This is a genomic window from Mucilaginibacter sp. dw_454 (genome assembly GCF_018449775.1).
Lineage (GTDB): Bacteria > Bacteroidota > Bacteroidia > Sphingobacteriales > Sphingobacteriaceae > Mucilaginibacter.
In genome coordinates this window covers 1-115,343 of the sequence record NZ_JAAVVB010000007.1, presented here as the reverse complement: position 1 = coordinate 115,343, position 115,343 = coordinate 1, and the positions used below count along the sequence as shown (strand labels likewise).

Here is a 115,343-nt window from a genome sequence, read left to right as displayed (position 1 = left end):
TAAACTCAAAGTAACCCGAAGTTTGTTGGAGGTGTTTTTAAAATATCGAAACCCGGTGAGCATCATCACCAAAAACAATGTGATTTTGCGCGATATGGACATTATCACTGAGCTAGCCAAACTCAACCTGGTGCATGTTAATGTTTCTATTACGTCGCTCAATGAATCGTTACGGCAAAAGCTGGAGCCGCGCACAGTGACGGCGACCGGAAGGTTGGGGATAATACAAAAGATGTCAGAAAAAGGAGTGCCGGTAAGAGTAATGGCCGCGCCAATTATCCCAGGGTTAAACAGCAATGAGATACCCGACATTATTAAAGCCGCGGCAGACAGAGGCGCGCTAGCGGCGGGATTTACGATTGTTCGCTTAAATGGGAGCATCGGCGAGATCTTCACCGATTGGGTACATAAAGCCTTTCCCGATCGCGCAGACAAAGTTTTGAATATGATTCGCGAATGTCACGGCGGTAATTTAAATGACAGCGAATTTGGCCGGCGCATGAGCGGCGAGGGTGCGGTGGCGAACTCCATTCATCAGCTTTTTAGAATGGCATGTAATCGTTTCCTGTCAAACCGGGAAATGCCGATGCATGATTATAGTTTGTTTGCGCCGAAGGGGGGTAAGCAGACTAGTATGTTTTGATACTCGTTAAATAAAAAAGCGCCCTGTTTGGGGCGCTTTTTTATTTAAATGCTTAATGCAATTAAGCGTTTGCAGTTTCTGCTTCGAGAGCCATTTGCTCGTCTATCAGGATACGGCCGCAATGCTCGCAAACGATAACTTTTTTGCGTTGACGGATATCAGACTGACGTTGAGGCGGGATCTGGTTAAAGCAACCAGAGCAAGAATCGCGTTGGATGGTTACCACAGCTAAGCCGTTTTTAGCGTTTTTGCGCAAACGGTTGTAAGCAACTAATAAGCGCTCGTCGATGTTTTTAACGGCAGCATCAGCTAATGTAGTTAACTCGTTCTCGTCTTTTTCAGTTTCGGCAGTAATGGTGCCTAACTCTTGTTTTTTAGCGTCTAAGTCGCTTTTACGAGCTTCTAAATCAGCCAACGCTTTTTCATAAACCTGGGTTTTTGAAGTGATCTCAAAACCATATTCACGAATTTTTTTCTCGCTCACCTGTATATCTAAACCTTGAATTTCAATCTCTTTAGAGATAGCATCATACTCGCGGTTGTTTTTTACCTCGTTAAGTTGAGTTTCGTATTTTTTTGTATTAGCCTGGGCGTCTTTGATCAGGTTTTTACGGGTAACAATATCATCCTCCAGATCATCAAGCTCGCTTTTAATTTTTTGTATACGAGTTTCTAAACCGGCAACATCATCTTCCAGGTCGGCAACTTCCATTGGAAGCTCACCCCTTACCTGGCGGATTTTATCAATTTTAGTGTGGATGGTTTGTAATTCGTATAACGCTTGAAGCTTTTGTTCTACGGTTTGTTCCATTATTTTGACGGGATTTATACTTATTTATTTTTATAAACGGATGGCAAAGATACAAATTTTTTAAAATATTTTATAATTCAATTGTAAATTGCTGTTTTTCAAGGAATAGGTAGGTGGATATTATGGCTATACTGCCTCTACGGCCATCATTCCGTTCAACAATTCAACAGCTTCATCAATGCTTTGAACGCCATCAATACTTAAACGTAATGTATTCTTCACTTCTTTTAAATTAGTACGGCGCGGATTAGTTTGTACAAAGGTTAATACATTACGAAAGGCCTGCGACTCAAAATAAGCAGACTGTTGATTAGCAATGAAATAACCTCGCAGCACGCCCTTTTTCAAGGAAATCTTTTCAAACCCGATAGCCTTACCCTGCCATTGCAAACGCATGGTATTCAGCAAGTCATTAACCTGGGTTGGGATAGGCCCAAAGCGGTCATGCAGCTGTTGTTGGAAAGCTTGCAATTCGGCTTCGTTTTCTAATTTAGATAGATCTGAATATAAATTGTATCGTTCAGAAAGGCTGGTCACATATTCATTAGGGATCAAGATCTCCAGGTCGGTATCAATCTGGGTAAAGCTGATGTATGGACGAGGTTTATCTTCGGGAAATAAGCCTTTAAACTCTTCGTCTTTCAACTCATGAATGGCTTCATCCAAAATCTTATGATACATCTCGAAGCCTATCTCGGCAATAAAACCGCTTTGTTCGGCACCAAGCAAGTTACCGCTACCGCGGATGTCCAGATCGCGCATGGCTACGTTGAAACCGCTGCCCAGATCGCTGAACTCCTCAATAGCGCTCAAACGTTTACGGGCTTCATTAGTCAATGTCGAAAGCGGCGGACTTAACAAGTAACAATAAGCTTTTTTATTGCTCCGGCCCACACGGCCGCGCATCTGGTGTAAATCGCTCAGGCCAAACATGTGCGCGTGGTTGATGATGATAGTATTAGCGTTAGGAATATCCAAACCAGCTTCGATGATTGTGGTAGCCACTAGTACATCATACTCGTGATTCACAAATTTCAACATCACGTCTTCCAGCGCATCGCCTTCCAGCTGGCCGTGTGCAATACCTACCCGCGCACCCGGAACCAGCTTATGGATCATACCGCCTAATTGCGGCAAATCCTGCACCCGGTTATGGATAAAGAAAACCTGACCACCACGTTCCAGCTCAAAAGCAACGGCGTCTTTAATCAGTTTATCATTAAACACATGCAGCTCGGTAACTACCGGCTGGCGGTTGGGCGGTGGGGTTGATATGATAGAAAGATCGCGCGCGCCCATTAAAGAGAAGTGTAGCGTACGTGGTATCGGCGTAGCTGTTAAAGTTAGCGTATCTACGTTTGCGCGCATTTGCTTTAGCTTTTCTTTGGTGCTAACGCCAAATTTTTGCTCCTCGTCGATGATCATCAGACCCAGGTCCTTAAACTTCACGTCTTTGCTTACCAGTCGATGCGTACCTATGATGATATCTACCTTACCATTCTTCAGGTTCTCTAAAGTATCCTTGATCTGCTTGCTTGATTTAAAACGATTAACATAATCAATATTGCAAGGGAAGCCCTTCAGGCGATCGCTAAAGGTTTTATAATGTTGCGCCGCCAGAATAGTTGTTGGCACCAGTATGGCTACTTGCTTACTATCAGCAACGGCTTTAAATGCTGCCCGTATGGCAACCTCGGTTTTACCAAAACCCACGTCACCACAGATCAAACGATCCATTGGGTGCGGCGATTCCATGTCTTTCTTGAAATCGTTGGTGGCTTTTTCCTGGTCGGGGGTATCTTCGTAAATGAAAGATGCCTCTAGTTCTGTTTGAAGGTAACTGTCCGGCGAAAAAGCATTACCTTCCTGCGCTTTGCGCAAGGCATAAAGCTTGATCAGATCGCGGGCTATGTCTTTAACTTTTTTTTTTGTGGTTTTCTTCAGCTTGTCCCAGGCATCGGTACCCAGCTTATTCATTTTGGGTACGGTGCCTTCTTTACCACTATATTTTGATATGCGGTTTAACGAGTTGATGTTGACATACAGCAAATCGTTATCGGCATAAATGAGGCGAATCATTTCCTGCTGTTTGCCTGCTACTTCAACTTTTTCAAGGCCGGCATATTTGCCTATACCATGATCGATGTGGGTGACATAGTCGCCGGGCTTTAGTTCACGCAGTTCCTTTAGGGTGATGGCCTGCGAGCGCTGATAGCCCTTTTTGAGTTTGTATTTATAATAGCGATCAAAGATCTGGTGATCGGTATAACAAGCCAATTTCTGATCGCGATCGATAAAACCTTCTCGGATGGAAATGCTAACCGGTGTAAATTTCACCGTTTTGTCCATATCATCCAAAATGGCGTAAAGGCGCTCCACCTGGCGTGCCGAATCGGTCAGGATATAATTCTCGATCTTCTCGGCTTCGTTATTTTTAAAATTATGAATGAGAAGCGAAAAGTCTTTGTTGAAAGATGGCTGCGGCCGCAAATCAAAATTTATTGCGGTATCGGCTTGGTAAAAAAACTGCTTGCCAAACTCGACAATTGCAAAGTCATGGAGCTGGTCGGCAATTAATTTTTCGTCAGTAAAAGCAAACTTAGGGTCTATCCAATCCGGATTTTTATTCTTTTCATCAGCAGATAAGGCTTGCCACAATTGCGTAGCCTTTTTAAAGCCCGATTGGATAATGTCGAACGTAAACTGCACATCCTTGATCCAAACCTGGGTATCGGCATCAATATATTCCAGCAAAGAAATATTACTTTCAGTCAGAAACTTAGATTGTACGTTGGGTACAATGGTGATGCTCTTCACCTGCTCAACAGATAACTGGCTTTCAATCTCAAAAGTGCGAATAGACTCAATGGTATCGCCAAAAAACTCAACCCGGTAAGGCAGTTCATGCGAGAATGAGAAAATATCTACTATACCACCGCGAATAGAGAACTGGCCCGGCTCATATACAAAATCAACGCGGTCAAAATCATAATCGACCAAAAATTCATTGATAAAATCTATGCTGAGCTTATTGCCGACCGAGATCTCCAATGTGTTTTTTTCCAGCGACGCACGGTCTATCACCTTTTCGGCCAAAGCCTCGGGGTAGGTCACAATCAGCTGGCCAAATTCTGTGGAATGATTCAGTTCATTTAAAACCTCGGCGCGCGCTAAAACATTGCTGCTGTCGGGCTGGGTAAATTCAAAGGGTTTGCGGTATGATGAGGGAAATAGCAGGACCTCCTTACCTGTGAGATTTTCAAGATCGGCCTGGAAATAGCCGGCTTCTTCGCGCTCTGGCAATACAAACACCATGTGCTTGTGCTGCAAAAAATACAATGCTACCGCCATGGTCGCATCACCCGATCCGACCAAACCACGAAGCTGTATCCTTGGATTTTTTGACGCGTTGAGAGCCGTAGCAAGCGCCTTAATCCTGTCATCAGCTTTATATCTTTCTAATATATCACGGATGTTCAAAACGTTGCAAAGATAGTTAAAATGGCGGGTTTATTAAACGCCCGCTTGCTACTTACAGTAATTTGACAGCTTTTGTTTGGCCTTGTCAGACACTAAAATATCAGCCCGATAAAACAAAATCGACACTTAAACTCTTTTTATGATAGTTTAAATAACGTATCTTGTTGTTAATACGTAATTAAATTAAACTCACCAATTAACCTAATACTACGAAGATGAAAAATGCATTAATATGGGGCTTTGTAATTGGCGTGCTAAGTGCAGCCTGGCTTTTTATTACCCATGCCATGGGGTATGATACCCGTGACGATCAAACCGCTCCTTATGAATACCTATCTATCCTGATACCGGTTATAGGATTATTTTTCGGTATAAAAAGCTATCGCGACAATGATCTTGCCGGAAAAATGGGTTTCCTGGAAGCGCTGGTTCAAAGCTTTAAAATATTGTTGTTTGGTGGTATACTGGCCGTTTTTGTAGGTATAGTATACGTTAACTATATACAGCCTACTGGCGGCAACGTAATGGCTTTCTCGGGCCGTATGTTTGGCGCTTTGTTAATTGGTTTATTGTCGGCTTTAGGCGTATCTTTGGTATGGGCCAACAAGTCAAATAAAGTTGATTAGATTTTTAAAAAATAATTTCGAACTTCTTTTCTGGATAGCCGCTATCGTAGCATTAGCGGCAACAAATCCATCCGCAGCTTCGCAATACACGTTATGTCCCTTAAAGTTAATGGGCGTAACGTGGTGCCCGGGCTGTGGCATAGGTCATTCTATTTCGTGGTTATTGCACGGTAATCTTATTAAATCCTGGCATGCGCACTGGTTTGGTGTCCCTGCATTGCTTATTATTAGCTATCGCATTTTTGTTTTGGGGCGACGTGCCTTAAGGCCCGAAAATGTTTATACTTTCGATGTATAGCCGGTATTCACCGATATTCTAAATTTCCCCGGCATTTTCACCGCCCAATTCCCCCGCTTAACCGAGTACTTTATTGTGCCTGCCCATTTTGCGTTGGCTAAAATTTAATCCTATATTAGTTTTGAATCGTAAACAATAAACAATCACTAAAAACTAAACGTCATGGACTTCCAAAACACCAATCCTTATATGAGCCTAGCAGGCATTAGCGCCGAAGAATTAGGTTTATTACAACAAGCTACCGCCGGTTTAAACGACGAGCAAAAAAAGTATTTCTTTATGATTTACTCAGGCAAACGTAAAAGTCCGCAAGACATGCTGATCTTTTGTTTGATAGGTACTTTCCTGGTACCAGGATTTCAAAGATTCATGATTGGCGAAATTGGCATGGGTATCCTGTATTTATTCACCGCAGGTTTATGCTTTATCGGTTCAATTGTCGATCTGGTGAACCACAAGAAACTGGCTTTAGAATTTAACCAGAAAATGGCTTTCGAAAGCTTCAACCTGGCTAAAATGAGTCACTAATATTACGTAGAGGTACTGTAAAGTACTTCGATCTATCATACATATTGGAACGTGAAGACGCAAAAGACATTTGCGTCTTTACTTGTTTATAGGTTTTTGATATTTTTACGCTATGACATTTTGGATTAATCCGAAGAAACGAAAGCCTGTTGATTTTGACACGGCTATTGAAAATCCGGCACTAAAGACAGCGTTCGAAAAGTATCGTCTTTATAAAACAGAGTATTATGGGCGTAAAGTAATAACAGAAATTAAATGTGCTAACTTTATGGCTTTAATTACAACGGATGGCATGTCCTATGCTCAGATACTGGGGAAAGCAGGGCTTGACAAAGATCAGCTTGTAAACCTTGTAGGCATACAGGATAAAGCTGACGAATGGTTTCAACCCTTGTTTTCTGATGCCTCAGAGATCGACCTTAATTTTAAAGATAATAGGGATGATCTCAGAACAGTAGTCTTAGATATTAACTGGACCATTAATTTTATATTAGGACAACCGAGTCGAAAAGGAATAGTAATTAATCCAGGTTCAGACGGTTGGGTTATTTACAGGGAACAAATGGAGTGGTATTTAAAAAACGTTTTTTAAACGCTTTTCTACATCATACAGTGGCGGCTGTCACTTAAATTCAAATCGAATGAAACTATCGCAACTTACCGCCTACCTTGAAACTATAGCCCCACTGGCTTACCAGGAAGACTATGACAATGCCGGCCTGATCGTCGGTCATCCTGATCAGGAAATCCACCAGGTGCTGATATCGCTGGATTGTGTAGAAGCGGTTGTTGATGAAGCCATAGCTACCAATTGCCAGGCAATTATATCGCATCATCCGATTGTTTTTAAGGGGCTGAAAAAGTTCAATGGCAAAACATACGTAGAGCGCGTGGTAGAGAAAGCCATCCGCCATAACATAGCATTGTATGCCATACACACTAACCTGGATAGTGTGCTGCCTGGTGTTAATGGTCGAATTTGCGAAACGTTAGGGCTGGAAAACCTGCGGATCTTAGCGCCTAAACATGGCATTCTTAAAAAGCTGATAACCTATGTGCCAACAAGCCATGTCGACCAGGTGCGTAATGCCCTGTTCCATGCCGGAGCGGGTAACATTGGTAATTACAGCGAGTGCAGCTTTAATGCCGATGGCACAGGGACCTTTAAAGGCAATGAAGATAGCGACCCTTACGTTGGCGAGCCCGGTGTACGCCATACCGAGCGCGAAACACGTATTGAAACGGTATATCCAGCTAACTTAGAAAGTAAAATACTGATGGCGTTGATGCTGGCGCATCCTTATGAAGAAGTGGCTTATGACCTGTACGCGCTAACCAATCAACACCAGCAGATAGGCGCAGGTATGCTGGGCGAATTGGACCAGCATATGGATGCCGAAGAGTTTTTATATCACCTCAAAGAAAAAATGCATGCGCATGTAATACGCCATACCGCACTTACGGGGAAACAGATCAAGAAGGTTGCAGTATGTGGTGGCTCGGGTGGGTTTTTGTTGAAGAATGCTATTGCTGCCGGCGCCGATATTTTTATTACTGCCGATTATAAATACCATGAGTTTTTTGATGCCGATGGCAAGATCATTATTGCCGATATAGGCCATTTTGAAAGCGAGCAGTTTACTCAACAATTGCTTTACGATATGATCCACGAACGCTTCGGTGAGCTGCCTTTGCGGTTGACGAGTGTGAATACCAATCCGGTTAAGTATTTTATGTAGATAATAAAGCGTTTGTCATCCTGAGCATAGCTAGGGATCTTATACGCGCGATAAGCTGAACGTTAACCCATAAATTGTATAAGATTCTTCGCTATGCTCAGAATGACAAATTTGGAGATAAGCGTTACACCACCCTTTTATAAATCCCATTCAAATTTCTACCTAACTCCATATAGTCAAGCCCGTAACCTACTACAAACTCATTAGGTATCTGGAATGCGACATGCTTCAATTCTTCGACAGGATATTCGACAGCATCGGGTTTGAGCAGCAAGGCCACAACGGTAATTGAAGCCGGCTTGCGATGGCTAAGCTTGGCGACTAAATAGTCGAGCGTATTGCCGGTATCTACAATATCCTCAACCAGGATTACGTGGCGGTTGGTAATATCGGTCAGTAAATCAAAATCGTCGCGGATGCGGCGGGTACTGGTTACGCCGCCATGGTATGATGATAGTTTGGTAAAAGCAACCTCGCAGGGTACAGTAATTTCTTTTAGCAGATCGGCCATAAACATAAAGCAGCCGTTTAATACGCCTACAAATACGGGGGCTTTGTCGGCATAGTCTTTATTTAGGTCAACAGCAATTTCTTTGATACGGGTTTGTATGGTGTCGGCTGTTATTAACGGCTCAAACGCTAAGTCGGCTATTTTAATGTTCATGAGGTACGGGCAGATTATGAATTGCGGATGTTACGCCGCGTTAACCTTACGGTTATTAAATAGATGCTGTGACATTTTCACAATAACGACCAACTTGAGCACCAAAGCGGTAAGCATACCAGTTTTATAAGCAACATCCTCTGTCGACGTGACTGTCTCTTTCAGATGAGTTAGGTTACGCAATGCGCTAAGGACGATAACCGCCAAAAATATTTTGAAGATTATTGGGTGCTTGTCTAGGAAGTTCATGAAAGTAAATGTAGCTGTTAACAAGGTATAATCAAAATAACAAATTAGCCACTTAACAACAGGCTAATTAATAAATTATTACATTTAAACACTGAACATATCACCCAATGGATGACCATTTTAATTTCTACGCCTCGAAGCGCACCGACCAGGAACTGGAAGAGCGTATAGATAATCGCCAAAAATATTTGCCCGAAACTATTGAAGCCTCCCTGACAGAACTACAGAGCCGCGGTAGGGTTTTTGGCGACGAAGAGTTACAGGTGATCAGCCAGGATATACAGGCACAACGCGATAATGCATCGGCAACTACCGACAATGGATTTGGCCTGTTTAGCAATAGCTACAAGAATTGTATTGTTGAAGATCCTGACGCACCTTCTTTCTATTCAAAACGTGCGGTGTACGTTTTTACGGTTCTTTTCAGTGTGGTGTTTGGTGCGGTGATGGTAGCCATCAATTTGTTTAAAATTAAAAATACCAAAGGGGCCTTACTTACCTTGCTTTTTGGGGGATGTTTTTTGGCCTTCCAGATATTGTTAACCTTAAAGTTAAATCCAAACTCGCCCGGCGATTTGGGCTTCGTGTTTGGTATAGCCGCCGCAATAATTATTAACGCTATATTCTGGCCCATGTTTATAGGTAATTCAACCTTCTACCGGGCCAGGCTTATTTGGGTGCCTTTAGCAATAGCGCTACTGTTGGTTGCCTTTGTTGTTTGGAGTACTATCGTTGGCAAGGCGTAATAATCTTGTCCGTCCGCTTCTCACCCGGACAGTATGGATAGGCGGACGAGCTGAGTAAGTGTAAATTACCTATCTTTATACCCTTAATGATGGAATACCAACTCTATACTTTACCCAACGGCATTCGTATTATGTACAAGCACTCGCCTATGGCGGTTACACATGCCTGTATATTGATGAACGCAGGCTCTCGCGATGAATTGCCTAACCAGGAAGGCCTGGCTCACTTTATCGAACATCTGCTGTTTAAAGAAACAGAACGACGCAGCACTACCCAGATACTGAACCGTTTAGAGCTGGTGGGCGCCGATCTGAATGCTTATACAACGAAAGAATACACCTGTATTCATGCATCGTTTCTGAACCCTTACCTGGAGCGTACGATTGATCTGTTTGAGGATATTGTATTCCACTCTACTTTCCCGGAAGATGAACTGGAGAAGGAGCGTGGCGTAATCCAGGATGAACTGGCATCATACCTCGATCAGCCGGAAGAAGCTATTATGGATGATTTTGAAGAATTGCTCTTCAAAGATCATCCGATAGGAAAAAATATCTTGGGTACTACAGAAACTGTCAGCACGCTAAATCGCGATGATATGCAGCAGTTCATCGCCACAAATTATAATACTAACGAGATCATTTTCGCCGTAATAGGCGATTACGACTTCAATAAGGTAAGCAAGCTGGGCCAAAAGTATTTTGGCGATATCGAACCTAACTACACCAAGAAACATCGCATAACACCTACGGCGACTACAGTCGGCAAGCACATCATTCACAAACCTATTTCGCAAACGCATTGTGTGATTGGTAATACGGCTTACTCATCATCGCACCTCAATAAAACCGGTTTACTGCTATTGAACAACCTGTTGGGTGGTATGGGTATGAGCAACCGGCTTAACCTGGAAATCCGCGAGAAACATGGCATTGCTTACACTATCGAATCTAACTATACCGCGCTAACGGACACAGGCATATTCTCCATTTACTTTGGTACAGATACCGAGAAGGCCGATAAAGCAGCCCGACTGGTGCATAAAGAACTCAAAAAGTTACGCGAGCAAAAGCTGGGCACGCTGCAACTGCATCAAAATAAACAGAAGTTTATAGGACAAATTGCCTTAGCAGAAGAGAACCGCATGAGCTTGATCATATCGATGGCTAAGAGTTTGGTCGACTTTAATTATGTGGATACACTGCCGCAGCTATTCGAGAAAATTAACAACGTAACGGCATCGCAACTGCTTGAAATAAGCAATGAAATATTTGATGAAAGTAAAATGATGACCTTACTATTTGAGCCTAAGGGATAGCTAAACTTCTACGTAATCTAAACTAACGGGCAGGGAAAGCTTTTCAGATGCATTTAATACCTCAATTCCCACCACTGATCCATCTACCGCATAATCAATGATTACGCCGCCTTTTTTATCCTCATCGCTTTCGTCGATAATATCGTCTTTGAATTGAATGTAAACGGCATTCGCTTCTTTATCATAAGTCACCTTCATAATACTTTTCTATTTTAGACGTCTTGTACGCCGTTATCACTAAGTTCGGCACCTTTATATGGTTAACAAAAATTCTGATTAAATAGCTCTTTCCAAATTCTGTAATTATAGATTGGTAGAGCGTTTTGTCATCTTGAACTATTATTTGCCCGGGATTATTTAGAATTTCTAGTACTGTGCTTTCTTTGATACCTCGCAATTGCAATTGATCTCTGGCATGTTTAGAAATGTCAAATAACATATCTAAAGTTACAAAATTTTAACAACAAAAAATAAAGCTGTAATTTTGCACCATGAAATTACCTATAGTAGCCTATGGCGACCCGGTGCTAAGACGAAAAGCAACCTCTATTGAACCTGCTGAGTATCCGCATATCAAACAACTTTGCGACGATATGTTTGAAACCATGTACGGTGCACGCGGCGTTGGTTTGGCTGCCCCACAGGTTGGGTTATCTATGCGTTTGTTTGTGGTCGACGTTTCTGTGTTCGACGATGACGAGCCAGAGCTTAAAGGTTTCAAAAAGGTTTTCATTAATGCCTGCATTTTGGAAGAGACCGGCGAAGAATGGTCATTCAACGAGGGCTGCCTGAGCATCCCTGACATTCGTGAGGACGTTAGCCGTAAATCAACCATCAAAATATCATATTACGACGAGAATTGGCATCACCATGAAGAAACTTTTGGTGGTATGGCTGCACGCGTTATACAACACGAGTACGACCACATAGAAGGTAAACTATTCACTGATAGACTAAGCCCATTACGCAAACGCTTATTGGAGAAACGCCTTACCGATATCTCCAGAGGTATTGTAGATGTGGAATATAAAATGAAGTTCCCGGCGGTTAAGAAAGGACGCTAGGTAGTTTAATTCGACAGCGCATTAGCGTTCGACTTTTCGCCCGCCGCAATATCCCTGATCAGGCTACCCCAGGCAAATGGGTTAAGCAAGGGGTTGGTAATAGAATGCGAGTTGACAATGCCGTTATGCATATCCTGTGCGTTAATGCTTTCATAGCCGTTCTGCCCCGAGTAAGTATACTCCGCACCTTTAATACCTTTGGGGTTCAGGTTTCTTTGCGCTATGGCCAAATCATCGTCAGCAACTTTCATCGCCAGGAAATCTTTTCTAAACTCATCGACAGTAGCCCACGGGAAAACCCTCACAGCAGGCAGGTTAATAATCTGCGGTTTCAACAGCACATTCATGACTACGCTATGGTTGGCAACACTGGCCGGCACCACTACGGTAACCGACGAATAGCCTATGCTGGTAAAGGTCAAGGTATCGCGCTCATGCGCTACAAAAGAGAAATAGCCCTCAAAATCACTAATAAAAACCTGTTTGTGGGTATTTAAATTGGTAATGTTTACGTAAGGTACAATAACACGGCTGCTGTCGGCATTGCGGGTAACGCCGCTAAACTGCAATAATGGTTGCTCGGTTTTTTGAGCAAAAACCGACGAGGTGCAGAGTAACAATAACAAGCCAAAAATATATCTCATTGTGCTGTAGTACTTCCTTTAAAATACCATTAACGGGCAAAAATAGTTTTTAGTTTTTAAACCCAAAGTATTGTGCTATGGCTAAAGCCGTATTTAACAATACTTAACAATTAACGCAGGTTTTCAGGAACCACGGCATTAGGGTCGTCTATATCGGTTAGATTAATGGCCTCAACGCCGGTAATCTCAGGTACTGCCTTTTGTATAGCGCCTTCAATACCCGCTTTAAGCGTCATGATACTCATGGGGCAAGAGCCGCACGAACCTAGTAATCTTAACTTAACAATACCTTCGGGCGTGATCTCCTCCACCGATACATTGCCACCGTCTGTCTCCAGGTACGGACGGATAGTATCTAACGCTGCTTCAACCCTTTCTAATAAACTCATTTTTACAGATTTATAAGTAAAGTTATTAATTATTTACAATATCTGCAGATAATCCTCTGGCATTATTTATAGATATCTGCTGTGCCACGCGGTTTGCCATCTCTGTAAAGGCATTAACCATAAGCTCATGCTCATCGTTCAAAACAATAGGTTTACCTGCGTCGCCGCTGTCGCTGATACCTTTGATGAGCGGTATTTCGCCTAAAAACGGCACCTCTAGTTGCTCAGCCAGTTTCTTTCCTCCTCCCTGACCGAAGATGTAATACTTGTTCTCCGGCAGCTCGGCAGGGGTAAAGTAGGCCATGTTTTCTACAATACCTAGTAAAGGCACGTTAATGCTCTCCATCAAAAACATACCGATACCCTTCTTCGCGTCGGCCAATGCTACGGCTTGCGGGGTTGTTACGATCACCGCCCCGGTAACCGGGAAGGTTTGCGTAATGGTAATGTGGATATCGCCGGTACCCGGTGGCAGGTCTACTACCAGGTAGTCCAGCTCGCCCCAGTCGGCATCATTAAATAGTTGCTTAACGGCGGTCGACACCATTGGTCCGCGCCAGGGCACCGGTTGATTAGGGTCTGTAAAGAACCCTATCGACAGCAGCTTGATGCCATACTTCTCAATAGGCTCAATCCTGGTTTTGCCATTAACATTGGTAGCCATAGGCTTAGCGCCCTCCAGCCCAAACATAATAGGGATGCTCGGTCCGTAGATATCAGCATCAATTAAACCCACTTTGGCGCCGCTTATAGCCAGGCCCAGGGCCAAGTTAACAGCCACGGTGCTTTTACCCACACCACCCTTGCCCGACGCCACGGCAATGATATTCTTAACCCCCGGCACGCCGGTGTTCTTCTGCGTGGTAACGCGCGATGTCATGTTAACCGTAACCACGATATCCTTGCTGATGAAGTGGCCTATGGCGTTACGGCAAGCATTCTCAATCAAGGCCTTAAGCGGGCAGGCAGGCGTAGTCAGTATCACCGAAAAACTCAGGTTGTTACCGTCTATCACAATATCCTCAATCATGTTCAGGGTAACCAGGTCCTTCTTCAGGTCGGGTTCCTCAACATTGCTTAAAGCTTGCAGTACTTGTTCTTTAGTAATACTCATGGCGCGTTATCAGACCACAAAATTACGAAAACCGTGCGGAGGTTTGTCATGGTAATGATAGGTTTTTGTAGGGTTATACGTTGGACGTAGTACGTTTTACGCTAGGGCGGGGGGGCAAAGTCCCAGGGTTCCCTTCTTGAGAGGGGCAGGGGTGTGTTAACCAAGCAGGCAATAGCGTGTTTGTTTCACGTGTATATGCAACAGATGAAACAAGTGAAACAGTGTTTTTGATTAATTATTTGAAAATCAAAATATTATAAAAATACAGTGAAACAAAATGAAACACCAAAATAGACTTTTAAGTCAGGATTTGTTTCATTGGTGAAACAGAGCTGATCAATGCTGCCTGGTTCTTTTCTGACGCTTAAAACATTAATTAGACATGTATCTCAACGGAATTTTGCATAATTTTCGTTTAAAAAGCAGTTAAAACAGTTTATTTTCTTTGCGACAAAGCCAAAGCGCATTGATTTGTTCTGAAGCCCAAACTGCCTTTTCAAGGAGGGCGCAAACGCGTTAGGGATTGCAGCGGATACCGGCCTCGTGAATAAGGCCTGTGCAGTATGAGCGGAAAGCCCGGCCGCCTAAAGGCGGAAACGCCCGCATTAGATTTTATTTCGATCATGTCACCCGGGCGGCAGGCTAAAATTTGATCATGTTGTTAGCTAAAGCACAAGTAAGGTCCAAATCCCTGCCTCCAAAAGAAACAGGGATTTGAAGACTGATACTCTTGAAACGATTGTTTAAAACCCATACATCCCACCCGAAACAGAAATTTGCTCACCCGTAATCCAGGCGGCATCATCCGAAGCCAGGAATACCACCGCTTTCGCAATGTCTGCTCGCTGGCCTCTGCGGCCGAGCGGCGTATTGGCAATAAACATTTTTTCGTAATCACTGCCGGCAGTAACACCTGCACTGGTTGCACCTTCGGTTTCGGTAGCGCCCGGCAAAACAGAATTGATGCGAACGTTCTTTGCACCCAATTCTTTAGATAATGCTACAGTAAAGGCATCCAGGGCAGCCTTAGTTGCAGAATATAACGAGGCTCCCGGCAACGGGTATTTGCTGGCACCCGAACTGATATTGATGATATTGCCACCCTTGTCGCCAAACGCTTTTAAAGCCGACTGGATAGTTAATATCGGACCCAAAACGTTGACGTTAAAACTCTGATGAAAATCCGCCTCCGAAATTTGTTCAATAGGAGCGTATCCCTGGGCTACTGCGTTATTTACCAAAATATCCAGCGACCCGAAAGCATTACTTGCTTCTGCAAACAACCGCGTCACATCAGCTTCTTTCGATACATCGGCCTGTACCGCAATGGCTATGCCGCCGTTGTCGGTTATGGCTTTCACTACTTTATCTGCGCCCTCTTTACTTGAGGCATAATTTACAACAACCTTTGCGCCCTCGGCCGCAAAGTGTTTGGCTATGGCTGCACCTATTCCTTTTGATGCACCGGTAACTACCGCTACTTTGTTTTCTAATTTTTTCATATACAAAGGTGCGATGCCCCAATGAGCTGCACATTGACCTGAATCATTAAATACTCTTGATCCAGATCAAGTCAAATAGGCAATAAGCTAGAAACAGATAGAGTTATTTAAAAGAATTTTTCTTTAGCCTGCTCAAAGTCTCGGGCGATAAGCCTAAGTAAGACGCGATCATGTTTTGCGGGAACCGCTGCAGAAAATGCGGATAGTTTTTAACCAAATCCTCGTAACGCTCTTCGGCTGTATAGCTTATAGCGGCCTGCACCCTGTTTTGGTTGGCGATGGTGTAATTTTGACTGATTATGCTGGCCATGGCCGAAAAAGCAGGTATAGCCTTCAAATACTCCTCTATCTGCGCATTGGTTGATTGCAGAACCTCCAGATCCTCCAGCGCTTCAATATTAAAGCGACTTGGCTTTAACAGGTAAAAGCTCTCAAAATCGGCCAGCCACCAGTTTTCTAACGATAATTTCAGGATATGCTCATGCCCTTTTTCATCTACCGTAAAGGTCCGGGCAGACCCTTTTACAATAAACCCGATGTATTTGCATACGTCGCCTTCCTGTAAAAAGTACTGCCGTCTGCGAAGCTTCTTAGGTTTAAAATGAGCCATGAGCAAATGCTTATCATCTTCTGAAAGCAGTTTGCCGGAGATTTCCTGGATGTAATCGAAAAATGCTTCAAAATCAGCCATCATTCACCTGTATAATGAGCGCAATTTAGCAACAAAAAGTCCCTGTTTCCGAAAAAACAGGGATTTAAAAGAGTGGCGTCAATTACTTAGCAAGGTAGGTCATGCCACCATCAACCAGCAGTTCGGCACCCAGCATAAACGCAGAATCGTCAGAAGCCAGGAAAACCGCGGCTTTACCAATATCAGCCGGTTGGCCAATCCGGCCTATGGGCATTTGATCTGCAAAGTGTTTTTTTACCGCTTCCATTTGTTCTGCGGGCACAAACTTGGCAAATGCCGGGGTATCTGTGGTGCCCGGTGTGATCACATTTGCCCTGATCTTTCTGTCTAAAAGGTCGCTTGAAAAGCCCTTGGCTAAATAGATGACTGCCGCTTTCGCCGCACCGTACAGCGTAAAATTGGCATAGGCCCGGTGCGCCGCGTTCGATCCGATCAGAATTACAGAACCACCGTCTTTCATATAAGGCAGCGCTTTTTGGACAGTGAAATAAACACTTTTCAGGTTCAGATCAATGGCCTGGTCAAAGTCGGCTTCGCTAAAAGTAGCCACCGTTCCTACTGCTCCGGCACCCGCATTGGCTACCAACACGTCTATTTTACCAAATTTTTCTGTGGTTGCTGCAAACACGCGGTCCAGGTCGGCAAGGTTGGTTACATCAGCGTTGATAGCGATAAAATTATCGCCAAGCTGAACCGCAGCGCTGGCTAAAGTTTCCTGGTTTCTGCCGACGATAACCCCTACAGCGCCTTCGTTTTTAAATGCTTCGGCAATGCCAAAGCCAATACCGCTATTACCACCTGTAATTACGACTACTTTATTTTTTAACTTATCCATGATTTCTTTTTTTAAAAGTTTGAGCAACAAAGGTAGACTACCCGAGTTATTATTAGTAACTTTGTACTGATAAATAACAGTAACATAGAGGTAACCAGGTAACATGGCAGTGTGCGCAATAACAGAGTTCCATAACGAACAAAAGAAAAGAATGAGAGCCGTTCAAGACTCCATGGACGTGCTGAACGGGAAATGGAAGATCGCCATCATCTCGTCTATTTGCTGTTACAAAAAACGGCGGTTTTCTGATATTTTGAATGATATAGAAGGAATTTCCAACCGGATGCTAAGCAAAGAACTAAAGGAGCTGGAGATCAACCAACTGGTAAAACGGACCGTTTTAGATACACAACCCATCTCGGTTCAGTATGAATTGACAGAACATGGCGATACGCTGCAAACCATCATTAGTAACCTGGCAGAATGGGGCGTGGTACACCGGAAGGCGATCGTGGGGAGATAAATTATTTGATGATGAAAACATTAGCAGATTTTAAAGCAACGTTAGCTGCAGCGACACCAGACAACACCTGGACCGCACCCCTAAAAAGCCTATGGTATGATGCCAAAGGCGACTGGCACCAAGCCCATGCCCAAGTAGACCACTTGGACGACCCGGACGCTGCCCGGGTTCACGCTTATCTCCACCGCAAAGAAGGCGACTCATCAAATGCCGGCTACTGGTACCGAAAATCCGGGCAAAGCCGTCCGACTGTTTCTTTGGAAGAGGAGTGGGAGGAGTTGGTTTTGCATTTTCTTAAAGGTTAGATAACTCCTTTTGTCATCCTGAGCATAGCGAAGGATCTTATACGCTTTGCTTGTCGCTTATACAAGATCCTTCGCTATGCTCAGGATGACAAATTTGATAGAAGAAGTTCCCCTCCGCGTCATTGCGAGCGTAGCGTGGCAATCTCTGACGCGATAAGTGGTGCGGTGATAACACCGACCACAGGCTGAATAATCATTCATTATGCCAACAAAAGCCCATCCTGAATGTCTTTCCAAGCTGTTTTAGTTACCCTGATGGCGGCGTTTCTGCACAAAATCAAAAACATCATTTTGTCGATGTATGATTTCACTTGGGCTATTTCTAAACTGTTTCCGGTTACTCCAACTGTTTGAGCTAAATCTATTCTGAAATTTGATTTGTCAGAGTAAGATTTGTGAAATTCAAAAATATCATATGTTCTTTTAATGATTAAAGCAGACTGTGAATTCTTTTGAAGAATTGCTAGTATAGACAAATAGTGGTCTCAGGATGACGGATCTACAAAGTATGCACAACCCGTCAGACGGACAGCTTCGGGCGAAATCAGGTAAAACAATGTTGGGTGGTGCGGCTGCAGGGGTGTTGGGAATGTTGCCTGAAGCGCAGGCCCATGCGCGACAACCGGCGGCAACAGGCCCCCTCCCCAGGTTTTACCTAATTTGCAGCGCAAAGGCCATGCGCGCAAAGAAGCATTCCGTGTGACTTGATTTTTGATTACTTTGTATCAAGACAAAGTAATAGCCCTAGCGGCAAATGAGCGCTACCAAGCGATAAGTAAGCTATGCAAATTCGCGATTGCCACGCTAGCGCTCGCAATGACAGGTCGGCGAGAGATTGTCACGCTCGTACCTCGCTCACAATGACGTGGAAGATTAAAGTTCGCGATTGCCACCCAAGCTGGCGCGAGTATGCAGCGCAGGCCACAGCTCGGCGTACTCGTGACGTTTAATGTAGAGATTGCTTCGTTCCTCACAATGACGTGGCGGGAAGAATGCGGGTGAGCTCGTCGATAATTTGTATTTTTGAGTCTTGACGGCTGTTATGAAAGACGAAAACTTTTTTGAGCATGTTTGGGAACTTACCCGGCAAATCCCTGCCGGCAGGGTGACCTCTTACGGGGCGATTGCCAAGGCTTTGGGTACGGATAATTTATCGCGAATGGTGGCCAAAGCGATGGGCGCCTGTGGCAACGCGAACCCGCCTGTGCCCTATTACCGGGTGGTAAGCAGTGATGGGCGGCTGTCGGGCGACCCTGCCTCGGCGGGTAAACGCCAGGCCATGCTCGAAGCCGAAGGCGTGGGGGTAAAAGCGCTTAAGGTGCTGAACTTCAAACAGGTCTGCTGGGACCCGCTCAAAGAGTTGGAATAATCTTGACATCCAGTCGACACAATTTTTTCATTTTGTGCTTATCTTTGTGCGTTGAAGATTTTCAAGCATTCTTTCCTTCGCTGGCATCTGCCAATCATAAGCAACAAGCTTTTTCGCGCCCGACAAGACAACGAATCTTTAGCATTCACATTAAAAGATTTTCATAAATGAGGCAACTTAAAATTAGTGAGTCGATCACCAATCGGGAGAGCGCATCGTTGAATCAATATTTGTCAGATATTGCCAGGATTCCGATGGTTACCCCGCAGGAAGAGGTGATATTAACACAAAAGATTAGAGAAGGCGACCAGGCCGCTTTAGAGCGTTTAACAACAGCAAATTTAAGGTTCGTGGTTTCGGTGGCGAAACAATACCAAAGCTCAGGCATGACCCTGGGCGATTTGATCAACGAAGGCAATGTTGGTTTGGTTAAAGCAGCCAAGCGCTTTGATGAAACCAAGGGTTTCAAATTTATATCTTATGCCGTGTGGTGGATCAGGCAGTCCATTCTTTCGGCCATTAATGAGCAGGGACGGATGATCCGGCTGCCATTGAACAAGGTTGGGGATCTCTCTAAAATTGCCAAAGCGGCATCGCAACTGGAACAAAAGTATGAAAGGCAGCCGACACCAGAAGAGCTGGCCGAAAGCCTGGAAATTACGGCCGAAAAGGTAAGTGATGTGCTCGGCCATTCAGGTAAGCATATTTCCTATGATTCGCCATTTTCTGCCGAGGAGGATAATACCCTGCTGGATGTGCTGCAAAGTTCCGAACCGGGAACCGACAAAGGGCTGATCGCAGAATCTTTATCTATCGAAGTAGCGCAAAGCCTGCGGACGCTGGGCGATAAAGAAAGGGATGTTTTAACGCTGTTTTTCGGCCTCGGCGACGGACAGCCACTCAGCCTGGAAGAGATCGGCGATAAATATGAGCTTACCCGCGAACGCGTAAGGCAGATCAAAGATAAAGCACTGGCCAGGCTGCGGGCCAATTCCCGCAGCTGGGTGCTTAAAGGGTATTTGGATTAATAAAAAAAGGTTTCTGTGATAATCTTATCGTCTTTTACCCCAAAAACTGCTATTTCTGCTAATTGTACCCGCTGTCCGTTTTTCAGGGTCATGTCCCTGCCCATGGCCAGGCTAAAATAGTCGCCTCCAACCACCGGTTCGCTGCTGAAAAAGCTGTGCACTTCTGCTATGGTTTCCTGCCTGGCTTTTGATTTGGCTAAAACCGCGTCAATACCTTTAGTTACGGTAGGCACACCCATGGCCAGGGCATGTTCTGGTTCGGTGCAAACAATGTCGGCGCTGTATAGTTGCTGATAAATTTCCGGTACCTGTCTTTGCTTGAAAAGTTCATAGTAACGATCGGCTAATTGCTGTGTTGTCATTTTCTTGATGTTTTATAATACAAAGGTAGCCTGCGGATTAATACTAAAAGCGTTAAAAAGTATGGTATATTTGCTCATTCGTATCAATTTGCAATTATGGATGCTTTAAGTACCGTATTAGAGGCAACACGACTCAAAAGCGTGGTCTATAACAAAATTCCGTTGGCGGCGCCCTGGGGACTGGATATTGTTAAGGACGAAAATTCGCAGTTTTGGCGGTTGGTGAGCGGCAGTTGTACTGTTGGTTCGCCCGATGGGCGTATTATAGAGATGACAGAGGGCGATCTCATATTTGTGCCTCACGGGAGTGCGCATTGGATAGCCGATAAACCAACCAGCTTGCGTATGCCCTCGCCCGAGTTTGTGAAGGCCCTCCGGGCAGGCATGCCTGTTTTTAACGGTGACGGCGAGAAAACCGTCCTGATAGCGGGTCATTTTGAGTTTGATTACAAGCCCCTACATCCTTTTTTAAAGGATCTGCCGCCAATCATTCATATCAGGCAGTATGTAACCGAAAATCAGTTGTTGGTAAGACAGGTTGCGCAGCTGATGCTGGAAGAGCTCAGTAACGAAAGGCCGGGAAGCAGTGTTATGCTGAAGTGTTTGTCGGAGATGATGTTTGTCCATATTATCCGGGCGTATTTAGAGCAAGCTGCACCTGAAAGTGGTTACCTCTCCGCATTAAACGACCCGAGGATCAGCAAGGCACTTAAATGCATGCAGGACTCTCCTCAAACCGATTGGACGCTGGAATTGCTTGCGTCGGAAATCGGCATGTCGCGTTCTGTGTTTTTTAATCAGTTTAAAAAACTGGTACATGAAACGCCCCTGAGTTACCTGACGAACTGGCGCATCAGGCTAGCCCAAAGACTATTAATGACAAACAACAGCAATATCTCCGAAATTGCAGTAAGCGTAGGTTATCAGTCAGAATCAGCTTTTAACCGGACCTTTAAGTCTAAAACGGGACAGACTCCCGCAGCGTACAGAAGAAGTAAATCTTAGCCGTTTGTCCATCGTGTTCGCCCCCAACCAAAACAAATTACCCTCCTTAACCCTTTACCAATTATGATAACAGTAATCGGAATTTTTGCGGACCCTGGGCTTGCCGAGCAGGCCAGCGACTACCTTTTGGCTAACGAGTTTGAGGCCGAAAACATTGACATCCATACCGACGCCGAAGGCCAGGCCGAAACGGACCGCATCGGCGATTTCTTTGGCCATTTGTATGACGATGTTGATGAGGCTGGTCATTACGCCTCACTGGCGCGCCAGGGTACTGTGGTTACTGTTCATGCCGCATCAACCCGCGAAGCCCAGGAGGCTGTCGACGTATTTAATAATCATGGCGCTGTAGAGGTTAATGCTGATGAAGGCAGGAGCTTGGTTATTGAGCAGGTGGTAGAGCCAGGCAAAAGGTTGCGTTAGGTTTGACGTTTGACGTGGTACGTTTTACGTTTGCCTGTCAGCGTAGGACTCACCCCGACATCGTTTCACTCGTCGACCCTCTCTTCGCCGTTGGCGTAAAGAGGGTTAAAAATTCGAATATCAAATAATGAATGCCGAATTTCGAACATCGAAATACTTCATCATTCATTATTCGAAATTCAAAGACCCTCTTTCCCGCTTGCGGAAGAGAGGGTCGACGAGTGAAACGATGTCGGGGTGAGTCACGCCCGCGTTAGGGATGGGAATGGATACCGGCCCGGTGCTTAAGGCCTTGCAGGCGTATGAATGTACAGCCCGGCCCGAAGGGAAACGCTATAACAGTGCCTGTGCTTGCGTCAAACCCCTCCCTGCCCCTCCCGTGGGGATAGAATCGCGCAAGGCTACCATTCTTTAGCAGCTAGCAGCGTTAGGCATCCTTTATAAATCAACGTAAAACGTACAACGTCCCACGTACAACCCAATTACACCCGCAAAAACACCTTCTTACGATACATAAACAACAAAAACAGCCATTTAATAGCCAGGTAGGTTATGGCGGCTACAACCGGCGCCCAAAGGTTGCCTGCCAGTTGGAAAAGCCAGTTAAAGAAGGCGGTGTTGGTATGTTCCCAGTCGATAAAATGGGTAGACATGTAGATCAGGATAGAGTTCATGCCGATGACTTTGAAAAAGAAGGCCCATTTTACATGTCCCTTAACGTCTATGATGTAGTAAAACAGCGCCATGAGCAGCAGGCTTATGCCGCCTACGTTAAGCACGAACGAGCTGGTCCAAAGGTTTTTGTTGATGGGGAAGTCGATGTTCCAAACCTGCGCCAGTACCAAAAATATCACGCCTGCGGTTACCATGCGTATAACCTTCGTCATTTGCGGCAGGCCGGTCTTTTTAAGGGTTATACCGGTGATGATACCCAGCAGGCCTGTACTAATAGCCGGGATGGTAGAGAAAATACCCTCAGGGTCGTGAATACCCAGGTATAGCTTGCCGGGAAGTAAACAACGGTCTACATATGAGGCAAAGTTGCCCGGCATGGTTAAGTCGCCATGCGGAAAGCCTGGTGCCGAGCAAAATTTTAAGATCAGCCAATAGGCTATAATAAAGAACCAGAACCAAAATATCTGCCAGCGTTCGGCCGCGTACAGGTATATAATGGCGGCAAACATATAAGCTAAACCTATGCGGCCAAGTACCGAGCCAAAGCGTATGTTGGCTATAGGTTGTATGTTAAGGCCGTTATTGTAAATCAAACCAAAGATCACCAAGATCAGTCCGCGCTTGATAACCCGCCACAGCAGCTTATTGCGCGAGGTGCCTTTCTCCAGCGCCCGGCCTACCGAAAACGGTACCGACACGCCTGCCATGAATAAAAACATAGGGAAGATGAGGTCGTAAAAGTGGAAACCGTTCCATGCGGGATGGTCCAACTGTATAGCGGCCCACTCAAAGGCGCCCCAATGGGTTGCTTTTGCTATTTCTTTAACTATGGGTTCTAAGCCCATTATCCACACCATGTCGAAGCCGCGCAGGGCGTCTAATGATTGTAAGCGGGTAGGCGTTGCCTGAAAATCGTCGGCCTGGGTTGTTGCAGCCATGGTTTAATTGGTTAGGGATTTGATGATACAAGATAGAATTAATTTGAGAAAAGAAAGAGGAAGATTTTTATAAGCCTTTCATCCTGAACGGAGTGAAGGATCTTGTATAAGCAATAAGGTGGACGTTGGTTTGGTATAGGTGTATAAGATCCTTCGCGTTGCTCAGGATGACAATAGGGCGTTCGTTTTGAAGCGGTAGATACTAATAAACTATTGAACCTGTGAACGAATGATTTATGGCGTTTCCCTTCGGGCCGGTCCGCCTTAAGGCGGATCATACTGCGCAAGGCTTTAGGCCACGCTACGCTCGCAATGACAGTTTTTACCCTCTTTCCCGCTTGCGGAAGAGAGAGCCGACAAGCGAAGCGATGTCGGGGTGAGTCTTCGCCGACCGGCAAACGTAAAACGTCTGACGTACCACGTAAAACGTAAATCAAAACTCCATCACATCTTTTTTCTTTTTGTGTTTCATGCGCTTAGGCACAAACTCCAGGATCTCGTTTTTGAGGGCTTCTATCATACGTCGTTTTAAATGATTACGCTGTATCACAATACTTACCTCGCGCGCAGGCTCGGGTGCTTTAAAGTAGCGTACCCGGTCCAATTGCTTTTCGCTCAGGTCAGACAGGGCAAGCTCGGGCAGTATGGTGGCGCCGTTGTTTTGATCGACCATGCGTTTCAGGGTTTCTACGCTGCCGGTGTTGTACTCAAAATGCTGAAAACCCTGGGTAGATTTGCGACGCTGGCAAATGTTGAGCACCTGCTCGCGCATGCAATGGCCCTCGTTCAACACCCAGATCTCTTCCATGTCGATATCATCGGGCGTAATGTGTTTCTTTTTATAGAGCTTGCTATGCTTAGAGGCGTAGGCTACAAAATTTTCATAAAACACCGGGATCTCGATCAGGCTGTTTTCATGCAGCGGGGTGGATAGAATACCACAGTCAATCAACCCTAGTTTTAATTGCTGGATGATCTGCTCGGTGGTTTGCTCCCAGACAATCAATTTTACCTGCGGATATTTCTCAATAAATCCACTCAGTATTTTAGGCAATATATAAGGCGATACGGTGGGGATAATGCCCACCTTCAATTCGCCGGCCAGGTCCTTCTGGCGGTCTGATATGATCTCTTTGATCTTTTCGCCCTCGGCCAGCATGATGCGGGCCTGGTGAATAATGTCTATACCAATCTCGGTAGGTGTAACCGGTTGTTTAGAACGGTCAAATAGCTTTACGCCCAGGTTTTCTTCCAGCTTTTGGATCTGCATGCTCAGCGTAGGCTGCGTTACAAAACATTTCTCGGCTGCGGCCACAAAACTGCGGTAAGTGTCGACAGCTACCGCATATTCTAATTGTACTATAGTCATGATATAGATGGTTCTTATATCAAATGTAGTAAATAATTGGTTTTGTCGATGGGGTAATAGTTTATGGTCGATGGTCTATAGTCCATGGGTCTGGTTTGCTGTCCGTCGGGTGTCCGTACCTAAGTGGATGGACAGGCTTTTTACCACCCTGTCATCCTTAGCATAGCGAAGGATCTTATAAAAGGGACCAGTAAAGCGTATAAGATCCTTCGCTATGCTCAGGATGACAGCAAGGTTATTTCCCGACTTACACCCAACAAAAAAGCCGCTCAGAAACTAAGCGGCCTTTTACTATGGACTATGGTCCATCGACCATCGACTAATTACTCAACCGTTACCGATTTAGCCAGATTACGTGGCTGATCGACGTTACAACCGCGCATTACCGCTATATGGTAAGCCAGCAGTTGCAATGGTATAGTTGCCAGCAAAGGCACAAAGGCGTCATCGGTTTGAGGTATCTCTATCACGTACTCGGCCATATCTCTAACCTGGGTATCGCCTTCGGTAACAATGGCAATAACGTGGCCGCCGCGGGCTTTTACTTCCTGTATGTTGCTCACTACTTTCTCGTAAGACGAGTTTTTGGTGGCGATGAATATCACCGGCAAATCGGCATCGATTAAGGCGATAGGGCCGTGCTTCATCTCGGCTGCCGGATATCCTTCGGCATGTATGTATGATATCTCCTTGAGCTTTAAAGCGCCCTCTAGCGCCACCGGGAACGAGCTGCCCCTGCCCAGGAACAAACAGTTGTTTGAATCTTTAAAGCGGGCGGCAATTTCTTTAACATGATCATTGCATTGCAGCGTGCGCTCAACCAATGCCGGTATTTCATCCAGCTCGGTTAAATATTCAACCAGCTTGCTTTGCGTAATGGTGCCACGTTGCTGTGCTATGTAGAAGGCAATCAGCGTAAGCACAGTAACCTGTGCAGTAAATGCTTTGGTTGATGCTACGCCAATCTCGGGGCCGGCGTGTGTGTAAACACCGGCGTCGGTAATACGTGGGATAGATGCACCAACTACGTTGCAGATACCAAAAATGGTAGCGCCGCGCTCTTTAGCAATTTCCAGCGCCGCCATGGTATCAGCAGTCTCGCCAGATTGTGATATGGCTATCACCACATCTTTTGAGTTAATAATTGGATTACGGTACCTAAACTCAGAAGCATATTCAACCTCAACAGGTACACGGGCATATTCTTCTATCAGATATTCGCCAACTAAACCAGCGTGCCATGAGGTGCCACAGGCTACAATAACAATACGGTCAATATTCTTCAGCTTATCAGCATACTCTTTTATACCACCTAGCTGCACCTTGCCCTGCGACGGATAAATGCGCCCGCGTAAGCAATCGCGGATAGAGCGTGCCTGCTCATAGATCTCTTTAATCATGAAGTGGTCGTAGCCGCCTTTTTCCAGCGCTTCCAGCTTCATGTCAAGCTCCTGAATATATGGAGTTTGTACCGTGTTATCGATATTTTTGATCAGTAATGAATCGCGTTTTACCTGCGCAATTTCATTGTCGTTCAGGTAAATTACGTTTTTGGTGTACTCTACTATCGGTGTAGCGTCTGATGCGATAAAGTACTCGCCTTTGCCAACGCCAATTACCATAGGGCTGCCTTTGCGTGCGGCAATCAGCTCATCAGGCTCATCGGCGCTCATGATTACGATCGCGTAAGCGCCAATGACTTTATTCAGGGTAATTCTTACCGCTTCATATAAATCAAGTCCGGTTTCTTTCTGGATATCTTCAACCAGGTGAATTAATACCTCTGTATCTGTATCGCTTTTAAAAACATGGCCCTTGGCTAACAGCGTTTCTTTGATAACCCCATAGTTTTCAATGATACCGTTATGGATGATGGTTAATTTGCGGTCGCCTGATGAATGCGGGTGCGAGTTACGGTCGCTTGGCGCACCATGTGTGGCCCACCGCGTATGGCCCATGCCTATACTACCTTTCAGGTTAACGTCTTTTACAAAGTTTTCCAGATCGCTAACCTTGCCGGCTTTTTTATAAACTTTTAAGTCTTTGTCATACAGGGCGATACCGGCACTGTCATAACCACGATATTCAAGCCGGTGAAGGCCTTTTATAATAATTGGATAAGCGTCTCTATAGCCTATATAGCCTACAATTCCACACATACGGATGATTGATTGATGATTAACAAAAATACACAGCTATACCATAATAACAATAGCAATTAGTAAGCCAGGCAAACTAATTGCTATTGTATATTAACCAAAGCGGTTATTAACGGGTAACCTTGGTGTAGTATAAGTTTAATTTTATGCGATATGGCGATGAAGTATCGTACCCAACAACTACGGTACGGCCATCAACCTGTGCGGTAGGGGTTACAGCTACGTTAGCGGTTGGTACTACGGTGCCAATAAAGGTGCCGTAATCGGTAGTGATACCACGCATCAAATCCTGCACATAGCCTGTTATCAGGAAGTGGTAGTTTTGTTCCTGGGTGATATAAAAGCCGGCAGTTGTTGCTGCATCAAAATAGCGCGGATCGCCTTGTGCCTGATCTTGTACCAGTTGTATCTGGTGCGCAAGATCCCACCGGTATATACCCAGTTTGGGCAAAGGTGCAAACGGTATGGTCGACCCGGGCTGTGCCGTAATAACCAGCTCTGCGCGGTTAATAACAACGTCGCTGCCTACCGATTTAATGATATTTTTTAAATACGGAAAGCTAATGCGGTTTCTTAAACCACCCAGTCCTTCTAAATAAGCAAGCTTGCTGTTGGTTTTGTTAGCAGCCAGCGCTGCGTTAATAGTTGCAGAGTGCACATGGCGTATTTCGGCAGCGTGCAGAATGATTGGTAAAGTAATAACGTTTGTATCTACAACTGTACCGTTAGTATTGCGGTAATGAATTTCAATTGAAGAAGACGAATCCAGCGCCATCATGAACGTTCCGCCGGGGCCTGGCTGGGTTTTATCCAGCTTAACATACAGGCCGTTAACCGTGTTCTTAAATAGCAGGTTAGAGCTAAGCTGAGCTGGCGGAGCATAAAATAATATCCTGTTAATAAAATCTGTGCTGATGGGTATGCGCAATTGCGGCGCTACTTTTACTGCGGTGTCCGGAGCCCCGGCAATAGGGTTTACTACGGATATGCTATCGGCCGTTCTTGAAAAGAAAGACTTGGTACCCAACACGGTGGTTGTATCGGCTTTCCACGTTTTATTGCTGTAATAGGTGGTTCCGCTTAAAAGGCGCTCCTGTAACTGGTAAACGTTTGCTTTGTATTTTGAAGCAATCGAGTCGCCAAAGAAATTGTTTTGGGCATACCGCATCACCAACACAGCCGAGTCTATAACGTTTGTTCCAAAAGGTACAGTAAAGCTTCCGGCACTGCCAGAGATGGTGCCCGGTAAATTAAGGTCCATCACCAGGTTTGATTGGGTAGTGCCAAACACCGGATCTTTAAAATAACCAAGTGGTGTTTGCGAAAGCCCGCTGGTCATGATGGTATCCTCTGAGATAGTATTAATTACTATGGTAGATGTATCAATCAAATTACCGCTTAACTGGTTAGATGTAATTATACCTAACCCTATGGAATCCTGATTTTTACAGCTATTCAAAATAAAAAGACTTATCAACAGCGTTAATAAGTCTAGTCTTATAAATTTCATATTTCGATCTCTCAATGCTTATACAACGTTCACCAATTCCTCATTGGTAATTTCGTCGTAAAAATTGTAATAATTTTCGAAATCTGCGGTAGAATTAAACTCCATCACCGATTTTTGGCTGTTTTTAACATTATTTAACACATCCTCATCGATATTCTCGGCAGCCAATACAATGGCGTCACTGTATTGAATTGCACCTTCATACAAAGCGGCGTTTGTGCCGGCTTTATAAGCTTCGGTGTGTTTTTCGGTCATGTTGCTCATTACTGCTTTTTGTGCAAAATCAGCATTCAAGGCGCCGTTAAAATTATCATCATAAATAGAGTAAACTATTTTTGAATGCTTAAATGTAGGGTCGTCTTTATAAGTAGTTTTTAAATAAGCCGGAACTAAAGCGCTCATCCAGCCGTGGCAATGGATAATGTCCGGCGCCCAGCCCAATTTCTTCACAGTTTCTAGTGCTCCTTTGCAAAAGAAGATCATACGCTCATCATTATCAGCGTAGAATTTGCCATCCTTGTCCTCAAAAACATGCTTACGCTGGAAATATTCTTCATTATCTAAAAAATACACCTGCATACGTGCGGCAGGGATAGATGCAACTTTTATGATCAGCGGGTTATCATTATCATTAATAATAATATTCATACCTGACAACCTGATCACTTCATGAAGCCTGTTCCTGCGCTCATTGATATTTCCAAAACGCGGCATAAGGATACGTATTTCGTAGCCTTTTTCCTGCATCGCCTGCGGTAGCTGGCGCGTTATTTCAGAAATTTTAGAGAGTTCAAGGAAAGGTGACATTTCATGAGTTATAAACAAAAGCTTAGATTTACCCATCTCCAAATCAGAATTTAAATTATGTAACACCTCAAAAAATTTGAGTCTGCAAATATAAGGATTATATATGAAGTACCAATCAATTATGCAAGTAGTTTTGGTATTTTTGTATCATTTACGCAACTTCGCCCACTTTTTGTTATATTTTAATATTGAAAAACTTCAAAAAAAGAGCCGACTTGCAGCAATACATTGCGGGCTTAAGGGCCGGCGGCGCTGTTATAACCTTTGTGCCAACTATGGGTGCTTTGCACCGGGGGCACTTGTCGCTTATTGAACAGGCAAAGGTTTTGGGCGATATTGTGGTATGCAGCATATTTGTTAACCCCACACAATTTAATGACCCCAAAGATCTGGAGATTTATCCACGCCCTATACTGGATGATATCCAAAAATTGGAAGCTGTGGGTTGCGATATATTATTTAACCCCGAAGTTTCTGAAATGTATGCCGGCAATGAGAAATGGCATTTGGATATCGGCGAGCTGGAGGGGTTGCTGGAAGGCAAATTCAGGCCGGGGCATTACCAGGGCGTAACCCAGGTAGTGTTTAAACTATTTAATGTGGTTAAACCCGATATAGCTTTGTTTGGGCAAAAAGATTATCAGCAGGTTTTGGTGATTAAACGTATGATTGATTTGCTGAGCCTGCCGGTTAAGATAGAGATGTGCCCCATTTCCCGCGAGGAAGATGGCCTGGCGATGAGTTCGCGTAATATCCATTTAACGCCCCGGGACAGGCAACATGCGCTTATCCTGTCAAAAACATTAAATAAAGTAAACCAGCACTTCGATCCGGAAAAAATTGATGAGTTAAAACAATTGGCCGAAGCGGATATAACGGCCGAGCCGGGCGTTGCCCTAGCTTATTTTGAGATAGCCGACGGCGACACCCTGTTACCGGCTAACAAAAACACTAAAAGTATAGTAGCCCTTGTAGCCGCAATGGTTGGTAAAACCCGGCTGATTGATAATGTTATAATTCGCTAAAGCGAATTGGTCCATGGTCGATAGCCCATAGACCATGGTTTTTGTGAATTAACCAATGCACATTTCGGCCCCTAGCTTTACTAGGGACTATCGACCATGGACTTTTATTTTTACACACCATGGACCATCGTCTATTGACTATCGACTAAAAATAATACTAACTTTGCCCCATGATTATTGAAGTATTAAAATCAAAGCTTCACCGGGCCCGGGTTACCCAGGCCGAGTTAAACTACGTAGGTAGTATTACTATTGATGAAGATTTGATGGATGCGGCAAATATTATTGCCAACGAGAAAGTGCAGATTGTAAACAATAACAACGGCGCCCGTTTTGAAACCTATGTTATAAAAGGCGAGCGTGGCAGCGGTACTATTTGTTTAAATGGCGCTACCGCCAGGTTAGCGCAGGTGGGCGATATTGTGATTATCATGTCATACGCTTATATGGAGATAGAAGAGGCCCGCAGCTATGAGCCTATATTGGTTTTCCCAGATCCGGATAATAAGCTTTTAAAGTAATTTTCTGAAGGCTTCTGGCATTTTTGTCAAAATTTGCCCTGCTGAATAAGTATGGCGATAAACGTTAATCTATGTTAAATTAATTTTTGATGAATAATTTAATCTATAATTTAGCGTTCAGGCAGAGAAACCGATTTAATTAACCAGCCAAATTAAGACCCTATGATGAAAAAGCTACTTTTAGTATGTTTAAGCGCTACTGTATTGCTTGGTGCTTGTGTTAAAAAGAAAACCGACGTAACCGGCGAGACAACCATCCGTTTTGTAAACGCCATACCCAACTCGCTTGCGCAAGATATTTACATTAACGGCAATCTTGCCATAAGAGACTTATCGTTCCCAAATCAAACAACTTACGGTACCTATACATCCGGGCTCAATGAAGTAACGGCTATAAACACCGGTACATCGGTTGCTAATTTGGATTATGACTACGGGACAACCATTGGCGAATACTCTACTGTTTTCTTTTTTCAGGATTTTAGTGGCAACCTGGTGTCTGGTGGTATAAAAGATGATATGACTGCGCCGGCAACAGGTAAGGCCCGTGTACGTTTTGTTAATTTAAACAATCAATCGCAAACATCATTTACTGCTGATGTTGTAGGAGGCGCAAACCTGCTGCAATCGTTGGTTTTTGCTACCGCCTCTCCATATTTTGATGTTGACCCGGGTTCAAAGTTCCTGATTAAAACATTGTTAGCTAAAAACCAGGTAACGCTTGATTTTAATCCGCAAGCCGGTAGTATCTATACCATCTGGGTAAGTGCAAACACTACTGCCGACGTGGAAGCCTATACTTTTTTACAGAAATAGTCAATAAATAACATCATTTGCAGGGTGTAATAGCCCGGTAGATTTAATACATAATTAACTTTATAAAAAGGTTAGTTTAAGATTGAACCTGCCGGGCTTTTTTGTTTTAAACGTGTTGCCGAAAAACAAAAGGACTTTTTGAAAAAAAGGTCAAAAAGTAGCTATATTAATTCTATCTTTGCACCCCGACGCTGGGGTCGGAAAACCCGCTAACAGCGCATAGAAATTAGTTGATAGTTGGTTGTTAATAGTTCATGGCTAAAATACTATGAATCATGAACAACCAGCCATAGCCCACACAAAACACTATGCCAAGAGACACCTCCATTAAATCAGTACTGATCATCGGTTCGGGCCCTATTATTATAGGCCAGGCCTGCGAGTTTGATTACGCCGGATCGCAAGCAGCATTATCGCTAAAAGACGAAGGTATTACCGTATCTATCATTAACAGCAACCCGGCTACTATCATGACGGATAATGTTATTGCCGATCATGTATACCTGCTGCCGCTTACCTGCGAGAGTATAGAGCAAATATTAACCGAGCAAAAAATTGACGCTGTATTGCCTACCATGGGTGGCCAAACCGCGTTAAACTTGTGTATTGAGGCTGACGAGCGTGGCCTTTGGAAAAAACATGGCGTACGCATAGTAGGTGTTGATATTGCCGCTATCGAGAAAACCGAAAATCGCGAAGCATTCCGTCAGTTAATGGTTGATATTGGTGTAGGCGTGGCCAAATCAAAAATCGCCAACTCTTTCCTCGAAGGTAAAGAAGGTGCGCAGGAAATTGGTTTCCCATTGGTAATACGCCCAAGCTATACCCTTGGTGGTAAAGGCGCAGGCTTTGTACATAAAAAAGAAGATTTTGACGCTGCTTTGAGCCGTGGTCTGCAAGCATCGCCAACCCACGAGGTTTTGGTTGAGCAGGCAGTATTGGGTTGGAAAGAATATGAGCTGGAGTTATTGAGAGACAATAATGACAACGTGATCATTATCTGCTCTATCGAAAACTTCGACCCAATGGGTATCCATACCGGCGACTCCATAACCGTGGCGCCTGCCATGACCCTGAGCGACCGCTGCTACCAGGATATGCGTAATCAAGCCATCAAAATGATGCGTGCCATTGGCAATTTCGCAGGCGGCTGTAACGTACAATTCTCGGTTAACCCGGCAGACGAGTCGATCATTGCTATCGAGATCAATCCGCGGGTTTCACGGTCATCTGCCCTGGCATCAAAAGCTACCGGTTATCCAATTGCAAAAATTGCGGCTAAGCTGGCCATAGGTTATAACCTGGACGAAATAGAAAATCAGATCACCAAAACAACATCGGCTTACTTTGAGCCAACGTTAGATTATGTGATTGTTAAAATACCTCGTTGGAACTTCGACAAATTTAAAGGCGCTAACCGCGAGCTGGGCTTGCAAATGAAATCGGTAGGTGAAGTGATGGGTATAGGCCGCAGCTTTATTGAGGCCCTGCAAAAAGCTTGTCAGAGTTTAGAGATTGGCCGCGCGGGCTTAGGTGCCGACGGTAAACAGAGCCGTAACCTTGACGAGATTATGCACAGCCTGGAGCATCCAAGCTGGGACAGGTTGTTCCATATTTATGATGCGATGAGTTTAGGCGTACCTATGGAATCTATCCGTAAGGCTACTAAAATAGATCGCTGGTTTCTTAACCAGATCCAGGATATTGTAAACATGGAGACCGAGTTACGCAGATATTCTGTAGGTAACATTCCTGAAGATTTCTTCTATACGCTGAAACAAAAAGGTTTCTCTGACGCGCAAATTGCCTACATCCTTCATAATAATACTACCGAAGAGGATGTTTACCAGCGCCGCAAAGAGCTGGGCATTAACCGCGTTTATAAAATGGTTGATACCTGCGCTGCCGAGTTTCCTGCTAAAACACCATACTACTATTCAACTTACGATGGTGAGAATGAATCGATCGTATCCGATAAGAAAAAAATCATTGTATTAGGCTCGGGACCTAACCGTATTGGTCAGGGTATTGAGTTTGATTATAGCTGCGTTCACGGTTTATTGGCCGCTAAAGAAACTGGTTTTGAAGCCATCATGGTTAACTGTAACCCTGAAACAGTATCGACCGACTTTAACATGGCCGATAAGCTGTACTTTGAGCCGGTATTCTGGGAGCATGTGCGCGAGATCATCGAGCTGGAAAAACCGGTTGGTGTTGTTGTGCAGCTAGGCGGCCAGACTGCTTTGAAAATGGCAGAGAAAATGCACGAGCATGGTATCCCAATTATCGGCACATCATTCGATAACATGGATATAGCCGAAGATCGCGGCCGTTTTTCTGACCTGTTAAAAGAACTAGGTATCCCTTATCCAAAATACGGCGTTGCTGAAAGCGCCGAAGAAGCTATTGAGGTTGCGCACCAGGTAGGTTACCCGGTATTGGTTCGCCCAAGCTACGTGTTAGGTGGCCAGGGCATGAGCATTGTAATTAATGACGAGGATCTGGAAAAAGCAGTGGTAAGCTTGCTTAAAAACCTGCCGGGCAACCGCGTATTGATCGACCACTTCCTTGACCGCGCATCAGAGGCCGAATCAGATTCTATCTGCGATGGCGAAGACGTACACATTATTGGTTTGATGGAGCACATTGAGCCTGCCGGTATCCACTCTGGCGACTCGTACTCTGTATTGCCACCATTTGACTTGTCGGCCAACGTCATCAATAAAATGGAAGAGTATACCGCTAAAATTGCAAGAGCATTAAACGTTATAGGCTTACTGAACATACAGTTTGCTATTAAAGAAGACGAGGTATATGTTATAGAGGCCAACCCGCGTGCTTCGCGTACCGTCCCTTTCATTGCTAAAGCATACGATGTGCCTTACATCAACATCGCCGCAAAAATTATGCTGGGCGTAAATAAGTTGAAAGACTTTAAAATTGAGCGCAAGCTAAAAGGCTACGCCATTAAAGAACCAGTGTTCTCTTTCGATAAGTTCCCTGAAGTAAATAAAGAATTGGGCCCGGAAATGAAATCAACCGGCGAGGCTATCCGCTTCATCCCTGATTTGGAGGACCCATATTTCAGACATTTGTACAAAGAGAAATCGATGTATTTGAGTAAATAGGCAGAAAGCTTATTTGAGCAGAAAGCTAAAAGCACAAAGACCAAAGCAGTAATGTTTTGGTCTTTTTTATTTTAAGGCTTTAAGCTTTAGTCCGCTCGCTTTCAGCTCAATGATCCACCATTAATCCCTTAACCTCAAAATCTAATCTGTGTTTGGGGTTTGTCTTCACCTGGTGCTGTTTTTTGCCTGATACCGTATCGCCGGCAAAATGCTGCAAGTCATCAGCCAAAAACTGTTTTGCGGCTACTCCTTCGGCTATGATGGTTTTTCCTTTTAAGCCGATAGGTATAGTTATGTTATAATTTTTAAAATGCGCGGCTATGATCTTTCCATTACCGCCATCAATAGTAAACCAGCCGCCTTTTTGTTTGGTGACGCTAAGCACCCGGCCACGAATGGTGGCGCTTATCCGGGCCTTCTTATCCATAAAAGCTTCGAGTTTGGTAGCCTGTACAACTTCGGCAACAACAGGTTTGGTGCCAAACACCATGCCATGCGGCAGGAGGGTATGCTGCGCAAAAGCAACGGTAGCCAAGCAAATAGCGAAGATCAGCAAACGGTATTTCATAATGCGGGTATCTGCCTAAATGAACAACAATTTAAAGGCTTGGTTTTAAATAGGTATACTAATCAAAGGCCGCCATCCGTTTTAAAGCAACGATTATGTTAATATTTGTTAAAAAACAGGGTAGTGATGCCCCGTGGTGCCTAAATGAGGCCGAATGAATTTATATTTAAAAAAATTATTGATCTGATTTGCGGCTTAACTAACAATTAGTTTTAAAGCCGTAATAAACAACTATCTTTGCAGCCGCATAAAAGTTTGATACCGGCACGTATAATATAGGCGGGATTAGATCAAACCAACTTGAAACAGAACATTACGCACATGAAAAAAACGCTACAAAGCTCTTTTTTACTAATACTTTCTATTGCTGCTATAGCCATAAGCGCTTGTAATAAAAAAGCTGCCCCATTGGCAATACCGACACTCGAGATTAACCCGGTTGTTACTGATCTGACATCAACCACGATTACTATACGTGGCCGTTATACCACAAATAACATTATTACCGAAAACGGTTTCTGCTTTAGCAGCACCAACCACTCGCCAACTACCGCTGATATTGTATTAACAGATACCATAGCTATTCATTGGAAAAGTAAGATTACTGCGCTTGTGCCGGGGCAAACTTATTATTTCAGAGCCTATGCTAAAAATGACGGAGGTACCGGTTACAGCGATGTACTGACGGTTACTATGCCATTAAATGATGCCGTGCCAACCGGTACTGTTACCACATTTGTGGGCAGCATATTTGGTACCGGCGATTATATAGACGGTGTGGGTACCGCTGCTGCGTTAGATGGCCCGCAAAATATAGCCTTTAACCCGGTTAATAACTTGCTGTATGTAAGTGATACTTACAATAACGCTATCAGAACTATCGATTTAAATGCTAGTACCAGCACATTAAATATATCCGAGGTTGGTTATGCCGATGGCTTGTTAAGCCAGGCCCGGTTTTATGGCCCCCGTGGTATCTCTTTTGATACACAGGGTAATGCCTATGTAGCAGATCTGGGTAATAACCTGATCCGTAAGATTTCAACTACCGGGACTGTAAGCACCGTTGCTGGTAACACCATACCGGGTTATGTTGATGGTGATGCAACCAAAGCAGAGTTTTTTAATCCTACTGCCACCACTACAGACGGGACAGGAAATGTATATGTGGCCGACCGGACCAATAACCTGATCCGTAAAATTACGCCCGGTGGCGTAGTAAGTGCATTTTCCGGCTATTTAGCATTGGCGGGTTATTCGCAAACTTCTGTACCGGGTTATTTGAACGGTGGCACCGGGGTTGCAGAATATAACTATCCGGTAGCGGTAACTACTGGCGTTGACGGCAACATATATGTGGCCGATAATAAAAATCAAGCCATTAGGATGATTACACCTGCCGGCGATGTATCTACTTACGTAGGTGGTTTATATTACCCGGATATGATAACCAGCCCAACCAGTGTGGTTTTAGACGCGCAAGGCAATATGTTTATTGTTGACAGCGATGGCCGTATACTGGAAGTTACCAATAAACATGTCCTTTATGTATTGGCAGGTGCCTCTAAAACTGTTGGGTTTAAAAACGGTGTAGGCGCCATAGCCCGTTTTAGCAATCCGCAATCTATCGCGGTTGACAAACAAGGCAACCTTTATGTAGCAGATTATAATAACAACGTTATCCGTAAGATCACGATAGCGGTACAGTAAAACCCCACCCAACCCTCCCCCAAGGGGAGGACTTTTTTAATAATTACCAAAAGTCTTTTTTAAAGTCTCCCCTTGGGGGAGATTTAGAGGGCTGTTAACCAAACAACAGTCCAAACACATCCTCAATATTGGCTACCATTTTAACGTCTATAGTATAGCGCGAAAAATCCATGCGCTTTTTATCCTGTGCTGCCGATGGCATGTTGTATTTAGAAATATAGATCTGCTCAAAACCAAGCTTCTGCGCTTCTGCAATGCGTTGTTCTACCCGGTTTACGGCTCGTATCTCGCCGGATAAACCTATCTCTCCCGCAAAACAAGTTTTAAATGGTATAGGTATATTTTGGTAAGATGATATAATAGCCGCCGCAAGGCCAAGGTCAATCGCGGGGTCCTCCACCTTAATGCCACCGGTAATATTCAGGAAAACATCCTGCGCGCCAAGCTTAAATCCGCAACGTTTTTCCAGCACTGCCAAGAGCATGCTCATTCGTTTGGCGTCAAAGCCATTGGCGTTGCGCTGGGGCGTTCCGTATACTGATGTACTCACCAATGCCTGGGTTTCTATCAGCATTGGCCTCATGCCCTCTAAGGTGGCTGATATGGTGATGCCGCTTAATGGCTCGTCGCGTTGCGACAATAAGATCTCTGAAGGATTAGATACCTCACGCAGTCCTTCGCCTAACATTTCATAAATGCCCAGTTCTGATGATGAACCAAAGCGATTCTTCACCGTACGCAAAATGCGGTAAACATGGTGCCTGTCGCCCTCAAATTGTAAAACAGTATCAACCATATGCTCCAGTATTTTAGGCCCGGCAATGGCGCCGTCTTTGGTAATATGGCCTATCAGGAACACCGGCGTAGCTGTTTCTTTGGCAAAGCGTAGCAGCTCGGCAGTACACTCGCGCACCTGCGATACACTACCAGGCGTAGATTCAATATGTGCTGAATGCAGGGTTTGTATAGAGTCTATAACCACCAAGTCCGGCTCTAGTTCTTCAATCTGCTTGAATATGTTTTGGGTTGATGTTTCGGTAAGAATAAAGCAGCCTTTGTTGATATCGGGATTTTCAGTAATTTTTACTTTTGAATTTTGACTTTTTACTTCCGAAAGTCGTTCCGCCCGCATTTTGATCTGCTTCTCGCTTTCCTCGCCCGATACATAAAGTACCCGGCTATTGGGCATGTTCAAAGCCAGCTGCAGCATCAGGGTAGATTTACCAATGCCCGGCTCGCCGCCAATCAATACCAATGATCCGGCAACAATGCCGCCACCTAAAACGCGGTTAAACTCTTTATCAGGCGTAAGCAGGCGGTCTTCCTCGCTAAAGGTAATATTGGCAACCTCTACGGGTTTGTTGGCGCGCTGTAAGGTAGTGCTGTTGTTTACCTTCCAGGTGGGTACGGCCTTTGGATCTTTTTCAATGATCTCTTCAACAAAAGTATTCCATTGCTGGCATGAGGGGCATTTGCCCAGCCATTTAGCCGACTCAAAGCCACAGCTTTGACAGAAATACGCAATCTTGCTTTTAGCCACGTAATTGATTTATTGATGTGCAGATATGCAAATGTGCAGATTTAATTGAGATAAGCAAAGTGATTTGCTAAATAAATTAGTATTTATTGCTGGGTTAAAGGTGTTGTAAAGCTAGGTTTGCAACTTCTTCGCCAACCAGGCTGCCCATGGCTACGCCCATGCCATTGCAGCGTACGGCACAAAATACATTGGGCTGTATTTGTTTAATGATGGGGTTGATATCATTACCAAAACCCATAATGCCGCTCCACCAATAATCAACTTCGGCTGTTTGACCGGGCAATATTATGGTATTGAGGTAGTGGATAAGTTGTTGTTTGATTTTTTCGCTATGTCCAAATTGATGGGTTTCCTCGCCTTTGTAGTCGATGTTTCTGCCGCCGCCGAAAAGGATGCGATCATCAATATTCCTGAAATAATAATAGCCCTCATCGAAATGAAAAGTACCCTTGATCTTTAGGTTGGCGATGGGTTTGGTAACTAATACCTGCCCCCGACCTGGCACTACATCCAGTTCAGGATAAAGTTGTGTGACGAATGCATTGGTGGCCAAAATAACCCTCTTGGTATTAAAATCGCCCTGCGAAGTAATTAAGCGAACGTGATCATCAGTCTGCTCTATTGAATTTACACTGCAATCGTTTAACACCAAAGTGCCTGTCTGGTAGACTTTGTGCAGCAGCGTCCGCATCATTTTGCCGGTATTGATCTGTCCCTCAAAGCGGTTAATTAGCATGCGGTTAATGCCCGATAAGCCAAATACTGCAATTTTATCATCGGCAACTGCATAAATGTCAGGTGTGCCGATGGCTTGCCCGAGCAATTTGTTAAAATATGTTAAGTGGTCCAGGCATTCCTGCGCGCGTTGGGGTTCCTCGTTCCGGAATAACTCATACCCACCCAATTGTTGAAAGTCAATTTCTTCATCGCCCAGATTTTCGCGCAGGCGCCGCAAGCCACGCCATTTATAGTCTACCAGGCGCAGCACTTCTTCTTCTGACGACCTTTTGAGATAGGATAATTGCTCAGAAATCGTCCCAAAGCAAGCAAAACCGGCATTTTTGGTACTTGCGCCACTGGGCAAAAAGCCACGTTCAAGCACCAGTACATTTAAGCCGGGCTGCATTTTTTTGAGCTGTAATGCCGCACTCAAGCCCACAATACCGCTGCCGATGACGATCACATCGGCCTTGCCGACAAAAGCAGTTTGCTCCCAGTATGAATAATTGTGTGACGTCATTTAAGTCAAAAGTAAAAAGTAAAAATTCAAAAGTGCGTGAGGTTAGTTATTTAAAAAGCTTGTTTTTATTTTTACTTGGAATACTTTTTGAAATACAAGTTTTAAACAAGATTATAACAATGAACCATTTAACCTTCATTTTAGGATATATAGCCATTGGCCCGGCCTGGCTGCTCATGATAGCGATAGCGTTGGTAAGCTTAATTGTACAATGGCGCTTTAAAAGTAAGTTTAAGCAATATTCAGAAACTCCATTACTGTCTGGTCTTTCCGGCCAGGAAGTGGCGGAGCGGATGCTGCGCGATAACAATATTTTTGATGTGCAGGTAATTTGTGTAGAAGGGCAATTGACCGACCACTACAACCCGGAAGCTAAAACGGTAAACCTTAGCCCGGATGTATTTTACAGCCGTAGCGTTGCTGCCGCCGCCGTCGCCGCGCACGAGTGTGGCCATGCCGTACAACACGCAGCGGGTTATAGCTGGTTAAGTCTGCGCACTACCATGGTGCCTATAACTAACGCTGCATCGACATTAATTCAATTTACGCTATTTATAGGCGTAATGCTATTAATATTTATACATAACCCTATTGTGCTTGCGGTAGGCGTAGCGGGTTTGGCAATAGTAACTGTATTTGCGTTTATTACCTTACCGGTGGAGTTTGATGCCAGCAGTCGTGCTTTGGCCTGGTTAGACAACAACTACGGCATTATGCAAACCCGCGAAGAGCACGAACAGGCTAAGGACGCTTTATGGTGGGCCGCTATGACTTATGTAGTTGCCGCTTTAGGATCATTAGCTACTTTGCTGTATTACGCAGCTATGTTAAGCAACCGTCGAAATTAAACTTTCATTAGAAAATAAACAATTTGGTTAAATAACTGTCTGTCATTTATAAAACAGAGAGTTATGAAAAACTTAGTAAAAATATTTATGCTGCTGGGCGCCGTCTTATTGGTTTCGCCTGCGGCAGAGGCACAGCTTAGCGTAGGCTTATCTGTAAGGATAGCGCCACCGCCACTACCTGTGTATGAGCAGCCTGAGTGCCCGGTAGACGGTTACCTATGGCAGCCCGGTTATTGGGCATACGATCCCGATGGTGGTTACTATTGGGTACCCGGTGTTTGGGTGGCTCCGCCAGATCCGGGATATTTATGGACACCATCTTATTGGGGCTATGATGGCGGTATCTACTTGTTCCACCGCGGATATTGGGGTCGCCACGTAGGTTTTTACGGCGGTATCAATTACGGTTTCGGCTATCCGGGATATGGCTTTTATGGTGGTATGTGGAGCGGCCGTTCGTTCAGATACAACACTGCAGTATTTAGGGTAAACCGTACGGTTGTGCGTAATGTATATGTTAACCGCGTAAATGTGCGCCCAACGTCCAGCAGGGCCAGCTTTAATGGCCGTGGTGGTGTTGTCGCCACGCCATGCCCCGAAGAACGTAAGGTGATGAATGAACGCCGCATTCAACCAACCCGCACCCAGATCTCGCATCAGCAAATGGCCGGGCGTAATCCGGCACAACGCCTGTCGGCCAATCATGGCCGCCCGGCAACACCGGCTATGAACAGGCCCGCTAATCGCCCTGTCAGTTCGCCGGCAAATAGACCTGGCCGCCCCGGAACCCCTGCGCAGAACCGTAATCCCAGTGCACCATCAACTAATCGCGTAGCGCCACACGTTAACCGAAGTAATCCGGCGCAACGTGCGGATCGTCCACAGCGTACAGTGCCACAAAGCACACCTCGTACCGAGCAGCACAATATACCACAGCAACGCCAGGCGCAACCGCAGCGCCAGGTGCAGCCACAACGTGAAATGCAGCCGCAACGTCAACCACAGCCACAGCGCCAAATGCAGCCACAGCGCCAAATGCAGCCGCAACGCGAAATGCAGCCTCGTCCGCAAATGCAACCACGTCCGCAGATGCAGCAACCGCGTCAACAACCACAACAACGTCCTATGGGTGGCGGCGGCCAACCTCGCGGTGGCGGTGGAGAACATGGTGGCGGTGGCGGAGAGCATCACCATTAATAACAGATCTGTCATTGCGAGCATAGCGTGGCAATCGCGAACATTGCATCCTTGCGATTGCTTCGTCGTACCTCCTCGCAATGACAAAACCGTATAAATAAAAGAGCCCGGTTAAATTTAACCGGGCTCTTTTGTATGTCTAAAATTAACGTCTGAATTAATTCATCCTATACGGCGCAATCAGATAAAACTCCGGAATGTGCACATCAAATTCGGCATTATCTAATAAGCGCACCATGTGGTATTCGCCTTTCATGCTACCCATGTCGGTTTTTAAATTACAACCTGACACATATTCGTGCGAGCTGCCTGGTTCAATAACCGGCTGTATGCCAACAACACCTTCGCCCTCAACCTCGCGCTTAGCGCCGTTAGAGTCAAATATATACCAGTGGCGGCTTAACAGGCGTACTGCATAGCTGCTCATATTTTCAATAGTAACCTTGTAGGCAAACATAAAATGGTCGTTGGCCGGGTTTGAATATTCGGGCTGATAAATGGTATCAACCGACACCTTTACGCCATCTGTAATAAACGTAACCATATAATAAGCAATCGTTTTAAAATAAATATAGAATCAGCTAATCAAAAACTAAGCCATATGCCGGCCCAATTTTAGGCAATATATAGCTTTTCGTTAAAAAGCAAAAAAATTAAAATGTTAAATTGTTACAGTAGATACGAAATTTTCGAACCTTGGGTTGTGCTCAATTTCATTCAGGATCTCATCCAGCTCTTCAAAAGAGGTCGCGGTAACCAGCTTCATACGGTACTCTTTAAAGTTTTCTATCCCTTTAAAATAGTTGGTATAATGCCTTCTCATCTCAAAAACACCCGTTTTTGGGCCTTTCCATTCTATTGATTTGATGAGATGCGTACGGCAGGCGTCAATGCGTTCGGCAAAGGTTGGCTTAGCCAGATACTCGCCGGTTTTAAAGTAATGTTTAATTTCACGGAAGATCCACGGATACCCAATGGCCGCTCTGCCAATCATCATGCCATCTACGCCATACTCCATGCGCCAGGCTGCCGCTTTTTCAGGCGAGTCTATGTCACCATTTCCGAAAATGGGGATATTAATCAACGGGTTGCGTTTAATTTCGCGGATCAATGTCCAGTCGGCCTGGCCTTTATACATTTGCGCACGGGTGCGGCCGTGTATCGTTAAAGCCTTAATGCCTACATCCTGCAAACGCATGGCAACTTCTTCCACGTTTTTTGTGGTATCGTCCCAACCCAAACGAGTTTTTACGGTTACCGGTAAATGGGTGCCCTCAACAACCGCTTTAGTCATGGCCACCATTTTGTCGATATCCTGCAATAAACTGGCGCCGGCACCGCGGCAAGCCACATTTTTTACCGGGCAGCCATAATTGATGTCGATCAAATCTGGGTTTGCCAGGGTAGAAATTTCAGAAGCTTCGCGCATATGGTCGATATCACTGCCGAAGATCTGGATGCCGATAGGCCTTTCATACTCAAAGATATCCAGCTTTTTACGGCTTTTGGCCGCATCGCGTATCAATCCCTCCGACGAGATAAATTCGGTATACATCATGTCTGCGCCATGCTGTTTGCATACGTAACGAAAGGGCGGATCGCTCACGTCCTCCATCGGCGCCAGCAGCAGCGGGAACTCTCCTAAATCTATATTTCCAATTTGTACCGACATGGCTTATCTTTAAGCACTGCAAAAATACGCATTTTTAAATAAATGATTAAATCGCTGTTTCGCCTGTTGCCGCTTGAATTACTGTATTTAATAGTTATAACCATTTTTACTGTGCTGGCCGGCTATATATTAGGTTCGGCCATAGTGATGATACTGTATGGCGTAAATACAGTAATGGAAATAGCCCAATTGAATTTGAGCGACCCTAATGCCGTAAAAGGACTATGGATTTTGCAGATTGTAAGTACTACTATCCCTATCCTGGCGTCGGCCGTTTTTTTTGCCAAATTTGTGGTAAAGGATACGGATGAATACTTAAAGACCTCGTTCAAATTCCCCTGGTTTTTACTGGTCATTGTTTTTTGTGCGATGCTGGTGTCAGCACCACTCATAGAAATGCTGGGCAATATCAACCAAAAACTAGAGCTCCCTCATTTTTTAGCCGGCTTACAGCAATGGATGCGCAATACTGAGGATAATGCGCAAAAGCTGACCACCGTTTTGCTACAGATGAAAACGGTAAGTAGCATGATCTTTAAACTACTGGTTGTTGGTTTGCTTACTGCCGTAGTAGAGGAATTTATGTTTAGGGGATGTATGCAAACCATTTTTATGAAATGGACAAAAAACGCCCATGCTGCGGTATGGATAACCGCGGTATTGTTCAGCGCTTTTCACCTGGAGTTTTTTGGCTTTTTACCGCGATTAATGTTGGGTGCATTATTTGGTTATTTTGTGGTGTGGAGCGGCAGTATCTGGACATCGGTTTGGGCGCATTTTATCAATAATGGCACTGCGGTAATATGGAGCTATTTATATCAAAATAAAATGAGCGACCTTGACCCGGACAATACCCATCTATTTAATTTACCTGTGTACCTGTTTAGCCTGATAATTATTTTATTTTTGTTGTATCTGTATCGTAATATAGCAATGGGCAAATGGAAAATGCCCGCTAAGTAAATGGAAAAAAACTGGATCAAATTTTTTTCTTCGTCTGATTTTTACCGGTCAGAGCTGGTAAAGCAAGTGCTTTGCGAGAATGAAATTGATGCCGTTTTATTAAATAAACAAGCTTCTTCACATCGCGATTTTGGCGGTGTTGAAGTTTATATACACCAACAGGATTTTAGCAACGCTGTGGAAATAATTATCCTGAACCAAATATAAATGTACCAATGAAACCATCATGAGCTATCAGTCAACAAGCAAACGACTTCAGCTCATGATAGCTTCATTACCATAAAAAATAATAATATCAATGAAAACTCGTGCCATAACCGGCTTCTTCTTTATCATCGTGATGCTGGCCTCCGTTTTACTGAATCATTATGTTTTCGGGGTGTTTTATTTATTGCTAAGCGGCCTGGTTTTGTGGGAGTTTTACGGACTAATTAAAAAAGCCGGCTTTAAGCCTGACGTAACTACCGGGCTGTTAAATGGCGCCTTAATTTACATCGTCTTTGCTTTGGCTACTGCTGATAGCGATTACCATAAATTGATCTTCCTGCTGCCGGTTACGCTAAGTGCGGTATTTATACAGGAGCTTTTTAAAAAACACGACGCGCCGTTCACCAACATTGCTTATACTTATTTGGGGCTGATATTAACCATCATTCCCTTTACGTTTTTTCATGCGCTGGCTTATGTGGGCGGCACGGCTAACCTGCATTTCCCGATGGGGTTTTTGCTGATGCTTTGGGCCAATGATACCGGCGCTTACCTGGTGGGCAGTAAGCTGGGGCGCACTAAACTATTCGAACGCCACTCGCCTAAAAAAACCTGGGAGGGGTTGATGGGTGGCATTATCATTACTGCTATAGCGGCCTATATCATCAGTATATACTTTACAGAACTTGCCCTTGACCAATGGATCTGGATCGGGGTGCTCATCAGCTGCTTTGGCACCACCGGCGACTTGATAGAATCTATGTTTAAACGCAGTATAGATGTTAAAGACTCGGGCGGTATCTTACCAGGTCATGGGGGCCTGCTTGATAGGTTTGATGGCCTGCTTATTGCCGCACCAGTTGTATACGCCTATTTATACTTCGTTACAAATCCGTAATTTTGCATCATGAAATCATCTGTGCTAACACTAACAAACAATTAAATAAGCACATGGTAGCTTCATCACCACAAAAAAATAAACAATACCAATGAAAAAAATGACTTTCCATAAAGAGGGATATACGTCCCTGGCCTTGTGTATCCTGTTCATCTTTGTTTTAAATGCGGCTATACAGTTTTATCTACCAGATTACACAGTATTAAAATGGATATTTTACATTCTATCGTTCGCACTGTTCGTTATCATAGTGCAGTTTTTTCGTAACCCACATTTTGATATCACCCAGGACGAAAAATGTGTACTATGCCCGGCTGACGGGAAAGTGGTTGTGATTGAAGAAACCACAGAAACAGAATTTTTAAAAGATAAACGCATCCAGGTTTCTGTATTTATGTCGCCGGTAAATGTGCACGTTAATCGTAATCCTATTACCGGTGTGATTAAGTATTTTAAATATCATCCGGGTAAATATTTGGTGGCCTGGCATCCAAAATCATCGACAGAAAACGAGCGTACTACGGTAGTTACCGAAAACAGCAACGGTACCCAGGTATTGTTTAGGCAAATTGCCGGTGCGCTGGCACGCCGTATTGTTTGGTATGTTAAAGAAGGTGACAAGGTTGAACAAGGTGATCAGTTTGGTTTCATCAAATTCGGATCGAGGGTAGATGTTTACCTGCCTTTGGGTTCAAAAATAAACGTAGAGATAGGTGAGGTAGTTAAAGGCGGACGTACGGTACTGGCTGAGCTTCCGGCTTAATCTTTAGCTGATGATAAAATAAAAAGGCCGGTGCATTTGCACCGGCCTTTTTTGTGTTTCCTGTTTGAACCCTCTTTCCGCCAAAGGCGAAGAGGGTCACGCACGACGTGCCGCGGGGTGAGTCGACAGCGTGCATTCACCTCGCCTATCGAGGACTCACCCGATCATCGCTTCGCTCGATCACCCTCTCTTCCGCAAGCGGGAAAGAGGGTAGATCATCCTTTATTTGCTAGTGGGCTTTTGGGCGACTGTAAGCCCTTGTTTTGTCTCTGATGAAGATTGGGCGACCATTGATTTGGCCGTGCCTTAGCGGAGGCAAGAGTGCTTGCTGCAGCAATTGAAGCCCTCCCCGGTTCGGTTTTTTGCTGCACGATTATACTTAAAACTTAAATAAATTTCAAGGCAAAAAAAAACCTTCCTGGTTGTGCCGGGAAGGTTTTTTAAAGTATGATTGTAATTACACTCTTTTTGATTTGATACGAGCTGCTTTACCGGTAAGGGCACGCAGGTAGTAAAGTTTAGAGCGACGCACTTTACCGTGGCTGTTAACTTCTACTTTGTCAATATTTGGCGAGTTAGCAGGGAAAATACGCTCAACACCAATACCGTTTGAAACTTTACGTACAGTAAATGTCTCAGAAACACCAGTGCTATTGCGTTGGATAACTACACCTTGGTAAACCTGGATACGTTCCTTGGTTCCCTCTTTGATTTTATAATGTACGCTTACAGTATCTCCTGCTTTGAAAGACGGGAATTTATTAATTGTTACTGTTTGCTCTTCTACAAATTTTACTAAATCCATGATTTTAAGCTCTAAATGCGATTTTTAACCCGTAAAAATCGGATTGCAATTATAGGGATTATTTTTGAATTTAAAAAGTGGAATTTAAAAATTTCAACAATTAGTTTTTTATTAACAAAAAATGGTCAAAATACCGTACTAAAGGCCGAAAATCAATAGCCTGCAACTCGATCAAATTACTCTAAAAGATCTGGCCGGCGTTGCCTGGTGCGCTCAACAGCTTGCTCAAAACGCCATTTTTCTATCTCGGGCGTGTTGCCACTCAATAAAATGTCCGGAATTTTGTGTCCGTTCCAGTCGGCAGGGCGGGTATAAACGGGGGCATCAAGCAGCCCATCCTGGAAAGAATCGGAGAGAGCCGAAGTCTCGTCAGACAATACACCGGGAATCAACCTCACCACCGCATCAACCACAATAGCCGCAGGCAGCTCACCGCCGGATAGTACATAATCGCCTACGGAAATTTCTTTAGTGACAAAAATATCGCGGATACGCTGGTCGATGCCTTTATAATGTCCGCATAAAATAATGAAGTTCTGCTTAACCGATAGTTGGTTGGCCATACCCTGGTTTAACGTCTCACCATCCGGCGACATAAAGATCACCTCGTCATAAGTACGCTCGGCTTTCAGGGCCTCAATACATTTGGCAAAAGGTTCAATGGTCATCACCATGCCACTGCCGCCGCCGTAAGGATAGTCGTCAACGCTTTTTTGTTTGCCATCGGCATAATCGCGCAGGTTATGCACGTGTATTTCGGCCAGCCCCTTTTTTTGCGCGCGCTGTAAAATAGAGTGGGCAAAAGGGCTATCCAGCAAGCCGGGCAATACGGTAATAATGTCAAAACGCATGGGGCAAAGATAGTTTTTTTGTTAGAGACAAGAATCAAGAGCCAAGAATCAAGATATGAAGCGTCCAAGGTCTTGACTCTTGGTTCTTGTCTCTTGATTCTAAATTCGGCACTGTATGGTCCAGCGATGGCCGAAGGGATCTTGCAATTCGCCCTGGCGGTAGCCGTATTCATAATCAATAACCGGCGATATGATGGTTGCACCTGCAGCAATGGCCTGATCAAAAACCGCCTTTACATCGGCAACAAATAAACCAATAACAACCGTAGTGCCTTTATTAGCATCCGGACTAACTTTGTGTGTATGTTGAGGCATCATTTCGTGCAGATGAAATACTGCGTCATCAATAACCAGTTCGGCCACGTGTATAGAACCATCATCATTCAGAATGCGAAAATTCTCGGTAGCGCCGAAAGCGTTCTTGTAAAAATCGATATCGGTTGTTCCTTGATTAAGGGTAAGTAGGGGCGCGAAAGCTGTTTTTGTTTCCATGAGATAAATATCGACTAATGAATTTTGAATATCGAACGCCAATGTACTTCATCATTCATTATTCGAATTCGGTGTTCGATATTCATTAACGCAGGCTTAATCCTCGTCATCTTAAATAAGTACTTCTCTACTAAATTAAGAACATAAGCGTAAACATCGGATGTCAATCGGCTCAGTCTTTTCGGTTTATTAATTTACCGTTCACAAAAGTAAAGTATCCGGGTTTACCGTTTGGCAGGCGTTCATAAACCCATTGTTCTTGCATGGCGCCGCCGCTCCAAATTCGGTTTATATTATCGGGCTTACCATAGGCATCTTCAACCATAACTTTGGTCATGCCGATTTTAACAATGCCATTAGCTATAGATGCCCCATTTAATGGCCCGTATTTGCTGATCATTTCTGTTTTGTGATCTCGAGCTATAAAAGTGTTTTTGAAAGCTGTATAAGCCGGGCTTTGGTTTATCAGGCTATCGGCAATTTCGCCGGTAATATCGTTGTATTGCGCATACCAGGCTTGTACTTTAGAAGAGTAGCTTAACAGAACTACGCTGTCGCCTGCGGGAATAGTGACAGCGTGTTTCCCCGAGATTTTGCTGGGTACAATTTCTCCAACCCGGTTTGTAGCAACGGTTAAAGATGTTTGCGCATTTACGCTAAGGCAAAAAAGTAATAGCAGGGCAAATGTCAACAGGGCTTTCATACAAGGATTATTAATCCATGTAAATATCAAGCAATCCTTCCGGTAAATCAACAGTCAGGATCTCTTTTACCGCATCAATACCTGTAATGATGTCTTCATTGAGCGGAAATAGCACTTCGAAACCCTTGTAGGTTACGGCGGCTACCAATTGCTGCGGAAATTCGTGAATGTCGGTAATTACACCCAATTCGCCTTCGTTGATATCAACAGCGGTAAAACCTTCTAAGTCAAGCAGGGTAAACTCTTTCTTTTTCTTTTTTGGTTTGAGTTTGTTAGACAGGTAGATATCTTTTTTTACCAGGGGCGTAGCTTTCTCAATAGTATCCACATCCTCCAGGTATAGATAGGCCTGGTTGTTATGATTGTATTTGATAGACTCTACAAAAAACGGCGCCAGCTTGCCGGCTATCTCAATAAAAATAGCGTCAAATGTGATATCGTCCAACCCGTCGAAATCAACATATAGCTGCATTTCGCCTTTTAGGCCCTTGGTTTTTAGTACGCTGCCGATGCGGAAACAGTCTTCGATTTTCATATTACCTCTCCTAAATCCTCTCCAAAGGAGAGGATTTGCTTTTTTATAGTATTACTGTCCTCTGTATCTCCCTCTCCTTTGGAGAGGGCCGGGGTGAGGTTAAACAACAATGGCGAAGAACCTGTTAGGTGCCTCGCCATTATAAATAGTCTTGATTCTTGACTCTTAGTTCTTGATTCTATTAAAGAATTATTCAGCAGCCGGAGTTTCGTCAGCGGCAGGAGCTTCTTCAGCAGCCGGAGCCACTTCTTCAGTAACTTCAGCAGCAGGAGCTTCTTCAGCTTCAGCAACCGGTGCTTCTTCTTCAACAGCTTCAACTTCTGGAGTGTTTTTAGCAGCAATAGCGGCAGCTCTTTCTTCTTTTTTCTTGGCCTCAGCTTCTAAAGCTGCTTTGCGGGCAGTTTGTTTAGCTGTAGAAAGGTCGGTCTTTTTGCCGGTAATTTTACCGTCTTTTTGATCTAACCATTCGGTAAATTTAGCATCTGCTTGTTCTTGAGTTAAAGCACCTTTTTTAACGCCACCTTGTAAGTGTTTTTTGTAAAGTACGCCTTTGTACGAAAGAATAGCACGACAAGTATCTGTTGGCTGGGCACCATTGTCAACCCAGGTAAAAGTTTTGTCGAAGTTAATGTCAATTGTAGCAGGGTTTGTGTTTGGGTTGTAAGAACCTAAACGCTCAATGAAGCGACCATCACGTGGTGCACGGGCGTCTGCTACTACGATGTAATAAAAAGGTTTCCCCTTTTTACCATGTCTTTGCAATCTGATTTTAGTTGCCATGTTTGTTTTTAATTTATGTGTTCAACATTTCCCCGGAGTTTCTTTCAGCGGGGATGCAAAAGTAGTAATTATCAGTTAAATAAAAAAACAAACTTTAAAATCAGGTAATTAGCCTATAAAACAAGAGATTTGCGCTATGAATAAACTAAGCATAGCCATAGATATGGACGAGGTTATTGCCGACCCCATTGACAAATTTATAACCATTTACCAGCAAGAACACGGGTATAACTACACGTTAGACCAAATGCATGGTAAAGAATTTCGCGAATTGCTGCCGCCCGAGCTGGATCATACCCTGCGCGAATACATTAACCGAAAAGGTTTTTTCCGCGATCTGAAAGTGATACCGGATAGCCAGGAGGTGCTTGCCGAACTGCATAAAAAGTACGATGTATTTATCGTATCGGCCGCTACCGAGTTCCCGCTTTCGTTAGAAGACAAGCAAGCCTGGCTGGCAGATTATTTCCCTTTCATCAGCTGGACCAATATTGTTTTTTGCGGACATAAGATTGTCAATACGGATATAATGATAGATGATCGTACCAAAAACTTTACCCGCTTTAACGGACGTAAGTTGTTGTTTACATCGCCACATAATGTGCTGCTTACAGAATACGAGCGTGTAAATACCTGGAAGGAAGTTGCGGAGAAGTTGCTTTAATAAATCAACCTGTCAAATAACAGAAAGGCCGGAAAACCGGCCTTTTAATATTCTTTAAACTTTTAGCTTACAATGACAGCATCTCCACAATCCTGGTAAACTCTTCATTTACCTCATGGTGATGTTTTACAGATTGGCCGAATGGCGTAAATTCTATATCGTTATGAATAAGGCCTACCATTTCGCCGGTGTGGCCATCTTTTAGTGCTTCTACGGCTGCTACACCTAAGCGGCTGGCCAATACACGGTCCATACAGGTTGGTTTACCGCCACGCTGAATGTGACCCAATACAGATACACGGGTATCATAATGCGGGAACTTTTCCATGATGGCTTTACCTATTTCGAAAGCGCTGCCCGGCTCATCGCCCTCGGCAACCATTACTATTTTAGACGTTTTGTCTTTCCGGCCTTTTTCCAGGCGCTCAAATAACGCGTTGATGTCTGATCTGGTTTCTGGTACCAGCACTGCTTCGGCACCTACACCCATGCCTGTGCGCAAGGCAATCATGCCCGAGTCGCGGCCCATTACTTCAACAATAAACAAACGGTCGTGCGATTCGGCAGTTTCGCGGATCTTATCAACCGCTTCTATAACCGTATTAATGGCAGTATCATAACCAATGGTAAAGTCAGAACCGCGTAAGTCATTATCGATTGTACACGGTATGCCAATGATCTTGATGTCTTGATATTCATCGCCAAACTCGCGTACGCCTTTCAAAGTACCATTGCCACCCAGGGCAATCAGTGCATCTATCCCGTTTATTTTTAATTGTTCGTAAGCTTTTTGACGACCTTCGGCGGTTTTAAAGTATTCGCTGCGGCCTGTTTTTAGTAAAGTACCTCCGCGCTGAATAATATTTGATACCGATTTGGTATTCATCTCGTAGATATCGCCATTAATCATCCCTTCAAAACCACGGCGGATACCGGCAATTTCAATATTGTAAAAAATGGACGTTCGTACTACCGCCCTGATGGCGGCATTCATTCCTGGAGAGTCGCTACCGGACGTAAAAATCCCTATTTTTTTTATCGGAGTCATTAGCTATAAATGGCAGATTTGTATTTGTACCTGATTAACGGCAAGCAACTACATAACCTGCCGTTTTCGGCGCAAATTTAAGTTATTTTTTGGCTTGTTGCGCACTTTGATAAGCGCTAATTCCGCTTTCTAAAAATTTCAGGTAGCCCTCTACATTATAATTTGCCGGCGATGGGGGAATGGCTACACCGTTTTTATCGGTCAGCATATTGCCGTCGCTATCCAATAAGACATAGAAAGGCTGCGAGTTAGCATTAAAGCGCGAAGCTTCCAGATCGCTCCATTTGCCACCTAGCGTGGTGATTTTTTTACCGCTATAGGTCGATGTAAATTGTTCTGAAGGATCGAGTTCGGCTTTATCATCAACCACCAATTGCAACAAAATGTAATCGTTTTGAAGATGATTGAATACGCGCGAATCTGTCCATACATCAGCCTCCATTTGGCGACAGTTTACGCAGTTAAAGCCGGTAAAGTCAATCATAATGGGTTTGTGCAATTCTTTCGATACCTGCAGCGCCTGATCATAATCGTACCAGGCATCCAGTCCGCGGGTAGCAATGCGGGTATAATTGGCAGCGTATTTTTTTATTAATGATGATGTTTTGGTTGGGGTACCGCCTGAAGCCGCATTTCCCGGAACGGGTGATAAATCAAACTCCTGCGTTGCGATAGGCGGCAGGAATGCACTCAATGGTTTAAGCGGCGCGCCCCATAAACCGGGGATCATATACACCACAAAGGCAAAAACCAGGGTGGCCATAAAAAAGCGCGGAACAGATACGTGATCTGTATCGCTGTCATTCTCAAACTTGATCTTTCCTAAAAGATATAAACCAAGCAAAACGCCCAGCGAAATCCAGATCGACAAGAAAATATCGCGGTTAAACCAGTTCCAATGATAAGCCAGGTCTACGTTCGACAAGAATTTCAACGCAAAAGCAATCTCTAAAAAGCCCAGGCAAACCTTTACGGTATTTAACCATCCGCCAGATTTTGGCAATGATTTCAATGCCGATGGGAACAAGGCAAAAGCGGTAAATGGCAAAGCTAAAGCAGCAGAAAAACCCAGCATGCCAATAGCCGGACCAAGCCTGTCGCCTTTTGAGGCAGCCTCTACCAGTAAAGTGCCTATGATAGGGCCGGTGCAGGAGAATGATACCACCACTAAAGTGGCAGCCATAAAGAAAATACCGGCAATGCCGCCTTTATCGGCATTGGCATCCAGTTTATTACCTAATGAGCTTGGCAGGGTGATCTCGAAAGCTCCCAGAAACGAGATGCCAAATACAACCAGCAGCAGGAAAAAGAAAATATTAAATATACCGTTGGTTGCTAAAGCATTCAAAGCATCAGAACCAAATAGCCCGGAGATGATCAGCCCTAATCCAACATAAATGATGATAATAGACAAGCCGTAAAGTAATGACTGCCCGATACCTTTAGCCCGCGAGCCGGCTTTTTTGGTAAAGAAACTCACTGTTAGTGGCAGCAACGGGTAAATACAAGGCATAACTACGGCGGCCAGGCCGCCCAAAAAACCGGCAATAAAGATCTCCCAGAGGGATTTGGGCTTGCCCGCACTTTCGGTACTTGCTTGGGTTGCAGCAGCCTGTACCTGCTTAAGCGCGCTTTTTGTTTTTTGCAGCGTAGTTTGCATTTGTTTATGCATAGCTATGCTATCTGCCGCGGTAGGAATGCTGGTAAAAGTAACTCCGCCGGTATCGGCAGATTGTGCCATCGCCGGTTTTATATTGCCAAACAAACCGGCAAAAATTACCAGGCTAATCAATACTATCCTCGTCACAAAAAAACTTTTGGGCGCTGCTGTCATCGCTATAAATTATTTACCTAAAGGGATAGAAAAATTAACATCGTCCGGTGGCAGACATTTTGAATCGTTACAGGTCATGTACTCTAAAGACCCTTTTATGGCAGTAACCCTGGCTGATTTTAATTTTATTTTTTGCTGGAAGATCACCTCTTTCTCAAAAAAGCTTACATCCATATTAAAAGCCTTTTCAAAACGGGTGGTTGCTTTTGGCTCGGTAGCAGGGCCACCCAATATATAGTCTTTAGACTTTGCAAAGGTGAATGATGTTTTGATAGGCCCGCCATCTTTTACATTCAATGAGTAAATATGCCAGCCCGGGTCTATGCTTGCTTTTAAGAAAACGGTAACCTCTGTAGGGCTGGTTCTCTTGGCAGCATAAGCCCATTTAACAGGTGTTTCAATTTGGGCATAAGCGCCAACGGTTAAAAATAAGGCGGCAATTATAGCTAATGCTTTTTTCATGGTTGTTTGTTTAAAAATTCTATCTCTTTAAGGTTATAGGTGGTTTCAGTATCGTTGTGTTTTACTACCAGCAGGCCATTATCTTTAACACCGGTAATGGTACCTGTAAATTCTTGCCCGGCTGCTCTAAAATGTTTTTCCTGGCTATACCAGTATAGTCGCGATAAATATGTATTCCTTACAACACTTGTTTTACCGGCTTTTAAATTTAAATACCAGGCTTCAATGTTGTTGCAAATGTCAGCTAATATATCTTTAAGTTCGTAATCCCTCTGTAATATCTGTTTTACAGATGTGGCGTTGGCGGCATCGTCCGGAAAGTTTTGCTGGTTGATGTTTAACCCTATCCCAATTACCGAGTTTTTGATCTGGCTGCCCTGCAATAAATTTTCGATCAACATGCCGCCCAGTTTCTTATCGCCATAGTATATGTCATTGGGCCACTTGATTTTAAGCATATTGCCCAATAACGGACACAGTGTATCATAAACGCCCATACTGATGGCCCGGTTTAGGTCAAACTGGTTGCCGATGTCCAAAAAATGTGGTTTTAAAAGAAGGCTGAAGGTCAGGTTTTTGCCCGGTTCGGCGTGCCATTTATTGTTCTGCTGACCGCGGCCGGCAAATTGCGTCTCTGCCATAATGACCGTTCCCTCCGGTACTGGCTTGGAATTTGACAATAGGTTTTTAAGGAAAGTGTTGGTAGAGTCTACTTCTTTTAATGTCAGTAAATTTTGTCCAACAAATAATCCTGAAAATATGTTATTTTGCAATGTTATATTTATAATAATGCTAAACTCAAAAACGTTCAAAACTAATTCTTTTTAATGGCAAAAAATAAAGCGACCAGTGAATCAGGTTATATTTCTGAATTAGCCATACACGGCATACAGGAAAAGAAAGGGAACGACATAGTAAGGCTAGACCTTCGTAATCTCCACAGTTCAGTGACAGATTATTTTGTAATATGTCATGCCGATTCATCCACACAAGTCAAAGCCATAGCCAATAGCATTGAAGAAGAGATTTACAAAGCCTTAAAACAGGACCCCTGGCGCAAAGAGGGCCTGGAATATGGAGAATGGATACTGCTGGATTATATAGATGTGGTGGTCCACATTTTCAGAACAGACAAACGCGAATATTACGGAGTAGAGGACCTGTGGGGAGATGCTGAGATAAAGAGCTATAAGAGCGCTTAATTTTACAGCATTGATTTTTAATTACAAGAGAGATTTAAACGACAAATGGAAGATAAGAAATTGGATAAACCAAAACCGATAAGAAAGATACCGAATAAAAGAATAGCGCCTAAGCCACCTAAATTTAGTTTTATGTGGCTATATGCAGTTGCGATAGCTGTGTTTTTGGGTGTGGTTTATTTTTCTGGCAATACTAGTAGTAATTTAATTGACTTTAAGCGTTTCGAAACCGAAATGCTTAAGCCCGGCGACGTGGATTACGTGGAGGCCTATAAAAATGGCGACTACCTGGTAGCCGACGTTCACATTAAAAAAGACAGCTTAAAGAAGCCGCAATATGCCGAGGTTGCTAAACAGCAGAACGCCTTTGGCAGAAGCCCCGGCGACCCCCAGTTTACTTTTACTGATGCATCGTTTGAGAGCTTAAAACAATCTATTGCCAACGCACAGAAAGACGTGCCCGAGGCACAACGCATCAGCGTTAAATATGTACCGCATGATAGCCTGCTATCTAACGGCTTGGTACAAAGCGTTATCATGATTGTGCTGTTTGCGGTGGTGCTGATGTTTATTATGCGCCGTATGGGTGGTGGTGCAGGTGGCGGCCCCGGTGGTCAGATCTTCAACATCGGTAAATCAAAAGCTACCTTGTTTGATAAAGAGGCACAAGTATCGGTTACCTTCAATGATGTTGCCGGTTTAGAAGAAGCGAAGCAAGAGGTAATGGAGATCGTCGATTTCTTGAAAAACCCTAAAAAATATACCAACCTGGGCGGTAAAATACCCAAAGGCGCGCTTTTAGTAGGCTCGCCAGGTACCGGTAAAACGTTATTAGCTAAAGCTGTTGCCGGCGAAGCGCAGGTGCCTTTCTTCTCACTGTCAGGTTCTGATTTTGTGGAGATGTTTGTGGGCGTGGGTGCGTCACGTGTTCGTGATCTGTTCCGCCAGGCTAAGGACAAAGCGCCGTGTATTATTTTTATTGATGAGATTGACGCTATTGGCCGTGCCCGTGGTAAAAACAATATTGTAGGTGGTAACGACGAGCGTGAGAATACATTGAACCAGTTATTGGTAGAGATGGACGGTTTTGGTACCGACTCTGGTATCATTATCCTGGCAGCTACTAACCGTCCTGACGTATTAGACTCGGCTTTATTACGCCCCGGACGTTTTGACAGACAAGTATCTATTGATAAGCCAGATTTGATTGGCCGCGAACAGATATTTAAAGTACACTTAAAACCGGTTAAACTGGCCGAAGGTGTTGACGCTAAAAAACTATCGGCACAAACTCCTGGCTTTGCCGGTGCCGAGATTGCTAACGTTTGTAACGAGGCTGCCCTTATTGCGGCACGCCGTAACAAAGAGGCGGTAGATATGCAGGATTTCCAGGATGCTATTGACCGTGTGATTGGGGGTTTGGAGAAAAAGAACAAAATTATATCTCCTGAAGAAAAACGCATTGTTGCTTATCACGAAGCGGGCCACGCTATTGCAGGCTGGTTCCTGGAACATGCTGATCCGTTGGTTAAGGTATCTATCGTGCCGCGTGGTGTTGCTGCGTTGGGTTATGCGCAATACTTGCCTAAAGAACAGTTCTTGTATACCATCGAGCAGTTAGAAGATGGTATGTGTATGACGATGGGTGGCCGTGTTGCCGAGGATATTACTTTCGGTAAGATTTCTACCGGCGCGCAAAACGATTTAGAGCGCATTACCAAATTATCATACGCCATGGTTACTATCTATGGTATGAATGAAAAAGTAGGTAACGTATCTTTCAATGATACACAGGGCGAATACCAGTTTAACAAACCATACTCTGAAAAAACTTCAGAGCTGATTGATAACGAAGTACGTGGCCAGATCAACGCGGTGTATGCACGTACCAAACAGTTGCTGTTAGATAAACGCGAAGGTTTGATCAAACTGGCAGAGAAACTATTGGAGAAAGAGATTTTGTTCCAATCTGATTTGGAAGAGATCTTAGGTAAACGCCCATTTGAGCACCGCACTACTTATGATGAGTTTGTGAATGGTGTAGACGATCCCGGCGCAAACCAGGAAGCTGCTGCACAAGGTTTACAGCATGAAGGTGTGGTTGACCACTCCGGAACATTTGAAAGAAATCCTGAGGAAAAAGAAGCCAATCAGGGCGAATAAATAAAAGCCATTCAAAGTCCTTAGCTTAAAGTTTTAAACTTACCGCTAAGGACTTTTTTATTTTATACTATTTTTTACATCTAAGGTCAAAATAAACCGATTTAATGCGAGATATTACCACATCCAAAGAAAAGCTGCTAAAGAAGATCCGACAGGCCCTGTTAGAGAAAAGAGATAATCCTTATCCAAACCTGGAAACCCTGCCGATGTATCCGCCGGCACCCGAGGATCTGGACCTGATGTTTGCCGAAGAGTTCAGCGCCGTACAAGGACAGTTCGCCTTCTGCGAGGATGAAGTGGACTTTATTGCGGTACTGCTTGAACTGGCCGAAAAACGCAGCTGGCGCAAAATTTACTGCTGGGAGCCGGCTTTACAGGAGGTGTTGAACCGTTACGAATACCCGTTTTTTGAGACTGATAAAGACTTTACCCAGGCCGAAGTCGGTATTACCCTTTGCGAAGCTTTGGTGGCGCGTAATGGCAGCATAATGGTGTCAAGCGGGCAACTTGCAGGCCGCAGGCTGAGCATTTATCCCGAAGTGCATATTGTGCTGGCTTATACCTCGCAATTGGTGCCTGATTTAAAAGATGGCTTCGCGTTGATTAAGAAAAAATACAACGGCAATATCCCATCCATGATATCAAACATTACCGGCCCAAGCCGCACCGCCGACATTGAGAAAACGCTGGTGCTGGGCGCTCATGGCCCTAAAGAACTATTGGTGTTTTTGTTGGAGGGATAGAAAGTTTGTCATTGCGAGCGAAGCGTGGCAATCGCGAACTTTGCAACGTGCGATTGCTTCGTCGTTCCTCCTCGCAATGACAATGTGATTTGTCACAACCTTGACGGCGCCACCCCAAAAGCTTTCTTAAACGCAAAAGAGAAGTGAGAAAGATCTTTAAAACCAACTTCCATATATACATCCGACGATCGCCAGCCTTTTTCTTTGATGAGGTAATGTGCGTCATCCAGGCGCTTTTGCTGCAGCCATTTGTTAGGGGAGGTATGAAAAATTCGCTCGAAATCTCTTTTAAACGTGGCCAGGCTGCGGCCGGTTAAATAGGCAAAGCGGTTAATGTCTACATTGAACTTATAGTTTTTGGTCATAAAAGCTTCGAGATCCATCTTGCCCGGTTCGGCAAAATCAAACAAAATATTTTTTAGCTGCGGATTGATTTGCAGCAATAGCATTACCGCTTCTTTAACCTTTAACCCGGCTATCATAGGATCGATATCTTGACCTGCTTTTAGATAGGGTTTCATGGATTCCACGAAGCCTCGCAGCAGGTCGTTTGGCTCAAGTTGCAAAATCTCGTCGCCAATATATTGTCGGTCAGCATGCAGATTCAATTCCTGACTCATGGCTTGCAATGTTGTTTTATCCAGCCTTATCGATAACGATATAAACTCGCCGCCGGGAACAGGTTGTTTCCTGAATTTACATAATTGGTTCTTCCGGAAAAACCGGAAGTCGCCGGGTTGAAACTCAAACGTCCTATCGCCAACACGCATCATTTGGTTACCCGAAAAGATAAAGCTGAAAATATGCTCGGCTATAAATTGCTCGCCCTCGCTGCTGGCATGAGCGTAGCAGGAATAGAGTATTTGAGTTGGGATGATGCTATTGGTTGGTGGCATTGGTACTAAGGTATAAAACAATTAATAATGATTTCCGCCGAGGACTCACCCCGACTTCGCGTTGCTCGTCGACCCTCTCTTCCGCAAGCGGTAAAGAGGGTTATTTAATAAATAAAATACCCTCTTTCCGCCGAAGGCGAAGAGAGGGTGGTCAAACGAAGTGAAGACCGGGTGAGTCTGACGCTATATAAGGATGTGCTTATGCTTTTACTTCTTCAAAAAACTCTTAGCAAAATCCGTATTTGCAAAATCTTCAGAATCTGCATGGTCTGTCGATAAACTTACCGGCAACCATTTGTCCTGTTCTTCTTGTCGAACCTGGTTGGCGTGATTTAAAAAGCCGATGGCCTCGCTGCCCAACACCAAATGTATCGGTGGCTCGGGGCTATCAACCAACTCAACCATTACTTTTGCTGCTTTATCCGGATCGCCAACAGGCACAAAGCTGCCGGCCTGAAAATATTCGGCGCGTTTGTCGACGGTATCTTCATAGCCTTCAACTGACGGAGCGTAGCTCATCGATGCACCCGCCCAATCAGTACGGAATCCACCCGGCTCGACACTGGTAACATAAATACCCAATGACTCAACTTCTTTAGCTAGCGCCTCGCTAAAACCACTTAATCCAAATTTGGCGGCTTGATACATAGTTACACCTGCATTGCCAACCCGGCCGCCTATCGAGCTGATCTGTAAAATACGACCAGAGCGCTGCTTACGCATGTGCGGCAACACAGCACGGGTTATTTGTATAGGGGCATATAAATTAGTTTCCAACTGACTACGTACCTGCTCATTTGTATATGCTTCTGCTGCGCCAATGATGCCAAAGCCAGCATTGTTTACCAATATGTCGATGCGGCCATAAGTAGAGATCGCGTCAGCAACAGCTTTATCGACTTGTTGGTAATCGGTAACGTCTAATTGTATCGGGTGGATTTGATCCGGGTGTTTTTCAACCAAGTCGTTAAGCGCGTCGGTATTGCGTGCTGTAGCTGCTATTTTATCGCCAGCTGCCAGTACCGCCTCGGTCAGGCTGCGTCCCAATCCGCGGGAGGCACCTGTTATAAACCATATTTTTGCCATTGTCTTTTTGATTTTGTTTAAGACAAAGGTATGGCAGTATGAGCGGCAGCGCTTTGTTGTAAAGCTCAAGTTGTTTTGTTGTGCGGCTCATCAAATGGAAATTGTCATTGCGAGCGTAGCATGACAATCGCAAGGAGGACGGCGTTAACGCGTGCGATTGCTTCGTCGTTCCTCCTCGCAATGACAATATTTTTACTTCAACACCTCGATCACCGGCTGCCCGATAGAGCCATTGGGTACCTGAATATGAAGTAAAGCAGACAGCGTCGGCGTAATATCTGTCATGTGTACCTCACGCGCGGTCGAGCCGTGATTAATGCCCCAGCCCATAAATACCAGCGGGATGTGTGCATCATATGGGTTCCAGGTGCCATGGGTGGTACCGGTTGGGCCTTTATCATTGGTGCCATGGCCGGTAAACCAACCCGGTTTTAAAATGATCTGGATAACGCCACTGTGCTCAACGTTGTAACCGTTGATGATGCGGCTACGTAATTCCTCCGGGATATTGGCGCTTTGTATGTTCTGCATATCAACTGCAAACGCAACATAAGGCAACTTTTGTAAATACGCGATACAGTCGTTTTTTACCTGTTGCTCGTCTAGTCTTAGATATTTAATTGCGTAGTTATTCAGGTTAACCTGGTAATTGTTAAAGCTTAGTACCATGCCATCTACTTTGTATTTAGCCAGCAAATAAGCATTGATATCCTTTAAAGATATTGCATCATCCCATACACCTGCGGGTATATTTTGATCTTTCAAAAAGGCCGGATTATGCGCGGCGCCATGATCGGCAGTTAAAAATACCGTGTATTTGCCTCTGCCTACTTTAGCATCAAGGTAAGTTAAAAAAGCACCCAGGTCGCGGTCTAAACGCAGGTAGGTATCTTCAATCTCAACGGCGTTAATACCAAACTGATGGCCCACATAATCGGTAGACGAAAGGCTCATCGCTAAAAAGTCGGTAGCATCACGGGTGCCCAATTGCTCGGCGTTAATGGCCGCAATAGCCAGATCTAAAGTAAACGTATTGCCAAACGGCACACTGCGGATTAACCCTAAATTACCCTTATACATGCCTGATGTTTTAACCGGGAAAGTCGGGCTGTCGGCTCCTTTAAATGCACCTTCATAGGCATTGTTATCGGCTGTGCTTTGGGTATAGGTATCAATGGGGTAAAGGGTGGTCCAATCTAATTTCAAATAAGTTTCCGGTAGTTTTTGGTCGTTGAAATCTTTTACCCATTTAGGTAATTCTTTCATGTAATAGGTACTGGTAATCCAGTTGCCGCTTTTATCATCAAACCAATAAGCCGCGTTTGCGGTGTGGCCGGCAGGTAAAATTCCACCACGGTCCTTTAATGCGATGCCAATTACTTTCGATTTAAAATTGGTGGCTAGTCTTAATTCGTCGGTAACGGTAGTAGTCATCAGGTTACGCGGCGACATCTGCCCCGTTTTGCTGCCATCTACGCCAACGCTTTGTACCGTTGTATCGTCTGTACAATACATAGATTTGCCGGTAGCCTGGATAATGAAATCATTACCGGCAATACCATGGATGGCAGGCACAGAGCCTGTATAGATAGCTGTATGGCCCGCTGCAGTTACGGTCGGTATATAATCTACATTGGTGTTTTCGCAGCTAAAGCCTTCGTTAAGCAGGCGTTTAAAACCAGTATTGCCATAGCGCGAATAATAGCGGTAAAGATAATCCCAACGCATTTGGTCTACCACAATACCCACAACCAGTTTAGGGCGGGGAAGGTCTGTTGAGGTAGCAGACTCTGTTATTAAGTTTGCTGTTTTTTTAGCTTTGGTTTGTGCGTTAACATTGATAATGGTGCACACACCAACCAATAATAACAGATATTTAGTTTTCATATAGCTTAAACATTAAGATACCAAATATCAGTATAGCATTATAACTGCATGTGAAGTTAATGTTAAGTTAAAAGGAGGTGTCTTTGTCGTAAAACCAATCTTCCTACACAAAAATTTGTCATCTCGACGAGGAACGAGGAGAGATCTATACACGCGCAATTCTAAGCATGTGTATAGATATCTCCCTACGGTCGAGATGACAAATTAGAAAAAACGGTGACTACGCCATCGCAAATGTTAACAAACTATGCTGACTAGCTGTATGCAAATCCCGCCATGCACGGTTGATCTCTGTATCAGAACCGGCGGCGACTAATCCGCAGAGTGGATAAAGGCGGTCGACAATTTCTCTTGCAGATATAGCCAATTTGCGACTATGTATACTTACCTCATTTAAATTTGAATCACTTACCGAATTATTTTTTACGATATCCTTCCATGACAAATCTACCGCCGCAAAAAACAGCTTACGCAAATCACTCATCTCTCGGTTAGCCAATGCCAGCGAATCAATCAATATAATTTTTTGCGATGGGGTTAATCGCGGGTGATTCATCCGGTCATTAAAAATATCGGCACATAAATCAATAAAATGCACGGCAATGCCTGATAAGTTTACGGCTAAAGTGGCCTCGGCTAATTGCAGAAACGGGTAACGGTATAAAGGCGCATCCACTACCACGGCCGACGGATCAATTTTAAACGCACGATCTTTTCCAACTTGCAAGTCTTTGATCTCGAAAGCATCGCTACCGGTAGCAATCATGCCGATATATTTCCAGGCAGGCACAGGCGAGACATCTTTCTTGTCGAAAATGAAAGGTAACACCAACTGCCCGCCGTCGTCACTTAAAACAGGTTGCCCGTTTTGCGTGATAGCGCAATTGGCGGTAATATGTGTGGCATGATGTACGCCACTGGCGTATTTCCAGAAGCCGTAAATAATATAACCGTTGTCTGTTTTTTCTGCTGTGCCGCTCACGGCGCCGCTGCCTGCAAGGCAAACGCAAGTGTTATTAAATATTTGTTGCGATAGCTCTGCATTGATAAACCCACCAAACCAACCTGCGCCGCTACAAAGCGTAACTACCCAGCCGGTGCTGCCGTCTGCCCAGCTGATGGCTTCCTGCAAGCGTACTAAATTTGATAACGTAATTTGCTTGCCGCTGTAAACTTGCGGTACCAATAATTTAAACCAGGCTTCGCGATAAACGATCTTTAATTGTTCGGGGTGCAGCATGCCCAGCCGCTCGGCTTCAGCAGCGTTTTTCCTAATGATATTTACATCATCCGCACTAATAAAAGCTGATGGATGTGGTATTTGATTTTCCATAGCTTTAGTGCGTTAAGGTTAAATCGGCGTCATTCTCTTTTTTCCATATCGCCCGCCAATCAAAATAGCCAAAAATGGCGACGATGAACAGAAACAGCGTCAGCGCAGCAAACAGGATCAAGTGTTTATAACATAGCAGCGGGATAGCAAACAGGTTGGAGATGTTCAATAAAACCCAGTTCTCCATTTTGCGCCGTGCCAATAACCACATACCAGCCCACGCGGTCGAGGTTACCCAGGCATCCCAGACCGGTACATTAGATGTGGTGAATTTTTTGAGCAATACATAAAATATCACCCAGCCTATTACTACAATCAATACAGTAATTACCCACTCTTTCGGCGTGGCCCAGCTTATTTTTACCGGCGGCGCATTGCGGCGGGTGATCCAGTGGATCCAGCCGTAAACGCTCATCACGATATAGTAAACGCTCAAAACCGACTCGGCATACAAACCGGCAATCATTAAAATGTAAATGCTGATGATGGTGCCGGCAACCCCTGCAGGGTAAAGCCATATGTTATTGATCTTGGCCAGCAGCACTTCGGCAATACCCAGTATTACCGCTGCCCATTCCCAAAAGGTAGTCTCACTTACCTGTACGGCAAATAAGTGCAGCCATTGATGTAATGTTGTCATCTTTCAAAATCTTTAAAAGACAATAGTCCCGCACATGCGGGGCTATTGTGATATGGTTAGAATTTTAAACTCAATGTCGCCAGGAAGTTGATCGGTGCCTGGGCAAACCAATAGTTGTAGTTAGCTACTTTGCCGCCTTCAACATCCGGATAAGTTGCACCGTCCGATTGATAGTTGGTGCTGAACACGTTGTTGATCAACAAACCTATACCAATGTTCTTCACGCTTTTAATGCTGAAGTTATAGTCTAGCCTCACATCATTTACAAAATAACGCGGCAAGTCGCGGTCTGTCGATGAGGTATTGTCCAAATACTGCTGACTTACATATTTACTGATAAAAGCGATCTCGGTATTGTGGCAAGGCTGATAGCTGATGGTGCTCGACCCCACAAAGTTTGGCGAGTAGGCAATATCGGTTTTAGCGTAATTGAAATTAACGGGGTTGCCGCCTTCGTCAAACAACACCTGGTTAAAGTTTTTGACTTTGTTGGTGCTTAAGGTGGCAGTAGCTGCCCAGCTTAGCTGTTGTGCAATGCGCACTTTGCCATTCAACTCAATACCCGCACGATAGCTATCGGCAATATTAGTGCGAATGGCCTCGCCAACATCATCCAGGGCGCCGGTTAATACCAGTTGGTTTTTATACAGCATGTAAAAGCCATTAATGCCTGCGGTGAAGTTTGATTGAGCCACACGGTAGCCCAGTTCCAAATCTTTCAAATTTTCGGCCTTAGGTCGGCTTGATGGCGACGAGTTAACATAATCGCTACGGTTAGGTTCGTGGTTTCCTACCGCGATGGAGGCATATACATTGCTATTGTCTGTAACCTGGTAGGTAATACCGGCCTTGGGGTTAAAAAAGTCAAGACTAACCTGCTGCTGCACATTATTCAGGTTCTCATCAAACCCCAAAAATGAGTACCCAATATGGCGATACTGAATATCGCCATACAATAAAACATCACCTATATGATATTCTGCACGGGTAAACAGGTTGAAATCGGTTTTCTTAGCCGTATTGCGCGAATATTCGTAATCAGGCTGTATGTCGGTACTTTGCTGTGTCCACTCGATGTTGTTGTAGTGACGGCCTTTGTACTCATTATAAGCGCCGCCTAGTGTCAGGTCTAATTTGGTAGATGGCTTGTAGTTGAAATTATAGGTTGCCCCATAAAAATCATTATTTAACCAAAGGCGGCGCACTAAATCTGTTGAGCTGATGGTAGTGCCGCCGATGGTTACAGGCGTAACGCCATAATTGCTCAAAGCGTCATCGTTTACATACTCCTCGTAATAACCGTAGCCGTGTGTATAATGCAAAGCTCCGCTAAAAGAAAGCAGCGGACTAATCTGCTGGTTATACAACAACTGGTAATAGTTCTGATTATAATTATCTGTTTGGTTTGGATAATTCTGCCCGGTGGCATTGATATAGCCCAACTCGTTGTATTTACGGTTACCAAACTTCACGCTATCTTCGGGCACGCCGTCCCAGGCCTGGTGGGTTTGCTCATATCCGCCAAAAACATTTAAACGCAGCACACTGGTTTTGCCATAGTAAGCGCCGCTCAAAAAGTAGGAGCGCAGGGTAGAGGCCGAGCGGTCTATATAACCATCAGAATGCATATCAGATAACCGGCCATCAAACGAAAAATGACCACCCAATAAACCGGTGCCCAGGTTTATCGTATTTTTCAATGTTCCGTACGAGCCGGCCGAGCCATTGTACTCGGTATAAGCGCTATCGCGACGGGTGGTGGTTTGAATATTGATGCTGGCGCCGAAAGCACCGGCACCGTTGGTTGAGGTACCAACGCCACGCTGGATCTGGATATTATCTACCGACGAAGCCAAATCCGGCAGATCGACAAAGTATACGCCCTGGTCCTCCGCATCATTCATCGGGATGCCGTTTAGGGTTACGTTGATACGCGTTGGGTCTGAGCCGCGAATGCGGATACTGGTATAACCAACGCCTGCACCTGCATTTGAAGTAACAACGGTTGACGGAGTTTGCTCCAGCAAATACTCAAAGCCGCGGCCCGAGTTGTTTTTGTCGATATCCTTTTTGCTTAAATTAGTAAAAGCTGTGGGCGAGTTGGCCGACGCGCGGGTGGCGCTTACGGTAACCTCTTCGGTTACGGTGGTGCTGTGTACTAATGAAAAATCGAGCGTGCTGTTAGCGGATACTTCGGTTGTTTGTTGAGCTGTTTGATAGCCCAGGTAACTAACAACCACGGTGTAGCTGCCATTTTTTAAATTTTTAAAAGTGTATTTGCCGCTTGCATTACTAATAGTGCTAATGGCTAAATTTTGAATGGTGACGCTTGCGCCGGGCAATGATTCGCCGGTTTTTTGGTCCGTAATTTTCCCGGATAACGAGAATTGGGCCGATGCCAGGACAGGCAATAGCAGGGCAAATAATGCCGTAAATAATTTTTTCAAAGTTTGTAAATAAAAAAATGTTAAACCATCTCCATGCCAGGGTAGAACACGCAGTACACTTAACTTATTACCTCTCCCTACGCCGGCATTACCCGGATCAGGTGCATGTTTTGGATTCTGTAGAGACACAATATCTTGTGTCTCATTTTTTCGGATGTTTAAGACGCAAAATATTGCGTCTCTACATTGAAATTAATCCAAAACAATGGGTTTGATCTCAGCCTGTCTTTCAGTTTGGTTAAATATGCTGCAGCAATATTTTTCATCCCAAAACAAGGCACCCCTTGAGAATTATAGGGCAAAGGTATTTTTTTATTTCGGATATCGGAGGTTTGATGTCGGATTTGTTGTTTGGGGAAAACTCACCCGACCATCGCTTCGCTTGGTCACCCTCTCTTCCGCAAGCGGGAAAGAGGGTTTATAGGATTTGTATTTACCCTCTTTCCGCCAAAGGCGATGAGAGGGTCGCGCTCGAAGAGCCGCGGGGTGAGTCCCCGAAGCTATACCGCGCAACTAATTTCGAAATCCAAAATCCGAATTTCGAAATCAAAAACGTACTTTTGCGAACTTTAACAAAAACTTACTATGTTAAGAACACATACTTGCGGCGAACTAAATATCGATAATTTAGGCCAAACCGTAACTTTATGCGGATGGGTACAAAAATCGCGCGATTTGGGCGGCACAACTTTTATTGATGTACGCGACCGTTACGGCTTAACCCAGCTGGTATTGAATACCGACAGTGACGACGCCCTGCGCGAAACAAGCCGTTCACTCGGCCGTGAATTTGTGATCAAAGTAACCGGTACTGTAATAGAGCGTACGAATAAAAACCTGAAAATTTCAACCGGCGAGATTGAGATCGTGGTTGCTGATATTGAGATATTGAATGCGGCCAAAATTCCGCCGTTTTTAATTGAGGATGAGACAGATGGCGGCGAGGAATTGCGCGCTAAATACCGTTACCTGGATTTGCGTCGTAACCCTATCCGTAATAACCTGGTGCTGCGTCATAAAATGGCGCAAGAGATCCGCAAGTATTTGGATGCTTTGAACTTCATTGAAGTAGAGACGCCGGTACTGATCAAATCAACCCCTGAGGGTGCCCGCGATTTCGTGGTGCCAAGCCGCATGAACCCGGGCGAGTTTTATGCCCTGCCACAATCGCCGCAAACGTTTAAGCAATTGCTGATGGTGAGCGGTTTCGACCGCTATTTTCAGATCGTTAAATGTTTCCGCGACGAAGACTTACGTGCCGACCGTCAGCCTGAGTTTACCCAGATTGACTGCGAGATGGCTTTCATAACCCAGGAGGATATCCTGAATATTTTTGAAGGCTTAACCCGTCACTTGTTCAAACACGTTAAAGGGATTGAGTTTAATGATTTCCCGCGCATGCAATATGCCGATGCTATGCGTTTATATGGCTCAGACAAACCGGATATCCGTTTCGGGATGCAGTTTGTTGAGCTGAATGATATTGTAAAGGGTAAGGGCCTGGGCATTTTTGATAATGCCGAGCTGGTTGTTGGTATCAACGCCAAAGGCGCTGCCGAGTATACCCGTAAACAAATTGATGAACTGACCGAATGGTTAAAACGTCCACAAATTGGTGCTACCGGCATGATTTATTGCCGTTATAATACAGACGGTACTTTAAAATCATCAGTAGATAAATTTTATAGCGAAGACGACCTGACCAACTGGGCTGCTGCATTTGAAGCCGAGCAGGGAGATTTGATGCTGATATTGGCAGGTACAACAGATAAAGTACGTAAGCAATTGAATGAGCTGCGCCTGGAAATGGGTTCTCGCTTAGGCTTACGTGATAAAAAAACCTATGCGCCGCTTTGGGTGCTTGATTTCCCGTTGTTAGAGTGGGATGAGGATACCGAGCGCTATCACGCTATGCACCATCCGTTCACCTCGCCAAAGCCTGAGGATATTGCGCTGCTGGATACTAACCCTGGCGATGTTCGTGCTAACGCCTATGACCTGGTGATCAACGGTACTGAAATTGGTGGGGGCTCTATCCGGATTCATGACCGCGATTTACAGGCGCTGATGTTTAAACACCTGGGCTTTACTAAAGAAGAAGCTCAGAAACAATTTGGCTTTTTGATGGATGCATTCGAGTATGGCGCGCCGCCGCATGGTGGTATTGCCTTTGGGTTTGACAGGTTGTGTTCGATATTTGCCGAGCTGGATTCTATCCGCGACGTGATTGCGTTCCCTAAAAACAACTCGGGCCGCGATGTAATGATTGATTCGCCGTCAACCATTGCCGATGCACAATTGAATGAATTAAAGATAAAAACAGCCCTTTAACGGGCTACAGATAATAGTTTACACGGTTTGCCGTTAACGCTACACACAGCCGACTATTATTTGTAGGTTTGTGTAATTGCTAAAAAATGTTAAAATTTAAAAGCATCTTATTTTTTTAAGTATAGTTGCATAGAAAAACGCATGAAAAAATATCTATTCCTATTTGCCCTGTTGGTTGCCGGTTTATCGTCTTGCCAAAAAATTATATCAACTACCCAGGCCAAGAACCAGGCTATTATTGATGACCAGAAAATTCAGGACTATATAAACGCCAATAAGCTATCTTATACCAAGGATGCAAATACAGGCGTATATTATAAAATTGTTACCCAGGGCACTGCGCCTAATCCCACAGCTTTGTCTACCGTAAAACTTACTTATCATTATGAGTATTTGAATGGGGTAGTTATCGGCGACGTGATTGATGTACAATCTAAATTAAATGGATTTATAGCCGGACTGCAATTCGGAATCCCTAAAATTGGTACAGGTGGCCGTATCATGTTGATCTTGCCGTCTGCCCAAGCTTATGGTTTTGCAACACAAAATGGCATTCCGGGTAATTCGGTGCTGGTTTATACGGTTGATTTGGAAGGGGTTACTGCTAATTAAGCAGCAATTCTGGTGAGTTAAAGAAAAATATAAAAATGAAAAAATATTTATTACTAATACTTTGTGTAGGAGCTATGGTGGCCGTTTTCTCATCATGCAGAAAAACAGTACAGGCCCCGTTTGATGCAACTGCACAAGCAAAACTAGACGATCAGGCGATACAGAGTTATTTTACGCTGAATTCAATTACCAATGTAACCAAAGATCCATCGGGTCTTTATTACCATATTGATACTGCCGGTACAACGCCGCACCCAACGGCATCATCAAATGTTGTAGTTAGTTATAAGGCTTATTCTTTAGACGACGTGGTTGTTGAAACGCAAACCAGTTATTACTTTTCATTGCCGTTAATTGATCTTAAAGCGTTTGTAATCGGCTTGCCATTTATTGGCAAAGGCGGAACCATCACCATGTATGTTCCTTCTGCTTTGGCTTTTGGCCCGACAGGTTCCTCTACCGGCAGTATTGCACCTAACAGTTGCTTAATTTATCACGTAACCTTGCTAGGCTTTACAAATTAATTAGACGACTTCTCTTTCATTCTATTAATTAAGTTGATCATCATAATGAATTAATTTAGATGGTTCAATTTTAAAAAAATAGATTTAATTTATAGTTAATAAAGATTTTGTTACATTCGCATCGAATTTTAACCAAAATCTTTATCACATGAAAACACGTCTAATTGTGTTGGCCGCTGTATTGGCCATCGTAGCATTCAGCAAAAACTCATTCTCTAATTTAAGTCCTGTTGTTGGTAAGAGAAATCTTGTCGCCAGAGCAAAAATGGAGCATGAAGCCGGCTTAAAAGAACAGATTAATTTAGGTATTCCATTTTTCGCGCCTGGTAATGCATTGTCAGGATATAGTACATATACGCCAGGAACCACTGTTTTACGATCAACTAACGGAGAATTTAATTTGAATTACCAAACTGACGGTAATTTGGTATTGTGCAACAACACCGGAACGGCTTATTGGGCCAGCGGTCCGCAAGCGACCGATGCTTTTTGGGTTGTGTTTGCATTAACTGGAGATATAAATGAATGGAAAGGCATCGGCGGCGTTACTAAATACTGGGATGCAAATATTCCCGGTTCTTGTCCTTGTTCTCCTAATACTTATTTTTGGATTTTACAAAACGACGGTAACCTGGTTAAATATGCGGGTACGCCAAGTAACCCTAATTATGCGCTTGGCTCTGTAAGTACTGGCACAGGTGGACCCGTGAGAAGCTCTCACTTTAACACCATCCAATAAATTTATTAATTAACTTTTTTAAAATCATAGGGGTCGGCTTCAACGAAGTCGGCCACTTTTATTTTAGCGCTTGTTATCCGCCCGTTTTGGAAGGTGAACGGAAACACCGTTCTGCCATAAATGGGGTCTGAGAATGCGGCAAAGAAACGATTACCGCCCAAGGGCTGCATTTTCACATACATTTTAGGATGATGCTCAAAGCGCGCCTCCAGGTTATTGCCCTCGCCCTGGGTAATGGTCATATCACCATATAGGTCATTATGATACCGGCCTATATAAGCTGCTGCAGGCTGGGCCGGTTGTAGGTTAAGCAATACCGAGTCTCGTAATTTTTTAATCACTTTTTGCTCGGCAGCCGCATTGCTTTTATAAGCGCTTAAATATTTATCGCTGTAGTTTTGATAAGGCAGTTTAAAGTAAGCATCCATAATTTCCCAACGCAGGGCTTCATAAAATGAATTTTCGTCGGTGTTAGTCAGGATAATAATGCCAAGGTGGTCCTGCGGCACCAGTGTTACCGACGAAACGTAGCCGGTTACGCCGCCATCATGCATAACAATACGATGCCCTGCATAATCCTGCAAAAACCAACCCATGCCGTATAACTCATAATTGGTTTCGCCATTAACATGGTGCACGCTGCCTACGTAGTCTTGTGGTTGGCGCGTAGCCAGGATAGCCGCTTCGGGGATTACCTGCCTTGAACCAACTTTGCCGTTATTCAATTGTGCAAACACCCACTTAGCCATATCACTTACAGATGAGCATATACTCATGGCCGGAGCCATGTTATCCAGCTGGCCATAAGGCACGGCGCTCAGGCGTTCGTCAATCAAAGTATGCGGCACCGTACGATCAAACGAATGCGGCATGTCTGCGGTAAGCGCCAGGGTATTGGTCATGCCCAGCGGCGCAAAAATGTTGTCCTTCAAATAAGCCTCCCAGCTTTTGCCGCTTACTTTCGGTATGATCTCGCCAGCAGTTAAAAAAGCAGAGTTGGTATAACCCCACTTGGTCCTGAACGGATAGGTGGCCTTCATCTGCCCCAGTTTCTCCATAACTTGCTGGCGCGATAAGTCGCTGTTATAAAAAGTAAAGTCGCCCTGGAAGGTCTTAAAACCCAGTCTGTGGCTAAGCAGGTCGCGGATGATCACCTGGTCGCCGGCTTCTTTGTTCTCCAGCTTAAACCAAGGCAGGTATTTGCTTACATTATCATCAAGCGATAGTTTTTTTTGCTCCTGCAGCATGGCCATGGCGGTAGCAGTGAAAGCTTTGGTATTACTGCCAATCATAAAAAGTGTATTCTCGTCCACTTTCTCGGGCAGGCCCAGCTCTTTGATGCCATAGCCTTTCATCAGCACTATATTGTTATCCTTAATAATACAAACTGCTACGCCCGGGATACGCCAATTGGTTAACGCGCGATTAACGTACACATCCATACTGTCTCTGATAAACGATGTTCTATCGACAGTCTGGGCGCGGGTAACATTAATCAACAAGAAACTGAACAGTGTATAAATAAGAAATTTTTTCATCCGGATTTAAATTAAGCTAACAGGTAGGCTAAAGTACTACTTTAACGTAAAATTGAAGCGGTGCATTGTGTGTTTTAAGCAAATAAAAAAGCCATCCGCCTGGATGGCGGACGGCTTCGGGTTTAATTTAATTATGGTTTATATAATTGGGGAAAATCAAAAATTAATATCGTCCAGATCCGAAGTCATTTCGTCAGCTCCTTTTGTTCGCTGGAATGAATCAGATTCAAAATCGGTTTTTCGGCCCAGCATGGTAAAGTTTTCGGCCACAACCTCAGTAGTATATTTTTTAACACCCTCTTTGTCCTCGAACGACCGGGTACGCAATTTACCCTCAATGTAAACCAGCTTGCCTTTTTGAAGAAATTTAGCAGCTACATCTGCCAGGCTACGCCATAGTACAATGTTATGCCACTCGGTTTGCTCCACCTTTTTGCCGTCTTTGTTAAAGGTTTCTGACGTAGCCAGGGGAAAACTAGCGACAGATATACCACCCTCTAACTGGCGAACTTCGGGGTCTTTTCCTAAATGACCAACCAGTATTACTTTGTTAATTCCAGACATAGTTCAAATTGTCCCGCTAAATTACATGTTTATTTCTAATTTAAAAAATTATCTAAAAATATAAAAATTACTTTCGGGAGTGGAAGGGATTGCAGATTTTCTACTTTTATGAAAACCCAGTTTGGCTTTATTCTTATAGGTTGTTTAACTATGGTGATAAACCTGATAAAAAGCTGCTGGTGAGTGAGTACGTGTTTTTTTACGTTGGATACTGCTGCAATTTGCAGGTCGTTACCAAACAAGTTAACTGGTTCAGGATGAGTAAGTAAATCATTTATCGGCAGTAATGATTCGGTCTCGATCATGGGCAAATCATACATGTTTGCCCAAATATCTCGTTCGTCGCGCTTGTTCATCAGGATGCGGTTGTTGTCAACGAAAAGGAAATAATTGAAGAAACGCTGTTTTACCTTGATTGTCTTGAGTTTAACCGGTAGCGAAGTGGTTGCATTGTGTGTAAAAGCATAACATCCGGTACGTACAGGGCATATGCCGCAGGCCGGATTTTTGGGTTTACAGAGCATGGCACCAAATTCCATCATGGCCTGGTTATGTAAGGCTGGAATTTTCTTATTAAGAAAATCGTTTGCCGCAGTTTGGAATAGTTTTTTGCCCGATGTGCTGTTGATGGGTTCAAAGATTCCAAGATATCTGGCCAGCACGCGGTATACATTTCCATCAACCACAGCCTTGGCCTCGTTTGAAGAAAAAGAAGCAATGGCGGCGGCGGTATATTCGCCAACGCCTTTTAGTTTGATCAGGTCATCATACTTATTGGGAAACTTGCCGCCATACAGTTCCTTCACCATCAGGGCTGTCTTTAACATATTGCGCCCACGCGAATAATAACCCAGTCCCTGCCACAGTTTCAGGATCTCGTTTTCATCCGCGGCGGCAAAATCAGAAACGGTAGGATATTTTTCGGCAAAGCGATAAAAATAAGGCAGGCCTTGTTCTACGCGGGTTTGCTGCAAAATGATTTCAGATAGCCATATAATATACGCGTCGGTAGTGTGTCGCCAGGGCAGGTCGCGCTTGTTTTGGGCGTACCAATTTACAAGCTCATCAGAAAAATTCATAACATACAATATTAGCGTATTAAGTGGTTAATTGAATGGCAATTGTAAGGTTTATGTAGTAGTTTTTGCTCTGGCGAAAAAAAAACCACCGATTATTTCAATCTTTCGTAATAAAGCAATACTTTTGCAACCCCAAATAAGTTAAGTAATTACAAATAAATTAAGGAAAATCAGATATGACTAAAGCAGAAATTATAACTGAAATCTCATCTAAAACTGGAATTGAGAAGGTAGATGTACAGGAAACAGTTGAGGCGTTTTTTAAGGTTATTAAAAACTCAATGGTTGGTGGCGAGAATGTATACGTAAGAGGTTTTGGAAGTTTTGTTGTTAAAAAGAGAGCTAAAAAAACTGCCCGTAACATTTCAAAAAACACTGCAATAATTATACCTGAGCACTTTGTGCCAAGCTTTAAGCCGGCTAAAACTTTTGTTGAGAAAGTAAAAACTGGTAACAAAACAGCTAAAGTTAAATAAGCAGTCATGAATAAAAAACAAATAGTCGTAGCAGTGGCCGTAGTGGCCGTTATGGGCTATTTGTATTCATTGCCGTTAAAAGGCATCGTAAAGCCGAGCCAAACACATGATACCGCTCAGGCTGCTCCGCAAGCAGCAGCCAAAGCGGCTTCTACAAGTAACGTAACTGTCGAAACCGTATCTGCACCTGCCAAGACCGCCATAGGCGCTTCATTAACAGTTAAGATTGAAGGTTTAGAGAATCAGTTAAACAAAGCATCGGGCGACGTTGAAAAGCTATCGCTTAACAAACAATTAGCTGCTGCCTGGGATGATGTAGATCAGCCTGCGCCGGCAGCTTTTTATTATACGGCTGTTGCTAAAAGTAACAACAGCTTTGATGCCTGGTTAATGGCGGGCAACCGTTTTAATGATGCATTTAAAATAACGCAGGACACCGCGCTGACGCCGGCCTTTATTACAGGCGCGGTTGAGGCATTTACAAATGCAACCAAGCTTAAACCAGAAAACCTTGATGCAAAAACAGGTTTAGGCGTGGCTTATGTAAATGGCGGAGCAAGCCCTATGCAGGGTATTGCTTTGTTGCGAGAGGTGGTTGCAAAAGATCCGGATAACGTTAACGCAAACCTTAATTTGGGTTTGTTCTCGATGAAATCTGGTCAGTTTGACAAAGCGATACAGCGTTTCAAAACAGTAATTGCAAAGAAACCTGACTTTGAGTCTTACTTTTATCTGGCAGAGACGTATAAACAGCTGGGCCAGAAACCAGAAGCTATTGCAGCTTACGAAAAATGCAAGCAAATGATGCCTAACCCGGTTTTCGGGCAGCGTATCGACCAATATATCAAGGAATTAAAAAATTAATCATTTAAAAAATTATCATTATGCCGAGCGGTAAAAAACGTAAAAGACACAAAATGGCTACCCACAAACGTAAAAAGCGTTTGAGAAAAAACAGACACAAAAAGAAATAAGCTCTGCTTTTTAGCACCTTATTTTCTTTCGCCATTATAGGGCGAGTACAGTATTGTTTTTTACCCCTATAGTAAGAAATTCGGTCCCGGTTATATGCCGGGCTACCGTTAAAGAAATGGAGTAGCAGTTGATAAAAGAATTAATTATCGATTCATCCCCCAACGGGGCTACTATTGCATTATTACAGGATAAACAACTTGTAGAGCTACATAAAGAGCAAATCAGCAACAATTATACTGTTGGTGATATTTACCTGGGCCGTATCAAAAAGATCATGCCCGGGTTAAATGCAGCTTTTGTTGATGTAGGTTATGAGAAGGATGCGTTTTTGCATTATCTTGATCTTGGTCCGCAGGTGCAAACCATGCTTAAACTGGCCAAGCAAGTGCGTGGTGGAAGTTACCAATCTAAGCTTTTAGATAACTTTAAGCTCGAGGAAGATATTAGCAAGGGAGGAAAGATCTCTGAGATATTAACCAAGAATCAGCTTATACCTGTACAAATAGCTAAGGAGCCAATATCAACAAAAGGCCCCCGCTTAAGTTCAGACCTGTCTATAGCCGGAAGGTACGTTGTTCTGGTACCATTCTCTGATGTTATATCGATATCTAAAAAGATAAAGAGTAATACAGAGCGTACCCGCCTGCGCAAAATTGTAGAAAGCATTAAGCCCAAAAACTTTGGTGTTATCATTCGTACGGTGTCAGAAGGCAAGGGTGTTGCAGAAATGCAAAAAGACCTGCTTGACCTGATATCAAAATGGGAAGCCTTTATGACCCGCCTGCCATCGGTAGAGCCGGGTAAGAAAGTTTTAGGTGAGATTGGACGCACTTCAACCATTCTTCGTGACATATTGAACCCTGATTTTCAGAGTATTTATCTAAACGATAATACACTGTATGAAGAGGTTAAACAATATGTAAGAGACATTTCTCCGGATTTGGAGAGCATTGTGCGTTTGCACAAACACAAGGAGCCGCTGTTTGAACACTTTGGTGTTGACAAACAAATCAAAGGCGCTTTTGGTAAAACAGTTAACCTGGCAGGCGGTGCCTACCTGGTAATTGAGCATACCGAGGCCCTGCACGTTGTCGACGTTAACAGCGGTAACCGTACTGCCAATAAAGAAAACCAGGAAGAAAACGCTTACCAGGTAAATCGCGAAGCGGCAAAAGAAATTGCCCGCCAGCTGCGTTTACGCGATATGGGCGGTATTGTGGTGATCGATTTTATCGATATGCACAAGCCAACTAATCGTAAAGAGCTGTTTGATTACCTGCGTGCCGAAATGGCGCTCGACCGTGCTAAACACACCATTTTGCCTCCAAGCAAATTTGGGCTGGTACAAATTACCCGCCAGCGTGTAAGGCCCGAAATGAACATAGTTACTACCGAGGTTTGCCCGGCCTGCCACGGCACCGGCACCATTCGCCCAAGTATTTTATTACTGGACGATATCGAGAATAACTTTAACTATGTAATTACCGAGCAAAACGAAAAAGGCATTACCCTTTGTGTGCATCCGTATATTGAGGCCTACATCCGCCAGGGTTTTATTACCCGCCAGATGAAATGGTTCTTTAAATACGGACAATGGATCAAAGTAAAAAGCAACCCGGCCTATCAAATAACCGAGTTCCGCTTTTTCTCATCAAAAGACGAAGAGATTAAATTGTAATAGTAGAAATACGATGAACGGAAAGAGCCGCTACAGGATGTAGCGGCTCTTTTTCGTTTAGAAGAAATTATAATAACAAAATGGGTGTCACTCTGGGCACGTCGAAGGGCGAGCGCAGGCCTTTGCCGCTTATGCTTCGACAGGCTCAGCATGACAGCGCGCTATTATCGCAGCCCTAAAACAATTCCACCAATCGCTCCAGGGCCATACCGCGCGACCCTTTGATCAGTATCGTCGAGTTTTTAATAGGATTAGCTTTTAAAGCGGCAATAGCATCCTCAGCTGTCCCATAAAATGCAGCGGTTTTGCCTTCTGCGATGGCTTTTTGGGCGGCAAACTCTTTACCAATAAAAATGCGTTCATCCACCGGGGTTGCTAATGCTTTTTCAATGATGCCTTTATGTTCGGCAGCGGCTTCGGCGCCCATTTCAAACATATCGCCTAAAATTAAAACCTTGCGCGTGGCTGTTATTTTGCCAATGTTCTCTATAGCCACAGCCATGCTGCTGGGGTTGGCATTGTAGTAATCGCAGATGAGCGTATTCGTTGCCGTTTGTACCACCTGCGAACGGTTGTTTTTTGGTTGATAACCTGCTATACCGGCATTGATTTCGGTAGCAGGCATTTTAAAGTATAAGCCGATGCTGATAGCTGCTAAAATATTGTCGAGGTTATAAGCGCCGGTTAATTGTGTTTTAACTGCATAGGTATCGCCGATTGTGTTGTTGGTCCAGCTGAGTGAAAGCAATGGTGCGTTCTCGGTGATCTCGCCGCTTACCAGGTCGTCTAACTGATCGCCATAAAAAACGGGACGGGTACTGAACTTCCGCGAACCTTGCATAGACATCAGGATAGGATTATTGCTATTGATGAAAGCTACGCCATTATGCGCGCTTAGAAAATCATACAACTCGCCTTTGGCAATTTTAACGCCTTCAATACTACCAAAACCTTCCAGATGTGCTTTGCCAACATTGGTGATAAGCCCATGTGTCGGTTGCGAAATGCTGCAAAGTAGTTCAATCTCTTTTACGTGATTAGCGCCCATTTCAATAACTGCAACTTCATGCGCTTTGGTAATACCGAGAACAGTCAAAGGCACGCCGATATGATTATTCAAATTGCCCTGTGTAGCCACCGTGCAGAAATGTTGTGAGAGCACGGCATTAATCAGCTCTTTAGTAGTAGTCTTACCATTAGTACCCGTAAGCCCAACAACCGGTATAGTGAGTTGCCTGCGATGATGGCGGGCAAGGTCCTGCAGGGTAGTCAGCACATCAGCAACCAATAAGCATTGATCATTAACCTGGTATTGCGGGTTATCAATCACGGCGTAAGCAGCACCGGCTTCCAGCGCTTGCTGCGCGAAAGTATTGGCGTCGAACTTGTCGCCTTTAAGCGCAAAAAATATGCTGCCGGGCGCTATCTTCCGGGTGTCGGTAGTGATGATCTGCTGTTGCAGGTAAAGTTGGTAAAGTTGTTTGGTTGTGGTCATTGTTTTCCCTTTTTGTCATTGCGAGGAAGAATGACGAAGCAATCGCAAGGATGCAATATTCGCGATTGCCACGCTACGCTCGCAATGACAGTTATTTTCGTCTATTAACCAAAATTATTCATTTCTGTTCATCCAGGCTATTACGGCTTTAATTTCGCCGTAAGTAAAATCAGGGCCAAGCACTTCTTTTAGCGGCGCTAACCGCTCTGCTCCGTAGTTTTCAATGGCTTCTTTAATGGTGTCCATCTTATCTCCGGTTACCATTTCAAATACATCCAGCTCGCCGCTACCCACAAAATAGCTTAAATGACTTTCTACCGTCGACACGGTCAAACCACGCTCATGTGCTATTTCTGCAATACTTTTATCGCGCTGATAGAGCGTTAAACTTTCCCGACGGGTATCATTGCTTCTCGGGGCAGAAGGTGCTCTTTCTGCTCTTGGTTTACGTTCACGTTTCCTGCTTTTTAAAACGATCTTTGATGTTAAGCCACGCTCGGCAGCAAAAGTACTTATCGGCAGTAAAAACTCGCGGCCATAGCGCGCCAGTTTAACATCGCCAAAGCCCGAGATCAGTCGCAGTTCATTCAGGTTTTGCGGCAGATAGGTTGCCATCTCCACTAAAGTAGCATCCGAAAGGATCACGTAAGCCGGCACATTTTCCAGCACAGCAATATCGCGGCGGATGGTTTTGAGGATGCTGAGCAGATCGTTTTCAAACGGCAATTCTTCCACAGCCTGGCTTTCCATAGTTTGGGTAGCAATAAGCTCCACCTTTTCCAGCCCTTTCAATACGGCTTCGCTTTTGCCGGTGAGTTTAAGCACCGGGTATTCGCCTTCCGAAAATTGCAGGAGGCCCAGCGCCACCAGCTCACGCAAATAACGCTGCCAGTCGGGTTTACTGATATCTTTACCTACGCCGTAGGTCTTTAATTCTTTATGCTCTTCGCGGATCTTTTCATTTTTCGATCCGCGTAAAAAGTCAATCACATAACCGGTTCCAAAACGCTCTTTTAGACGAAATACTGCCGACAGCGCTTTTTGGGCAATCAATGTCCCGTCAAACTTGGTGATCTCGCTCAAACAAACATCGCATGATCCACAATGGTCGGGCGCTGCTTCATCAAAATAATTCAACAAATACTTGCGGCGGCAGGTAGGTAACTGGCAATATCTGGCCATATCGTCCAGCTTGGCGAGCATGACCTGCGTTTGTTCCTGGTCGCCATCAATGGCTACAAAGCCTTTGAGCTTAATCACATCGCCGGGCGAGTAGAACAGCAGGGCAGATGATGCCAGCCCGTCGCGCCCCGCGCGCCCGGTTTCCTGGTAATAACCCTCAATGTTTTTAGGCAGATCCATATGCACCACCCAGCGCACGTTTGATTTATTGATGCCCATGCCAAACGCGATGGTTGCTACAATGATCTTTACATCATCGCGCAGAAAAGCCTCCTGGTTTTTGGCTTTGGTGGCATGATCAAGGCCTGCATGATAAGCATCGGCAGCATAACCTTGCGCACGCAGGTTTTCGGCCAGTGTTTCTGTTGATTTACGCGACAGGCAGTATATAATGCCCGATTCATCCCGTCGCTCGCCTAAAAAATCAAGTAATTGGTCAAAGCTGTTACGCTTTGAATTAACCCTATAAGTGATGTTTGCCCGGTTAAATGACGATACAAATATCGCCGGCTTCTTCAAGTTTAATTTTTCGAGGATATCCTTGCGGGTCAGCTTATCAGCTGTAGCGGTTAAGGCTATCACCGGGATGTTGGGGAAATGATCTTTCAATCCTGCCAGCATTAAATACTCCGGGCGAAAATCATGGCCCCAGTGCGAGATACAATGCGCCTCGTCTATGGCTATTTGCGCTACCGGTACGGGCAGCGAGCGCAGAAAGCCGACTAACTTATTGCCCGAGCCGAATAAGCGCTCAGGAGCGAGATAAAGTAGTTTAATGTGATTTCGGTTTAGCTGCGCGATAACCTCGTTCTGCTCGCCGGCGCTTTGCGACGAATTTAAGAATGCCGCGGGAATTCCGGCGACGTTCAAGGCATCCACCTGGTCCTTCATCAGTGCAATTAGTGGAGAGATAACAATGGTCAACCCATTCATCAGCACCGCCGGCAATTGATAACACAAAGATTTACCACCGCCGGTAGGCATCAGCGCCATAACATCGCAGCCGTTAAGCACGGTATTGATAATGGCTTCCTGCTCGTGGCGGAACTCGCTGTATCCAAAATATTTTTGCAGGGCCTGGGTTGGAGTCATATTAATGTGCAAATGTGCAGATATGCAAATGTGCAGATTTTTTGAATGATGTTCAGATTTGATTCGTAGAGACGCAATATTTTGCGTCTTCGCCTGCATATTTAAGACGCAAAATATTGCGTCTCTACGGTTTCGTTCATAAAATTATTATCTTCACAATTGTATGCATAAAAAATTACTGATCTTATTTATTGGCTGTGTTTGTGCGGCGTCCGCTATCGCTCAAAAAATTCAATCGCCTGCCGAGTTTTTGGGGTACGAGCTGGGTTCGCAGTATACCGCTCACTATCGTATTGTCGAATATTTTAAATACATAGCCGCTGCGTCAAAAAACGTAAAGCTGGTAAACTACGGCTCTACCAATGAAGATCGCCCGCTGATGGTAGCTTTTATTGCTTCCGACGAAAATATTGGCCGCCTTGAAGACATCCGCAAAAACAACCTGGCGCTGGCTGGTATCAACCAAAGCGGTTCATTTGCTCCATCTACACAGCCGGCAACGCAAGGCAGTACAGCCAATGCCCCCGTTATTGTCTGGCTAAGTTATAATGTGCATGGTAATGAACCGGCATCCAGCGAAGCCGCTATGCAAACATTGTATGATCTGGTAAACCCTGCCAATAGCGCCACCAAAGCCTGGCTTAAAAACACGGTAGTAGCTATAGACCCATGCCTGAACCCTGACGGCCGCGAGCGTTATGTTAACTTCTATAAATCGATGAAGGGCGCCGATGCCGACCCTAACCCCGCCTCGCGCGAACATTCGGAACCATGGCCGGGCGGACGTGTTAATCACTACTACTTTGATTTAAACCGCGACTGGGCCTGGCAAACGCAAAAAGAATCGCAAGCCAGGGTAGGTTATTACAATATGTGGCTGCCACAGGTGCATGTAGATTTTCATGAGCAGGGCTATAACTCTCCTTACTATTTTGCGCCCGCTGCCGAACCTTTTCATAAAGATATTACCGGCTGGCAAAAAGAGTTTCAAACCACCATCGGTAAAAACAACGCTAAATACTTTGATAAGAATGGCTGGCTGTATTTTACTAAAGAGGAATTCGATTTGCTGTATCCATCCTATGGCGATACTTACCCCATTTACAACGGCTCTATCGGCATGACCTATGAGCAGGGCGGCATAGGTGCAGGCCTGGCCGTTACTACAAATACCGGCGATGTACTGACATTAAAAGAACGTATCGCACATCATCACAGTAATAGCTTAAGTACTATCGAAACAGCATCGGCCAATGCAAGCCGGGCTATCGAAGAGTTTAAAAAGTATTACGACAATAGCCGCAGCAACCCAACCGGCGAATATAAAACCTATGTCATTAAAAATGATAATCAGGATAAACTAACCGCGCTTACCGACTTGTTTAGCCGCAACAGCATCCAGGCCCGGTATGGCATAAAGGCGCACGCCACAGGCTATAACTACATCACCAAAAAGAATGAAGCTTTTGATGTTGAGCCTGCTGACCTGGTGGTCAGCGCCTATCAACCTAAATCGGTATTGATGCATGTGCTCATGGAGCCTAAAACTTTCATAGCCGACTCAAACACTTACGATATTACTGCCTGGTCATTACCTTATGTATACGGATTGAAAACCTATGGCGTAAAAGAATCGCTTAAGGCAGATCAGAAGACAACGATTACCGATGTTACCTTAACGCCGCCTCCGGCGCAAAGCCCGGCAATTGAGCACCCATATGCTTATGTGTCCGCGTGGCAATCTATTAGCGATGTGCGCTATATGGCATCGCTATTAAAAAAAGATATCAAGGTACGCTATGCCGAAACACCGTTTGAAGCAGCCGGAAAGCCATTCGGCGCAGGGTCACTCATTGTAGCCCGTGCCGGTAACGACGATGATAAAACCTTTGATACTGATGTAAGCAGTGCTGCCGCTGAGGTTGACAGACAGTTAACAGCACTCTCTACCGGTTTTGTAGATAAAGGGGTTGATCTGGGTTCGGGGTCGGTGCATTATTTGAAAGCACCAAAGGTAATGCTGGTTAGCGGCGAGAGTACTTCGTCGGCAAACCTGGGCGAGATCTGGCAATTTTTTGAGCAGCAGATCAAATACCCGGTTACGCTGGTTAATTACCAGGATATGGGCCGGGCTAAACTTGGCGATTTTGACGTTATTATTTTCCCTGATGGTAACTATGATAATTTCCCTTCAGACAAACTGCAAACCTGGATCAATGATGGCGGTAAGCTAATAGCCCTGCAGGGCGCAGTTGCCCAACTGGACGGCAAGAAAGGGTTCGACATCAAGAAAAAAGATATTGATTCAACTAAGATCAAACCATCAGCAAAACTATATGCCGACCGCAACCGCAGTGCAATTGAAAGTACCATACCGGGCGCTATTTATAAAATCAATTTAGACAATACACATCCGCTGGGCTTTGGTTTCCCTAACTATTACTATACCCTGAAGTTAAGCGACGACATTTATAAGCTGATGGATGATGGCGACTGGAACGTGGGCACCGTTAAAAAGGACGGCTATGTATCTGGTTTTGTTGGCGAAAAGAGTTTGAACCGGGTTAAAGAAGGCCTGCTTTTGGGCGTACAACCCATGGGCCGAGGCTCGGTAGTATATATGGTGGACGATCCGCTGTTCCGTAATTTTTGGGAGAATGGCAAGCTGCTGTTTGCTAATGCAGTGTTTATGGTGACGCAATAGCTCGCCACCTGGCCCCAGCCCCCTCTAAATCTCCCCCGGTAGGGGAAACTTTAATTATGATTTAAGACTAGTAAAATAAAAAGCCCTCCCTACCGGGGAGGGTTTGGGAGGGGCTGCCTAATGCCCGGCTCTTCCACTTTCCTCCTCGGCCCCGGTGCGGTGATCATGGTGCTTGATCTTGCTGTTGCCAAAATTGTAAGTGGCGGTTATCCTGTATACCCGGCTATCTCCTTTTTGGCGGATATTGAAGTTATTACCAAGCTCATAACTATCTATATCATTGCGGCGCATGTTAAATACGTCATCCACACCAAACTTAACATTGAATTTTTTGTCGTCAAAAGTTTTGCTTACGGCCGCGTCAATGCCTTTACGCGCATGTATATCATAAATACCATAAGTAACCGGCGACTCATAGTTTAATGAGGTTTCGCCCTTAACAGTACCAAATATAAAGGTTTGCGTGGTCTTGAACACAAAAGCAGTGCTTTGGTTATCTATGTTACCCCCATTAATGTTATCGGCTTTTAATGTTCCGTGAAAGCCATTGAAGTTGGCGCTGCCGGTCCACCATTTGGCAATAGTATAGGGTGCAAATATGTTTATGTTATAATTTGTTTGATTGGCCAGGTTAAGGTTGGTCTGGAAGCTTTTGTTACCTTGTGTCAGTATGATCTCCATATTAACATCGGTAGTGTGGCTATAGCCCAGGCTAACATCAATGGTTTTATTGTATACATAACCCAATTCAAAATTATTGGTGTATTGCGGTTTCAAAAACGAGTTGCCCTCTGAAAAAGTATATGGATCCAGGTAATACACAAACGGATTTAATTGGCTGTAATTAGGGCGGTCAATGCGGCGGCTGTAAGAAAATGTCATCTCATTCTTGCTATCCAAAGTCTGGTTCACAAAAACACTTGGGAAAAAGTTTAAGTAACTCCTGTCAACCGGTGTGCTGCCAATTAGGTTACCGTTTGATTGTGTATACTCGGCACGTAAACCCAGTTGTACAGAACCGCTTTTGTATTGCTTATTCAGGTTCAAATAACCTGCTGTTATTTTTTCGGTATAAATAAAACGATTTGAACGGGTAGTATCATTGACAAAACCGGCACCATTATATATTTGGGCACGCAGATCGTTATCTGTTTTTACATCCGAAAATTTTGCGCCGGCCTCAAACTTCACAGACTTACTTATAGGTTTGGCATAATCAATTTTGGCAGAGCGAATATCAATAACAGACGGTGTTTGGTTACGCAACAGTTCAGGGGCATGCTGGATGCTTCCATCGGGCAAGAAATAATCGGTAGCATAGCTGGCATCGCTATTGTTGGTAAATCTTGAATAATCCAGATCGACGCTTAATGTTTGGCCAAGTGTATCCAATTTCCAGCGATCATTCAAATTTGCCGCAAAATTTCTGAAAGTTTGGTGTATATCAGAATTGGTATTTAAGGCCGAATCGACGGTATTTGGCGTTGAGCCGATATTAGTGCGGTTGTAATTTAAATCATGTTCGCTGTTAGCGGTGCCGCTTACCACAAAGCCAATGGTGTTTTTCTCACTAAGATCTAAATCAGCGCCTAATCTAAAATCGTTATAATGAAATTTTTGCGGCATGCGCGTTTCCTGCGTAAAGTAGGTATAAGTATCCCCTTCAGTTATTTTTCGATTGATATCTATAACCCGGCTGCTTGGATAGTCGCCATGGCTTAAAGACCCAAACACATTTAAATTCCCTTCTTTATGGTTGATGTTTAGGTTCTGGCTGTTTCTGAAGCTGCTGGCATGCGATACCGCCGCTGTTAAGCTACCATTAGTACCATTTTGTTTGTTTTTTTTGATTTTGATGTTGATGATGCCCGAGTTACCTGCAGCATCATATTTAGCCGATGGATTAGTAATGATCTCGATAGATTGAATAGTTGAGCCATCGGTAGACCGTAACAGCGTAGCCAGCTGTGACGATGAGAGGTAAGTCAATTTATCATTAATCATTACGGTAACGCCCTGTTTGCCTTTCAGGCTGATATTGTCGTCTTTATCAACCGTAACTCCCGGCGCACGCTCCAAAATTTCCATGGCGTTATTACCAGTAGACAGGATACTACCATCTACATTCATTACCGTACGGTCTATCTTACGCTCGATGAGCGGCTTAATGGCAGTTACGGTAACGGCGCTTAGCGCTTTAACGCTGGTGTTCATTTTCAAATCGGGCGCTGCAAACACATTATTATCAGTAATAATAAAAGGCGCTATGAAAGCTTTATCATAACCCACATTGGTAGCTTTAATGATATAGCTGCCCGGCTTAATATTATCGAAAGCATAGGCACCTGCGTCGTTGGTTAAGGTGCCTTTTACAACGGTGGAGTCGGTGCTTTTAAGTAAGCTTACAGTAGCATAGTCAACAGCTGCGCCTTTCTCGTTTATCAGCTTACCACTAATGTGTGTTCCCGGCTGGGTTACTTGAGCAAATGCGGTAGTAAAGCCTGCTGCCATAAGCAGCAGGGTATAATATATATATGTAGAGATTGTTTTCATTGTTGTGTTTCGGTTTTTTTTAAGGCAATAGTATTCCCCTAAAAGATTTTTCGTTCTTTTTTAAATAATCAATTAAAATGTACTGTTGTTAATTACCGGACCTGCCGGTTATTTGTCAGAGCAATAGTTTAAAGCCGTGGCAAATTATTTGTTATTAAGATGCAGGAAACTGCAAATAGGTTACAGATTATTTTTATTTTTTTGAATTATTCGAATCGCGAAGCCAAAACACAGCTGATTTATTTACTTAGAAATCCGTTTACCAACCTTGCGTTGATCGCCTTTAATTATAGCAATCGAGGCGTTCCCTGCTCCGTCAACGTTAAATTCAACTTCTACCGTGCTGTCCGGTAAGAAGAAACGGTTGTTTGTTTCGGGTGTAAGCCAATAGCCTGGTCCCGGTACAGATTGGGCTTTTATTTGACCGTTTTCCACAGAGACATCAAGTGTTAAAGGTATCTCTGGTATCTGGTACCTGCCGGTATAGCTTTGCAGAATAGCGTCGGGCAACGTAATGGCAACTTTTTGCTGCGGGATGGTATAAGGCTGCTTATAAATGATAGCCAGAATTTGCCGGGCCAGGTCCTCTAACTCAGTACCCGGTTTATTATTTAACAAGACGATGCAAATATCATCCTCCGGAATTCGAACAAACACGCTGCTAAAACCGGAGATGCCACCACTATGGTAAACCATCTTTTTATTGTAAACCGAATCTATGATCCACCCAAAGCCATAGTTCTTTTTAAAACGGGTAGTAGCCTGCTCTGTTGAGGCTTTTGAGATAACCTGGTAGTTCTGCAATGCTTTGTGCCATTGATACAAATCGTGCGTGGTAGAATAAATGGCGCCTGCAGCAAATACAATCGACGAATCGGCAAGTGTGGCTACCTCGTGTGAAGTATCACTTAGCATTGAATACCCAACGGCTTTTTGTGGCAACCGAAGTCCCTCAAAGTCAAAACCACTATGCGTCATGCCAGCGGGCTTGAAAATGTATTTTCTAACCACTTGTTCATAAGGGGTATGCGTAACCCTGGCTATAATAAATCCTAAAATAGAATACCCCGAATTGCTATAGCTCCAGTTGGTCCCCGGTTCAAAGTCAAGCGGATGTCTGGCTAAGAACGCCATCATTTTTTGTTCGGTGTTTAATTTAAGCCCTTCATCGCCATGGGTATAGTCAAAAATGCCAGAGGTGTGGCTCAACAAATTCTTTATTTTGATCTGATCGGCTTTGGGGAAATCGGGATACCATTTACTCAATTTATCCTCGAGCGATAATTTATGCTGCTGCACCAGTTTTAAAACCACTGCCGACGTAAAGGTTTTTGTTATAGAAGCTATCTGATAAACAGATGCCGGTGTGTTTTCAATCCTTTTGTCAACATCCTGATAGCCGTAGCCTTTGTCTAAAATAAATTGCCCCTGCCTGGTAACCAGGGCCGAACCATTAAACCATCCTATATTTTTATAGACTAAAATAAGCTGGTCAATTTTTTTATAATTGGCAGAATCCTGAGCAATGGCATGCCCGGCTGCTAAAATTAGCAGGCAAACAGTAAATATTTTTTTCATGATCTTAGGTGATTGAGTTAAATCTTTTATTTGAAGATTATCTAAATAAAAGGCAGGTATAAGCCCGCCGCAAAGCGGCAGACTTATACACCTTCCTATAATAGCAAACGCCTTTACTATTTTTTCTTTGGAGCTTTTATAGTATCTACTGTAACCGTTGTAGTAGTCACGACTTTGGCCACTGGCGCTACCAAAGTATCTACCTTGCATGTCAGCCCTTCGTTCATCATAATAAACGGTGCATTTGGCGCATCGGGTGTTTTATTTTTATCGCGGCATTGATTGATATCTATGCCGTCGCGTAGAAAGTCGCCCATTTTACTGTCAATCATTACTACGGCATTCACCGGTACTTTTAATGTTAATTCAATTTCCTGGTCGCGCCATGGTGTGCCTTCTAATCGTTGTAAGTAGCGATCAAATGTTAGCAGTGTATCTGTTTGTGTAAAAATGTATTTGGTGTTTCGTGCATTAAGTAGTGCATCTTCATATTCATTGCCCCTGGCGCGGAAAGTCTCAACCAATATTGGTTGCGCTACATCGCTTTTCTCAATGTGGAGCGACATGTTGTTCTCCCTGAAGTCGTCATAAGTATTTTCGTTAGTAATTACTACCCCTTTAAAGGTCGACTTCATGTTTAGACGCGTACTGTCATCGTGTGTGAAATATTTTACATCGTTGATTTTTAGGTAGTAAATGTTTTTAGATGGGGTAGCCAAACTAACGGTTTGGTTAAAGCTGGCAGAAGAGCGGAAACCGGCGGCAATGCGCGTTCCATAGAATACCACTACGCCTACTGCAAACAACCAGGCCACAAATAATACTGAGCCTACGCTCTTGTCAATACCTCGGGTATTGAATACCGCTTTCAACGTCAACAGGAAAATAAATAGCACCGGGATAAAGGCCGCAAAGAAGCCTGCGTAGTATAAACGGTTAGCATATTGGTAGGTCATGACGCTGTACGGAAACAAATGCGAGTGCGGATCTGTCCAGATAGCAAGCGTTACCAACATGGCTACCAATGCAATAGTACCGGCAAGGCAGGCAATTAATATAACAATGCCTATTAGTTTGATGAGGATATGTCCGGCTCCTTTAATTAACTTACCAAGCAGGTAAACAAACTCGGTCACAAAGTCCCTGAATTTGTAGATCATCGGCCGCGCCTCGGCGTGCAGGTTGGTCAAATGATCGCGCACGGCGCTTAATTCTTCTTCTAGGTTATTTTTAAACCCTTGCAGGTTTAGTTTTTCGCCCTTCATGGCCATACGGTCGGCACGGGTAACTGCCTTAGGTATAACTATCCATAATATAATATATAGAAACAGGCCAGTCCCGAAAAACAAAACACTAAACGCAAATGCCAGACGCAGCCAGATGGTTTGTGTGCCAAAGTAATTGGCCAGGCCCGCGCAAACCCCACCCAGTAAATGATCGTCAGGGTCGCGAAACAAAGTGCGGGTGCCGCTATTATTATAGGTATAGTTACTTTGCGCGCCTTCCGCATCGTTTTCGGCGTTTTCAAAATCCTGTACGGTGCCCATTTGTTCTACAACAGTTTTTACATCCTGCTCAACAATTACCTGCTTTTCTTCGGCAGCTAAGATTTCAGAGAACATTTCGGCAATTCGATTTTCGATATCGGTGGTAATCTCGTGACTGTCGGCCGAGTTCATAAAATGACGTTTTACATCCGTCATATAGCTTTTAAGTATCTCGTAGGCATCCTCTTCGATATGAAAGACTGTGCCATTTATGTTTATAATGATTGTTTTGTTCATGATGTGATTTTTTAGAGGGATTGGTTTATTTCTTTTTTGTAGTGGCGGTTTGTACGGCAAAAGCCAATTCATGCCATGTTTTATCCAATTGTTCAAGCACTTTAAAGCCTTCGTCAGACAGGGCGTAGTACTTGCGTGGCGGCCCTGAGGTTGACTCAACCCAATTATAAGTAAGCAATCCGTTGTTTTTTAAACGGGTTAATAAAGGATACAAAGTGCCCTCAACCACAAGTAGTTGGGCCTTCTTAAGCTCGGCAATTATATCAGAGGCGTAGGTTTCATCGCGAGAGATGATAGAGAGTATACAGTACTCCAATATACCCTTACGCATTTGTGTTTGTGTGTTTTCTGCTATCATATGACAAAGATATATGTAAAAGATTGTATTATGCAATACATAGTACTAAAAAAGTAAAAAAAAATGTTCAGGCTACATTTTTCTAAAAAAAAAGTTTGGTTTTTTAATGAAATAATTTGCGATTTTAATGGCGTTACACTACTTTTATAATTAATTAACTATTAACTGATCTTATTATTAACAAACATGAAAAAACTTCTACTAGTAAGTTTGTGTTTCTTGGTGTTATGCGTAACACAGGTATTTGCACAAAACCGTACGGTTACTGGTACGGTTACAGCCAAAGACGATGGCCTACCCATTCCGGGAGTAACAGTAAAAATCAAAGGACATGCAGGCGGTGTGCCTACGGACGTGAATGGTAAGTATTCCATTCCTGTCCCGGCTGGCTCAACACTTGTGTTCTCATTTATTTCTTATTTAACACAGGAAGTGCCTGTGGGTGAAAGAAGCGTTATTAACGTTTCTTTATCAGAAGACACAAAGCAATTAAATGAGGTGGTTGTAACTACATTTGGTGTTGTAAGACAGGCAAAATCACTTGCTTACAACATATCCAAAGTAACTAACGAGCAAATCACTCAAAAATCTGAGCCTGATGTGTTGAAAGCGTTGGAAGGTAAAGTTGCCGGTGTGGATATCCGCACATCAAACGGTACGCCGGGCGCTGCAACACGTATTCAGATCCGTGGTAATACTTCATTCGTTGGTTCAAATGAGCCTTTGATTGTTGTGGACGGTGTGCCATACTCAAATGATGTGGTTACTACAACCAGCATGGTTAGTGGCGGTGGCGCTTACTCAAGCGGTATCTCAAATATCGACCCTAACGACATTGCAACAATAAACGTTGAAAAAGGCGCCAGTGCTGCTGCGTTATACGGTTCTCGTGCATCAAACGGTGTGGTTATTATTACTACAAAATCTGGTAGCTCTTCACGTAGCCACAAAGGCTTTGAGGTAACTTATAAAACCTCTTACTCTGCAGAGACAGTTAGTAACCTGCCAGATTACCAAAACCTTTACGGTGCCGGTTCTCAGTTTGGTTACTCAAACTCAAACGGTTCTTGGGGTCCTAAATTTGGCGACATTGCCACTATCCCTACCTGGGCTGATTATTTGCCGTATTTTAATAATGCCGCAACTATTCCTTACAAAGCCGTTCCAAACAACGTTAAAGACTTGTTCAGAACAGGTAACGTTTATGAAAACTCGGTTAACATTTCTGCAGGCGACGAAAAAGCGTCAATAAACGCAACCGCTTCTCAGTTAAACAACAACGGCTATATTCCTAATTCAAGCTTTGACCGTTCAAGCATTGGCTTGGGTGGCGCTGCTAAATTAGATAATGGCTTAAATATCCATTCAAACTTAAGCTATACCCGTTCAACTCAATCAGGTGGTTACTTTGGTGAAAACCAGGTAGACGGCGTCCCTTCAGAGTTTGCACGTACATTGTACCTTGCCCGTAACTGGGATATCGCAGGTTTGCCATTTGAGGACGCAGCTGGTAACAGCTTAACACCAAACGGTGGTGGCCAGTTTGATAACCCAAGATGGTCAGAAAAATATAACACCATCAATTCTGCCGAAGAGCGTTTCATTGCCAACATTAAATTGGATCATGATATAACCAAATTGTTCAACTTATCATTCCAGATTGGTACTAACATTGACCAATTAGCCAGAAGAGAAGTAATTGAAGTTGGTTCAAGAGCTGCTCAAGGCCTGGGAAGTTTAAAACTTGATGCTTACCGCCATTCGGAAATCGAGTCAACTACTTTGTTCAGCTTGAAGCAACAAAAAGCGGCTGACTTTACTTTTGACGGTTTCGTAGGTTTCAACTTTAACCAACGTACAGAAACCGAAAATGTTGAAAATGGTAACATTTATAACATCAAAGGTTTACACACCTTAACCAATACTGTTCAACAGCAATTTCTTGCTGACGGTTACGACAGAAAAAGAATTATGGGTGTGTTAGGTGATTTAACCGTTGGTTATAAAGACTACTTATTCTTAACCGCTACCGGCCGTAATGACTGGTCGTCTACACTGCCGGTTGAAAACCGCAGTTATTTCTATCCATCAGCATCGCTTTCATTTATATTCTCTGATGCATTCAATCTGAAAAACGATTGGTTTGACTATGGTAAATTAAGAGGCAGTTACGCAAGGGTAGGTAATGATACCGGCCCTTATCAAACCAGTAACTATTTTGGTTTAGGCAATCCGTTTTTGGGTCAGCCAACAGCAAGCACTCCATCGCAAAATGCCAACCTAAACTTGCAGCCAGAGTTTACGCGTGAGTTTGAAGTTGGTACAGAGTTAAGTTTCTTTAATGACCGTGTTAATTTAGATCTTGCCATTTATGATAAAAAATCAACTAACCTGATTGTTCCCGTACCTGCAGCTCCAGCTTCTGGTTTTGGATCATTTGTTACAAACGCAGGTGTAGTAAGCAATAAAGGTTTTGAGGTTGAGGCAACATTTAAGCCAATTAAAACCAAAGATTTTAGCTGGGCTATCTCAGGTAACTTCTCACACAATCAAAATACTGTTGTGGCAATCACCGATGCGGTTAAATTGTTAGGTTTAGGTACCGGTGTATTAACTACTATTGGCACCTACGGTGAAGCAGGCAAACCATACGGTTTTTTATATGGCACTGTTAACTACAGAGATTCTAAAGGTAACCTGGTTATTAACCCAACCAATGGTAACCTGATAGAGGCTCCAACACAACAGATGATTGGTAACCCTAACCCTAAAGGTAAAGGTGCTATTACCAACGTATTCAAATATAAAGGCTTTACATTAGAGGCTCAAATTGACGCAACCTTCGGCGGCGATCTTTATTCAGAAACCGTCAACTCATTGTTGGGTCGTGGTGTAACTAAAGATACCCAGGACCGTCAGCACACCTGGATCATCCCTGGTGTTTATGGAGATCCAAACACTGGCCAGCCAATTTTAATTAACGGTGCAGAAGTACCAAACACTACCCGTGTAACTACCAACGATTTATACTTTGCATCAGGTGGTAACTCAGAAACCTTTGCTATCAATGCAGCTTCTGAATGGAGTGTATATGACGCTACTGTTTATCGTTTAAGAGAAGTTACTTTAGGTTATAACCTGCCTAAAAAATGGATTCAAAAATTACCTATTGGTTCATTGTCTCTTAGTGTAACCGGCAGAAACTTATGGTTCTACGCTCCGGGCATGCCTAAATACTCAAATTTTGACCCAGAGGTTAACAGTATAGGTGCCGGTACTACACAAGGTATTGACTTGTCTGCTGCGCCAACTACCAAACGTTACGGTATTAATCTTTTGGTTACATTCTAATAAAAAAATTAATCATGACACAGAAATTTAAATATATAATGTTGGCAGGCTTAATGGCTACTTCGGTATCATGTAAGAAAGCGCTTGACATTAACACAGACCCATATTCGCCTACAACGGCTCCAATTAACAAGCTGTTACCAAAGGCAGAAGAGAATCTTGGAATAGCCTTGACTACAGGAGCCTCCGCAGGTGGTATTTCGCAAGTATTAGAAGTTTATACTCACCGATTGGTAGTTCGCGAAGATCCTGACCAATATGGTGCAACCGGCGATGACTTTGACATTGGTACTAACTGGTCTGGTTTGTACGTAAGTACAATACCTAACCTTGATGCTATTATTACGCAAGGTACCAAAGACAATAATATGCACTACGTAGGTATAGCAGAGATATTAAAGGCTTACGCATACTCACAATTAGTAGATGTTTATGGCGATGTACCTTACACCCAAGCAGATAAATTAGGCAATCTTTCGCCTAAGTTTGATAAAGGCGCAGATATTTACGCCAGCATAACTACGTTGTTAGACAAAGGTATTACAGACGTTAATACTGCGGTTAACTCATCTACAAATCCTACGCTTAACCTTTTAGATCCCGGAGCAGATGATGTTATATATGGTGGTGTTGCTGATGCAGGCTCAAGACGTGGGGGCGACATCTCTACTCCTGGTAGTGTCTCTAAATGGGAATTAGCAGCTAACTCTATCAAATTAAAACTACTGGTACAACAACGTTTAAAAACAGACGTAACTGCACAAGTGAATGCTTTAGTTGCCGGCGGTAAGCTAATTGGCGCTACAGCAGAAAGCTTCCTGGTTCCTTTTGGTCCAAACGGCGCATATGACGATCGTAACCCTGGTTTTGGTGATTATTTTGCTTCACAAAGAGGTAACTATATCAGCCCTTGGTTTTACGAGATCTTGAAGGGTGTTAACCCTGCAATTTTCTTTGGTAACCCAGATCCGCGCAGACCATATTACTACTTTAAGCAAGAAACTGCTGCTACAGTACCGGGCCACCCTATTGAATACAGAGACGCGAATGGTTTCTTGTCGATATATTTTGGTTCACAGGGTCCTAATGCTGCACAAATTCAGCAAGACGATATGACCGTAGTGGGTATCTACCCTGTAGGTGGTAGATACGATGATGGTAAAGGTGGTTCTGTAACTGCAACAAGCGGTACAGGCGCTGCACCATACAGAATGATCACTTATGCTGACGTGTTATTCCTTGAAGCAGAAATGCAAGAAGTAGCTGCACCAAATAGCGCAACAACAACTTTAAAAGCCGCTATTACTGAAGCTTTCAAACAGGTGGATTATGTAATAACTACTTATGTTAAGCCAACGCAGACAGTGCCTACCTTGTCAACTTTGGCAGCGTCAACTACTTATATTAATAACGTTATGGCTGAGTATGCTAGCCCAACTTCTGCCCCTGGTTACGATGTGGTTGGTGGTGACAAACGATTGCAAATCATCATGACCCAAAAATGGATCTCTAGCTTTGGTAGTGCAGTTGATGCTTATACAGATTACCGCAGGACAGGTTACCCGGTATTATTTGATCCTAAAAATACCACTATGGCTCCGGGAGGTAAAGTACAACCGCCAGCCAATGGTAATACAGTTTCAAAACCAGAAAATAATAATCCTGAAGTTGCCGTTCCGGTTACAGTAGGTAAAAATTATCCGCAAACTTTACCTTGGGCTTCGGCCGAGATTACACGGAACGCAAATGCGCCTGCGCAAAAATCCGATCCGTCTACTTATCTACCTTTTTGGAAGTAATAGTTAGTAAATAAAGATTTAAAAGAAAATATTATGAAAAAATTAATTAGTTACACTTTTATCATTTTGACGGCGCTGTGTGTAGTGGTAGCCTGCCGCAAAAGCGATAATCCGAAATTAAAGGGCCTGACCGAACAGGTGCCTGAGCCTCAGTTAACCAAGGATGTTACCACAGACCAGGTTATTGCTGTTCAGGACCCGGAAGCATTCAACGCTAAGTTTACTGTAGGAGATTATTTCCCTAGCGAAACCCCGCCTAAAAGCATGGATGTTGTAATCATTAAAAACAATGATCGCACTAATCAGAAAGTTTTTAAAGCAGGAATAACCAGTTTCCCAACTACGTTAACCTTAACCGGCGCTGACTTAAAAACTTTGTTTGGTATCGAAACGGTATTGGGCGACAGCTACGATATTGGTGTTACCATTACGACAAAAAGCGGCACCGTTGTTCCGGCGTTCTCTGCCTATAGCGGCGCTGCAAGCTATGGCCCGGGTGTTACCTCACAAGGTGTTACCGGTGCAATAAATGACGGTCCTTATGGACCGGCTACACCGCAGATCAACTATACCGCTATTTGTAAGTTTGATATGGCTGCCTATGGCGTTGTGGGTACTTCACAGGATTTCACTGTGGTTCAGGATGATTGGGAAGATTACGCCCCGGGAAGTGTGATACCGGTGAAGATCATTGACGCTACCCACCTGTCATTCCGTTATGGAACTGATAAAAATCCAAAGGATATTGTTATAGCAATTAATCCTGCTGATAATAGCACCAGCGTAGATAAAACAGATTTTGGTACCTATACAGGTGCTCCATATCCTGATTATTTTGCTGCAAGTGTTCCGGGTTCGGCAAACGTTGTAAAACCATGCGACCTTACCGTTGGTGTTAATCTTAACATCACTGTAAGTGCTGGCTCATACGGAAACTTCATCCTTATTCTGAAAACAAATTTGTAATCTGAATAAGATTTTAAATAAAAAAGGGTGGAACAATTTGTTCCACCCTTTTTTTGTTTAAACAAAAAAGTAAAACTAGGCGTAGCTGATAGCTACGATATCGGCAGTTATGTTCAAATTCACTCTCCGGCCCAAAATCAGCGCCCTATTATCCGGCACATGACCTGCGGGGAAATCAAAACAAACGGGGTAGCCGTAATCTTTAACTACATCCAACACAATTTCCACCACAGTTTGGCCAAAGGGGATTTCGTTATCTTTAATCTCGCTAAACCCTCCAACAATCAATCCCGCCAGATTTTTTAGTTTTCCGGCGCGGTCAAGCGTTCTGATCATGCGGTCTATCGCGTACAGATATTCGCCTACGTCTTCTATAAACAGGATCTTGCCGTTATAATTAAAATCGGATACTGACCCTAAAGACGCTATTAAAAGACTTAAGTTACCGCCGATGAGTATCCCGCCGGCTTCGCCAGTTTGATATGCTGTATGGTTTTTATAATGGTAAGTTACGTCCTCGCCAAATAAAGCGCTTTTAAGCGTTTGGAGCGATTTTACAGACGCATCTGGTATGTTCACCGGCATTTGCCCATGGATACTTTGCAGGCCGTAATTGGCATATAAATGGGCATGTAATAAAGTGATATCACTAAAACCAATGATCCATTTGGGGTTTTCTTTTAAACGATCGAATTTTACCTGGTCAATCATCCGGATGGTGCCGTAACCACCCCGGGCTGCTATAATAGCTTTAATGCTATCGTCATCAATAAAACGCTGCATATCTGCCGCACGTAAATTGTCGTCGCCGGCAAATTGATGAAAACTGGCATCAACTGTATCGCCCAAAATAACTTCCAATCCCCATGATTGTAATAGCGCAATGGCATCCGTCATGGGTTTGGGCAATTTCTTAGCGGGGCAGGTAATGGCGATCTTGTCACCCTTTTTTAACCAGGGAGGCGTTATACTCATGTCAAAATTCAGGATTGGTTAGTTTTAAACCGTTACTAAGGAGGTTTTGTTGCCAAACATCCTCGACAAAATAATTTATCTTTGCCGAACTATAAAAATACAGTTAAATAATTGGAACCGAAAAACTATAAAAGATATACCATTACTGCTGCGCTGCCTTATGCCAACGGCCCCAAACACCTGGGCCATTTAGCCGGCGCGTACATACCTGCAGACCTTTACGCGCGTTACCTGCGCCTGCAAAAACGCGATGTTGTTTTTGTTTGCGGCAGCGATGAGCATGGTACCGCCATTGCCAATCAAGCCATGAAGGAGCATACCACGCCGCGCGAAATTATTGACAAATACCACGAAATCAACAAAAACTCGTTTGCACAGATGGGGATATCATTTGATATTTACCATCGTACCAGCGATCCGCTGCATCATGAAACCGCGCAGGATTTTTTCACTAATTTGAACGACAAACATATTTTTGTTGAGAAGGAAGACGAGCAGTATTATGACGAGCATGCCAAAGCATTCCTGGCCGACCGTTACATTATAGGCACCTGCCCAAACTGCGGCAATGAAAATGCCTATGGCGATCAGTGTGAAAAATGCGGTACCTCTTTAAGTCCGTCAGAGCTGATTAATCCGCGCTCTACGCTGAGCGGCAACAAACCCGTTTTAAAACCCACCAAACACTGGTATTTGCCTTTAGATAAATACGAAGATTGGTTGAAAGAATGGATACTAAAAGGACATGCCAAAGACTGGCGCGCTACTGTTTACGGGCAGTGCAAAAGCTGGATTGACGGCGGACTGCACCCGCGTGCGGTAACCCGCGATTTAGACTGGGGCATAAAAGTACCCGTACAAGGGGCTGATGGCAAAGTACTTTATGTTTGGTTCGATGCACCGATAGGCTATATATCGGCCACCAAACAATGGGCCATTGATAATGGCAAAGACTGGGAGCTTTACTGGAAAGATCAAGACACCAAGTTGGTTCATTTTATTGGTAAGGATAATATTGTTTTCCATTGCATTGTGTTCCCGGTGATGTTGAAGGTGCACGGCGATTTTATATTGCCCGAAAATGTACCCGCTAACGAGTTTATGAACCTGGAAGGCGACAAAATGAGCACCAGCCGTGGCTGGAGTGTAGAGATGCATGAATACCTGGAAGATTTGCCGGGCAAAGTGGACGAACTGCGTTATTACCTGACCGCCATAGCCCCTGAAACCAGCGACAGCGAGTTTACCTGGAAAGATTACCGCGACCGTGTAAACAATGAGCTGGTAGCTATATTGGGTAACTTTGTTAACCGGGTGATGATACTGATGCATAAGTTTTATGATGGAAAAGTTGACGCATTGACTGAAACGATTGGCTTTACCGATCAAAACCTAAGCAGCGAGGTAAGCCGGCTTTATGAAGAGTTGAAAGCCAGCTTTGAAGGTTACAAATTCAGACAGGCGCAGCAAACCATGATGGAAATAGCCCGTTTAGGTAACCGGTATTTGACGGAGAAAGAGCCTTGGAAAACTATTAAGACTGATCCGGAAGCAGCTAAAGATGCCCTGCACAACTGTCTGATATTGATTGGCCATTTGGCGAAATGCCTGCAGCCTTTCTTACCGGGCACTGCCAAAAAGATCTTTTACATGCTGAATGTACCTAACGAGGTGGTTGCTTTTGACGAGGAAATTGTATTTGCTAACGGCCATCAGCTAAATCCGTCTGCGTTATTATTTGAAAAAATAGAAGATGAGCTGATTGAGCAACAAATTCAAAAGCTGATTGACAAAAAAGCAGCCATTGAAGGTCCGCCCAAAGGCGACGATACGCCTGCAGCGCCTGCAAAGGAAAACATCAACTTCGACCAGTTTGCCGCTATGGATATCCGTATAGGAACCATCCTTACGGCAGAGAAGGTGGCGAAGACTAAAAAATTATTAAAGTTGACGATAGATACCGGCATTGACCAACGCACCGTAGTGTCAGGCATTGCCGAGCACTTTGAACCCGAGGGCATCATTGGTCAGCAAGTGAGCATACTGGTAAACCTGGAGCCGCGCGAGATCAAAGGTATCCTGTCGCAAGGCATGATTTTGATGGCCGAGAACGCCGAAGGCAAGCTAACGTTTACAGCGCCGCTAAACTGGATGCCAAACGGATCGACCGTGCGATAGGAATCGTCTAACAAAATAAAAAACCCGGCGCGACTGAAAAGCACGCCGGGTTTTTGTTGGGCTTATGTTTGCTGCAACCTGCGCTGAACATTAACTGCGTAAGACTCGCCAATGGGAATTTCGCGCTTATCTAACTCGATACTACGCATGGTAAACGCATTGATATGCTGCAAGCCAACTATGAATGAGCGATGAACGCGCATGAACAAAACATCAGGCAGTTTTTCTTCAAATGAATTAAGCGATTGATGGGTGATGATGGTTCTATCGCGCAGATTAATCTGTACATAATCTTTCAATCCTTCGATAAATAGCAGGTCCTTCAAGGGCACCTTAACCATTTTCTTTTCTGATCGGACATAAATAAACGGAGCAGTTTGCCAGCTGTGTTGTTGTTCTTGCGCAATTGCAGCAGCAGGCATAAACAGGTTATTAAACTTACCTATCGCCTTTAAAAACCTGTCGAACGGAATAGGTTTCAACAAGTAATCAACCACATTAAACTGATAACTATCTAATGCGAAATCATTATAGGCAGTAGTAAGAATAACCGGCGGCATATTGGGCACTGTTTTAAGCAGATCCATGCCGCCGAGCTTAGGCATTTTAATATCGAGAAAAACCAGATCTATACTTTGCTTTTGTAACACGTTAAACGCTTCGGCACCATCCGTACATGTAGCAATTAAATGCAACTGTTCAACCCGCGAAATGTATTCTTCGAGGATATCGCGCGCCAGTTTTTCGTCGTCAACTATCAGGCAATTGATTTTTTTCATAGCTCTATTTTTAATGCGGCCTCAAAAACGTCGGTATCATCTTTGATATTTAATTCGAACTTGCCGGGGTAGGTAAGCTCCAAACGCCGGCGCAGATTACTAAGCCCTATGCCATGCCCATCACTTTGCCCATTAATGGGTTTGCCATTTTGCACATTGTAAAAGAGCGTATCCCCCGCAAACTTAATATTGATAGAAACCCAGGACTGACCACCTTCTATGCCATGTTTGAAAGCATTTTCGGCAAAGGGCAAGAGCGTTAACGGCATAATCTTTTTACCGGCCACATCGCCCGAACATTGGAAAGACAAATCAAGCCTGTCGGCAAAACGGGTTTGTTCTATCTGCAGGTAGTTTTCCAGCTCGGCAATTTCAGTGCTTAAATCGGTTTGGTTGGTGTTGGTTTTGTCCAGCAGGTAACGCATCATTTGCGATAGTTGTAATACCAGCTTATTAGCTTTTTGCGGCTGCGTTAGCGTGAGGCTGTATAAACTGTTCATGGTATTAAAAAAGAAATGCGGGTTGATCTGGGCTTTCAGGAAACTCATTTCGGCAGTGAGTTTCTCGGTTTCAACGGCCCGCAGCTGTCGCTCGTGCGCAATGAGCTTTTTCATTAGCTCAAATACCGTCATAATTGCTATTGCCGGATAGTATTGAATAGCCACCCGCACAATGCGGCCGGGGATCCAGAACTGTTTTGCTTCTAAGGCGTAGCGAGCCCGATCATGAAGCTGTTCCCAGGGTAAGATGAAAAGATGAGTGATGAGCCGGGTAAGCAAAGCTCCGGCTAAAAGCGCTGCTATTATTGATAACGTATAACTATAATATTTTTGGCGATAGTAAAATGCCGGCAGCAGCACATACAGGTTAAAATAGGTAAACAGGACTGTGATGAGAATAGGCAGGCCGCCCACATGAAAAGTAAGCCTAAACTTCATTTGGTCGGTGTCCTCCCAACTGTAAATGATGCCCTGGTAATAGATATAGGCCAGCCAGAACAGGGTATGCCCTAACACGGTTTTGAGCGGAAACGGGCGGCGGCTTTGCATATACAAATTTGATCAATTTCGGGCACAAATATGGGCAACCGCCGTGAACAGGCATTTTGCAACCGCGAAAAGCCCCTGCCGTACTCGAGGCAGCAAATTGGCTATTCAAACCGATGGATGGAGCGTTAGTCTAAAAAGCAAAACGTGTATGTTTTTAAATTGCTCTTTTGAAGAAAAAGAGTTTATGAAAAAGACATTATTTATGCTGATGGCTGTATCAATAAGCCTTAGCACTCAGGCTAAAACCGTTACCGATACGTTAACTGCATTGCAGCACACCTTGCCTTACCGCGCCGACGGGACACAGAATTTCCCTAATTTTACCTATCAAAAAGCGGATGATTTACCCTTAACGCATCTGCGCGAAAAATATCATTTAGACTCTGTAGCCGGCAACGGCAGCGATGTTGAAAGAGTGATCCGTTTGCTGGCCTGGTTCCACAAACAAGTACCGCATAACGATGTGGGCCCGTTGCCGGAGTTGAATGCCGAAAATATTATTGACACCTATCGCGCTAAACATTATGCGCAGGGTTGTTACGGGTTAGCTATAGCCACTAATGAGATCATGCTAAGTATGGGCTATTCGTCGCGCGTGGTGATCTGCTTTTCTAACAAATATCCCGAACCGCAGGGCGGGCATGTAATTAATACGGTTTTCATCCCATCGTTAAACAAATGGGTCTATATAGACCCGCAGGAGAACGCTTATCTGAAAGATGAAAAAGGTAACCTGCTTAGTATTGCCGAAGTGCGCGAGCGACTGGTTAAACGCCAGCCAATCATTTTGAACCCTACAGCGAACTATCACGACATCCCGACAAAAAAAGAAGAATACCTGGATAAATTTATGGGCGAGCATTTGTACCGGATGATATGCCCGTTGAACAGCGAATACAACTCGCAAACCCGCGACGGCCGCAAAATAGAGTATGTGGAGCTGTTACCTTACGGCAGCGTAGAACCGCCGTTTACTTTTATTGAAACGCAGCAATCGGCCAAACAAAAAATAGTTTGTTACCATACCAGTAACGCCGACCTGTTTTGGAAGAAACCGTAAAGATTTTTTTATCAGTTGTTAATGGTTGAGAAGTCTCAAGCCGAAAGGCTTGTGGCTTTTTTATTTAATAAACAGCTTAAATAACACTGCAAGGATTACCAGGATGCTCCAAATGATCGGGGCGTTAAAAAAGCGACTGCTTAAACTTACACCCTGACCGGTGATTTTTTGATAGGATTTGATATAGGCAAACCAGGGAGCAAACATTACTATCGCGCCTAGTACCAACATAGCAATTAGGTTGGTTTGCGTTAAAATGGTTAAAAAAAGTGCAAAAAACACGGTATTTATCCACCGGGCATTTTTTTGAATAATGCTATACGGGCCTGCAAGAAAAAACGGCGCTTTTTCTTTTATGATTTCTTCCAGTTCATTAAATCCATTTATTGAATGGGGGATAGCTAGTGCTTTGTCTTCGCCATAATAAACATTTAAATCGCCGTTATAGGTCTTCACAGCATATTTAAGGTTGATGAATTTAAAGCCCTTGTTTACACCGGCCGAATTTGTTAGCGTAATAGCAGCATTGTTTACAGTTATGGTTAATCCATTTAATGCTTTCTCCGTTCTACTTAGCATGATTATAAGAATAATACCAGCATAAACCACTGTTTGGGTGCAAGCCATAGTAAAATTTTGTAAAGGGGAGGCAGCATGGCCATTTACTACCCAGCCCGGAAAAATGACGCTCAAAATAACCCAATATACCCCTATTGCAACAACGGTAATTGCGTTGCGCTTTTTATAAAAACTGATGAGTTTATTATCAAATTTAAAAGTAGTAATGGTATCGGTTGTCATTGACGGATAAACAGGTTTATTGTTGATACGTAAAGCTATAAATTAATTATAGTATTATAATCACGATCTAATATTAGGCTAGGTATGACATTTAAATTTGATTGAGCGTATATTCGGTCAACTCCTGCTGTGGATACTTACCTTTAGTGGCCGAGATCTCCAAACAATCAACTATTCCTTTTCTGAAAAACAAAGTGGCTTCTGCCTCGAAATTAAAGGCTGTTGATGTGATTTTAACGCCGTTGATGATGAGGTTTTCATTTGCGCTTTTGTGGGCTATAATGTCTTCAGTATGAGAAAAAGTCACGAACAAGCCCTTGGACATGTAACCGCAAACGGTATCTGTTATAAATTCTTTTTGTAGTCGGATGTCAATGCTGTTGTTCTGGCTGTCAAGCAGCAGGCCCACAACATCTGCTATGAATTTTGATTTTATCATCGGCGTGTATAAGATATAGGTGGCGCAAATATGCCGATATAAATTCAAAGAGCTACTGACCTTTTTGTTCGTTTTTTGGTTGACGGATTAATTGTCTATTTTATAATCGCTTAATATCTAATTCATATAAAGACATTCTCTTTACATCGCAAATCATCATGAAAAAACAACTACTTACGCTTACCTTATTACTAGGTTTTTGTTTGAGCCATGCTCAAAGCATTAAAACCGGAGCCGTTGGCCAGTTTATTCAAGCTGCCGATTGGGTGCAGGGCAAAAACTATTACCTGCTTACTTTATTTGAGCAAGATAAAGCTGTTAATGCCGGGCTTAAAAGCGATGCCATACTGGCATCACTCACCCAAAAGAAACTAAACAGCTTAAATAGTTCTGTTCATGATTGTAAAGATGGCGCCTGTTTTGTTGATGCCGTAAAGTTTACCGATGATGAAATTAATATCGTAAGTAAAGAATTAGCCGTGCTTTGTAAACCGGGCAGCGCTTTGGAGCAGTTAGTTAAAACAAAGCTCATTCCATCTTACACCTATAGTCTTTATAAAACCACCGCCCCGGCCGAACTATTGGTGAAAGCCTGGGAGCAGGACGCCGCAGGAATTAACTATACCATTGATGTATACGCGGGCGGCCAAAAGCCAAACTATCCGCAGATAGATTCTATTGGCTTTAATACCAAAGCTAGGGCGTACCGCATCTTGTTGTATGATGTAAATACCACGCTGGTGGGCGATGTTAAAAACACCAAACTGTTTTTTGAGCCCGCCATGCACGCTGCATTATTATACCTGCAGATCAATGAGCGCCAGGACCCGGCTAATTATGAGCCGATGGCACAAACTGTAAACAAGGCAGCCGTAGACCATATTAAAATCACTGATTTCAGCAAATACCCGTATACCGTAATCATGATTCCCGGTGCAGGCCCAGATGAGCCGGGGACACCACTGAGTGCCGAAGGAATGCTGCGTTGCCGCCTGGCAGTGCAGGACTATCATGACGGAAAAGCGCCTTACATCATGCCATCGGGCGGGAAAGTTCACCCTTACAAAACCAAATACTGCGAGGCTGAAGAAATGAAGGCTTACATGATCAAAGTATTACATGTGCCAGAATATGCCATTATCATGGAGCCACATGCCCGCCACACCACCACCAACATGCGTAACGCGGTAAGGCTAATGTATAAATACGGCATACCAACGGCCAAACCTGGTTTGGTGGTGACCGATAAATCGCAAACCGACGCCATTTTGAAAATGGACAGCCGTTGCGAAAAAGAGTTAAAATATGTGCCGTATAAACTAGGCAAGCATTTGTCTGATACCGAAGTTGAATATTTCGCGGTGCCGGAGGCGATGCAGATCAATCCGTACGAGCCACTTGATCCATAGCAATAAATAACCCCCGTTATTTTCCCCATCATCATGAAAAAAATATTAATAGCCGCTGGTTTGATAGCCATTGCAATAAGCGCATTTAAAGCAGCAAATATTGATATGAGTTTAGATCGCTCTATCACTATCGACTCGTTAGGCGCCTGCCAGGGTGTATCTTATCAAAGTGGCCGGATATTTTTATATGGCGATAGGGAAGTAGGGATGATCCGCGAGTTTAAAATGGATGGCGACAGCCTGGTGTATCTGCATAAAGAATCAAAATTGACATTGGATGGGCATGACGTAATTAGCCACCCAACCGGTATAGCCTACAATGGCGTTGATCCTACGTTTATTGGTAACTCGGTAAAAATGAATCCCGAAGGAACGCTTTGGAAAACCACCATTTATTGTGTGGACAGGAATGGGTTATTAAAGACCGGAACGCTCGATGGTAACCTGATCAATACCATTGATGACGATGCCTGCATCCAGGGCGCCCGCCCGGAGTATGTAAAATATCACGGCAAATGGTATGTAGCCAGTGCAGACTATGGCAACCATGGTAACGAGGTGCGTTTGTATGATCCGCAGAAATTAAAGACCTGTAAAAAAAGCAGCGAAGCCGGTGTGCTCTACAAGAAATTTACCTGCACACCCTGGGTGCAAAACATGAAATTTATTGCTGATAAAGGTATCCTGGTACTGATCCAGAATAAAATTGAGGGCCGCCAATGGCGCTTTACTTATCTGGATCTTGAAAAATCAATAGATGCTGGCAAGCAGGTAATATTGAGCCAGGTTGACCGTATTAACCGTGGCGACGAGCTGGAAGGCTTCTCCTTTATTGGTAACGATCAAAAAGGTTTGGCGGTAACCTCATCGCGCAAAAACAATGTAAACTTTACCACCACCAATTGGTAATCGAAGTAATACGATCTCTTCTTAATCTTTAGGAAACCTCAAGCCGGTACCTTAATACAAAGTTAACTTTTAAATAGCAAGCGCTTAAGACAGTTCGGGTATTTTTGCAGCAATTAAAAAAGCAAACTAACCCCCTTAAAAAAGCATTTGCCTATGTAAAAAATCAATCCCCTTTCACATCGGCCCCGGCGATAAAAAAAAGAACCGGTGAATGCGCTAACATTCAACCGGTCCGGCTAATTGTCAAATAACTCAATGTAAGCACTCGCAAGCTTCAATGTCGTTTTTCTAACAATCAATATTTAAAAATATGAATAAAAAGATTACTCATAAATCTTTCAGAAAGTTTTATGTGTTGTTCAATCTTACGGTCGTTTTTATAATGGCCCTAACGCTGTCGCTAAAGGCAGCCCCACTTCGCTCTCACGGAGCAAATAACGCAAAGTCTTCCATAAAAGTATCAGGTACGGTAGTTGATGAAACAAATCAGCCATTACCCGGCGTATCTGTACGTGTTAAAGGTACTGACGCAGGTGTAACTACCGATGTTAATGGTAAATACACCATCAGTGTCGAGCAAGAATCAACCCTTGTATTTTCATTCATTGGCTATATTAACCAGGAGGTAGTTGTTGATCGTGATTTGATAAGCATACAGCTAAAACCACAAACAAACCTGCTTAACGAGGTAGTGGCTATTGGTTACCAGTCTGTACGTAAAACAGACGTTACCGGCGCTATCTCAAGTGTTAAAGCCGAAGAGCTAAACAAATCGGCTCCAACCTTAGGACAAGCTTTGGTTGGTAAAGTTGCCGGTGTAACTATTTCACAAACCGATGGTGCGCCATACCAAAGCACCAAGATTCGTGTACGCGGTATCGGTTCGTTCAGCGCCAGCTCAGATCCTCTCTATGTGGTTGATGGTTATCCCGCAGGTAACGATATCAATATTAACCCTGAGGATATTGAGTCGGTTGACATTTTGAAAGATGCTGCATCAGCCGCTATTTACGGTTCGAGAGCCTCTGGCGGTGTGGTTATCATCACCACCAAACATGGTAAAGACGGTAAAGGTAAATTTGAGTATGATGTACAGGTGGGCCAGGACCAACTGGCGCATAAAGTGAAATTGCTTGATGCAGACCAGTTTGCGCAATTGGTAATTGACGGCCGCAACAATACTTACCAGGATCTTTGGGTAAACTCGGGCCATACCTGGAACGATCAAATGTATTCTGACAACAATGCTACCCGTGTTGCCAACGTAGGTAACGCAGCCAGCGTTCAAATTCCGACTTACATTTACAATTTTGCTACCCAGCAAGAAATTCACCAAACCACCAATACCGATTGGCAGGATGAATTGTACCACAACGCACTTTTCCAAAAGCATAACCTGTCATTCTCTGGCGGCAGCAACGGCATGAGCTACTATGTTAGCGGGGGCTACCAAAACCAGGATGGTATTATCCATTCTACAGGCCAGGAACGCTATAACTTCAGAACCAACGTAGAGGGTAACGTGAGCAAGCGCCTGCGCGTTGCGGCAAATGTATCTTACACCCAAAACACCAACCATGAGGTGCAGGAAGGCCGTTTTGACCATGGCCCTATTCTGGGCGCTTTGATCTATATGCCTTTCTTCCCGGCTTATAATGCTGATGGAACATTGGCAACCAACCGTGCTGCTTCAGAGTCTGCTGCTTACGGCTGGCAATCAATTGAAAACCCGGTTGCTTTGGCCGAGCGTACTGTAATTACCCGCAAAGGTTACCGTGGTAATTACAATGGATCTGCTACTTATACCATTTTACCGGGCTTTACTTTTAAAGCCAACCTGGGTATGTCAACGTATACCGAGAAGTACGACTACTATTTGCCAACTGATTTAAGTAACGGTGCAAACCCTCCCGGCTCACCGCAATCTATTGCAGCGGCTACCGCTACCGCATCAGACCTGATACAGAATGATAGATTAGGCGAGTTTACCTTAAACTATGATAAAACCTTTGGTAAACACCACATCAATTTATTAGGAGGTTATTCTGCCCAACAAACCGATAACGATTTGGTAAGCGTAACTGCTCATGGTTTCCAGAATGATAATATAGAGGAAATTACGGCTAAAGGTGCAGACCCGGCCAACTTTGCCTTAAACTCAGGTAGTGGTAAATCATCGGTTACTTTGCTGTCATACTTTGGTCGTGCAAGCTGGAATTTTGATAGCAAATATTACGCTACCGCCTCCATGCGTGCCGACGGTTCATCACGTTTCGGGCCGTTAAACAAATGGGGTTATTTCCCATCAGTTGGCGGCGGCTGGACGCTGTCTGAAGAACCATTTTATCATGATTGGTTGGGTAAACAATCAACCATTAAATTACGCGCAAGCTGGGGCTTAAGTGGTAACTACAACATTGGTAACTACAATGTTCAGCAAACTTTAGGTAATCCTACCGGCGTGGTATTCGGTAATACTATTGCTACGGCCATTGTACCCGGTGGTATTAAAGATGCAGGTTTAAGCTGGGAGTCGACTTCGCAGTATAACTTTGGTGCAGATTTAGGCTTGCTGCATAATCGCTTATTCGTTATCGCTAACTACTATTTAAGCTACTCTTACAACATCCTGTATAACCAGCCAATCTCGGCTATATCAGGCAGTACAACTATTTTAACAAACCTGCGTAATTCGCAAATCAGAAACAAAGGGTTTGACTTCCAGTTGGATGGTAAGATCATAGATAACAGCGCATTTAAATTGGGCGCAAGCGGTAACATATCTATCAACCGTAACCTGGTTACTAAACTAAGTGGTAATAACACCATTATCATCAATGGTGCTGAGCGTTCATACTTAACCAACATTACAGAGCAGGGCCAACCTGTAGGTATGTTCTACGGCTTTAAAGTAGGCGGTATGGTAACTCCTCAAAACATCAGCAAAGTAGCGCCATCATCATCATCAACCAACCCGGTTAAACCAGGCGACCTGTATTTTGTGGATACCAATGGCGACGGTGTGATTACCGATGCTGATAAAACAGTTATTGGTACACCTTATCCTAAATTTACTTACGGTTTCGCGGTTAATTCAAGCTATATGCATTTTGATATTAATGCATCATTCAACGGATCGTACGGAAACCAGGTGCTTGACGGACAGGATTATTACCTGTACAACGGCGAGGGTTCTGGTAACCAATATGAAAACGTTGCCGACCGTTACCGCAATGCTGCCAATCCCGGCGATGGTTCTTTCTATCGTGCTTCGCGTGGCGGTACCCAAAGTAACAGTACCCGTTTATCTACCGTGTACCTGCAAGATGGCTCTTTCTTAAGATGCGATAACATCAGCCTGGGTTATTCACTACCATCTGCTGTGGCTACCACCCTGGGTGTTGCCAAGGCGCGCATATTTACCAGTGTAGTTAACGCGTTCACCATCACCAAATACAAAGGCTATAACCCAGAGGTTGATTACAATTACTCAAGCGGTGCATCAAACAGTACCCAACCGGCAAACCTTGCCCCGGGCATTGACTATGGTGTATATCCACTGGTTAGATCATACAACCTGGGTGTAAACATTACTTTCTAAAACAAAGAATTTAAAAGATACGGAGATGAAAAATAAAACTATAATAACTGTATGCCTGAGTATAGGGCTGGTTGTTGCATCATCATGTAAAAAAAGCTTTTTGGAGAAAAGTGATCCAAATGCTATCTCATTGGATAATGACTTTAAATCGCCTAATGATATTTTGCTGGCCATAAACGGTATATACCAATCGCTGCGCAGCAGCAACAATATAGGCGAGGATAGCGGACTATGGACTGATGAGCGCTCGGACGATACCGGCCGTAACGACAACCAGTCGAACGCCGGCGAACCTTTCCAGTTCAACAACTTTTCGCTTATTCCAAGTAATACTTATTTATTTAGCCATTGGACGTCATTATATGGTACCGTTAGCCGTGCTAACGTGGTATTAACGTACATTGATAAAGTGCCGTTTACCGATCCAAACCAGAAACTGGAGTACGCTGCCGAAGCTAAATTTTTAAGAGCGCTGATGTATTTTCACTTAGTACGTTTGTGGGGAGATGTGCCTTTGGTTACCAAACAGCTAACTACTGCCGGCGATGTTGCCGCCAGCACTTTCAGGGTAAAACAAGCAGCTGTTTACACACAAATAGTAGCCGATTTGACCGACGCTACTAACGCGCCGCTACCTGCACAGCAAACGCCAAGCACTACCGGCCGCGTGTCAAAAGCTGCAGCTTACACTTTGCTGGGCCAGGTTTACCTGACTATGGCAACTACGCAAGATCAGGCTAATCGTCAAACCAATCTGACTAATGCTAAGACCGCACTGTTAGCTGCTTACAACTTGAAAACGTTCACCACATTAAGCTCAATACCTTATACTGATGTGTTTGACGTGAACAAGAAAACTACCTGCCCGGAGCTGATCTGGCAAATTGCCAACAAGCAAGGCGATATCAACTACAGTTCTGACATTGCGTACAACAACCAGGCTAAAGGCGAAACCATTAACTCGCTTAAACCTAACTCTGGTGTTGGCGGTAACGTACAGCACGATTTGATCAATGAGTATGAAGCTAACGATCCGCGTATGGCATTTTCGGTTAAGTTTGCTAACGACCCGATTGTGAAAGACTGGTTCATCACCAAATATCGCGATGCAAGCGCTGCTGCAAGTAACCTGGGTTATGGCGGTAATGACTGCATCCTGATGCGTTATGCCGACGTGATTTTGATGCTGGCCGAAGTAAGCAATTACCTGGGCGATACAGCAGGCGCCACACAATACCTGGATATGGTACGTACCCGTGCAGGCATGCCAACTTATGCAGTGTCTATGACCAACGCTACTTACGCTACCAAGTTCCCAACGCTAAAGCTGGCTATTTTGCACGAGCGCCGTGTAGAGTTAGCATTCGAGCATCACCGTTGGTTTGATTTGCTGCGTACTTTTACTACCGATGAGTTGGTAGCATATTTTAAAGCTAAAAGCCCGGCTGATTTCGGTGCAGTACAATTGTCAAACTTCTCAACAAAAGATAGATATTATCCTATCCCGTTTAATGAGTACAAGCTTGACCCGGTTAAAATGTACCAAAACCCTGGTTATAATTAATAGATTGATTTGATTCCAAAAATGGGCTTAGTGCCTTAGTAACAAAAGAGCCCCGACATGTCGGGGCTTTTTTGTTTGATGGTAATGTTTAGGCTGAAATTAACCTTCCTGGCTCTCTAATTCTTTTAAATTTTCATCAAGCGATCTTAGCTTCTTGAAAAACTTCACGCTATAATACCAGTGGCTACCAATAAGTGAAATCACAGTAGCCACCACACAAGTGATAAGGATAGTTTGTTGAGAAGCGTGCCAATAAGGTATAAGCAACTTGATAACAGCATAGTAATACAACGGGCATAAAAACATGCAAACAAAATTGAATCCCCAATAAAAAGCTTTGAAGGCTGTGATGGTTTGTTTAAGCGTTTGCTTTACATTAGCACTATTGTACAAGATAAAAACCTGTTCTTGCCGTTTAAACACCCAAACAGTATACTTGCAGTAAAGTGCTATAATAGCGGCGTAAGCAATAGCTGCAGGGATATCGGCCAGTAACTTATGCAGAATTAGGTCATCAATTGATCGTAATAATAAAACTACTACCAGTAAAGTAATAACTATCGTGGTGGTGGTTTTGTTAATTTGTTTCCAAAAAATAGTTCTTGATTGCAATTGGCTCAATGTCTCTGTTGTGTTCATAATAATTTGTTCCATTTTTTCGGGTGAAATTTTCTGTTGTTGAAATTCTTTATCCTGGATAATGTTCCAGTGCGCTTTAAAATCGTCCAGTTCCATATTATCCTTGGTTTACAATTGTTTTTATTTTGGTACGTATTTTATTGAGGTTAAAGCCGACGTTCGATTCAGAAAGACCCATCACCTCACCAATCTCACGGTAGCTATAATCGTCCATATATAGCATGGTAATGGCCCGCTCAACCTCTGATAGTTTTTTGATAGCCTCGTACATCTGCATCACCTGTTCGTTCTCTTCTTTATTGTCGGTAGCGGCTATCTCAAAAACAGCATCATCATCAAAGCCCGCAAATTTTTCGCGTTTGGTTTCTTTTCTAAGCCGGGTTATGGCAGTATTTAACGCCACCCGGTACATCCAGGTCGATACTTTGGCGTCGCCGTTAAACGAAGCAAAGGCCCGCCAAAGCTGTAACACAATGTCCTGAAAAAGATCCTCTTTATCTTCGCGGCTATTGCAATACATATTGCAAACCTTCAAGATCAGGCCCTGGTTATTGGTGATTAATAAAGTGAACTGCTCTTTCAATGAATGCTATTTGTACAATTAGTCGCCGGGAATTAGAAAAACTTAGCGATTGTTAAAAATAAATTTTTGCACAAACTATTTGCATATGAATAATTTATTGGTTTACTTTGAAACACAAAGTACTTTATAATGAAAAATAAAGACATTTACGACGACATCAGTTCCATCAAAACTATCATGGAGCGGTCTAGCAAGTTTATATCGCTAAGCGGGCTATCGGGCGTGCTGGCTGGTGTTTATGCGCTTATTGGTGCAGGCATTGCTTATACAGTATTGCCACCCTACAACAACGTCATCACAGATTATCAAAGCGCCCAAACAGCTGTATTTTATAGCTATCCTAAAGGTTTGGATCTGGTTTTATTTGCTATCGCGATAGGCGTATTGCTCGTATCAATAGGAACGGGAATACTGTTGAGCGCGCAAAAAGCCAAACGCAATAACCAAGCTGTCTGGAATCAAAGCAGCCGTGCTTTATTAAACGCCGGTTTATTCCCGTTGGTTACCGGGGGCTGTTTTGCCTTTATTTTGTATATCGGCCATCATTATGGTGCTATTGCGCCCACCTGCCTGGTGTTTTACGGGTTGGCGCTGGTATCGGCATCGCAGTTCACTTATGGCGATGTAAAATGGCTGGGCATATTAGAAATTATATTGGGTTTACTGGCCCTGATGCAGCCGGGCTATGGCTTGTATTTTTGGGCGCTGGGTTTTGGCGTGCTGCATGTTTTGTACGGCGCAATAATGTACTTTAAATACGATCGTGTTAACGCTTAATAATTTTGATAAAGCATTTGAGAACCGCATACGCCTGCAGGTAATGAGTGTGCTGGTTGCTAATGAGAGTTATGATTTTAACTCGCTAAAGGAACTGTTGGCTACTACCGACGGCAACCTGGCCTCGCACCTCAAAGCTTTGGAGAAAGAGGAATATATCTCGGTGATCAAATCGTTTTTAGGGCGTAAACCTAATACCCGTTACAAGGCAACTATCAAAGGCATCGCGGCCTTTAAAAAACACCTGGAAGCTTTGGAAAATTTAATAAAACAACAAAAGGGGTAGCTCTTTTTTTTGACTTTTTACTTTGAAATTCAAAGTACTTTTAAATGAATAATAAAATGGAACAACAAAACAACACAACGCAACTAACCAAATGGTTCAGGGAATCAGTAACGGTTAAATTAGTATTTATCGGGATGCTCAGTTTGGTGCTGCTGATACCTTCGGTAATGATCAGTAACCTCATTAATGAGCGCGCCCAGCGCCGCGACGAGGTGATCTCTAACATCTCCTATAACTTCGCCGGTAAACAGCTTATTAAAGGGCCGGTATTGGTCATCCCGTACAGAGATCAGATTGAAGTACCCGATGGTACGGGCAAAAGCAGGCCACAGCAGGTAGAAAGAAAGCTTTTCCTACTGCCTGAACAATTATCCATCAAAGCGGGACTGAAAACAGATGTTATTCATAAAGGCATGTTCTCTGCTGTAGTGTATAAAACGCAGGTGCGTTTGTCAGGAAATTTCGCCAAGGCAGATTTGAGCGCTTTGGGGATTCGTAGCGATCAGCTCATACCCGAAAAAGCTTTTATCACGTTTAGTGTGTCCGATTTAAAGGGCTTAAAAACCAACCCAAGTTTAACGCTGGGCAACCAAACATTTGCGGCCGCACCGTCGGCGGGTAATGAATCGGCTTTTACCAATGGCCTGCAGGCCGCCGCCACTAATGCTGGCGACATCGCCAATAATGCTTTACCATTTAGCTGTACGCTCGATCTGAACGGCACCGACGGCCTGAGCTTTTTGCAATTAGGCAAAACTACCGACGTAGAACTTAGCGGCAACTGGGGGACGCCAAATTTTGACGGCCGTTATTTGCCCGACACCCGCCAGGTAAATAACAAAGACTTTAGCGCGCGCTGGCACGTCTTGTACTACAATAGTCCTTTCCCACAGCAATGGACTGATAGCGCCAGTGTACTCAACAATGCCAATAAACAGCAGAACGCCACTTTCGGCGTAAACCTGCGCCTGCCGGTTGACGATTACCAGGAAACCACCCGCACTAATAAATATGCTATCCTCATCATCCTGCTGGCATTCGTTTCCTTGTTTTTAACCGAGCTCATCTGCAAGCAGCGTATTCACTCGTTTAACTATGTATTAGTCGGCGCAGCTATGATCATTTTCTATACGCTGCTCTTATCTTTTTCAGAACAGATAGGCTTTAACTGGGCTTACCTGGTGGCATCTGTTGCAACTATCGGGTTAATAACCGCGTTCATCGCATCGCTCATTAAAAACAGGGTATCCGCTTTTTCTTTCGCGGGGATACTATCTGTGTTTTACGGCTTTATTTACATCATCATCCAGCTGGAAGATTTTGCCTTGATGGCCGGCAGTATAGCCCTGTTCATCATTGTAGCTGCACTAATGTATTTTTCGAGGAAGATCAATTGGGATAATGCAAATTATGAGGAGGAGGTTGTTTAATCTGCAGTTGGCAAAACAAATTACGGTTTACAATCTACCACCACGTCATCCTGAGCGTAGCGTG

106 protein-coding genes (1 of these 106 running past the window's edge) are annotated in these 115,343 nt (G+C 43.9%); 51 read left to right on the top strand and 55 right to left on the bottom strand.

The window, feature by feature from the left end; genetic code table 11:
• A protein-coding gene (locus tag HB679_RS18385) for a PA0069 family radical SAM protein (protein ID WP_214073484.1) crosses the window boundary here: on the top strand, window positions 1-643 show its 3' portion. 428 nt of this gene lie to the left of the window's left edge; only the last 643 of its 1,071 coding nucleotides appear in the window; its start codon lies beyond the left edge, outside the window; it ends in the stop codon at window positions 641-643.
• A gap of 61 nt (window positions 644-704) precedes the next feature.
• Here the strand turns inward: HB679_RS18385 and HB679_RS18380 are convergent, their stop codons facing one another.
• Window positions 705-1,454, bottom strand: coding sequence for a C4-type zinc ribbon domain-containing protein (locus tag HB679_RS18380; protein WP_214073483.1), 750 nt, complete (start codon window positions 1,452-1,454; stop codon window positions 705-707).
• A gap of 126 nt (window positions 1,455-1,580) precedes the next feature.
• On the bottom strand, window positions 1,581-4,934 hold the full coding sequence (gene mfd / locus HB679_RS18375; protein ID WP_214073482.1) for a transcription-repair coupling factor: 3,354 nt from the start codon (window positions 4,932-4,934) through the stop codon (window positions 1,581-1,583).
• Between the two features lie 215 nt (window positions 4,935-5,149).
• Between mfd and HB679_RS18370 the strand changes: the two genes are divergently transcribed.
• From HB679_RS18370 to HB679_RS18350, 5 genes are all read left to right on the top strand, one after another.
• Window positions 5,150-5,560: a DUF4199 domain-containing protein gene (locus tag HB679_RS18370; RefSeq protein ID WP_214073481.1), complete on the top strand. Its 411-nt coding sequence runs from the start codon at window positions 5,150-5,152 to the stop codon at window positions 5,558-5,560.
• Window positions 5,553-5,858, top strand: coding sequence for a DUF2752 domain-containing protein (locus HB679_RS18365; protein WP_218625333.1), 306 nt, complete (start codon window positions 5,553-5,555; stop codon window positions 5,856-5,858). Before HB679_RS18370 ends, HB679_RS18365 begins: the two co-directional genes overlap by 8 nt.
• A gap of 162 nt (window positions 5,859-6,020) precedes the next feature.
• Window positions 6,021-6,386, top strand: coding sequence for a TM2 domain-containing protein (locus tag HB679_RS18360; protein ID WP_214073480.1), 366 nt, complete (start codon window positions 6,021-6,023; stop codon window positions 6,384-6,386).
• A 112-nt stretch (window positions 6,387-6,498) separates the two neighbouring features.
• Window positions 6,499-6,978: an SseB family protein gene (locus HB679_RS18355; protein ID WP_214073479.1), complete on the top strand. Its 480-nt coding sequence runs from the start codon at window positions 6,499-6,501 to the stop codon at window positions 6,976-6,978.
• Between the two features lie 49 nt (window positions 6,979-7,027).
• Window positions 7,028-8,125, top strand: coding sequence for a Nif3-like dinuclear metal center hexameric protein (locus HB679_RS18350; RefSeq protein WP_214073478.1), 1,098 nt, complete (start codon window positions 7,028-7,030; stop codon window positions 8,123-8,125).
• A 124-nt stretch (window positions 8,126-8,249) separates the two neighbouring features.
• On the opposite strand, the gene hpt is transcribed toward HB679_RS18350, so the two are convergent.
• Together hpt and HB679_RS18340 are read right to left on the bottom strand one after the other, a co-directional pair.
• Window positions 8,250-8,789: a hypoxanthine phosphoribosyltransferase gene (gene hpt, locus HB679_RS18345; protein ID WP_214073477.1), complete on the bottom strand. Its 540-nt coding sequence runs from the start codon at window positions 8,787-8,789 to the stop codon at window positions 8,250-8,252.
• Window positions 8,790-8,819: 30 nt separating this feature from the next.
• Window positions 8,820-9,038, bottom strand: a complete 219-nt coding sequence (locus tag HB679_RS18340; protein WP_214073476.1) for a hypothetical protein — start codon at window positions 9,036-9,038, stop codon at window positions 8,820-8,822.
• A gap of 107 nt (window positions 9,039-9,145) precedes the next feature.
• Here HB679_RS18340 and HB679_RS18335 point away from each other — a divergent pair, with 107 nt between their 5' ends.
• Together HB679_RS18335 and HB679_RS18330 are read left to right on the top strand one after the other, a co-directional pair.
• Entirely contained in the window at window positions 9,146-9,784 is a 639-nt protein-coding gene (locus HB679_RS18335; RefSeq protein WP_214073475.1) for a hypothetical protein, read from the top strand.
• An 89-nt stretch (window positions 9,785-9,873) separates the two neighbouring features.
• The gene (locus HB679_RS18330) at window positions 9,874-11,103 is read left to right on the top strand and encodes a pitrilysin family protein (protein WP_214073474.1); all 1,230 of its coding nucleotides are present in this window, start codon (window positions 9,874-9,876) and stop codon (window positions 11,101-11,103) included.
• On the opposite strand, the gene HB679_RS18325 is transcribed toward HB679_RS18330, so the two are convergent.
• Window positions 11,104-11,301 carry a DUF2283 domain-containing protein gene (locus HB679_RS18325; protein WP_214073473.1) on the bottom strand — a complete coding sequence of 66 codons (198 nt, stop codon included), beginning with the start codon at window positions 11,299-11,301 and terminating at the stop codon, window positions 11,104-11,106.
• A 293-nt stretch (window positions 11,302-11,594) separates the two neighbouring features.
• Between HB679_RS18325 and def the strand changes: the two genes are divergently transcribed.
• Window positions 11,595-12,167 carry a peptide deformylase gene (def, locus tag HB679_RS18315; protein ID WP_214073471.1) on the top strand — a complete coding sequence of 191 codons (573 nt, stop codon included), beginning with the start codon at window positions 11,595-11,597 and terminating at the stop codon, window positions 12,165-12,167.
• 5 nt (window positions 12,168-12,172) lie between these two features.
• On the opposite strand, the gene HB679_RS18310 is transcribed toward def, so the two are convergent.
• The 6 genes from HB679_RS18310 to HB679_RS18285 form a co-directional block, all read right to left on the bottom strand.
• Window positions 12,173-12,811 (bottom strand): hypothetical protein, encoded by a 639-nt coding sequence (locus HB679_RS18310; protein ID WP_214073470.1) that lies wholly within the window; start codon window positions 12,809-12,811, stop codon window positions 12,173-12,175.
• 110 nt (window positions 12,812-12,921) lie between these two features.
• Entirely contained in the window at window positions 12,922-13,200 is a 279-nt protein-coding gene (locus HB679_RS18305) for a NifU family protein (RefSeq protein WP_214073469.1), read from the bottom strand.
• 25 nt (window positions 13,201-13,225) lie between these two features.
• Window positions 13,226-14,314, bottom strand: a complete 1,089-nt coding sequence (locus HB679_RS18300) for an Mrp/NBP35 family ATP-binding protein (protein WP_214073468.1) — start codon at window positions 14,312-14,314, stop codon at window positions 13,226-13,228.
• A gap of 743 nt (window positions 14,315-15,057) precedes the next feature.
• Window positions 15,058-15,816, bottom strand: coding sequence for a glucose 1-dehydrogenase (locus tag HB679_RS18295; RefSeq protein ID WP_214073467.1), 759 nt, complete (start codon window positions 15,814-15,816; stop codon window positions 15,058-15,060).
• Between the two features lie 103 nt (window positions 15,817-15,919).
• Window positions 15,920-16,507, bottom strand: coding sequence for a Crp/Fnr family transcriptional regulator (locus tag HB679_RS18290; protein WP_214073466.1), 588 nt, complete (start codon window positions 16,505-16,507; stop codon window positions 15,920-15,922).
• 82 nt (window positions 16,508-16,589) lie between these two features.
• Window positions 16,590-17,342: a glucose 1-dehydrogenase gene (locus HB679_RS18285; RefSeq protein WP_214073465.1), complete on the bottom strand. Its 753-nt coding sequence runs from the start codon at window positions 17,340-17,342 to the stop codon at window positions 16,590-16,592.
• A 103-nt stretch (window positions 17,343-17,445) separates the two neighbouring features.
• Between HB679_RS18285 and HB679_RS18280 the strand changes: the two genes are divergently transcribed.
• Together HB679_RS18280 and HB679_RS18275 are read left to right on the top strand one after the other, a co-directional pair.
• Window positions 17,446-17,805 carry a helix-turn-helix domain-containing protein gene (locus HB679_RS18280; RefSeq protein ID WP_255547655.1) on the top strand — a complete coding sequence of 120 codons (360 nt, stop codon included), beginning with the start codon at window positions 17,446-17,448 and terminating at the stop codon, window positions 17,803-17,805.
• Between the two features lie 11 nt (window positions 17,806-17,816).
• A complete protein-coding gene (locus HB679_RS18275) occupies window positions 17,817-18,110 on the top strand; it encodes a hypothetical protein (RefSeq protein WP_214073464.1) in 294 nt (97 codons plus the stop codon).
• Between the two features lie 200 nt (window positions 18,111-18,310).
• Here the strand turns inward: HB679_RS18275 and HB679_RS18270 are convergent, their stop codons facing one another.
• Window positions 18,311-18,586 (bottom strand): hypothetical protein, encoded by a 276-nt coding sequence (locus tag HB679_RS18270; protein ID WP_214073463.1) that lies wholly within the window; start codon window positions 18,584-18,586, stop codon window positions 18,311-18,313.
• A 554-nt stretch (window positions 18,587-19,140) separates the two neighbouring features.
• Between HB679_RS18270 and HB679_RS18265 the strand changes: the two genes are divergently transcribed.
• Window positions 19,141-19,479, top strand: coding sequence for an MGMT family protein (locus tag HB679_RS18265; RefSeq protein ID WP_255547654.1), 339 nt, complete (start codon window positions 19,141-19,143; stop codon window positions 19,477-19,479).
• 167 nt (window positions 19,480-19,646) lie between these two features.
• The gene (locus HB679_RS18260) at window positions 19,647-20,507 is read left to right on the top strand and encodes an RNA polymerase sigma factor RpoD/SigA (protein WP_214073462.1); all 861 of its coding nucleotides are present in this window, start codon (window positions 19,647-19,649) and stop codon (window positions 20,505-20,507) included.
• On the opposite strand, the gene HB679_RS18255 is transcribed toward HB679_RS18260, so the two are convergent.
• The gene (locus tag HB679_RS18255; protein WP_214073461.1) at window positions 20,504-20,869 is read right to left on the bottom strand and encodes a nuclear transport factor 2 family protein; all 366 of its coding nucleotides are present in this window, start codon (window positions 20,867-20,869) and stop codon (window positions 20,504-20,506) included. The genes HB679_RS18260 and HB679_RS18255 overlap by 4 nt on opposite strands.
• A gap of 96 nt (window positions 20,870-20,965) precedes the next feature.
• Between HB679_RS18255 and HB679_RS18250 the strand changes: the two genes are divergently transcribed.
• Window positions 20,966-21,874 (top strand): AraC family transcriptional regulator, encoded by a 909-nt coding sequence (locus tag HB679_RS18250; RefSeq protein WP_214073460.1) that lies wholly within the window; start codon window positions 20,966-20,968, stop codon window positions 21,872-21,874.
• Between the two features lie 63 nt (window positions 21,875-21,937).
• Window positions 21,938-22,297, top strand: a complete 360-nt coding sequence (locus tag HB679_RS18245; RefSeq protein WP_214073459.1) for a hypothetical protein — start codon at window positions 21,938-21,940, stop codon at window positions 22,295-22,297.
• 482 nt (window positions 22,298-22,779) lie between these two features.
• On the opposite strand, the gene HB679_RS18240 is transcribed toward HB679_RS18245, so the two are convergent.
• From HB679_RS18240 to HB679_RS18220, 5 genes are all read right to left on the bottom strand, one after another.
• Window positions 22,780-23,910, bottom strand: a complete 1,131-nt coding sequence (locus HB679_RS18240; protein WP_214073458.1) for a DUF5009 domain-containing protein — start codon at window positions 23,908-23,910, stop codon at window positions 22,780-22,782.
• Between the two features lie 433 nt (window positions 23,911-24,343).
• Window positions 24,344-25,279: a hydrogen peroxide-inducible genes activator gene (locus HB679_RS18235; protein WP_214073457.1), complete on the bottom strand. Its 936-nt coding sequence runs from the start codon at window positions 25,277-25,279 to the stop codon at window positions 24,344-24,346.
• A gap of 323 nt (window positions 25,280-25,602) precedes the next feature.
• Window positions 25,603-27,438 carry a glutamine--fructose-6-phosphate transaminase (isomerizing) gene (gene glmS, locus HB679_RS18230; RefSeq protein ID WP_214073456.1) on the bottom strand — a complete coding sequence of 612 codons (1,836 nt, stop codon included), beginning with the start codon at window positions 27,436-27,438 and terminating at the stop codon, window positions 25,603-25,605.
• 109 nt (window positions 27,439-27,547) lie between these two features.
• Complete coding sequence (locus HB679_RS18225) at window positions 27,548-28,948, bottom strand: DUF4270 family protein (RefSeq protein WP_214073455.1); 1,401 nt, start codon at window positions 28,946-28,948, stop codon at window positions 27,548-27,550.
• Between the two features lie 18 nt (window positions 28,949-28,966).
• Complete coding sequence (locus HB679_RS18220; protein ID WP_214073454.1) at window positions 28,967-29,791, bottom strand: glycogen/starch synthase; 825 nt, start codon at window positions 29,789-29,791, stop codon at window positions 28,967-28,969.
• A 152-nt stretch (window positions 29,792-29,943) separates the two neighbouring features.
• On the opposite strand from HB679_RS18220, the gene panC reads away from it, so the two are divergent.
• The 4 genes from panC (at window position 29,944) to carB (ending at window position 35,245) form a co-directional block, all read left to right on the top strand.
• Entirely contained in the window at window positions 29,944-30,780 is an 837-nt protein-coding gene (panC, locus tag HB679_RS18215; protein WP_214073453.1) for a pantoate--beta-alanine ligase, read from the top strand.
• A 170-nt stretch (window positions 30,781-30,950) separates the two neighbouring features.
• On the top strand, window positions 30,951-31,301 hold the full coding sequence (gene panD, locus HB679_RS18210) for an aspartate 1-decarboxylase (RefSeq protein WP_214073452.1): 351 nt from the start codon (window positions 30,951-30,953) through the stop codon (window positions 31,299-31,301).
• Between the two features lie 165 nt (window positions 31,302-31,466).
• Window positions 31,467-32,117 (top strand): DUF4397 domain-containing protein, encoded by a 651-nt coding sequence (locus tag HB679_RS18205; RefSeq protein WP_214073451.1) that lies wholly within the window; start codon window positions 31,467-31,469, stop codon window positions 32,115-32,117.
• Between the two features lie 308 nt (window positions 32,118-32,425).
• A complete protein-coding gene (gene carB / locus HB679_RS18200; RefSeq protein ID WP_214073450.1) occupies window positions 32,426-35,245 on the top strand; it encodes a carbamoyl-phosphate synthase large subunit in 2,820 nt (939 codons plus the stop codon).
• Between the two features lie 106 nt (window positions 35,246-35,351).
• Here carB and HB679_RS18195 read toward each other — a convergent pair whose 3' ends face one another.
• Window positions 35,352-35,813 carry a DUF4920 domain-containing protein gene (locus tag HB679_RS18195; protein WP_214073449.1) on the bottom strand — a complete coding sequence of 154 codons (462 nt, stop codon included), beginning with the start codon at window positions 35,811-35,813 and terminating at the stop codon, window positions 35,352-35,354.
• A gap of 321 nt (window positions 35,814-36,134) precedes the next feature.
• Between HB679_RS18195 and HB679_RS18190 the strand changes: the two genes are divergently transcribed.
• On the top strand, window positions 36,135-37,523 hold the full coding sequence (locus HB679_RS18190; RefSeq protein WP_214073448.1) for a hypothetical protein: 1,389 nt from the start codon (window positions 36,135-36,137) through the stop codon (window positions 37,521-37,523).
• A 94-nt stretch (window positions 37,524-37,617) separates the two neighbouring features.
• Here HB679_RS18190 and radA read toward each other — a convergent pair whose 3' ends face one another.
• Entirely contained in the window at window positions 37,618-39,063 is a 1,446-nt protein-coding gene (gene radA, locus HB679_RS18185; RefSeq protein WP_214073447.1) for a DNA repair protein RadA, read from the bottom strand.
• 94 nt (window positions 39,064-39,157) lie between these two features.
• Entirely contained in the window at window positions 39,158-40,303 is a 1,146-nt protein-coding gene (locus tag HB679_RS18180) for an FAD-dependent oxidoreductase (RefSeq protein ID WP_214073446.1), read from the bottom strand.
• 119 nt (window positions 40,304-40,422) lie between these two features.
• Here HB679_RS18180 and HB679_RS18175 point away from each other — a divergent pair, with 119 nt between their 5' ends.
• Together HB679_RS18175 and HB679_RS18170 are read left to right on the top strand one after the other, a co-directional pair.
• The gene (locus HB679_RS18175; RefSeq protein WP_214073445.1) at window positions 40,423-41,151 is read left to right on the top strand and encodes a zinc metallopeptidase; all 729 of its coding nucleotides are present in this window, start codon (window positions 40,423-40,425) and stop codon (window positions 41,149-41,151) included.
• Window positions 41,152-41,214: 63 nt separating this feature from the next.
• Window positions 41,215-42,348: a YXWGXW repeat-containing protein gene (locus HB679_RS18170; protein ID WP_214073444.1), complete on the top strand. Its 1,134-nt coding sequence runs from the start codon at window positions 41,215-41,217 to the stop codon at window positions 42,346-42,348.
• 157 nt (window positions 42,349-42,505) lie between these two features.
• Here the strand turns inward: HB679_RS18170 and apaG are convergent, their stop codons facing one another.
• Window positions 42,506-42,892 (bottom strand): Co2+/Mg2+ efflux protein ApaG, encoded by a 387-nt coding sequence (gene apaG / locus HB679_RS18165; RefSeq protein WP_214073443.1) that lies wholly within the window; start codon window positions 42,890-42,892, stop codon window positions 42,506-42,508.
• A gap of 117 nt (window positions 42,893-43,009) precedes the next feature.
• Complete coding sequence (dusB, locus tag HB679_RS18160) at window positions 43,010-44,020, bottom strand: tRNA dihydrouridine synthase DusB (protein ID WP_214073442.1); 1,011 nt, start codon at window positions 44,018-44,020, stop codon at window positions 43,010-43,012.
• 42 nt (window positions 44,021-44,062) lie between these two features.
• On the opposite strand from dusB, the gene HB679_RS18155 reads away from it, so the two are divergent.
• The 4 genes from HB679_RS18155 to HB679_RS18140 all read left to right on the top strand — a co-directional run bounded on the left by HB679_RS18155 (window position 44,063) and on the right by HB679_RS18140 (window position 46,851).
• On the top strand, window positions 44,063-44,983 hold the full coding sequence (locus HB679_RS18155) for a CPBP family intramembrane glutamic endopeptidase (RefSeq protein WP_214073441.1): 921 nt from the start codon (window positions 44,063-44,065) through the stop codon (window positions 44,981-44,983).
• Window positions 44,984-45,190: a DUF2007 domain-containing protein gene (locus HB679_RS18150; protein ID WP_214073440.1), complete on the top strand. Its 207-nt coding sequence runs from the start codon at window positions 44,984-44,986 to the stop codon at window positions 45,188-45,190.
• Window positions 45,191-45,281: 91 nt separating this feature from the next.
• Window positions 45,282-46,088 (top strand): phosphatidate cytidylyltransferase, encoded by an 807-nt coding sequence (locus HB679_RS18145; protein ID WP_214073439.1) that lies wholly within the window; start codon window positions 45,282-45,284, stop codon window positions 46,086-46,088.
• A 100-nt stretch (window positions 46,089-46,188) separates the two neighbouring features.
• Window positions 46,189-46,851 (top strand): phosphatidylserine decarboxylase family protein, encoded by a 663-nt coding sequence (locus tag HB679_RS18140; RefSeq protein ID WP_214073632.1) that lies wholly within the window; start codon window positions 46,189-46,191, stop codon window positions 46,849-46,851.
• Between the two features lie 457 nt (window positions 46,852-47,308).
• Here HB679_RS18140 and rplS read toward each other — a convergent pair whose 3' ends face one another.
• The 6 genes from rplS to HB679_RS18110 all read right to left on the bottom strand — a co-directional run bounded on the left by rplS (window position 47,309) and on the right by HB679_RS18110 (window position 51,017).
• Window positions 47,309-47,656: a 50S ribosomal protein L19 gene (gene rplS / locus HB679_RS18135; protein WP_214073438.1), complete on the bottom strand. Its 348-nt coding sequence runs from the start codon at window positions 47,654-47,656 to the stop codon at window positions 47,309-47,311.
• Window positions 47,657-47,832: 176 nt separating this feature from the next.
• Window positions 47,833-48,507, bottom strand: coding sequence for a tRNA (guanosine(37)-N1)-methyltransferase TrmD (gene trmD / locus HB679_RS18130; protein ID WP_214073437.1), 675 nt, complete (start codon window positions 48,505-48,507; stop codon window positions 47,833-47,835).
• 99 nt (window positions 48,508-48,606) lie between these two features.
• Window positions 48,607-48,999, bottom strand: a complete 393-nt coding sequence (locus tag HB679_RS18125) for a VOC family protein (RefSeq protein WP_214073436.1) — start codon at window positions 48,997-48,999, stop codon at window positions 48,607-48,609.
• A 172-nt stretch (window positions 49,000-49,171) separates the two neighbouring features.
• Complete coding sequence (locus HB679_RS18120) at window positions 49,172-49,702, bottom strand: hypothetical protein (RefSeq protein WP_214073435.1); 531 nt, start codon at window positions 49,700-49,702, stop codon at window positions 49,172-49,174.
• A 10-nt stretch (window positions 49,703-49,712) separates the two neighbouring features.
• Window positions 49,713-50,237, bottom strand: coding sequence for a ribosome maturation factor RimM (rimM, locus tag HB679_RS18115; protein WP_214073434.1), 525 nt, complete (start codon window positions 50,235-50,237; stop codon window positions 49,713-49,715).
• A gap of 189 nt (window positions 50,238-50,426) precedes the next feature.
• Window positions 50,427-51,017 carry a 30S ribosomal protein S16 gene (locus tag HB679_RS18110; RefSeq protein WP_214073433.1) on the bottom strand — a complete coding sequence of 197 codons (591 nt, stop codon included), beginning with the start codon at window positions 51,015-51,017 and terminating at the stop codon, window positions 50,427-50,429.
• A gap of 136 nt (window positions 51,018-51,153) precedes the next feature.
• Here HB679_RS18110 and HB679_RS18105 point away from each other — a divergent pair, with 136 nt between their 5' ends.
• Entirely contained in the window at window positions 51,154-51,681 is a 528-nt protein-coding gene (locus tag HB679_RS18105) for an HAD hydrolase-like protein (protein WP_255547653.1), read from the top strand.
• A gap of 67 nt (window positions 51,682-51,748) precedes the next feature.
• Here the strand turns inward: HB679_RS18105 and pfkA are convergent, their stop codons facing one another.
• The 4 genes from pfkA to HB679_RS18085 form a co-directional block, all read right to left on the bottom strand.
• Entirely contained in the window at window positions 51,749-52,729 is a 981-nt protein-coding gene (gene pfkA / locus HB679_RS18100; RefSeq protein WP_214073432.1) for a 6-phosphofructokinase, read from the bottom strand.
• An 82-nt stretch (window positions 52,730-52,811) separates the two neighbouring features.
• Complete coding sequence (locus HB679_RS18095; RefSeq protein WP_346345160.1) at window positions 52,812-54,536, bottom strand: cytochrome c biogenesis protein CcdA; 1,725 nt, start codon at window positions 54,534-54,536, stop codon at window positions 52,812-52,814.
• A 36-nt stretch (window positions 54,537-54,572) separates the two neighbouring features.
• The gene (locus HB679_RS18090; RefSeq protein ID WP_214073430.1) at window positions 54,573-55,025 is read right to left on the bottom strand and encodes a protein-disulfide reductase DsbD domain-containing protein; all 453 of its coding nucleotides are present in this window, start codon (window positions 55,023-55,025) and stop codon (window positions 54,573-54,575) included.
• Window positions 55,022-55,798: a biotin--[acetyl-CoA-carboxylase] ligase gene (locus HB679_RS18085; RefSeq protein WP_214073429.1), complete on the bottom strand. Its 777-nt coding sequence runs from the start codon at window positions 55,796-55,798 to the stop codon at window positions 55,022-55,024. The genes HB679_RS18090 and HB679_RS18085 overlap by 4 nt, the downstream gene beginning before the upstream one ends.
• A 54-nt stretch (window positions 55,799-55,852) precedes the next feature.
• Between HB679_RS18085 and rsfS the strand changes: the two genes are divergently transcribed.
• The 3 genes from rsfS to HB679_RS18070 all read left to right on the top strand — a co-directional run bounded on the left by rsfS (window position 55,853) and on the right by HB679_RS18070 (window position 59,133).
• The gene (rsfS, locus tag HB679_RS18080) at window positions 55,853-56,227 is read left to right on the top strand and encodes a ribosome silencing factor (RefSeq protein ID WP_214073428.1); all 375 of its coding nucleotides are present in this window, start codon (window positions 55,853-55,855) and stop codon (window positions 56,225-56,227) included.
• Window positions 56,228-56,272: 45 nt separating this feature from the next.
• Window positions 56,273-58,390: an ATP-dependent zinc metalloprotease FtsH gene (gene ftsH / locus HB679_RS18075; protein WP_214073427.1), complete on the top strand. Its 2,118-nt coding sequence runs from the start codon at window positions 56,273-56,275 to the stop codon at window positions 58,388-58,390.
• 104 nt (window positions 58,391-58,494) lie between these two features.
• On the top strand, window positions 58,495-59,133 hold the full coding sequence (locus HB679_RS18070; protein WP_214073426.1) for an LUD domain-containing protein: 639 nt from the start codon (window positions 58,495-58,497) through the stop codon (window positions 59,131-59,133).
• 92 nt (window positions 59,134-59,225) lie between these two features.
• Here the strand turns inward: HB679_RS18070 and HB679_RS18065 are convergent, their stop codons facing one another.
• The 6 genes from HB679_RS18065 to HB679_RS18040 all read right to left on the bottom strand — a co-directional run bounded on the left by HB679_RS18065 (window position 59,226) and on the right by HB679_RS18040 (window position 67,422).
• Window positions 59,226-60,029 (bottom strand): AraC family transcriptional regulator, encoded by an 804-nt coding sequence (locus tag HB679_RS18065; protein WP_214073425.1) that lies wholly within the window; start codon window positions 60,027-60,029, stop codon window positions 59,226-59,228.
• 207 nt (window positions 60,030-60,236) lie between these two features.
• On the bottom strand, window positions 60,237-61,115 hold the full coding sequence (locus HB679_RS18060) for an oxidoreductase (protein WP_214073424.1): 879 nt from the start codon (window positions 61,113-61,115) through the stop codon (window positions 60,237-60,239).
• A 192-nt stretch (window positions 61,116-61,307) separates the two neighbouring features.
• A complete protein-coding gene (gene pafA, locus HB679_RS18055; protein ID WP_214073423.1) occupies window positions 61,308-63,002 on the bottom strand; it encodes an alkaline phosphatase PafA in 1,695 nt (564 codons plus the stop codon).
• A gap of 220 nt (window positions 63,003-63,222) precedes the next feature.
• Window positions 63,223-64,335 carry an acyl-CoA dehydrogenase gene (locus HB679_RS18050; RefSeq protein ID WP_214073422.1) on the bottom strand — a complete coding sequence of 371 codons (1,113 nt, stop codon included), beginning with the start codon at window positions 64,333-64,335 and terminating at the stop codon, window positions 63,223-63,225.
• 4 nt (window positions 64,336-64,339) lie between these two features.
• Window positions 64,340-64,975: a nicotinamide riboside transporter PnuC gene (pnuC, locus tag HB679_RS18045; RefSeq protein ID WP_214073421.1), complete on the bottom strand. Its 636-nt coding sequence runs from the start codon at window positions 64,973-64,975 to the stop codon at window positions 64,340-64,342.
• A 56-nt stretch (window positions 64,976-65,031) separates the two neighbouring features.
• Entirely contained in the window at window positions 65,032-67,422 is a 2,391-nt protein-coding gene (locus HB679_RS18040) for a TonB-dependent receptor (protein WP_255547652.1), read from the bottom strand.
• 585 nt (window positions 67,423-68,007) lie between these two features.
• Here HB679_RS18040 and aspS point away from each other — a divergent pair.
• The 4 genes from aspS to HB679_RS18020 all read left to right on the top strand — a co-directional run bounded on the left by aspS (window position 68,008) and on the right by HB679_RS18020 (window position 71,628).
• Window positions 68,008-69,753 (top strand): aspartate--tRNA ligase, encoded by a 1,746-nt coding sequence (gene aspS / locus HB679_RS18035; protein WP_214073420.1) that lies wholly within the window; start codon window positions 68,008-68,010, stop codon window positions 69,751-69,753.
• Between the two features lie 141 nt (window positions 69,754-69,894).
• Window positions 69,895-70,365 (top strand): FKBP-type peptidyl-prolyl cis-trans isomerase, encoded by a 471-nt coding sequence (locus tag HB679_RS18030; protein ID WP_214073419.1) that lies wholly within the window; start codon window positions 69,895-69,897, stop codon window positions 70,363-70,365.
• A gap of 35 nt (window positions 70,366-70,400) precedes the next feature.
• A complete protein-coding gene (locus HB679_RS18025) occupies window positions 70,401-70,889 on the top strand; it encodes an FKBP-type peptidyl-prolyl cis-trans isomerase (RefSeq protein WP_214073418.1) in 489 nt (162 codons plus the stop codon).
• A gap of 148 nt (window positions 70,890-71,037) precedes the next feature.
• Window positions 71,038-71,628, top strand: coding sequence for a hypothetical protein (locus HB679_RS18020; RefSeq protein WP_214073417.1), 591 nt, complete (start codon window positions 71,038-71,040; stop codon window positions 71,626-71,628).
• Window positions 71,629-71,633: 5 nt separating this feature from the next.
• Here the strand turns inward: HB679_RS18020 and HB679_RS18015 are convergent, their stop codons facing one another.
• The 3 genes from HB679_RS18015 to mutY all read right to left on the bottom strand — a co-directional run bounded on the left by HB679_RS18015 (window position 71,634) and on the right by mutY (window position 74,809).
• Window positions 71,634-73,166: a serine hydrolase gene (locus tag HB679_RS18015; protein WP_214073416.1), complete on the bottom strand. Its 1,533-nt coding sequence runs from the start codon at window positions 73,164-73,166 to the stop codon at window positions 71,634-71,636.
• Window positions 73,167-73,322: 156 nt separating this feature from the next.
• Window positions 73,323-73,730, bottom strand: a complete 408-nt coding sequence (locus HB679_RS18010) for a single-stranded DNA-binding protein (protein ID WP_214073415.1) — start codon at window positions 73,728-73,730, stop codon at window positions 73,323-73,325.
• A 35-nt stretch (window positions 73,731-73,765) separates the two neighbouring features.
• Window positions 73,766-74,809: an A/G-specific adenine glycosylase gene (mutY, locus tag HB679_RS18005; RefSeq protein WP_214073414.1), complete on the bottom strand. Its 1,044-nt coding sequence runs from the start codon at window positions 74,807-74,809 to the stop codon at window positions 73,766-73,768.
• A gap of 176 nt (window positions 74,810-74,985) precedes the next feature.
• Here mutY and HB679_RS18000 point away from each other — a divergent pair, with 176 nt between their 5' ends.
• The 4 genes from HB679_RS18000 to HB679_RS17990 all read left to right on the top strand — a co-directional run bounded on the left by HB679_RS18000 (window position 74,986) and on the right by HB679_RS17990 (window position 77,938).
• On the top strand, window positions 74,986-75,285 hold the full coding sequence (locus tag HB679_RS18000) for an HU family DNA-binding protein (RefSeq protein ID WP_214073413.1): 300 nt from the start codon (window positions 74,986-74,988) through the stop codon (window positions 75,283-75,285).
• 6 nt (window positions 75,286-75,291) lie between these two features.
• On the top strand, window positions 75,292-76,149 hold the full coding sequence (locus HB679_RS17995) for a tetratricopeptide repeat protein (RefSeq protein ID WP_214073412.1): 858 nt from the start codon (window positions 75,292-75,294) through the stop codon (window positions 76,147-76,149).
• A gap of 20 nt (window positions 76,150-76,169) precedes the next feature.
• Complete coding sequence (locus HB679_RS20665) at window positions 76,170-76,259, top strand: hypothetical protein (RefSeq protein WP_008506795.1); 90 nt, start codon at window positions 76,170-76,172, stop codon at window positions 76,257-76,259.
• 128 nt (window positions 76,260-76,387) lie between these two features.
• Window positions 76,388-77,938, top strand: a complete 1,551-nt coding sequence (locus HB679_RS17990) for an Rne/Rng family ribonuclease (protein WP_214073411.1) — start codon at window positions 76,388-76,390, stop codon at window positions 77,936-77,938.
• A gap of 175 nt (window positions 77,939-78,113) precedes the next feature.
• Here HB679_RS17990 and murF read toward each other — a convergent pair whose 3' ends face one another.
• A complete protein-coding gene (gene murF, locus HB679_RS17985) occupies window positions 78,114-79,433 on the bottom strand; it encodes a UDP-N-acetylmuramoyl-tripeptide--D-alanyl-D-alanine ligase (RefSeq protein WP_214073410.1) in 1,320 nt (439 codons plus the stop codon).
• A 114-nt stretch (window positions 79,434-79,547) separates the two neighbouring features.
• Complete coding sequence (gene recQ / locus HB679_RS17980) at window positions 79,548-81,707, bottom strand: DNA helicase RecQ (RefSeq protein ID WP_214073409.1); 2,160 nt, start codon at window positions 81,705-81,707, stop codon at window positions 79,548-79,550.
• Between the two features lie 163 nt (window positions 81,708-81,870).
• Here recQ and HB679_RS17975 point away from each other — a divergent pair, with 163 nt between their 5' ends.
• Window positions 81,871-84,411 carry a M14 metallopeptidase family protein gene (locus HB679_RS17975; protein ID WP_214073408.1) on the top strand — a complete coding sequence of 847 codons (2,541 nt, stop codon included), beginning with the start codon at window positions 81,871-81,873 and terminating at the stop codon, window positions 84,409-84,411.
• Window positions 84,412-84,528: 117 nt separating this feature from the next.
• On the opposite strand, the gene HB679_RS17970 is transcribed toward HB679_RS17975, so the two are convergent.
• The 4 genes from HB679_RS17970 to HB679_RS17955 form a co-directional block, all read right to left on the bottom strand.
• Window positions 84,529-86,964, bottom strand: coding sequence for an outer membrane beta-barrel family protein (locus HB679_RS17970; protein WP_214073407.1), 2,436 nt, complete (start codon window positions 86,962-86,964; stop codon window positions 84,529-84,531).
• Between the two features lie 243 nt (window positions 86,965-87,207).
• On the bottom strand, window positions 87,208-88,542 hold the full coding sequence (locus HB679_RS17965; RefSeq protein WP_214073406.1) for a serine hydrolase: 1,335 nt from the start codon (window positions 88,540-88,542) through the stop codon (window positions 87,208-87,210).
• Window positions 88,543-88,658: 116 nt separating this feature from the next.
• Window positions 88,659-90,326 (bottom strand): PspC domain-containing protein, encoded by a 1,668-nt coding sequence (locus HB679_RS17960; protein WP_214073405.1) that lies wholly within the window; start codon window positions 90,324-90,326, stop codon window positions 88,659-88,661.
• A 25-nt stretch (window positions 90,327-90,351) separates the two neighbouring features.
• A complete protein-coding gene (locus HB679_RS17955) occupies window positions 90,352-90,684 on the bottom strand; it encodes a PadR family transcriptional regulator (protein ID WP_214073404.1) in 333 nt (110 codons plus the stop codon).
• Between the two features lie 186 nt (window positions 90,685-90,870).
• Here HB679_RS17955 and HB679_RS17950 point away from each other — a divergent pair, with 186 nt between their 5' ends.
• The 3 genes from HB679_RS17950 to HB679_RS17940 are packed head-to-tail and all read left to right on the top strand — an operon-like array spanning window position 90,871 to window position 96,800.
• The gene (locus tag HB679_RS17950; RefSeq protein ID WP_214073403.1) at window positions 90,871-94,035 is read left to right on the top strand and encodes a SusC/RagA family TonB-linked outer membrane protein; all 3,165 of its coding nucleotides are present in this window, start codon (window positions 90,871-90,873) and stop codon (window positions 94,033-94,035) included.
• A 14-nt stretch (window positions 94,036-94,049) separates the two neighbouring features.
• A complete protein-coding gene (locus HB679_RS17945; protein ID WP_214073402.1) occupies window positions 94,050-95,834 on the top strand; it encodes a SusD/RagB family nutrient-binding outer membrane lipoprotein in 1,785 nt (594 codons plus the stop codon).
• A gap of 33 nt (window positions 95,835-95,867) precedes the next feature.
• The gene (locus HB679_RS17940; protein WP_214073401.1) at window positions 95,868-96,800 is read left to right on the top strand and encodes a hypothetical protein; all 933 of its coding nucleotides are present in this window, start codon (window positions 95,868-95,870) and stop codon (window positions 96,798-96,800) included.
• Window positions 96,801-96,875: 75 nt separating this feature from the next.
• Here the strand turns inward: HB679_RS17940 and HB679_RS17935 are convergent, their stop codons facing one another.
• Window positions 96,876-97,775 carry an LD-carboxypeptidase gene (locus tag HB679_RS17935; RefSeq protein ID WP_214073400.1) on the bottom strand — a complete coding sequence of 300 codons (900 nt, stop codon included), beginning with the start codon at window positions 97,773-97,775 and terminating at the stop codon, window positions 96,876-96,878.
• Between the two features lie 111 nt (window positions 97,776-97,886).
• On the opposite strand from HB679_RS17935, the gene metG reads away from it, so the two are divergent.
• Window positions 97,887-99,953 (top strand): methionine--tRNA ligase, encoded by a 2,067-nt coding sequence (gene metG / locus HB679_RS17930; RefSeq protein WP_214073399.1) that lies wholly within the window; start codon window positions 97,887-97,889, stop codon window positions 99,951-99,953.
• Window positions 99,954-100,015: 62 nt separating this feature from the next.
• On the opposite strand, the gene HB679_RS17925 is transcribed toward metG, so the two are convergent.
• Together HB679_RS17925 and HB679_RS17920 are read right to left on the bottom strand one after the other, a co-directional pair.
• Window positions 100,016-100,732 carry a LytTR family DNA-binding domain-containing protein gene (locus HB679_RS17925; protein ID WP_214073398.1) on the bottom strand — a complete coding sequence of 239 codons (717 nt, stop codon included), beginning with the start codon at window positions 100,730-100,732 and terminating at the stop codon, window positions 100,016-100,018.
• Window positions 100,729-101,781, bottom strand: coding sequence for a histidine kinase (locus HB679_RS17920; RefSeq protein ID WP_214073397.1), 1,053 nt, complete (start codon window positions 101,779-101,781; stop codon window positions 100,729-100,731). Before HB679_RS17920 ends, HB679_RS17925 begins: the two co-directional genes overlap by 4 nt.
• A 184-nt stretch (window positions 101,782-101,965) precedes the next feature.
• Here HB679_RS17920 and HB679_RS17915 point away from each other — a divergent pair, with 184 nt between their 5' ends.
• Window positions 101,966-102,841: a transglutaminase-like domain-containing protein gene (locus HB679_RS17915; protein WP_214073396.1), complete on the top strand. Its 876-nt coding sequence runs from the start codon at window positions 101,966-101,968 to the stop codon at window positions 102,839-102,841.
• Window positions 102,842-102,901: 60 nt separating this feature from the next.
• On the opposite strand, the gene HB679_RS17910 is transcribed toward HB679_RS17915, so the two are convergent.
• Both HB679_RS17910 and HB679_RS17905 read right to left on the bottom strand, forming a co-directional pair.
• Window positions 102,902-103,642 carry a hypothetical protein gene (locus tag HB679_RS17910; protein ID WP_214073395.1) on the bottom strand — a complete coding sequence of 247 codons (741 nt, stop codon included), beginning with the start codon at window positions 103,640-103,642 and terminating at the stop codon, window positions 102,902-102,904.
• 91 nt (window positions 103,643-103,733) lie between these two features.
• Window positions 103,734-104,081: a hypothetical protein gene (locus HB679_RS17905; RefSeq protein ID WP_214073394.1), complete on the bottom strand. Its 348-nt coding sequence runs from the start codon at window positions 104,079-104,081 to the stop codon at window positions 103,734-103,736.
• A gap of 158 nt (window positions 104,082-104,239) precedes the next feature.
• Here HB679_RS17905 and HB679_RS17900 point away from each other — a divergent pair, with 158 nt between their 5' ends.
• The 4 genes from HB679_RS17900 to HB679_RS17885 all read left to right on the top strand — a co-directional run bounded on the left by HB679_RS17900 (window position 104,240) and on the right by HB679_RS17885 (window position 111,564).
• A complete protein-coding gene (locus tag HB679_RS17900; RefSeq protein WP_214073393.1) occupies window positions 104,240-105,490 on the top strand; it encodes a YdcF family protein in 1,251 nt (416 codons plus the stop codon).
• 33 nt (window positions 105,491-105,523) lie between these two features.
• A complete protein-coding gene (locus tag HB679_RS17895; RefSeq protein WP_214073392.1) occupies window positions 105,524-106,399 on the top strand; it encodes a hypothetical protein in 876 nt (291 codons plus the stop codon).
• Window positions 106,400-106,709: 310 nt separating this feature from the next.
• Entirely contained in the window at window positions 106,710-110,000 is a 3,291-nt protein-coding gene (locus tag HB679_RS17890) for a TonB-dependent receptor (RefSeq protein WP_214073391.1), read from the top strand.
• A 25-nt stretch (window positions 110,001-110,025) separates the two neighbouring features.
• Window positions 110,026-111,564 (top strand): RagB/SusD family nutrient uptake outer membrane protein, encoded by a 1,539-nt coding sequence (locus HB679_RS17885; protein WP_214073390.1) that lies wholly within the window; start codon window positions 110,026-110,028, stop codon window positions 111,562-111,564.
• A 99-nt stretch (window positions 111,565-111,663) separates the two neighbouring features.
• Here the strand turns inward: HB679_RS17885 and HB679_RS17880 are convergent, their stop codons facing one another.
• Both HB679_RS17880 and HB679_RS17875 read right to left on the bottom strand, forming a co-directional pair.
• Window positions 111,664-112,299 carry a hypothetical protein gene (locus HB679_RS17880; RefSeq protein WP_214073389.1) on the bottom strand — a complete coding sequence of 212 codons (636 nt, stop codon included), beginning with the start codon at window positions 112,297-112,299 and terminating at the stop codon, window positions 111,664-111,666.
• A 1-nt stretch (window position 112,300) separates the two neighbouring features.
• Complete coding sequence (locus tag HB679_RS17875) at window positions 112,301-112,786, bottom strand: sigma-70 family RNA polymerase sigma factor (RefSeq protein WP_218625332.1); 486 nt, start codon at window positions 112,784-112,786, stop codon at window positions 112,301-112,303.
• 129 nt (window positions 112,787-112,915) lie between these two features.
• On the opposite strand from HB679_RS17875, the gene HB679_RS17870 reads away from it, so the two are divergent.
• The 3 genes from HB679_RS17870 to creD are packed head-to-tail and all read left to right on the top strand — an operon-like array spanning window position 112,916 to window position 115,279.
• Entirely contained in the window at window positions 112,916-113,563 is a 648-nt protein-coding gene (locus tag HB679_RS17870; protein ID WP_214073388.1) for a hypothetical protein, read from the top strand.
• Window positions 113,547-113,849 carry a transcriptional regulator gene (locus HB679_RS17865; RefSeq protein WP_214073628.1) on the top strand — a complete coding sequence of 101 codons (303 nt, stop codon included), beginning with the start codon at window positions 113,547-113,549 and terminating at the stop codon, window positions 113,847-113,849. The genes HB679_RS17870 and HB679_RS17865 overlap by 17 nt, the downstream gene beginning before the upstream one ends.
• A gap of 56 nt (window positions 113,850-113,905) precedes the next feature.
• A complete protein-coding gene (gene creD / locus HB679_RS17860) occupies window positions 113,906-115,279 on the top strand; it encodes a cell envelope integrity protein CreD (protein WP_214073387.1) in 1,374 nt (457 codons plus the stop codon).
• The last annotated feature ends 64 nt before the right edge of the window (window positions 115,280-115,343 follow it).

Excerpts from the sequence above, each read along its gene's own strand:
- rsfS (WP_214073428.1), top strand. The coding sequence starts at position 55,853 with ATGGCAAAAAATAAAGCGACCAGTGAATCAGGTTATATTTCTGAATTA.
- HB679_RS17950 (WP_214073403.1), top strand. The coding sequence starts at position 90,871 with ATGAAAAAACTTCTACTAGTAAGTTTGTGTTTCTTGGTGTTATGCGTA.
- HB679_RS18275 (WP_214073464.1), top strand. The coding sequence starts at position 17,817 with ATGAAAACATTAGCAGATTTTAAAGCAACGTTAGCTGCAGCGACACCA.
- HB679_RS18015 (WP_214073416.1), bottom strand. The coding sequence starts at position 73,166 with ATGAAAAAATTTCTTATTTATACACTGTTCAGTTTCTTGTTGATTAAT.
- HB679_RS17885 (WP_214073390.1), top strand. The coding sequence starts at position 110,026 with ATGAAAAATAAAACTATAATAACTGTATGCCTGAGTATAGGGCTGGTT.
- HB679_RS17915 (WP_214073396.1), top strand. The coding sequence starts at position 101,966 with ATGAAAAAGACATTATTTATGCTGATGGCTGTATCAATAAGCCTTAGC.
- recQ (WP_214073409.1), bottom strand. The coding sequence starts at position 81,707 with ATGACTCCAACCCAGGCCCTGCAAAAATATTTTGGATACAGCGAGTTC.
- HB679_RS18195 (WP_214073449.1), bottom strand. The coding sequence starts at position 35,813 with ATGAAATACCGTTTGCTGATCTTCGCTATTTGCTTGGCTACCGTTGCT.
- dusB (WP_214073442.1), bottom strand. The coding sequence starts at position 44,020 with ATGTCGGTACAAATTGGAAATATAGATTTAGGAGAGTTCCCGCTGCTG.
- HB679_RS18280 (WP_255547655.1), top strand. The coding sequence starts at position 17,446 with ATGGCAGTGTGCGCAATAACAGAGTTCCATAACGAACAAAAGAAAAGA.
- HB679_RS18150 (WP_214073440.1), top strand. The coding sequence starts at position 44,984 with ATGGAAAAAAACTGGATCAAATTTTTTTCTTCGTCTGATTTTTACCGG.
- rimM (WP_214073434.1), bottom strand. The coding sequence starts at position 50,237 with ATGAAAATCGAAGACTGTTTCCGCATCGGCAGCGTACTAAAAACCAAG.
- def (WP_214073471.1), top strand. The coding sequence starts at position 11,595 with ATGAAATTACCTATAGTAGCCTATGGCGACCCGGTGCTAAGACGAAAA.
- HB679_RS18290 (WP_214073466.1), bottom strand. The coding sequence starts at position 16,507 with ATGGCTGATTTTGAAGCATTTTTCGATTACATCCAGGAAATCTCCGGC.
- HB679_RS18370 (WP_214073481.1), top strand. The coding sequence starts at position 5,150 with ATGAAAAATGCATTAATATGGGGCTTTGTAATTGGCGTGCTAAGTGCA.
- HB679_RS18060 (WP_214073424.1), bottom strand. The coding sequence starts at position 61,115 with ATGGCAAAAATATGGTTTATAACAGGTGCCTCCCGCGGATTGGGACGC.
- pnuC (WP_214073421.1), bottom strand. The coding sequence starts at position 64,975 with ATGACAACATTACATCAATGGCTGCACTTATTTGCCGTACAGGTAAGT.
- HB679_RS18190 (WP_214073448.1), top strand. The coding sequence starts at position 36,135 with ATGAAAAAAACGCTACAAAGCTCTTTTTTACTAATACTTTCTATTGCT.
- HB679_RS18065 (WP_214073425.1), bottom strand. The coding sequence starts at position 60,029 with ATGCCACCAACCAATAGCATCATCCCAACTCAAATACTCTATTCCTGC.
- HB679_RS18125 (WP_214073436.1), bottom strand. The coding sequence starts at position 48,999 with ATGGAAACAAAAACAGCTTTCGCGCCCCTACTTACCCTTAATCAAGGA.
- HB679_RS18000 (WP_214073413.1), top strand. The coding sequence starts at position 74,986 with ATGACTAAAGCAGAAATTATAACTGAAATCTCATCTAAAACTGGAATT.
- creD (WP_214073387.1), top strand. The coding sequence starts at position 113,906 with ATGGAACAACAAAACAACACAACGCAACTAACCAAATGGTTCAGGGAA.
- HB679_RS18325 (WP_214073473.1), bottom strand. The coding sequence starts at position 11,301 with ATGAAGGTGACTTATGATAAAGAAGCGAATGCCGTTTACATTCAATTC.
- HB679_RS18020 (WP_214073417.1), top strand. The coding sequence starts at position 71,038 with ATGAAAACACGTCTAATTGTGTTGGCCGCTGTATTGGCCATCGTAGCA.
- HB679_RS18030 (WP_214073419.1), top strand. The coding sequence starts at position 69,895 with ATGAAAAAATATCTATTCCTATTTGCCCTGTTGGTTGCCGGTTTATCG.
- HB679_RS18260 (WP_214073462.1), top strand. The coding sequence starts at position 19,647 with ATGAGGCAACTTAAAATTAGTGAGTCGATCACCAATCGGGAGAGCGCA.
- pfkA (WP_214073432.1), bottom strand. The coding sequence starts at position 52,729 with ATGACTCCGATAAAAAAAATAGGGATTTTTACGTCCGGTAGCGACTCT.
- HB679_RS18050 (WP_214073422.1), bottom strand. The coding sequence starts at position 64,335 with ATGGAAAATCAAATACCACATCCATCAGCTTTTATTAGTGCGGATGAT.
- HB679_RS17900 (WP_214073393.1), top strand. The coding sequence starts at position 104,240 with ATGAAAAAACAACTACTTACGCTTACCTTATTACTAGGTTTTTGTTTG.
- HB679_RS18335 (WP_214073475.1), top strand. The coding sequence starts at position 9,146 with ATGGATGACCATTTTAATTTCTACGCCTCGAAGCGCACCGACCAGGAA.
- mutY (WP_214073414.1), bottom strand. The coding sequence starts at position 74,809 with ATGAATTTTTCTGATGAGCTTGTAAATTGGTACGCCCAAAACAAGCGC.
- ftsH (WP_214073427.1), top strand. The coding sequence starts at position 56,273 with ATGGAAGATAAGAAATTGGATAAACCAAAACCGATAAGAAAGATACCG.
- murF (WP_214073410.1), bottom strand. The coding sequence starts at position 79,433 with ATGACCACAACCAAACAACTTTACCAACTTTACCTGCAACAGCAGATC.
- HB679_RS17870 (WP_214073388.1), top strand. The coding sequence starts at position 112,916 with ATGAAAAATAAAGACATTTACGACGACATCAGTTCCATCAAAACTATC.
- HB679_RS20665 (WP_008506795.1), top strand. The coding sequence starts at position 76,170 with ATGCCGAGCGGTAAAAAACGTAAAAGACACAAAATGGCTACCCACAAA.
- HB679_RS18225 (WP_214073455.1), bottom strand. The coding sequence starts at position 28,948 with ATGAAATTTATAAGACTAGACTTATTAACGCTGTTGATAAGTCTTTTT.
- HB679_RS17890 (WP_214073391.1), top strand. The coding sequence starts at position 106,710 with ATGAATAAAAAGATTACTCATAAATCTTTCAGAAAGTTTTATGTGTTG.
- HB679_RS17965 (WP_214073406.1), bottom strand. The coding sequence starts at position 88,542 with ATGAAAAAAATATTTACTGTTTGCCTGCTAATTTTAGCAGCCGGGCAT.
- HB679_RS17925 (WP_214073398.1), bottom strand. The coding sequence starts at position 100,732 with ATGAAAAAAATCAATTGCCTGATAGTTGACGACGAAAAACTGGCGCGC.
- HB679_RS18380 (WP_214073483.1), bottom strand. The coding sequence starts at position 1,454 with ATGGAACAAACCGTAGAACAAAAGCTTCAAGCGTTATACGAATTACAA.
- HB679_RS17970 (WP_214073407.1), bottom strand. The coding sequence starts at position 86,964 with ATGAAAACAATCTCTACATATATATATTATACCCTGCTGCTTATGGCA.
- HB679_RS18180 (WP_214073446.1), bottom strand. The coding sequence starts at position 40,303 with ATGACGTCACACAATTATTCATACTGGGAGCAAACTGCTTTTGTCGGC.
- HB679_RS18340 (WP_214073476.1), bottom strand. The coding sequence starts at position 9,038 with ATGAACTTCCTAGACAAGCACCCAATAATCTTCAAAATATTTTTGGCG.
- glmS (WP_214073456.1), bottom strand. The coding sequence starts at position 27,438 with ATGTGTGGAATTGTAGGCTATATAGGCTATAGAGACGCTTATCCAATT.
- HB679_RS18170 (WP_214073444.1), top strand. The coding sequence starts at position 41,215 with ATGAAAAACTTAGTAAAAATATTTATGCTGCTGGGCGCCGTCTTATTG.
- HB679_RS17920 (WP_214073397.1), bottom strand. The coding sequence starts at position 101,781 with ATGCAAAGCCGCCGCCCGTTTCCGCTCAAAACCGTGTTAGGGCATACC.
- HB679_RS18255 (WP_214073461.1), bottom strand. The coding sequence starts at position 20,869 with ATGACAACACAGCAATTAGCCGATCGTTACTATGAACTTTTCAAGCAA.
- HB679_RS17905 (WP_214073394.1), bottom strand. The coding sequence starts at position 104,081 with ATGATAAAATCAAAATTCATAGCAGATGTTGTGGGCCTGCTGCTTGAC.
- HB679_RS18090 (WP_214073430.1), bottom strand. The coding sequence starts at position 55,025 with ATGAAAAAAGCATTAGCTATAATTGCCGCCTTATTTTTAACCGTTGGC.
- HB679_RS17975 (WP_214073408.1), top strand. The coding sequence starts at position 81,871 with ATGCATAAAAAATTACTGATCTTATTTATTGGCTGTGTTTGTGCGGCG.
- rplS (WP_214073438.1), bottom strand. The coding sequence starts at position 47,656 with ATGGATTTAGTAAAATTTGTAGAAGAGCAAACAGTAACAATTAATAAA.
- panD (WP_214073452.1), top strand. The coding sequence starts at position 30,951 with ATGATTATTGAAGTATTAAAATCAAAGCTTCACCGGGCCCGGGTTACC.
- HB679_RS18175 (WP_214073445.1), top strand. The coding sequence starts at position 40,423 with ATGAACCATTTAACCTTCATTTTAGGATATATAGCCATTGGCCCGGCC.
- HB679_RS18025 (WP_214073418.1), top strand. The coding sequence starts at position 70,401 with ATGAAAAAATATTTATTACTAATACTTTGTGTAGGAGCTATGGTGGCC.
- HB679_RS18350 (WP_214073478.1), top strand. The coding sequence starts at position 7,028 with ATGAAACTATCGCAACTTACCGCCTACCTTGAAACTATAGCCCCACTG.
- pafA (WP_214073423.1), bottom strand. The coding sequence starts at position 63,002 with ATGAAAACTAAATATCTGTTATTATTGGTTGGTGTGTGCACCATTATC.
- HB679_RS17935 (WP_214073400.1), bottom strand. The coding sequence starts at position 97,775 with ATGAGTATAACGCCTCCCTGGTTAAAAAAGGGTGACAAGATCGCCATT.
- HB679_RS18070 (WP_214073426.1), top strand. The coding sequence starts at position 58,495 with ATGCGAGATATTACCACATCCAAAGAAAAGCTGCTAAAGAAGATCCGA.
- HB679_RS17960 (WP_214073405.1), bottom strand. The coding sequence starts at position 90,326 with ATGAACAAAACAATCATTATAAACATAAATGGCACAGTCTTTCATATC.
- HB679_RS18010 (WP_214073415.1), bottom strand. The coding sequence starts at position 73,730 with ATGTCTGGAATTAACAAAGTAATACTGGTTGGTCATTTAGGAAAAGAC.
- HB679_RS18140 (WP_214073632.1), top strand. The coding sequence starts at position 46,189 with ATGACTTTCCATAAAGAGGGATATACGTCCCTGGCCTTGTGTATCCTG.
- HB679_RS18310 (WP_214073470.1), bottom strand. The coding sequence starts at position 12,811 with ATGAGATATATTTTTGGCTTGTTATTGTTACTCTGCACCTCGTCGGTT.
- carB (WP_214073450.1), top strand. The coding sequence starts at position 32,426 with ATGCCAAGAGACACCTCCATTAAATCAGTACTGATCATCGGTTCGGGC.
- HB679_RS17955 (WP_214073404.1), bottom strand. The coding sequence starts at position 90,684 with ATGATAGCAGAAAACACACAAACACAAATGCGTAAGGGTATATTGGAG.
- HB679_RS18205 (WP_214073451.1), top strand. The coding sequence starts at position 31,467 with ATGAAAAAGCTACTTTTAGTATGTTTAAGCGCTACTGTATTGCTTGGT.
- HB679_RS18120 (WP_214073435.1), bottom strand. The coding sequence starts at position 49,702 with ATGAAAGCCCTGTTGACATTTGCCCTGCTATTACTTTTTTGCCTTAGC.
- HB679_RS18155 (WP_214073441.1), top strand. The coding sequence starts at position 44,063 with ATGATTAAATCGCTGTTTCGCCTGTTGCCGCTTGAATTACTGTATTTA.
- aspS (WP_214073420.1), top strand. The coding sequence starts at position 68,008 with ATGTTAAGAACACATACTTGCGGCGAACTAAATATCGATAATTTAGGC.
- HB679_RS18295 (WP_214073467.1), bottom strand. The coding sequence starts at position 15,816 with ATGAAAAAATTAGAAAACAAAGTAGCGGTAGTTACCGGTGCATCAAAA.
- HB679_RS18285 (WP_214073465.1), bottom strand. The coding sequence starts at position 17,342 with ATGGATAAGTTAAAAAATAAAGTAGTCGTAATTACAGGTGGTAATAGC.
- HB679_RS18330 (WP_214073474.1), top strand. The coding sequence starts at position 9,874 with ATGGAATACCAACTCTATACTTTACCCAACGGCATTCGTATTATGTAC.
- trmD (WP_214073437.1), bottom strand. The coding sequence starts at position 48,507 with ATGCGTTTTGACATTATTACCGTATTGCCCGGCTTGCTGGATAGCCCT.
- HB679_RS17945 (WP_214073402.1), top strand. The coding sequence starts at position 94,050 with ATGACACAGAAATTTAAATATATAATGTTGGCAGGCTTAATGGCTACT.
- HB679_RS17880 (WP_214073389.1), bottom strand. The coding sequence starts at position 112,299 with ATGGAACTGGACGATTTTAAAGCGCACTGGAACATTATCCAGGATAAA.
- HB679_RS18360 (WP_214073480.1), top strand. The coding sequence starts at position 6,021 with ATGGACTTCCAAAACACCAATCCTTATATGAGCCTAGCAGGCATTAGC.
- HB679_RS18105 (WP_255547653.1), top strand. The coding sequence starts at position 51,154 with ATGAATAAACTAAGCATAGCCATAGATATGGACGAGGTTATTGCCGAC.
- HB679_RS18240 (WP_214073458.1), bottom strand. The coding sequence starts at position 23,910 with ATGGCTGCAACAACCCAGGCCGACGATTTTCAGGCAACGCCTACCCGC.
- HB679_RS18145 (WP_214073439.1), top strand. The coding sequence starts at position 45,282 with ATGAAAACTCGTGCCATAACCGGCTTCTTCTTTATCATCGTGATGCTG.
- HB679_RS17940 (WP_214073401.1), top strand. The coding sequence starts at position 95,868 with ATGAAAAAATTAATTAGTTACACTTTTATCATTTTGACGGCGCTGTGT.
- HB679_RS17895 (WP_214073392.1), top strand. The coding sequence starts at position 105,524 with ATGAAAAAAATATTAATAGCCGCTGGTTTGATAGCCATTGCAATAAGC.
- HB679_RS18220 (WP_214073454.1), bottom strand. The coding sequence starts at position 29,791 with ATGGGTAAATCTAAGCTTTTGTTTATAACTCATGAAATGTCACCTTTC.
- HB679_RS18300 (WP_214073468.1), bottom strand. The coding sequence starts at position 14,314 with ATGAGTATTACTAAAGAACAAGTACTGCAAGCTTTAAGCAATGTTGAG.
- HB679_RS18250 (WP_214073460.1), top strand. The coding sequence starts at position 20,966 with ATGGATGCTTTAAGTACCGTATTAGAGGCAACACGACTCAAAAGCGTG.
- HB679_RS17995 (WP_214073412.1), top strand. The coding sequence starts at position 75,292 with ATGAATAAAAAACAAATAGTCGTAGCAGTGGCCGTAGTGGCCGTTATG.
- HB679_RS18245 (WP_214073459.1), top strand. The coding sequence starts at position 21,938 with ATGATAACAGTAATCGGAATTTTTGCGGACCCTGGGCTTGCCGAGCAG.
- HB679_RS17910 (WP_214073395.1), bottom strand. The coding sequence starts at position 103,642 with ATGACAACCGATACCATTACTACTTTTAAATTTGATAATAAACTCATC.
- HB679_RS18355 (WP_214073479.1), top strand. The coding sequence starts at position 6,499 with ATGACATTTTGGATTAATCCGAAGAAACGAAAGCCTGTTGATTTTGAC.
- HB679_RS18110 (WP_214073433.1), bottom strand. The coding sequence starts at position 51,017 with ATGGCAACTAAAATCAGATTGCAAAGACATGGTAAAAAGGGGAAACCT.
- HB679_RS18235 (WP_214073457.1), bottom strand. The coding sequence starts at position 25,279 with ATGACTATAGTACAATTAGAATATGCGGTAGCTGTCGACACTTACCGC.
- HB679_RS18305 (WP_214073469.1), bottom strand. The coding sequence starts at position 13,200 with ATGAGTTTATTAGAAAGGGTTGAAGCAGCGTTAGATACTATCCGTCCG.
- apaG (WP_214073443.1), bottom strand. The coding sequence starts at position 42,892 with ATGGTTACGTTTATTACAGATGGCGTAAAGGTGTCGGTTGATACCATT.
- hpt (WP_214073477.1), bottom strand. The coding sequence starts at position 8,789 with ATGAACATTAAAATAGCCGACTTAGCGTTTGAGCCGTTAATAACAGCC.